Source organism: Pedobacter sp. D749 (assembly GCF_019317285.1).
In the GTDB taxonomy this organism is placed as follows: domain Bacteria; phylum Bacteroidota; class Bacteroidia; order Sphingobacteriales; family Sphingobacteriaceae; genus Pedobacter.
Map to the genome: position 1 here is coordinate 230,687 of NZ_CP079218.1, position 115,343 is coordinate 346,029.

General features: G+C 40.3%; 71 protein-coding genes and 1 other RNA gene (1 of these 72 cut by a window edge). 48 read left to right on the forward strand and 24 right to left on the reverse strand.

Annotation, left to right across the window (positions count from 1 at the left end):
* Positions 1-1,019, forward strand: partial view of a family 43 glycosylhydrolase gene (locus tag KYH19_RS00980; RefSeq protein WP_219077228.1) — the 3' end only. The gene continues 2,515 nt to the left of window position 1, outside the view; only the last 1,019 of its 3,534 coding nucleotides appear in the window; its start codon lies beyond the left edge, outside the window; the stop codon is at positions 1,017-1,019.
* 496 nt (positions 1,020-1,515) lie between these two features.
* Here the strand turns inward: KYH19_RS00980 and KYH19_RS00985 are convergent, their stop codons facing one another.
* From KYH19_RS00985 to KYH19_RS01000, 4 genes are all read right to left on the reverse strand, one after another.
* The gene (locus tag KYH19_RS00985; protein ID WP_219077229.1) at positions 1,516-3,468 is read right to left on the reverse strand and encodes a glycoside hydrolase family 97 protein; all 1,953 of its coding nucleotides are present in this window, start codon (positions 3,466-3,468) and stop codon (positions 1,516-1,518) included.
* A 1,063-nt stretch (positions 3,469-4,531) separates the two neighbouring features.
* Complete coding sequence (locus KYH19_RS00990) at positions 4,532-5,911, reverse strand: glycoside hydrolase family 43 protein (RefSeq protein ID WP_255562521.1); 1,380 nt, start codon at positions 5,909-5,911, stop codon at positions 4,532-4,534.
* A gap of 143 nt (positions 5,912-6,054) precedes the next feature.
* A complete protein-coding gene (locus KYH19_RS00995) occupies positions 6,055-7,428 on the reverse strand; it encodes a glycoside hydrolase family 43 protein (protein ID WP_219077230.1) in 1,374 nt (457 codons plus the stop codon).
* A 9-nt stretch (positions 7,429-7,437) separates the two neighbouring features.
* Complete coding sequence (locus KYH19_RS01000; protein WP_219077231.1) at positions 7,438-8,367, reverse strand: sialate O-acetylesterase; 930 nt, start codon at positions 8,365-8,367, stop codon at positions 7,438-7,440.
* Positions 8,368-8,736: 369 nt separating this feature from the next.
* Between KYH19_RS01000 and KYH19_RS01005 the strand changes: the two genes are divergently transcribed.
* Positions 8,737-9,837, forward strand: coding sequence for a glycoside hydrolase family 43 protein (locus KYH19_RS01005; protein ID WP_219077232.1), 1,101 nt, complete (start codon positions 8,737-8,739; stop codon positions 9,835-9,837).
* 605 nt (positions 9,838-10,442) lie between these two features.
* Here the strand turns inward: KYH19_RS01005 and KYH19_RS01010 are convergent.
* The 3 genes from KYH19_RS01010 to KYH19_RS01020 all read right to left on the reverse strand — a co-directional run bounded on the left by KYH19_RS01010 (position 10,443) and on the right by KYH19_RS01020 (position 13,581).
* A complete protein-coding gene (locus KYH19_RS01010) occupies positions 10,443-12,107 on the reverse strand; it encodes a glycoside hydrolase family 43 protein (protein WP_219077233.1) in 1,665 nt (554 codons plus the stop codon).
* An 88-nt stretch (positions 12,108-12,195) separates the two neighbouring features.
* Positions 12,196-13,380 (reverse strand): mannonate dehydratase, encoded by a 1,185-nt coding sequence (uxuA, locus tag KYH19_RS01015; protein ID WP_219077234.1) that lies wholly within the window; start codon positions 13,378-13,380, stop codon positions 12,196-12,198.
* A gap of 51 nt (positions 13,381-13,431) precedes the next feature.
* On the reverse strand, positions 13,432-13,581 hold the full coding sequence (locus tag KYH19_RS01020) for a hypothetical protein (RefSeq protein WP_165902683.1): 150 nt from the start codon (positions 13,579-13,581) through the stop codon (positions 13,432-13,434).
* A gap of 277 nt (positions 13,582-13,858) precedes the next feature.
* Here KYH19_RS01020 and KYH19_RS01025 point away from each other — a divergent pair, with 277 nt between their 5' ends.
* From KYH19_RS01025 to KYH19_RS01040, 4 genes are read left to right on the forward strand one after another with little or no spacing between them, the layout of a single operon-like run.
* Positions 13,859-14,734: an esterase family protein gene (locus KYH19_RS01025; RefSeq protein WP_219077235.1), complete on the forward strand. Its 876-nt coding sequence runs from the start codon at positions 13,859-13,861 to the stop codon at positions 14,732-14,734.
* 18 nt (positions 14,735-14,752) lie between these two features.
* Positions 14,753-17,221 carry a glycoside hydrolase N-terminal domain-containing protein gene (locus tag KYH19_RS01030; RefSeq protein ID WP_255562522.1) on the forward strand — a complete coding sequence of 823 codons (2,469 nt, stop codon included), beginning with the start codon at positions 14,753-14,755 and terminating at the stop codon, positions 17,219-17,221.
* Positions 17,222-17,240: 19 nt separating this feature from the next.
* The gene (locus tag KYH19_RS01035) at positions 17,241-19,664 is read left to right on the forward strand and encodes a beta-L-arabinofuranosidase domain-containing protein (protein ID WP_219077237.1); all 2,424 of its coding nucleotides are present in this window, start codon (positions 17,241-17,243) and stop codon (positions 19,662-19,664) included.
* Between the two features lie 28 nt (positions 19,665-19,692).
* A complete protein-coding gene (locus KYH19_RS01040) occupies positions 19,693-21,633 on the forward strand; it encodes a glycoside hydrolase family 97 protein (protein ID WP_219077238.1) in 1,941 nt (646 codons plus the stop codon).
* 270 nt (positions 21,634-21,903) lie between these two features.
* Here the strand turns inward: KYH19_RS01040 and KYH19_RS01045 are convergent, their stop codons facing one another.
* The 4 genes from KYH19_RS01045 to KYH19_RS01060 form a co-directional block, all read right to left on the reverse strand.
* Positions 21,904-23,961 carry an alpha-glucuronidase gene (locus tag KYH19_RS01045; RefSeq protein ID WP_219077239.1) on the reverse strand — a complete coding sequence of 686 codons (2,058 nt, stop codon included), beginning with the start codon at positions 23,959-23,961 and terminating at the stop codon, positions 21,904-21,906.
* Positions 23,962-24,045: 84 nt separating this feature from the next.
* Positions 24,046-25,425 carry a glycoside hydrolase family 43 protein gene (locus tag KYH19_RS01050; protein ID WP_219077240.1) on the reverse strand — a complete coding sequence of 460 codons (1,380 nt, stop codon included), beginning with the start codon at positions 25,423-25,425 and terminating at the stop codon, positions 24,046-24,048.
* Between the two features lie 49 nt (positions 25,426-25,474).
* A complete protein-coding gene (locus tag KYH19_RS01055; RefSeq protein ID WP_219077241.1) occupies positions 25,475-28,102 on the reverse strand; it encodes a glycoside hydrolase family 3 C-terminal domain-containing protein in 2,628 nt (875 codons plus the stop codon).
* Positions 28,103-28,807: 705 nt separating this feature from the next.
* Positions 28,808-29,896, reverse strand: coding sequence for an endo-1,4-beta-xylanase (locus KYH19_RS01060; RefSeq protein WP_219077242.1), 1,089 nt, complete (start codon positions 29,894-29,896; stop codon positions 28,808-28,810).
* A gap of 284 nt (positions 29,897-30,180) precedes the next feature.
* Between KYH19_RS01060 and KYH19_RS01065 the strand changes: the two genes are divergently transcribed.
* From KYH19_RS01065 to KYH19_RS01090, 6 genes are all read left to right on the forward strand, one after another.
* The gene (locus KYH19_RS01065) at positions 30,181-31,275 is read left to right on the forward strand and encodes an endo-1,4-beta-xylanase (protein WP_219077243.1); all 1,095 of its coding nucleotides are present in this window, start codon (positions 30,181-30,183) and stop codon (positions 31,273-31,275) included.
* A gap of 215 nt (positions 31,276-31,490) precedes the next feature.
* Positions 31,491-35,654, forward strand: a complete 4,164-nt coding sequence (locus KYH19_RS01070) for a two-component regulator propeller domain-containing protein (protein WP_219077244.1) — start codon at positions 31,491-31,493, stop codon at positions 35,652-35,654.
* A 239-nt stretch (positions 35,655-35,893) separates the two neighbouring features.
* Positions 35,894-37,864: a sialate O-acetylesterase gene (locus KYH19_RS01075; protein WP_219077245.1), complete on the forward strand. Its 1,971-nt coding sequence runs from the start codon at positions 35,894-35,896 to the stop codon at positions 37,862-37,864.
* Positions 37,865-38,529: 665 nt separating this feature from the next.
* Positions 38,530-41,619 carry a TonB-dependent receptor gene (locus KYH19_RS01080; RefSeq protein ID WP_219077246.1) on the forward strand — a complete coding sequence of 1,030 codons (3,090 nt, stop codon included), beginning with the start codon at positions 38,530-38,532 and terminating at the stop codon, positions 41,617-41,619.
* A gap of 12 nt (positions 41,620-41,631) precedes the next feature.
* The gene (locus KYH19_RS01085) at positions 41,632-43,566 is read left to right on the forward strand and encodes a RagB/SusD family nutrient uptake outer membrane protein (protein WP_219077247.1); all 1,935 of its coding nucleotides are present in this window, start codon (positions 41,632-41,634) and stop codon (positions 43,564-43,566) included.
* A gap of 236 nt (positions 43,567-43,802) precedes the next feature.
* On the forward strand, positions 43,803-46,715 hold the full coding sequence (locus tag KYH19_RS01090) for a glycosyl hydrolase 115 family protein (protein ID WP_219077248.1): 2,913 nt from the start codon (positions 43,803-43,805) through the stop codon (positions 46,713-46,715).
* A 608-nt stretch (positions 46,716-47,323) separates the two neighbouring features.
* Here KYH19_RS01090 and KYH19_RS01095 read toward each other — a convergent pair.
* From KYH19_RS01095 to KYH19_RS01110, 4 genes are all read right to left on the reverse strand, one after another.
* On the reverse strand, positions 47,324-48,493 hold the full coding sequence (locus KYH19_RS01095) for an alpha/beta hydrolase-fold protein (protein ID WP_219077249.1): 1,170 nt from the start codon (positions 48,491-48,493) through the stop codon (positions 47,324-47,326).
* Positions 48,494-48,876: 383 nt separating this feature from the next.
* Positions 48,877-49,992 (reverse strand): alpha/beta hydrolase-fold protein, encoded by a 1,116-nt coding sequence (locus tag KYH19_RS01100; protein ID WP_219077250.1) that lies wholly within the window; start codon positions 49,990-49,992, stop codon positions 48,877-48,879.
* 399 nt (positions 49,993-50,391) lie between these two features.
* On the reverse strand, positions 50,392-50,700 hold the full coding sequence (locus KYH19_RS01105) for a hypothetical protein (RefSeq protein WP_219077251.1): 309 nt from the start codon (positions 50,698-50,700) through the stop codon (positions 50,392-50,394).
* A 98-nt stretch (positions 50,701-50,798) separates the two neighbouring features.
* A complete protein-coding gene (locus KYH19_RS01110; protein WP_219077252.1) occupies positions 50,799-51,389 on the reverse strand; it encodes a GIN domain-containing protein in 591 nt (196 codons plus the stop codon).
* Between the two features lie 499 nt (positions 51,390-51,888).
* Here KYH19_RS01110 and KYH19_RS01115 point away from each other — a divergent pair, with 499 nt between their 5' ends.
* The 20 genes from KYH19_RS01115 (at position 51,889) to KYH19_RS01210 (ending at position 83,208) form a co-directional block, all read left to right on the forward strand.
* The gene (locus KYH19_RS01115) at positions 51,889-52,584 is read left to right on the forward strand and encodes a hypothetical protein (protein WP_193419627.1); all 696 of its coding nucleotides are present in this window, start codon (positions 51,889-51,891) and stop codon (positions 52,582-52,584) included.
* A 136-nt stretch (positions 52,585-52,720) separates the two neighbouring features.
* Positions 52,721-53,086, forward strand: a transfer-messenger RNA (tmRNA) gene (gene ssrA / locus KYH19_RS01120).
* A gap of 233 nt (positions 53,087-53,319) precedes the next feature.
* Complete coding sequence (locus KYH19_RS01125) at positions 53,320-53,901, forward strand: Crp/Fnr family transcriptional regulator (RefSeq protein ID WP_121282170.1); 582 nt, start codon at positions 53,320-53,322, stop codon at positions 53,899-53,901.
* Between the two features lie 75 nt (positions 53,902-53,976).
* A complete protein-coding gene (locus KYH19_RS01130; RefSeq protein WP_132400257.1) occupies positions 53,977-54,867 on the forward strand; it encodes an SDR family oxidoreductase in 891 nt (296 codons plus the stop codon).
* 508 nt (positions 54,868-55,375) lie between these two features.
* Entirely contained in the window at positions 55,376-55,513 is a 138-nt protein-coding gene (locus KYH19_RS01135; protein ID WP_219077253.1) for a hypothetical protein, read from the forward strand.
* A 424-nt stretch (positions 55,514-55,937) separates the two neighbouring features.
* Complete coding sequence (gene katG, locus KYH19_RS01140; RefSeq protein WP_219077254.1) at positions 55,938-58,214, forward strand: catalase/peroxidase HPI; 2,277 nt, start codon at positions 55,938-55,940, stop codon at positions 58,212-58,214.
* A 1,664-nt stretch (positions 58,215-59,878) separates the two neighbouring features.
* Positions 59,879-63,079 (forward strand): TonB-dependent receptor, encoded by a 3,201-nt coding sequence (locus KYH19_RS01145; protein ID WP_219077255.1) that lies wholly within the window; start codon positions 59,879-59,881, stop codon positions 63,077-63,079.
* 24 nt (positions 63,080-63,103) lie between these two features.
* Entirely contained in the window at positions 63,104-64,660 is a 1,557-nt protein-coding gene (locus tag KYH19_RS01150) for a RagB/SusD family nutrient uptake outer membrane protein (RefSeq protein WP_219077256.1), read from the forward strand.
* A 683-nt stretch (positions 64,661-65,343) separates the two neighbouring features.
* Positions 65,344-65,841: a phosphoheptose isomerase gene (locus KYH19_RS01155; protein ID WP_025142534.1), complete on the forward strand. Its 498-nt coding sequence runs from the start codon at positions 65,344-65,346 to the stop codon at positions 65,839-65,841.
* A 141-nt stretch (positions 65,842-65,982) separates the two neighbouring features.
* Complete coding sequence (locus KYH19_RS01160) at positions 65,983-66,711, forward strand: acyl-CoA desaturase (protein ID WP_219077257.1); 729 nt, start codon at positions 65,983-65,985, stop codon at positions 66,709-66,711.
* 803 nt (positions 66,712-67,514) lie between these two features.
* Complete coding sequence (locus KYH19_RS01165; RefSeq protein WP_132400221.1) at positions 67,515-67,850, forward strand: DUF1475 family protein; 336 nt, start codon at positions 67,515-67,517, stop codon at positions 67,848-67,850.
* Between the two features lie 89 nt (positions 67,851-67,939).
* Entirely contained in the window at positions 67,940-68,755 is an 816-nt protein-coding gene (locus KYH19_RS01170) for a DUF1295 domain-containing protein (protein ID WP_219077258.1), read from the forward strand.
* A 108-nt stretch (positions 68,756-68,863) separates the two neighbouring features.
* The gene (locus tag KYH19_RS01175; RefSeq protein WP_219077259.1) at positions 68,864-69,898 is read left to right on the forward strand and encodes a cyclopropane-fatty-acyl-phospholipid synthase family protein; all 1,035 of its coding nucleotides are present in this window, start codon (positions 68,864-68,866) and stop codon (positions 69,896-69,898) included.
* A 70-nt stretch (positions 69,899-69,968) separates the two neighbouring features.
* Positions 69,969-71,219, forward strand: a complete 1,251-nt coding sequence (locus KYH19_RS01180) for an NAD(P)/FAD-dependent oxidoreductase (RefSeq protein ID WP_219077260.1) — start codon at positions 69,969-69,971, stop codon at positions 71,217-71,219.
* Between the two features lie 184 nt (positions 71,220-71,403).
* The gene (locus tag KYH19_RS01185; RefSeq protein ID WP_219077261.1) at positions 71,404-72,216 is read left to right on the forward strand and encodes a DUF1365 domain-containing protein; all 813 of its coding nucleotides are present in this window, start codon (positions 71,404-71,406) and stop codon (positions 72,214-72,216) included.
* 10 nt (positions 72,217-72,226) lie between these two features.
* Positions 72,227-73,465: a cyclopropane-fatty-acyl-phospholipid synthase family protein gene (locus KYH19_RS01190; protein WP_219077262.1), complete on the forward strand. Its 1,239-nt coding sequence runs from the start codon at positions 72,227-72,229 to the stop codon at positions 73,463-73,465.
* A 233-nt stretch (positions 73,466-73,698) separates the two neighbouring features.
* Positions 73,699-76,146, forward strand: a complete 2,448-nt coding sequence (locus KYH19_RS01195) for a TonB-dependent receptor domain-containing protein (RefSeq protein WP_219077263.1) — start codon at positions 73,699-73,701, stop codon at positions 76,144-76,146.
* A 318-nt stretch (positions 76,147-76,464) separates the two neighbouring features.
* On the forward strand, positions 76,465-79,596 hold the full coding sequence (locus KYH19_RS01200; RefSeq protein ID WP_255562523.1) for a SusC/RagA family TonB-linked outer membrane protein: 3,132 nt from the start codon (positions 76,465-76,467) through the stop codon (positions 79,594-79,596).
* An 11-nt stretch (positions 79,597-79,607) separates the two neighbouring features.
* Positions 79,608-81,041: a SusD/RagB family nutrient-binding outer membrane lipoprotein gene (locus KYH19_RS01205; protein ID WP_219077264.1), complete on the forward strand. Its 1,434-nt coding sequence runs from the start codon at positions 79,608-79,610 to the stop codon at positions 81,039-81,041.
* An 82-nt stretch (positions 81,042-81,123) separates the two neighbouring features.
* Entirely contained in the window at positions 81,124-83,208 is a 2,085-nt protein-coding gene (locus tag KYH19_RS01210) for a prolyl oligopeptidase family serine peptidase (RefSeq protein ID WP_219077265.1), read from the forward strand.
* Between the two features lie 527 nt (positions 83,209-83,735).
* On the opposite strand, the gene KYH19_RS01215 is transcribed toward KYH19_RS01210, so the two are convergent.
* The gene (locus KYH19_RS01215) at positions 83,736-85,370 is read right to left on the reverse strand and encodes an ABC transporter substrate-binding protein (protein WP_219077266.1); all 1,635 of its coding nucleotides are present in this window, start codon (positions 85,368-85,370) and stop codon (positions 83,736-83,738) included.
* A gap of 46 nt (positions 85,371-85,416) precedes the next feature.
* On the opposite strand from KYH19_RS01215, the gene KYH19_RS01220 reads away from it, so the two are divergent.
* Positions 85,417-85,869 (forward strand): hypothetical protein, encoded by a 453-nt coding sequence (locus KYH19_RS01220; RefSeq protein WP_219077267.1) that lies wholly within the window; start codon positions 85,417-85,419, stop codon positions 85,867-85,869.
* 189 nt (positions 85,870-86,058) lie between these two features.
* Here the strand turns inward: KYH19_RS01220 and KYH19_RS01225 are convergent, their stop codons facing one another.
* Positions 86,059-87,396 (reverse strand): sigma-54 dependent transcriptional regulator, encoded by a 1,338-nt coding sequence (locus tag KYH19_RS01225; RefSeq protein ID WP_219077268.1) that lies wholly within the window; start codon positions 87,394-87,396, stop codon positions 86,059-86,061.
* Between the two features lie 283 nt (positions 87,397-87,679).
* Here KYH19_RS01225 and KYH19_RS01230 point away from each other — a divergent pair, with 283 nt between their 5' ends.
* The 7 genes from KYH19_RS01230 (at position 87,680) to KYH19_RS01260 (ending at position 97,403) form a co-directional block, all read left to right on the forward strand.
* Complete coding sequence (locus KYH19_RS01230; protein ID WP_219077269.1) at positions 87,680-88,291, forward strand: N-acetyltransferase; 612 nt, start codon at positions 87,680-87,682, stop codon at positions 88,289-88,291.
* Positions 88,292-88,300: 9 nt separating this feature from the next.
* Positions 88,301-89,404, forward strand: a complete 1,104-nt coding sequence (locus tag KYH19_RS01235) for a M20/M25/M40 family metallo-hydrolase (protein ID WP_219077270.1) — start codon at positions 88,301-88,303, stop codon at positions 89,402-89,404.
* 93 nt (positions 89,405-89,497) lie between these two features.
* On the forward strand, positions 89,498-91,966 hold the full coding sequence (locus tag KYH19_RS01240; RefSeq protein WP_219077271.1) for a PIG-L family deacetylase: 2,469 nt from the start codon (positions 89,498-89,500) through the stop codon (positions 91,964-91,966).
* Between the two features lie 100 nt (positions 91,967-92,066).
* A complete protein-coding gene (locus KYH19_RS01245) occupies positions 92,067-93,761 on the forward strand; it encodes a sodium:solute symporter (RefSeq protein ID WP_219077272.1) in 1,695 nt (564 codons plus the stop codon).
* Between the two features lie 215 nt (positions 93,762-93,976).
* Positions 93,977-94,495: a DUF2911 domain-containing protein gene (locus KYH19_RS01250; RefSeq protein ID WP_132400173.1), complete on the forward strand. Its 519-nt coding sequence runs from the start codon at positions 93,977-93,979 to the stop codon at positions 94,493-94,495.
* A 560-nt stretch (positions 94,496-95,055) separates the two neighbouring features.
* Positions 95,056-97,140 carry a glycoside hydrolase domain-containing protein gene (locus KYH19_RS01255; protein ID WP_219077273.1) on the forward strand — a complete coding sequence of 695 codons (2,085 nt, stop codon included), beginning with the start codon at positions 95,056-95,058 and terminating at the stop codon, positions 97,138-97,140.
* 71 nt (positions 97,141-97,211) lie between these two features.
* Entirely contained in the window at positions 97,212-97,403 is a 192-nt protein-coding gene (locus KYH19_RS01260) for a hypothetical protein (RefSeq protein WP_113947856.1), read from the forward strand.
* Positions 97,404-97,542: 139 nt separating this feature from the next.
* Here KYH19_RS01260 and KYH19_RS01265 read toward each other — a convergent pair whose 3' ends face one another.
* Complete coding sequence (locus KYH19_RS01265) at positions 97,543-97,920, reverse strand: hypothetical protein (protein ID WP_219077274.1); 378 nt, start codon at positions 97,918-97,920, stop codon at positions 97,543-97,545.
* Between the two features lie 393 nt (positions 97,921-98,313).
* On the opposite strand from KYH19_RS01265, the gene KYH19_RS01270 reads away from it, so the two are divergent.
* Positions 98,314-98,772 (forward strand): NUDIX domain-containing protein, encoded by a 459-nt coding sequence (locus tag KYH19_RS01270; protein ID WP_219077275.1) that lies wholly within the window; start codon positions 98,314-98,316, stop codon positions 98,770-98,772.
* Here KYH19_RS01270 and KYH19_RS01275 read toward each other — a convergent pair.
* Entirely contained in the window at positions 98,761-99,864 is a 1,104-nt protein-coding gene (locus KYH19_RS01275) for a DNA alkylation repair protein (RefSeq protein WP_219077276.1), read from the reverse strand. The two genes, KYH19_RS01270 and KYH19_RS01275, sit on opposite strands and share 12 nt — an antisense overlap.
* Positions 99,865-100,036: 172 nt before the next feature.
* On the opposite strand from KYH19_RS01275, the gene KYH19_RS01280 reads away from it, so the two are divergent.
* The 4 genes from KYH19_RS01280 (at position 100,037) to KYH19_RS01295 (ending at position 106,313) form a co-directional block, all read left to right on the forward strand.
* Entirely contained in the window at positions 100,037-100,891 is an 855-nt protein-coding gene (locus KYH19_RS01280; RefSeq protein WP_219077277.1) for an NAD(P)-dependent oxidoreductase, read from the forward strand.
* A gap of 601 nt (positions 100,892-101,492) precedes the next feature.
* Positions 101,493-101,882 carry a BlaI/MecI/CopY family transcriptional regulator gene (locus tag KYH19_RS01285; RefSeq protein WP_219077278.1) on the forward strand — a complete coding sequence of 130 codons (390 nt, stop codon included), beginning with the start codon at positions 101,493-101,495 and terminating at the stop codon, positions 101,880-101,882.
* 32 nt (positions 101,883-101,914) lie between these two features.
* On the forward strand, positions 101,915-103,834 hold the full coding sequence (locus tag KYH19_RS01290) for a M56 family metallopeptidase (RefSeq protein WP_219077279.1): 1,920 nt from the start codon (positions 101,915-101,917) through the stop codon (positions 103,832-103,834).
* 31 nt (positions 103,835-103,865) lie between these two features.
* On the forward strand, positions 103,866-106,313 hold the full coding sequence (locus tag KYH19_RS01295; protein WP_219077280.1) for an outer membrane beta-barrel family protein: 2,448 nt from the start codon (positions 103,866-103,868) through the stop codon (positions 106,311-106,313).
* A gap of 295 nt (positions 106,314-106,608) precedes the next feature.
* Here KYH19_RS01295 and KYH19_RS01300 read toward each other — a convergent pair whose 3' ends face one another.
* From KYH19_RS01300 to KYH19_RS01310, 3 genes are all read right to left on the reverse strand, one after another.
* The gene (locus tag KYH19_RS01300; protein WP_219077281.1) at positions 106,609-107,898 is read right to left on the reverse strand and encodes a gluconate:H+ symporter; all 1,290 of its coding nucleotides are present in this window, start codon (positions 107,896-107,898) and stop codon (positions 106,609-106,611) included.
* A gap of 109 nt (positions 107,899-108,007) precedes the next feature.
* Positions 108,008-108,190, reverse strand: coding sequence for a hypothetical protein (locus tag KYH19_RS01305; protein ID WP_116249314.1), 183 nt, complete (start codon positions 108,188-108,190; stop codon positions 108,008-108,010).
* An 88-nt stretch (positions 108,191-108,278) separates the two neighbouring features.
* Positions 108,279-109,142 carry a helix-turn-helix domain-containing protein gene (locus KYH19_RS01310; RefSeq protein ID WP_219077282.1) on the reverse strand — a complete coding sequence of 288 codons (864 nt, stop codon included), beginning with the start codon at positions 109,140-109,142 and terminating at the stop codon, positions 108,279-108,281.
* 204 nt (positions 109,143-109,346) lie between these two features.
* On the opposite strand from KYH19_RS01310, the gene hxlB reads away from it, so the two are divergent.
* Both hxlB and hxlA read left to right on the forward strand, forming a co-directional pair.
* Positions 109,347-109,976 (forward strand): 6-phospho-3-hexuloisomerase, encoded by a 630-nt coding sequence (hxlB, locus tag KYH19_RS01315; protein ID WP_219077283.1) that lies wholly within the window; start codon positions 109,347-109,349, stop codon positions 109,974-109,976.
* A gap of 31 nt (positions 109,977-110,007) precedes the next feature.
* Positions 110,008-110,640 carry a 3-hexulose-6-phosphate synthase gene (hxlA, locus tag KYH19_RS01320; protein WP_132400140.1) on the forward strand — a complete coding sequence of 211 codons (633 nt, stop codon included), beginning with the start codon at positions 110,008-110,010 and terminating at the stop codon, positions 110,638-110,640.
* Between the two features lie 600 nt (positions 110,641-111,240).
* Here the strand turns inward: hxlA and KYH19_RS01325 are convergent.
* Positions 111,241-113,775 (reverse strand): ABC transporter permease, encoded by a 2,535-nt coding sequence (locus KYH19_RS01325; protein ID WP_219077284.1) that lies wholly within the window; start codon positions 113,773-113,775, stop codon positions 111,241-111,243.
* A complete protein-coding gene (locus KYH19_RS01330) occupies positions 113,768-114,457 on the reverse strand; it encodes an ABC transporter ATP-binding protein (protein ID WP_219077285.1) in 690 nt (229 codons plus the stop codon). The genes KYH19_RS01325 and KYH19_RS01330 overlap by 8 nt, the downstream gene beginning before the upstream one ends.
* Positions 114,458-114,562: 105 nt before the next feature.
* Here KYH19_RS01330 and KYH19_RS01335 point away from each other — a divergent pair, with 105 nt between their 5' ends.
* Complete coding sequence (locus KYH19_RS01335; protein WP_255562524.1) at positions 114,563-115,246, forward strand: arylesterase; 684 nt, start codon at positions 114,563-114,565, stop codon at positions 115,244-115,246.
* The last annotated feature ends 97 nt before the right edge of the window (positions 115,247-115,343 follow it).

Consider the following 115,343-nt stretch of genomic DNA (forward strand, 5'->3'; position numbering starts at 1 on the left):
CTGCAACAGAAGGGACTTCAATAGCCATATCTTCAATTTCTGTATTTAATTATGGTCTTGATGATAACAGTTGTAAGCTGGAATTTAATTTTTGGAAACAGACACTAAATAATAACCTCACAAATGCATCATTCGCCTCTAAACCGTCAGCTGTTACGCCAAATATGGTTGATATGGCTGCGGATAAACCAGCATTGCCGGGTACCAATTTTGAATACCTTTTTAAACGTGATGGGGATGAAAATGCCCAAAAATGGTTAAGGTCTTCAGATTATACTGATTTTACTGTTGCGCCAGAAAAGCACTATACTTACACCGTAAAGGTTAGAGATAACTTTGGCAATGTTACCCAAACCTCTTTGCCTTCCGCTATTACAACAGATTCTGCACTTTTTGTAATCAGAAAGCAAAATGGAATGGCGTTGTCGGTTCCGGCAAGCGCAGATGGTTTGAAAGGAACTTCCTGGGACGGTTTGATCGGAAATGCAGATACCGTTACACAGCATTCCGGGGTATTGAAATTGGTCTCGCACAATACATTTTGGGATGGATCAATGGCAACAGGGCCATTTGCTTACAATAAAGTGGAAGGCGATTTTACTGCCGAGGTGGTGCTGTCGGATATGTTAGGGCTGAACCAAAAGAAAGCTTATGGTGCAAATGAGGCGGGTATAATGGTTAAAGAACCATCAAGTGGGGCAAAGCTTGTACAAAATGGCGTTATGCCAGGCTGGGGTGTGGGAAACATTGTTACTGATTTTAATTCGGGGGAACGCAAACAGTTGAATAACCTGGCGGGATGGGCTTTTTATCGTCATTTACAAATACAAAGGCAGGGAAATCTATTTTTTATGCGTGGCAGCCATGATGGAAAGGCCTGGGTAAATCTTCCCGGCAGTCCGATAAAAAGAGATGATATGGGTAGCAGAGTTTTAGAGGTGGGCGTTTATCATGCTACCTATGGTGATATTTCTGGTTATGCATCATTCAGTGATTTTAAAATCATTCAAAAGAAATAAAAGAGAAAAATAGATCATTGTTATTGAGAGTGGCTGACCAAATTTGTCGTTAAGTTAAGTGCCGGGTTTGGTCAGTATGAGCGTAGTCGAACACTCCGTGAGATTAATAAATTGCAAATAAATGCCCTTCGACTACGCTACCATAGACAGAATCTATCGGTACGGCCGTCATTCTCGCGCAGGCGGGAATCTTAAAACGCTTGCATAACGACTATTCTGATTTCAATAACTTACTTGGTCCAAAGATCTCTCCACTCTGTGTTGCTCCGGTCGAGATGACGCCCATTCTATTGGAGACTGACATACGAAATAAATTTTATCCAATTTTAAACAGGCTCTAAGATAAATCGTCCTTTCGATCCAAGTGGAGAACCCGAAAGCTCTGCGAAGCAAAATCTTTTAAATTTGATTCAACTTGCTCCAAAGATCTCTCCACTCCGCGTTGCTTCGGTCGAGATGACGACTATTCTATTTCATCCCCTTCTGTAGCGCTATTTTATTTCGCCACGATTACATTTGCTCCGCCTGGTAAAAGTTTTAGTTTTAATTGTTTTGCCTTATTTAATTTCAGCTGTTTTATTTGAGGTGAACGGTCATCGGCATCCGAGTATAAGGTAGTTTCAGCACCAGATAACATTGGCAGCGAAATGTCGATTGTTTTCTCTGTAGTTTCAGCATTTATAGCGGTAATATACCAGGTATCACCATGGCGACGTGCCAATACACAATATTTTCCGGGATATCCATCAATAAAAACAGTATTGTCCCAGGTTGTGGGCACATTTTTCATAAAATCGATCACATGAGGCGCAACATCGCTGAGGTTATTTGGGGTGATCCCAAAATTCTGCACTGGATTCTGGAAAAGAATAGCGGTTGCCAATTGGAAAGTTTCTGTTGTTTTTCTAATTGTTCCTCCGTCATTTTTCTTGTTATGGCGCTTATTTAAAAGAACTGGTCCGAAATCCATTGCGCCTATAGCATTTCGGATAAAGGGATGAAGGCTGGCATTGATGGCTTCGGTGTCATTTGCATGTTGGGTGAATATCAGGTTCTCTGATGCCAATACGGCCTCACTTCCAACATAATTTGGATACATTCTTTCCCAACCTCTAGGCACTGTGCAGCCATGAAAGATTACCGTTAAGCCAAAAGTGTTGGCGTCAGATAAAATATCTTCATAAAGTTTCATGGTTTCCTGTTTGTCGCCACCAAAGAAATCTACTTTAATTCCTTTCACACCAATTTGTTGCATCCAGGCCATTTCCTGTTTTCTTGCCGAGGCTGTATTCATTTTATATTTAGGTCCTTGTGGGGCATCGTTCCAAAAACCATTAGAGTTATACCATAAGGAAATACCAACTTTTTTCTCTTTTCCGTAGGCAACCAGTTCCTCGATTTTTTTCCGTCCGATCTTGGTATCCCACCAGTTATCAATCAACACAAACTCGTAGCCCATTGCCGCAGAAAGATCGATGAACTTTTTCTGATCCTCGAAATTAATACTTTCATCTTGCCATAACAGCCAGCTCCAGGTAGATCGTCCAAAGGTATAGTTCTTCGATGCGGCATATTGTGGCGTTACAACATCGAATGGAACAGTAGTTTCAACAATCGGTTTCAGCGTACGTCCGACAGTAATGGTACGCCAGGGCGTATTGCCGGGTAATGATATCGTTGGATTTGCACTCCCGATGCCATTATTTTCTCCCTTCTCCGGGAAAGCAATTTTGTAATTTCCATCTTTAGTGCCTTCGCTCAGCCTGGAACCACAGTATAGTGAATTTACGCCAGTTTCCGAGAGTAATACCCAGCCATCATTACCCAAATGGAAAAGGGCAGGAAAAGTATAGCCTAAACCATATTTTGAAGGGACGCCCATGGCCTGATCGCGGTTATATTCTTCTTCGTAGCTGGGTTTGGTTTTCATCCAGCCAATCATGGGGGTAGCCTGCGGGCTTAAAAATGTAGTGGTGTTTGCCGGAAATTTGTATCCGCTCAGTTCTTCTTCAATGACAAAGCTTGCGTTTTCACCGGTCTGCGGAACCTGATATCTAAAGGCAATGTCGTTATTGCTCACACGGAATACTACTTCAATCTGGTTCTTTTTGGTATTCTCAAATTTGCAGATGAGCTCATTTGCCTGGTAGTTTACACTACTGATCTTGATTTTTGGTTCATTGTAACGCTCATCGATTTTTCGTGATTGTTTACCGGTTAGCTTAAGACCAGACGATAAATCCATCTGGCTTCCGCGAAGCCCCAGAGGAGATCGCTCAATCATTTCTTTTCCCTGTAATACTACATTGTAATAAAGTTTACCCTCGTTTAAATATAGTTTAACCATCAATTTCTGATCTGGACTTGTGACGTTCAGGTCTTGGGCAAAAGATAACACGTGGCTGGCAACCAATGCCATTACCAGTAAAATACCTTTAAAATAATTCATAGCTAAAGATTTGTGGAGTAATTTTGGGATATTCATCACAACGGAATAAGCTTATTTGGTTTAGATTTATCTGATCAGTTTTCGAAAACGAAAATTAGGTAATATTTTTAAATGTTATGGTAACGTTTATAATTTTTTTTCTATAATCTATTAAAAACAGCGTTTAAGCAACGCAATTAAAATAACTAAGAGCCAGTTTAAATTTTTACAGCAAGTATTACATAACCTTTGGCTTCATCCTGAAGGATAATTTATGTATAAAAATCAATATGAATGTACAGATGGATAAAGAAGGTGAATGGTCTCGAAGTATCATTTCGACCGCAGTAGAGAACCCGAAGGCTCTGCGAAGCAAAATCTTTTAAATTTGATTTCAATAAATAGAACAAAGGTCTCTCCACTTCGCGTTGCTTCGGTCGAAAAATCAGTTTGATAAACCAAAGGAGATGACGACCTTTTTTGGAATGGTCTGTCAATGGTAGAGGTTAGAATTTTTCAAATACATCGGAGGGTTGATGACATATATACAAGGGGCGTCATTTCGACCGCAGTGGAGAAATCTTTGAACTATGTTAAAAGATTTCTCCATTTCGCTGCGCTTCAGTCGAAATGACGGCGATTTTTTAAATCTGTCATTGATAGCGTAATGGATTGCTTTCATTAATTTGTTAAAATGGTCTTCGACTACACTATTATTGACGTTATTTTTTAAGTCGTTATTAATCAGTAATTTAATTGCTTTAGTGTTTCCGCCCAGCTAGGCCATAGCACGATATCCCCGTTCTGCTTAAATCCGGCCTAACAAATTTTTCGGGTAGCATTGCTTAAGCCAAGCTACTAGCTTTGAAAGAAAAATTTTCAGCCGGTGTTTTTTGTTTCTTTTTGACACCAAAAAGAAAGAGCCCTTCGGCGGCGGCGAGCCGAGGCAGGATCTTGGCGTATGGCAAAAGATATCAATTGTAAGCCACTCATATTGATTTTAAATAATTAATTAACCCTCAGACTGACATGCGAATTAATTTAACTCAAAGGTCCCACAACCAACAGTTTTATCAATCCGGATTTACTTTTTTATCATCTTCCACCAGTCTAAACTGAATATCCCCTCTTTAAATACCAGGAATAGGTCGTGCTCGCCCTTTACCTGATTAAGCGTACAGGAGATTGTTTCCCATGTAATAGTTTTACTTTTTACGGGAAGCGTTCCGATTAACCTGCCATTTTGATCATCAATCCTGATTTCCAGCTTTCCTCCGCCCGTAAGGGAAGTTAAACTGGCTTCAAACTTTTTAGCGCCACTTTTAAAATCGACACCTTTAATTTTAATGAAGGCACCTGCCTGTTTATTGGTGGTGAAAATACGCCCGTTTACAGCGTCTTTTTCTGCTTTAATGCCTTCAGCCCAGTTTATTGTTTCAGCTTCGGTACGTTTAAAAGGGCTCAAATTACCGACTTGTTTCACTCCAGTTTCCGACCACCATGGCAACTCCTGGATGGTGCCATCCTGGTTGTAGCTGAGTTCTTCCACACAAACCGAGCGCCTTTCATGATGTTTATCTGTGATCATAAAATTTAACCGGAAATTAAAACCAAACAAATATGATTTACCCTTGTAATCAATAATTCCGGGGTGATTTCCTGAAGATTTTTCATTTGGTTTCATCAGGTAACCCTTATAGTCCCAGGGACCGGTTGCATTTTTGCTCATTGCGTAAGCAATCCCTTCCGGGCAACAAGTAGAGGCATAGGCAAGATAGTAATGATCATTGCGTTTATAAGTCCACGGACCTTCCTGATAATGGTAAATATCAGCCTTGGTCTGCCCTTTTTCTTTACCTACATCTTTTACTTTAACGATTTCCCCAGAATAGGAAATCATATCTTTGTTTAACTTTACATACCAGAGGTTTGGATTGCCCCAATACAGATAGGCTTGTCCGTCATCATCAATAAATACAGAGGGATCAATGTCATTCCATAGATGGTCATCATCAATAAGCCTTTTTCCTATAGGGTCTTTGAATGGTCCATAAGGACTGTCTGCTACCAGGACACCAATGCCACTTCCCTGTACCGGACAATACAGGTAGAATTTTCCATTACGCTCGATACATTGGGGTGCCCAGGCTCCGTTATCCTGCTTTCCCCAGCTGAAGTTTTTCAGAGATGCGACAGCGCCGTGGTCTGTCCAGTTTACCATGTCTGTTGAAGTATAAAGAAGCCAATCCTTCATCAGGAATTTGCCCATTCCAGGGCCCGCATTATCTTCATCATGGGAGGTGTACAGGTATACGGTATCTTTATATACCATTGGTGCCGGGTCGGCCGTAAATTTAGTCTGTATAATAGGATTTTGGGCTAAAGTGCCCAGCGTTATGAAACTTAAAAGTAAGCTTGCGCCTATTCTGAATTTCTTTACCATTTTTATAGGTGTTATTTCCATTTAGTTTTATTTTAAGGGCTGATGTGGATTTTTCTATCCATCATTCCATTTAATTTGCTTAGTTCCTGATCAAGAAACCGCAGTTAAACATCTTCATGTGAGCTCCACAGCGCTGGAACCTGAGGTAATTAAATGACCTGCTATTAGCGGATCAAACGCCAGGAGTCAAAATTAAACAGGTTATTACCTTCACCTTTGAATACCAAATACAGGTCGTGTACACCGGTAATTTGGTTTATTTTACACAGCCGGGCTTTCCAATCCTGAGTATTTTTGGTTGATTTTACTTCCAGTTTTCCCAGCAGCTTGCCGTTTAAACTGTCTGCCCGAAGTTCAATATTTCCTTTTGAGGATAGGGAGGCTACGGTTGCTTCAAACTTTGTAGCGCCTTTGCCAAAATCTACACTGCGGATTTTGATATAATCGCCATTGTCAATATTGGATACATAAATAGCCCCTGTTAGGCTATCTTTGGCAGTTTTTACACCTTCAGACCAGGCTATGGTTTCGGCTTCAACACGGGTAAAAGGATCTAAGTTTGAGGCACTTTTCAATACACCTGCTTTTGTGCGGTTAATTCTCGGAATGGATTCATCAGGGTTAAAACTGAATGGTTCGATACAAACCGAGCGTTTGAAACCTCCGCCACCAGGTAAAGCTCCGTCATGATAAAATAAATAAGACTGACCTTTAAAATCGATATAGCCGGGGTGGTTGGTGAATGCACCACGATCTTCGATCACTTTCATAATGGTATCCCCATATATCCAGGGGCCTGTTGGACCTTTGCTGGTAGAATATGCCAAATGTTCCGGAACGCCACCAGCCGGATAAAGCAGGTAGTATTTGCTTTTTCGTTTAAAGAACCATGGTCCTTCCTCATATTCTGATGGTCTTTTATCCGGATCTTTTTTCCTCGCACTAAAGCCTTGCTTATTTAGTGGAACTTTCACGATACCAACTTTTTCATCATAAGAGATCATATCCTTATTCAGTTTTACATAATATAATTGGGGATTGCCCCAATACAGGTAGGCCTGCCCGTCATCATCAATAAAAACAGTTGGATCAATGTAACCAAAGCCTGAAAGCAAGGGCTTGCCTATTGCATCTTTAAAGCCTGCTGTAGGCGTGTCTGAAATGGCAACACCAATGGCGTTCCCACCATTTTTTTGGTTAACGGGTAAGTAGTAGTAGAATTTTCCATCCCTGAATATGCACTGGCCTGCCCATGCGTCACCGCGCGACCAGCTAAAAGCTTTATAGGATAAAATGGCTCCATGATCAGTCCAGTTAACCATATCCTTTGAAGAATAACACCGCCAATCGTTCATGGTGAAAAAGTTTTTCACCGTAATATCTTCATCATGCGAAGTATATAGATAAACGGTTCCATTGTGTACCATTGGCGCCGGGTCAGCTGTATAATAGGTCTGAATGATCGGGTTCTGTGCAAAACTTGCCAATACTGACAGCAGGCCCATCAAAAGTGATATTCCAAATATTCTTTTCTGCATTTTTTAATGTTATTTTAATAGGGAAAGCATGGTTTTAGCGTAACGCTCGCCAAGCATGCGGTAGCCCTGCGCATTGAAATGTAGATTATCTGCCGCATCGGTACAGCCAGCTGATGATATGATATGTGCATTAGGAATTGTTTCTGGCAAACTTGCAATAATTTTATTCATCGATGCGCATACCCCTCCCTGATCCGCATTAACTACCTCGCCGGCAAGGAGTGGCGTGGATGCCGGATTTAAATTCAAATCCCTGATTAGATTCTCATAAACTGCCTTCACTTTTTTTGGCCATTCCTGATCGCCCGTGTTGGATTCGCCCTGGTGCATCAGAATACCTTTGATAACGCCGGATTGCTGTGCAATTTTGGCTAACTCCACCAAACGGCCGTACGGGTTTCCGCCATATTCGTTTAAGGCTGATTTCATCCATTCTGGCGCAGTGGCCGTATAGGTTTGATAATTGTTTTTATTAAATAACTCAATTTTGCAACCACCAACTGCTACATTAATAATCCCGATGCGCACATCTTTGGGAAGTGAATCCAATAGGGTTCTTCCGAAATAATCCATTGGCGTTAAACCAGTTTTACAGCGGCATAAAGGTGGTTTAGCCGTGTACCAGTTTCCTTTCTTTCTGCCTAACTCCGGACAGTCAACTGCCTGCAGAACGCTGAATCTGTTATTTCCTGTTGTATCCTGAGGTTCGAAAGGCGCATTTCCTTCCATGTTAGATTGACCGAAGCTCAGGAAAACATATAATTTAGGGTTCTGAGCGTATGATTTTTCGCTATTGCACCACAAAAATGCAAGCAACAAGGCAATTCCTAATGGTTTGCTGCAGGCTTTAGGTTTGATCAATTTGAGAGCAACGTTATTTAGGTTGGTTCCTATCGTTTTTATCGAATGTTTTAGTCCTTTTGTGATGATTTGTTTCATATTAATTTCCATCGTTTAACCTGAAGCTAAAATATTAAACGCTGCAGATTGTGAATAGCATTTTTCATCATAAAAAATGCTCAAATGGGCAAAATTAAAGGCCAGTCTGATAGCTGCAATAAATTAATTCAGCCAGTTTAAATAAAAGATTATAAGCTAAAGCATTGAAAAAAGTGGGCGCTATACCTGTTTTTTAAATTTATAATCAACATTTCTGCTATCATATTATTCAAAGTTTCCATACTAAATTCTTCTTTTAACATAGTTTTATCCTTTGCCTATCTATTAGGATTTTAAACTTATGTAAACCATCGAGCATCCTGAATGGAATAATTTTTTATAACCGTATATAACCAAAAATGAATAATAATGAATCTAAAAATTAAAAGCCAATCTATTTTGGCCGTTGCGCTAATTGCTGCTTTAGGAAGCTCTTGCCAGGAAGGAAACAAGCATTCAGAAAAAAATGAAGCTGCAAAAACTAAAGCAAAACACTACCTTTCTGAGCCACTGGTGAAGGAAATTTATACTGCAGATCCTTCTGCACATGTTTTTAATGGTAAAATTTACATCTATCCATCGCATGATATAGAATCGGGCGTAAAGGAAAATGACAACGGGGATCATTTTGATATGAAAGATTATCGGATACTCAGTATGGATAGCATTGGTGGCAAGGTCACTATTCATGATACCGCACTCTCCGTGAGTGATATTCCATGGGCGGGCAGGCAATTATGGGCGCCAGATGCGGCCTATAAAAATGGTACGTACTATCTCTATTTTCCTGTGAAGGATAAAAATGATGTCTTCAGGATTGGGGTAGCAACTTCCAAGGATCCAGTCGGACCATTCAAAGCAGCTAAAGAGCCAATTGAAGGAAGTTTTAGTATTGATCCTGCGGTTTTTACCGATACTGACGGTAGCAGTTACATGTATTTTGGTGGAATCTGGGGCGGACAGCTTCAACGCTGGAAAGACGGAAAATATGATCCGAATGGTTCTAAAACTGATTCTGAAAAGGAAAATGAACCTGCTTTGAGTGCAAAAGTTGTAAAACTAAGCAAGGATATGACTGCTTTTGACGGTAAAGTAAAAGATGTTGTAATCTTAGATCAGCAAGGCAAACCTTTTCTTACCAAGGATCATGACCGCAGGTTTTTTGAAGGCGCCTGGATGCACAAATATAATGGAAAGTATTATTTTACTTATTCAACAGGCGATACTCATTTTCTGGCATCGGCAATATCGGATAATCCATGGGGTCCCTTTAAATATCAGGGCACTTTCATGACTCCTGTTGAGGGCTGGACTACTCATCATTCCATTGTTGAAATCAAAGGTAAGTGGTATATCTTTTATCATGATACACAGCTCTCGGGAAAAACACATTTAAGAAACGTGAAAGTAACTGAACTTAATCACCTTAAAGATGGTACAATTGAGTTGATAAAACCCAATAAAGATTAAGTAAGAATTAAGTTAAACCTTTCTAAAAAAGAAAGCACTGGTATCATAAAACCAGGTTTTCTAAATTTTTTCTCTTCAGGCTCAGCTCTTGCTGAGCCTGAAGATTATCAAAATGTTCTATATTGTATTATTGAAGGTCTTTCGATTATGTTATCATAAACAGATTTCAATAGAAAAATCGTCATTGCGAGGAACGAAGCAATCTTAATGCTCACGCTGGTAGCGATCGTTGTAAGATTGCTTCGTCGGCTGAAAAAGCCTTCTCGCAATGACGATTTCTCGGGGAGATCTACAACATTAAATTCTCCTGTCTCTCATATTAATTTTATTCTATAAATTACCTCTACCATAGACAGGATTTCACTAGCACGGCCGTCATTCCCGCGCATGCGGGAATCTTAAAGTGCTTGCATTACGATCCCCAATCGAGTTGGGAATGACGATCTAGCGCAGCCTACCATTTGCCAAAAAGATCTGTCTTTATATTAATTTTATTCCATAAATTACCTCTCAGGATGACAATTAAAAATGCCCTGCTCTCCATCCGGTAGCTACCGGATGGAGAGCAGGGCATTTAAACTGATTATACGACTTAGTGTCGCCTGTTATTTTGAGTGATAGATTTTATCGTTACCGCTATAATCCAACCACTTAAAGCTTACTGTATTATTGCTCTGCTGGCCGGAAGACGTGGCGTACAAGGCGAACAGCGATCCGATAAATCCGCCTGCAGCCTGTGTGCTTAAATATTTACCATCAACATCTTTTTTTAACGTAAGCCAGCCTTCGTTACCTTGTTTATATTTAAAATCATATAAACCTCCCTTAGCTTCAATTTCCAGCTGTATCGCTGCCGATGGATTTGAAAGCGGTAATTCAGTAATCAATATCATATTTCCGGCCTTTTTATCGCCTTTAAAAAGCTGAATGACCGTTTTGTTTTCTTTAATGGATTTGCACATGAAGTAAAAATTAAATTCTCCCTGGAAAATCATTAATCCTGCTTTCTCATTTTCGGATTTTGGAGTGAATTGAAGCGCTGTGCTGGCTGTACAGAACATGTGCTGCTGACGTTTTCCAAGAAACGCCGGATTGGTTTTCTCCATAACGGTTTCAGGCTTAAGTTTCATCGTGAACCCATTTTTCTTGCTTAAGCTATACCATGAGCTGTCGTTTTTCCTTAAAAAAAGTAAAGATTGGTCTAACTTTTTATCAAATGTTGTCCTGTAAGAGAAGTTTCCGTTTTGTGGTGGCGCGCCTGCTTGTTTGATTTCTTTATAATCTGCTGTATACTGATATTGAACTTCCTTAAAATCAGGATTAATTACAGGCCATCCATTTGTCCATTTAACCGGAGCAATAAAGGTTTCTCTTCCGGTGTTGTAAAAATTTCCTTCGTATGGACGCACGGCAAGAAAAATAGCATAAGTTTTTCCATCAGGTCCTTCCACCAGTTCTGCGTGGCCTGTAGAGGTTATCGGATTCGGACGGTTTGGATCTAAATCCCGTTGGGTTAGGATTGGATTGTTTTCGTAAGGAACATAAGGTCCAGTAGCTGATTTGCTTCTAAGGATAACCTGGGAATGATTTACACTTGTTCCACCCTCAGCAGCGCAGATGTAATACCAATCTTCGCGTTTAAAAATATGTGGTCCCTCAATCCATACCGGTTTTTTAGAAATATCCACTCCGCCGTTTACAAGCAAATGTTCTTCTCCGCTAACTTTGAGTGTTACAGGGTCAAATTCATAGGTACGGATGGTACGGTGGCCACTGTAAAGTGGTTTATTGTCCGGGGCATCACTATTGTAAACGATATAGGCTTTATCTTGATCGAAAAATAAAGATGGATCAATCCCTTTTACGTCGCGAAGCCATACCGGATCACTCCATGGACCTGCAGGATTTTTAGCAGTCATCACAAAATTCCCCCCCTTATCTATATTGGTACAAGTCATATAAAAGGTTCCTTTATGGTAATTAATGGAAGGTGCAAACAAACCACGCGAGGTTCCATCGCCCAGAAAAGTCATCTGCGTATTTCGCTCAATTACATTTCCAATCTGTTTCCAGTTTTTTAAATCCTTGCTGTGAAAAACAGGGATGCCTGGAAAATAGGAAAAAGTAGAATTAACCAGGTAGTAGTCAGTACCTACTTTAGTGATACTGGGATCTGGATAAAAACCGGCAAGAATTGGATTTGTAAATTTTATTTGTGCAAATGCTTGTGAGGTAAAGCAGAGCAAGAATAAATAAAGGATTTTTTTCATAATTGTATATTTGGCTATTGAAGAAAATATGCTCGAAATTTTTGTTGATTTTTTACACTTAATCTCAACCTAAAAATTGCTGCATGTATTAATGATGTAAGTTTTCGGTTTTTAAAGTTTCGCTGATCCCCAATTCGAGTCCCCTTAGTTCGGCAAGTCCTTTCAATCTTCCTATGGCAGAATAGCCAGGATAGGGGCTTTTATCCAGGTCATCAAGCATTTGGTGGCCATGATCAGGACGCATATGGATAGATCTGTCCTCTGCGTGCATGAGTTTTACGATTGCAGTGACCAAAGCACTCATATCTGCATTTCCTTCCAGGTGATTGGCTTCATAAAAATTGCCATTATCCTCTCGTTGAACGCTTCGCAGGTGTAGAAAATATATTTTGTTTCCCAACCGTTCAATCATTCCCTTTAAGTCATTATCTGGTCGGGCACCAAAAGAACCGCTACAAAAACAAATTCCATTGGAAGGCGCAGGCACAGCTTTTAATATTTTATGTGCATGCTCTTCTGTACTCATAATTCTTGGCAAACCTAAAATCGGGTAGGGAGGATCATCCGGATGGATGGCTAACTGGAGCCCGCTTTGATCGGCCGTAGGGGTGATTTCCTGCAAAAAACTGATTAAATTATTACTCAGTATTTCTGAAGAAATGTTTTTATATCCTTCCAGTAAAGTAAGCACCTGATCTTTAGTAAAATGATCTTTGCTTCCCGGAAGGCCCTGCAGGCAGTTACTCATTAAAGTGCGTTGCTCTTGTGGATTAAGTTTAATAAAGAAGCTTTTGGCATCTTCCAATTCCTGGGGTGTATAGTCATTGGCTGCTCCGGGGCGGTTTAACAAATAAAGGTCAAAAGCAATGAATGCAGTTTTCTCAAATCTTAAAGCTAGTGCACCGGTGTGGGTTTTAAATTTTAAATCGGTCCGCATCCAGTCTAACACCGGCATGAAATTGTAGGTGATTACTTTGATTCCGCAGTTTGCCAGATTTTTCAGGCTGGCTTTATAATTTTCAATCCATAACTGATAATTGCCCTGTCTTTTTTTGATGTCCTCATGTACCGGCAGACTTTCGACCACTTCCCAGGTTAGTCCACTGGATTCAATAATTGCCTTGCGGGCCAATATTTCTTCCTCCGGCCAGATTTCGCCAACGGCGATGTGATGTAAAGCAGTTACCACTCCTGTACAGCCTGCCTGCAGAATATCGGCTAGGGTAACAATATCATCGGGGCCATACCAGCGCATTGTTTGAATCATTTTCATAGCAGAGCGGTATTGTTTTGAAGTATTTTTTGATCGCAAACTATCATATTTCTAATTTGCTTTTTTAAGTTGATCTGCAATATTTTCCATTTCTTTTTTAATGGTCTGTTTCATATTTGGTTCTTTAGCTCCTGGTCTTATAAAGAAAAGATATTTCTCCTGCAGTTTCTGCCGTGCAATCGATTGCCAAAAACGTTGCATAGCTTTTAATTTTTTCTTAGCTTAGTGAAGTTTAAGGTCAATTATTTTTCGAAATGCGCTCTGGTTCGGTCTCTTTCTAAATTATCTATAGCCTAAGTTCATTAAAGATTTTTAAATAAATGATGATTTGTTCCGCCCAATGGTATTTTTGAACATTTTTTCCATCAATATAATCAATGGTTCCATCATCATGCGGTGCATGCACTTAAGTTTGTAGTAATAATTAATTTCTGGCGGCTAATCAATTAATCCTGCCAACCAACTCTAACCAATTCAAATGAAAAGATTAATCTCCATCTTAGCAACACTGATTTTTATTCAAACTGCAGTTTTCGCGCAAAAGCAGATTCCTGTGGCTCCTGAAGGTTTTGACCTTAGTCAGGCTGAAATCCCCCACGGAAAAATAGATACGATACAATATGCGTCAAAAACGGTCGGAACAACCAGAAAAGCCACCATTTATTTTCCGCCAGGTTATCTGAAAACTAAAAAATACCCTGTTTTATATCTGCTGCATGGCATTGGTGGGGATGAAAAGGAATGGCTGAATGGTGGGAAACCTCAGGTCATCTTCGACAACCTCTATGCTTCGGGCAAGCTGGAACCCATGTTGGTTGTGATGCCAAACGGCAGGGCGATGAAAGATGACCGTGCCACGGGAAATATTATGGCTCCGGAAAAAGTTGCGGCCTTTGCAAACTTTGAAAAGGACTTGCTTCTGGATCTGATTCCATACGTGGAAAAAAATTATAATGTTTTTAAAGACAGAAATCACCGTGCACTTGCCGGCTTGTCTATGGGTGGGGGACAGTCCTTGAATTTTGGATTGGGTAATTTAGATACATTTGCCTGGGTTGGTGGTTTTTCTTCTGCGCCAAATACCAAGGTGCCTGCAGAATTATTACCAGATCCGGCAAAAGGTAAAGCGATGCTTAAATTGCTTTGGATTTCTTGCGGTGATAATGATCGATTGCTTAACTTCTCTCAACGTACCCATGAGTATCTGGCAGATAAAAATGTGCCACATATTTATTATATCGAACCAGGCGTGCACGATTTTAAAGTATGGAAGAATGATCTGTACCTGTTTAGTCAGTTGTTATTTAAACCTGTTGATCAGGCTTCTTTCCAAAATTATAGTCTCAACCCTTAACGCCTGATGTTCTTCTCCATGAAAAACTTTGTGCTATTGCTGCTCTTCATCCATGTTGTTTTCTCAGGTGCTGCCCGGCAAAAACCAAAACCAAAATTAAAATTATGGTATAATAGCCCGTCCGGACAAATTTGGGAGAACGCATTACCGGTTGGTAACGGGCGGCTTGGTGCAATGGTTTACGGAAATGTTGTTAATGAAATTATTCAGTTAAATGAGAATACCCTGTGGAGTGGTAGCCCCAACAGAAATGATAATCCTTTAGCCTTAGATTCCCTGGCCCGCATTAGAGCACTTATTTTTCAGGGTAAACAAAAGCAGGCAGAAGTGCTCTCCAATAAGGTTATTATCAGCAAAAAGTCTCAGGGGCAGATTTTTCAACCCGTTGCAGATTTACACCTGGATTTTGCCGGCCATGAAGCCTACACAGACTTTTACCGTGAGCTGGATATCAGTAATGCGGTAACAACCACCAGTTATAAGGTAAAAGATGTGGTTTATACCAGGCGTTGTCTGGCCTCACTGGCCGATGGTGTGATTGCAATAGAGCTTCGCTCGAGTAAACCAGGTGCGTTAAGCTTTACCTCTTCATTATCTTCCCTGCAGCCTTCTGCTAAAATCAATACGCAAGTGCCGGGACAAATTGAAATTACCGGAACCTCAACCGCACATGAAGGGGTGCCAGGGCTTGTCCGTTTCAATGGGATCGCTGCATTTAAGAACGTTGGCGGTAAAATCTCCAGCACGGAGCGTACAATTGTTGTCGAAAATGCCAGTGCGGTAACTATTTATTTATCTATTGCCACAAACTTTATCAATTACAAAGATATTAGCGGGAATGAAAAGTTAAAGGCCAGGGAAATGCTGAACCGTGCATTGCCGAAAAAATTTAAGACAATTTTAAAAGCCCATCAATTACAATATCACAAATATTTTGATCGGGTAGATTTATCCCTGGGCGCTGCGGATTTTGAAAATGTGCCTACCGATGTCAGGCTTAAGAATTTTAATTCCGTTAACGACCCTCAATTTGCAGCCCTGTATTTTCAATATGGACGCTACCTGCTCATTTCGAGCTCTCAGCCTGGTGGCCAGCCTGCTAACCTCCAGGGAATCTGGAATAATAAATTATATCCGGCCTGGGACAGCAAATACACCATCAATATTAACGCGGAGATGAACTACTGGCCCGCGGAGAAAACAAATCTGGCCGAATTGCATGAGCCTTTTTTGAAAATGGTCAAAGAACTGAGCGAAACGGGAAAGCAAACTGCTCATGATATGTACGGTGCCAGAGGGTGGATGGCACATCACAACACCGACATCTGGAGAGCTACCGGCGCTGTAGACGGCGCATTTTGGGGTACATGGAATCACGGCGGAGGTTGGGCCAGTCAGCATCTGTGGGAGCATTATCTTTATAGCGGAGATCAGGCATTTCTTAAATTAGCCTATCCAACCTTAAAAGGAGCGGCAATGTTTTATGTTGATTTCCTGGTTAAAGATCCTAAAAGAGGCTATCTGGTCATTAATCCGGATATGTCTCCTGAAAATGCCCCTGCAGCACATCAGGGTTCCTCGCTCGATGCAGGTACCACAATGAGTAATCAAATTGTATATGATGTTTTTAGCACCGTCATCCGTGCGGGAGAAATTCTTGGTGAAGATAAAGCGTTTGCAGATACCTTGAAAAAAATGCGCAGCCAGCTCCCGCCAATGCAGGTTGGGCAATACGGCCAGTTGCAGGAATGGATTGATGATATTGACGATCCAAAAGATAACCACCGGCATGTATCTCATTTATATGGCTTATTCCCATCCGCTCAAATTTCGCCATACCAAACGCCAGAATTATATTTAGCAGCTAAAAAGACCCTAATCCAGCGTGGCGATGTTTCTACAGGATGGAGCATGGGATGGAAAGTGAACTGGTGGGCGAGACTCTTGGATGGAAACCATGCGTACAAACTTATTCAGAACCAGTTAACGCCCGTGGGTGGAAACCAGGCGGGTGGCGGTACTTACAATAATCTTTTTGATGCGCATCCGCCTTTTCAGATTGACGGCAATTTTGGATGCACTTCCGGTATAGCAGAGATGCTTATGCAATCAGATAATGGCGCCATTCAACTTCTGCCTGCACTGCCCGATGTCTGGAAATCAAATGGACATGTTAGTGGTTTACGGGCAAAGGGAGGATTTGAGATTGTTAAACTGGAATGGGTAAATGGCATGATCACTAAACTGGTGATTAAATCGAACCTGGGCGGAAATTTACGGATCAGGGTGCCTAATGAATTAAATTTATCCAAACTTGAAGCCAAAAATGCAATGGGTGAGAATCAAAATCCTTTTTTCTTCATGACCAAAACGCCAAAACCGATAGTTTCCAAACTGGCACCTGGAGGATCTGTTGATTTGCCTGAAACTCAATTATATGATATTAAAACAGGTGTAGGAAAAGCCTACACCCTGTATAAAAAATAAAATGATTATAACACAATTTATGATTCGTAAACCAAAACTGAGCGCCGTAACGAGAAAGCATATTTTTTATCTTTTGGGTTTTATGATCAGCTGGACTGCCAATGCAAATGGCCAGGATCGATTATATACCAATGAATTCCCGCTTCAGTCAGTTCGTCTTTTAGATGGACCCTTTAAACATGCCCAGGACCTGAATTTAAAAACACTGCTCGAATATGATGTCGACAGATTGTTGGCGCCTTACCTGAAGCAGGCTGGTCTGAAACCTAAAAAAAGTTCCTATGAAAACTGGGATGGTTTGGATGGCCATGTAGGAGGTCATTACCTTTCTGCACTTTCAACAACTTATGCTGCAACAGGTGATGGGGAGTGTAAAAAAAGATTGGATTATATGATTAAAGAGCTCAAAGCTTGTCAGCTTGCAAATGCCGTAAATCATCCCGGTTGGGCGATTGGATATGTTGGAGGCGTGCCTAACAGTGCTGAAATTTGGTCAACTTTCAAAACAGGTGATTTTAAAGCATTCGGTAAAGCCTGGGTTCCCTGGTATAACGTTCATAAAATGTTTGCTGGCCTGCGCGACGCCTGGCTGTATTCAGCTAATGAGGATGCTAAAAAAATGTTTATAGGTTTCTGTGACTGGAGTCTTGAGATCACATCTAAATTATCTGACAAGCAAATGCAAAGCATGCTAGGTACCGAACAAGGTGGGATGAATGAGGTTCTTGCAGATGCTTACCAGATTACCGGAAATAAAAAGTATTTGAATGCTGCTATGCGTTTTTCTCATCATCAGTTACTTGAGCCAATGTCGCACAGGGAAGATAACCTGAACAATAAACATGCAAATACCCAGGTGCCCAAAGCGATCGGTTTTCAGCGTATAGGCGAATTAAGTCATGCAGATAATTACAGGCAGGCCGGTCTCTTTTTTTGGGAAACCGTTTCTCATAACCGCACACTTGCTTTAGGAGGAAACAGCAGGAGAGAGTTTTTTCCAAGTCCGGCTTCTGCGCCTGATTTTATCAATGATGTAGAAGGGCCGGAAAGCTGTAATACCTACAATATGTTAAAGCTTTCTGAAGGACTTTTCCGTGATCAGCCGTTTGGGAAATATATGGACTTTTATGAAAAAGCGTTATTTAACCACATTTTGTCTGCCCAACATCCCGTTCACGGTGGTTATGTTTATTTTACACCGGCACGCCCAAGGCACTATCGGGTATATTCTGCCCCAAACAAAGCGATGTGGTGTTGCGTAGGGAGCGGAATGGAGAATTATGGTAAGCTTGGGCAGGTAATTTATACCCACAGCAAAGATTCGCTTTTTCTAAACTTATTTATAGCCTCGCAGCTTGACTGGCAGAAAAAAGGTATTAAACTTGTACAAAAAACTTCTTTTCCTGATGCTGAAAAAACCAGAATCGAGATTGAAAAGGGGAGTGCAGACTTTACCCTTATGGTAAGATATCCTGCATGGGTAAAACCAGGGGAGCTAAAAATACGGGTCAATAATAAAGAAGTAAAAAGCGATGCAGATGCCTCATCTTATGTTGGAATAAAAAGAAGCTGGAAGAAAGGAGATATAGTGGAGATTGAATTGCCTATGCATACCAGCCTGGAGCAATTGCCAAACCTGCCGATTTATAGTGCAATACTCCATGGGCCGATATTGCTTGCTGCGAAAACCGGAACGCAGGATCTGAAAGGACTTGTAGCCGATCAGAGCCGCTGGGGACATATTGCAAGTGGCGAAAAACTGCCTGTTGATCAGGCACCGATATTGATCGCAAACGGCGCTGAACAGGTGATCTCCAGCGTAGTACCTGAGAAAGGAAAGCCAATGGAATTCAGCTTTGCAAACCTCAAAATCATTAATCCCGCTAAGTTAGAACTTGAGCCATTTTATAAAATCCACGATTCCCGGTATATGATGTACTGGATGACACTGAGCCAGGGCCAGTACAAGAACTATCTGGATTCCCTGCAGACTTTGGAAAAAGTAAAACTTTTACTTGAAAAAAGAACGGTAGATTTTGTAGCGCCAGGAGAACAACAGCCAGAGGTGGATCACCAGTTGCTCCAAAGCGCTTCCCAAACCGGAACTTTTTCTGACCAGTTCTGGCGTTCAGCCAATAATGGTGGATATTTTAGCTATCTGCTTGAAACCACAGGAGAAACCGATCTTAAAATTTCGCTTAAGTATTGGGGCGCCGAATGGGGAAAGAAAGTTTTTGATATTTACATTGACGATAAAAAACTGCTGACCGTAGATAATTCAGAAAAATGGAATACTTCTGAATTCAAGACTGAGGAATATGCAATACCTCGTGAGTTGCTTTCAGGAAAGAAAAATATCAGGCTTCGGATTCAGACTTCGCAGGGAAATACATCAAGTGCAATTTATTATATACGCCTGCTTAAGAATGCCGGTAATAAATAACCACTCCTCAAACAGAACATACTTCAATATGAAAATAACGAAAATATTAATTGGGCTAATTGGCCTGGTCATAGGTGCGAAGGCATCTGTGGCACAAACAGACCAACAGCGTATATTTAGTCCTGATAAGAAACTGGAGCTGGTGTGTAGTCCGAAAAAATTAAGCTATACAGTTTCTTACAATGGTGAGCAGGTACTCGCTGATTCAAAGCTGGGCCTTATCCGGGAAGATGACGATTTTTCAAAGGAGCTTACTTTAATCAAAATTTCAAAACCAAGGATGGTGAGCCAGGACTATACAATGGTAAATGCGAAAAAAAGTTCCATCATTTATAAAGCCACCCAGACAACTTTTGAATTTCGAACCAGCAAAGGGAGCCGGATGAACATTATTTTCAATATTTCTAATGATGGGATAGCATTCAGGTACGAGTTTCCAGAACAGAACAAAGACTTAAAACGAATAACAAAAGAGTCGACCAGTTTCCGGTTTTTAACCGGAACAAGGGCCTGGATGCAACCTAAAGCCGATGCGCAAACGGGGTTTGAACACACTAATCCATCTTATGAGGCCCATTATAATATGGATATACCGGTGGGAACGCCATCAAGCAGTTCAAATGGCTGGGTGTATCCGGCTTTATTTAAATCAGGTCAGGTTTGGATGCTCCTCACCGAAGCAGATCTGGGACGGGGCTACTGCGGAACTTCCCTTGCTCAAAAATCGGTTAATAATGAGTATTTGGTTAATTTCCCTCAGCCAGCCGAAGGTATTCCTGGGGCCGCTATACTGCCTGAATCGGCTTTACCCTGGAAAACGCCCTGGAGAATTATGGCCATTGGCGATTTAAAGACTATTTCTGAATCAACCCTGGGAACTGATCTTGCCCAGCCAGCTATAGCAATGGATAAAGCATTTATTCAGCCCGGAAAGGCCGCATGGAGTTGGGTGCTCGAAAAAGATGCCGCAACAATCTATCCCGTGCAGAAAAAATATGTTGATTATGCGGCCAGCATGAACTGGCAATACAGTTTAATTGATGCTAACTGGGATGAAACGATTGGGTATGACTCTATTGCTGTGCTTGCCAAATATGCAAAAGAAAAACATGTTGGACTGCTCCTTTGGTACAATTCTGCAGGAAACTGGAATACCGTAAAATTTACGCCCAGAGATAAACTGTTAACTCATCAAAGCAGGATTCAGGAATTTGCCCGTTTAAAAGAAATGGGGATAAAAGGCGTGAAAATAGATTTTTTTGCCGGAGATGGACTGTCGATGATCAATTATTATCGGGATATTTTGGAAGACGCCGCAAGTTACCAATTACTGGTTAATTTTCACGGTGCCACGCTGCCAAGGGGATTACAAAGAACCTATCCTAATTTGATGACTACTGAAGCTGTATTTGGATATGAAATGATTTCCTTTGGCCAGGATGCAGCAAATAAGGCCCCTTCACATTCCGTGATGAGTGCAATGGTGCGAAATGTATTCGATCCAATGGATTTTACGCCAATGGTATTGTATAAAATTCCTGGAGTAAAACGGGTAACTACGTCCGCTTTTGAACTGGCCACTTCCGTTGTTTTCCTTTCCGGCATCCAGCATTTTGCAGAAACACCTTCCGGTATGTCTCATGTTCCGGATTTTGTTAAAACCTTCCTTATGGAATTGCCAGGCAACTGGGATGATACCCGGTTTATTGACGGTTACCCGGGACAATTTTATATCGTAGCCAGAAGAAGCGGCAAGAAATGGTATGTTTCTGGTATTAATGGCGAAAATAAACAAAGAGACTTATCGCTTAATTTAGCTTTCCTGGCGAATAAAAAAGCGAATTTGATTTTTTCAGAAGGATCTGATGAGGTTAATTTAAAATCTAAGGAAATAACAGTAGGTCACGATGGGAAATTGAGTTTAAGCTTAAAAGGGAACGATGGCTTTGTACTGGTTTTTGAAGATTAATCGAACCCTTAAGCATGTGATGAGATATGAGGAAGTGTTTTGACAGACTCCAATAGAAAAATCGTCATTGCGAGGCACGAAGCAATCTTAAAGCACACGCTAGTAGCGATCGTTGTAAGATTGCTTCGTCGGCTGAAAAGCCTTCTCGCAATGACGATTCCTCACAGTCTACAGTTCGTTAAAAATCCTCCTGTCCATTCATCTTGATTTTTATAAAATAAATTATCCCTCAGGATAACATTCTTTATTATAGTACAGACGCTATATTCTCTAATTGTAATCCCTGCTTTTAGTTAATTCCTTCAGCGATTGAAGATCATGTACAGGGCGCTCAATGTCAAATGGAATCTCCCTTTTACTAAACTGCTGAAAGTACAGCAGACAGGCATCTTTCCATATTTGTGCATCTCTCGACTGGGTTCTAAGTTTCGACTGTACTTCCTGAAACCGTTCCTTGTCTATTGCACCGTCCATTCTATCCCAGTCTTTTTGAAAAGACCTTACCTTATTAACACCCCGGTCATAACGAATACAGAGCTCAGTCCATAAATCATTTCCACTTTTTAATCGGTAAGACCATGGCACGTGGTGAAACCAGAGCAGATACATTTCCGGGCAGCTGGAGAGGTTATTAAAGGTTGAACTCAATGGCTCATGGTATTGGTCAACCGCATCACTTCCGTTACGGGTTCTGTCAAAACCAATTCCCTGCTCGTCCGCTTTATGGTAATATACTGAAGTCCAGTCCGCACGGATTTTATCATTAGAAAACCATGGCGCGGGTCCGTAATGGTGACCTTCCGCAAAAATATGGTGTAAACCCAGTGGCATCATATAATCAACGGCTGCATCTCTGCTTTCCATCATCATCCCCTGAACAGTTTTAGCAAATTTAGCGTCGGTCTTTTTTTCTTTTGAATCAAGAAAGGTTTGTTTAATCCATTCTGCAGCAATTACTTTGCTTTCAAGTTTATTATTCCATGCCAGTCTCCCAAATGCGTACCAGTTGGCTTGCGCAAAGGTGTGTCCGGTCCAGTTTACATCATTACCAATGTTAGCCACTCCAGCAATGGCGGTAAAATCAGTTTTGCTTAGTGAGCCATCGGTGCAGGCGGCAACAGTGCTGCCCTTCCCATATTGATAGGTATCACTATTTAAACACTCTTCCCATAATGTAGAAAGGAAAACAAGTTGCTTCGAGCCACCCAGGTACTCTTGGGTAATTTGAAATTCAGGCATAACGGGCGTTTTTGTCATTCCTCCAAATAAGGGACTGAAAGGTTCCCTTGGCTGGAAATCGAGTGGGCCATTTTTTACCTGTAAAATTACATTCTTCCTGAACGCTCCATCCAGCGGTAAAAATTCTTTATAAGCTTGTTTGGTTCTGTCCTCGGGAGATGGATTGTAAACAAAGGCACGCCACATCACAATCCCTCCGAAGGGTTCCAGCGCATCTGCCATCATATTGGCACCATCTACATGGGTTCTGCCATAATCCTGTGGTCCTGGTTGTCCTTCACTGTTTGCCTTCACCAGAAATCCTCCAAAATCAGGTATGAGGGCGTAAATTTCCTTTACTTTATCTTTCCACCATTGTTGAACCTGAGGATCTAACGGATCTGCTTTTTTTAATTTGCCTATAAGCACAGGCGAAGAAAAATTGACTGATAAATAAGTTTTTATCCCGTAAGGGCGTAAACGCTCAGCAATCGCACGTACTTTCTCTAAATAAGGTTTAGAGAGGATTTTGGCAGAAGCATTGACATTGTTTAAAACCGAACCATTAATGCCGATAGATGCATTTGCCCTTGCGTAAGCTGTCCATTTTTCTTTATCCTGTTCTGTAATACTCAATCCATTTTCTTTTTCTCCCCAGAATATTGAACGACCAGCATAACCTCTTTCGATGCTGCCGTCAAGGTTATCCCAATGGTTCAGGATTCTTCTGGAGTAGGAAGGGTTTGAAACGAACCTTCGGTTAGTAACGCCAAGATATTGACTTCTGAGCAGCTCGTAAGCGCCGTACAATAAACCCAGTTCTGTCCTGGCACTTATTGCAGATTCTTCCAGCTGAAATCCATCACCTTTAATTGCCGGATTGTCGCTAATCCTGAGGTTTAGAACCATATCCGGTTTTCCGCGCCAGCCTCTTTTAAGCTCAGCTATGGCGACATCTACCACAGGCGAGTGACCAGGGCCGGAAACGGTGACTTTAATATTGGAATTGCCTCTCAGCCACAGGGCCTGGCCATCCTCTGCTTTCAATAGCGTTGAACCACCTAATACCAACAATGCGATGATAATCAATTTATTTATATGTGCTTTCATTTTCCTGTTTTGATAATGCAAAGTTTATGCTGATAAAACCTTTAAGGCACAGCATCACCATTCCAAATTCATTATTCTGTTAGTTTATCGTTGCTGAAAACTCCACCAGTCTATATCTAAAAACGCAGATGGGTTTGAGCTGGTTACCAAAAGATAAATATCAATTTTGCCTTTTACCTCCCCGGTTTTCACCGATAAAGTTTGTAAGCCACTTTCGTCTTTTTTCGAAGATACCATTTTTGCGATTTGCTTTCCTGTTATACTTCCAATGCGCACTTCCAGACTTGAGCCTGAAGAAAGTCCGCTCAATCTGGCACTAAAGGATTTAGGTCCCTTTTTTCCAAAGTCGACACCCTGAATTTTAATCCAGGCATTATTCTTTAATCCGGTAACCAGCATCCCGCCGTCGTCATTGTTTTTAGTGGTAACTCCGTTTTGATCCTGCAACATTTCAGCCTGATTGCGCTCATAAGGATTTACTGCGCCAATTTGTGTTACGCCGTTTTCAGTATAAACCACCTGGGCAATTGTTCCATCAGCATTATAATTCAATTCTTCTATGGCCAGGTTTCGTTTGTAAACCGGAGGAATGCCTTTTTTAATAGCGACAACCCTGTTATGATAGGCATGGTACCACTTTCCTTTAAATTCAAATATGCCGTGGTGATTATTGTTATTGTTTTTGGGTGGTTGTGCGCCGATAACACCTTTATAAGTGAATCCGGTCGTTGGACTTTTACTCATCATATAATCAATCCTCATTTCGGCTTTCGGGTTTGAGGAATAGGAGAAATAATAATTTCCATTACGTTTATGCATCCATGAAGCTTCAAAAAAGGCAGGTACATGAAAAGAAGTTGCCTGACCATTTACGCTAATCATATCATTATTTAGCTTTATTACCCGCATATTATCTTCACCATTGCCTCCAAAATATAAATAGGCCTGTCCATCATCATCTAAAAAGGCCATTGGATCAAACAACCACATATTTTTTGCAGGCTGTACACCAGGGGTTTCATTATCAATTAACTTTTTGCCCAATGCATCTTTGAATGGACCAGTTGGAGAGGAAGCTGTGGCTACACCAATCCCTGATCCGCCATTACCAAAATAAAGATAAATTTTACCATTTCTGGCGATAACTGAGGGTGCCCAGGTTCTATTGGCCCAGGTTACATCTCTTGGCGCCTCAAACACTACACCGTGATCCGTCCAGTTTTTCATATCACTGCTTGAAATACAAACAATCGATTTCATTTTATAGCCACTATCTTTATCATCCGAATTGTCATCATCGTTGGATGCGTATAAGTAAACTCTTCCATTATAGACCAGTGTAGCGGGATCTGCCAGGTGCCGGTGGCTGGCAATATGATCATCGGCAAAGGAATTTTTTGCCAACGTGAACAACAAACAAAACAGGAGTGCGAGTTTAAAGTATTTTTGGTTTAGTTCTTTCATTAAAGTTGTTTCTAAGGTGTTGTCGATTATTTTATTGCGGTACTTAAGTTTAGTTTACCCGGATAACTTTTTTCATAATATTTCCGCTTTTTGGAGATAACTCATCGGGCTGACTGCCGCCAACAGCTAATGTAATACTGCCTTTGTAAAATTGTCTTGAGCCATCCTGACCGATATAAGACAGGTCATTTGCTTTTAAGCTGAATTTAACCAGTTTACTTTCTCCCGGTTCAAGGCTAATGCGTTTAAATCCTTTCAGGGCCTTTGCTGCTGATTTGATAGATTTTTGGTTGTTGAGTTGATACAACTGAACCACCTCATCACTCCTAAACTTTCCTTTATTGCTCACCATAACCGACACCTCTGTGCCTTTGCCTGCTTTTAGTGCCGCAGGAGCAACAAATTTTTCATATAAAAATGAAGAATAGCTAAGCCCATAACCGAATCCATAAAGCGGTTTGCCTTTAAAATACCGGTATGTCCTGTTTTTCATGCTATAATCGCTGAAATCCCCAAGGTCCTTATCGCTCGCATAAAAAGTTACAGGCAATCTTCCTGAAGGGCTGTAGTCTCCAAAAAGAATATCAGCCACGGCTTCGCCAGTTGCCTGTCCGCCATACCATGCATTCAGAATAGCGGGAATGTTTTCAGCTTCCCATGGTATCGCAATGGCGCTACCGGTCATCATTACAAAAACGACTGGTTTTCCACTTTCTTTTAGTGATTTCATTAATGCGGTCTGAGCTGCAGGCAACATAATTGAAGTTCTGTCCCCACCGCTGAATCCCGGATAATCTACTCTCATTTCCTCGCCTTCCAGCTGCGGAGAAATCCCGCCGACAAATACGAAGGCGTCAGCATCTGCGTGGGTTTTAACAAGCGCTTTGAAATCAGTTCTGACATAGGTACCCGCCCTTAAACGGACGTTAGCACTTCCCTCGCCCTGCCAGTATTCTATAACCAGATTGTAAACCGAATCTTTTGATGTTTCTAATTTATACGTTTTAGCGCCCCAACGGTTCCTCGACCAGGCGTCAATTACATTTTTGCCGTTAATGATAAAACGGTATCCATCATCAGCATTCAATTCGAAGGTGATGGAGCCAGTGCTTGTAGGTTTGAATACAGTGCTGTATCTGGCAGAAAAATTATTAGCGGTTAATTTATCTGCAATTTTTTCGCCTTCCTGCCAGCTGTTTTCAAGTTTTGGCTCAGTCCTGGTTAACACCGGTTTGCCTTCCAATGAAATGTTGCTAAAATATTCTGATTTAAAGCCCTGAACACCGTCAGTTTTGTATTGGCTATTTAAATCCAGGTAACTTAACAGCGTATCATTGGTGAAAGAAACAGCCTGCTGGTAAACAACCTCGGTCTGCTTACCAACTTTATCCTGAATGCCCTGTAAAACAGTGGTGATTTTGGAAGGAGTTCCATTATAATTTCCCAGTACGGAGATTGAGTTATCTGCATTAGGACCCAGTACAACGATTTTTTTGAGATTCTTTTTTAAAGGCAGTGTATGTGATTCATTTCTGAGCAATACCATCGATTCACGTGCCATTTTAAGTGCATGTGCCTTATGCTCGCTATTTTCCAGCACACTGCTCGGGGTATTGGCGTATTTAACCATCGAAGAGGGATCGAACATACCCAGCCTGAAACGGATCATGAACAATCTTTTCACAGAAACGTCGATGTCTTTTTCTTTAATTATTCCCGTTTTCACTGCGGTGATCAAAGCCTTATAAGCTTCTGTACCGCAATCCAGGTCAGTTCCATGAAAAACGGCATCTGCAGCAGCTGATGCCGCATTTGGATGTGTTTTGTGGTTTTTGTAAAAGTCATCTATGGCCCAACAGTCGGAGGTTACATAGCCCTTAAAGTTCCATTTCCTGCGCAGAATATCAGTCATTAAAAGATCATTAGCGCAGCAAGGCTGTCCTTGAAAAGCATTATAAGCGCACATTACACCTGCAACTTTTGATTGTGTAACCAGTTTTTCAAATGCCGGTAAATAGGTATCCCAGAGATCAAAATCGCTTACTGTAGTATTAAACACATGTCGAAGCGGTTCAGGACCACTATGTACCGCATAATGTTTGGCACAGGCGGCTGCCTTAAGGTATTTTGGGTCATCACCTTGCAAACCCCTTACAAAAGCATCTCCAAGGGTACCTGTCAGGTAAGGATCTTCACCGTAGGTTTCCTGACCTCTTCCCCAGCGCGGATCGCGAAAGATATTGATGTTTGGCGTCCAGTAGGTTAAGCCTAGATAGCGCTCATTTGTTCTGCCCTGTTCTAGTGCCTTATTGTAAATAGCCCTTCCTTCTAAAGCCGAATAGTCGGCCATTTTATAAAGCGCCGAAGGATCGAAGGTTGCAGCCATGGCTATTGCCTGAGGATAAACGGTTACTTTAAAAGGTGTTCTCGCTACTCCGTGTAACGTTTCATTCCACCAATCGTACGCAGGAATCTTAAAGCGGGGAATCGCCGGTGCAGCATTAAGCATTTGCATCACCTTTTCATCCAGGCTAAGCCTTGAAACCAAATCATCTACCCTTTTTTCAAATGGAAGTTTGTAGTCCTGAAAAGGGTATTCCTGGGCTTTCACCAAACTGCATAAATTGCAGAAAAGGATTACAAGAAGTAATTTTTTAAAGTAGTTGTGTTTTCTCATAATTGGGCTGCTAAAAATTCATTGATAAAATTTCCTTTACATCTGGTTGCTTTGCAGATAAGGAAGATTCCAATGATTGATCGGTTTATTTGGTTAATGTTATTGTGAATAGACTAAAAGCCTGTTTAAAATTAAATAAAATTTATTTCGTATGTCAGTCTGAGCGTAGTCGAAGACCATTTCAACGCATTAATAAAGCAATCGACTACGCTACCATTGATGTTGTTTTTTAAGTTATTATCAGTCAGCATTTAACTGCTTTCGTATTTCCATCCGGCTAGGCCATAGCACGGTATCCACGTTCTACTTAAATCCGGCCTAACAAATTTTTCGGGCTGCACTGTTCTGGCTGCAGAACTGCCTTCAAAAGAAAAATTTTCAGCCGGCATTTTTTGTTTTTTCACATGCCTTTATTTTTTCAACTGTGCTCAAGCTAGCTCCGCTGGTCTTTTTGATGCCAAAAAGAAAGAGCCTTTCGGCGGCGGTGAGCCGAGGCAAGACTGCGCCGTAGGCCAAGAGAAAACAATTTTACGTCATTCATATTGATTTTAAACAATTATTTAATCCTCAGTGTGAAAGCAAAAGGCCATTTATATTTGTTATAAAAATTTAAACAGGCTCTAAAAGCTTTTGTCGGGTTCCGCACTAATTTTAAAACGTGATTTAATGAGTACCTGTCCTGACAATGTAAGGTAAACCTATTCATTAGAATTTTATCACCTCGAAAAATGCTTTTTTAGGCATTAGATTTTTATCGAACAACAGCGGATAGTTCTTAGGTCCGCGATTGTCCAGCCAGCTGTACCTGTCTGATAAATTCCAGAAGGTGACCCCCGTAATGTTGGCTTTGTATTTGCGCAGCACTTCAAAAATCATTTTATATTGGCTGAGTTGCTTTTCTTCCATTTCCGGAGTAAATGGTTCAACTTCGCTGCTTGCATTGCCCTTGATTAACCGTCCGCCCTGGTTGCCGCTATAAACCGATACATCAAGCTCGGTGATTTGAACTTTAAGTCCAAGCGACGAAAATAGTGCAATGGATTTTTCCAGTTCAGAACGGCTAGGGTTGTTTATCGACCAGTGCCCCTGGAGGCCAACGCCATGTATTGGAACGCCCTTAGCCAACAGCCCCTTAAGCATTCTGTAAATTTTATCACGTTTTAATGGCTGTTCTGTATTGTAATCGTTGTAAAACAGTTGGGCCTTTGGGTCGGCCTGGTGGGCATACCTGAACGCCATTTCTACAAAATCCTCACCTGCGATCTGGTAAAGCGGCGATTTCCTGAAATAAGCAGAATCGTCTGCAATCACTTCATTTACGACGTCCCAGGCGTAAATGTCTTTCTTATACCTGTTTACCACTGTATTGATGTGCTCCTGGATTCTTTTTAATAAAATTTCTTTCGAAACCATATTTCCGTCTTCGCCTTTAAACAACCAGTTTGGCGTTTGCTTGTGCCATACCAGGCAATGGCCACGTAGCTTTAAACCATTAATCCTGGCAAAAGCGGCTATAGAATCTGCCATTTTCCAGTTGTAGGTATTTTCCATGGGATGAATAGGGCCCATTTTCATTGCATTTTCAGCTGTGATGCTGTTGAACTGGTTAAGAATCAAATTCCGGTTATTTCCACTAAGATCCCATGGCGTAATAGCTACTCCTATGGGGAAATATTTTTGGTAGTAGTCTTTCAGTCCTTTGGCATTAACTTCCTGGCTTTTATATGCGCTAAAAACTACTCCGGTAGCCAAGAGTAAGACGGCCAGGTAGGGGATGATATTTGGTTTTCTCATATTTGATCAGGGTAATGCTAAAAGTTTGCAAAATCGTATGTTTTTTAGGCTGACCAGGCTTCTTATCGTCAATTTTATGAAACAAATGTCATGTAATGAATTTATGACATGATTGGCTGGTGCTTATCTCGTGATCAACCCGGCTTATTTTGTGCCTTTTTAAACATCTGTTCTTATGTTCATGACAAATATGACTGTTGATCTACGTACTTAGGTCTAAATTTACTGGATTTTTTTCTGCATTGATCATAGAATGAAATCGAATTGCCATTTAACCAAATATAATGCGTACAACTAAATTTCTCATTGCCATCTTTACTGTTACTCTTTTCGCAGCTTTTTCCAGCTGTGGCAGTTATACCAGGGCTAAAAAAAATAACCCCGGCTTAAAAGATTATTATCAGTCTTACTTCAACATTGGGGTTGCGGTTTCGGCCCAAACCATAAAAGAAGAGCAGGGCACATTACTTTTAAAGGAATTTAATAGCATAACGCCCGAGAACGCGATGAAAATGCAACCCATTCATCCTCGTGAGGATGTTTATAATTGGACCGAGGCCGATGCACTGGTTAATTTTGCACTTAACAACCGGATTAAAATAAGGGGGCATACCTTGTGCTGGCATGAGCAGGTACCGGCCTGGATTTTTAAGAACAGTTCGGGAGGAGGGGTTGATAAAGAGCTGTTGCTTAAACGGCTTAAAGACCATATCACAACCGTTGTGGGAAGGTACAAGGGAAAGGTATATGCCTGGGATGTGGTTAATGAAGTTATTGGTGATGAAGATGATCAATATTTGAGACCTTCTTTATGGAAGGAGATCTGTGGAGAGGAGTTTATTGCCAAGGCCTTCGAATATGCACATCAGGCTGATCCTGATGCATTGCTTTTTTATAATGACTATAACTCGGAACGACCTGCAAAAAGAGCAAAAATCTATAAAATGCTTAAAAAACTGGTTGATGCTAAGGTGCCTGTTCATGGAGTAGGCTTGCAGGGACATTGGTCTGTTTTTGAGCCCAGTGACACCGAATTAAGGGAATCTTTAAAATTATATGCTTCTCTTGGCTTGCAGATTCAGATCACAGAAATGGATCTATCTATCTATAAATGGGAGAAAAATTTAAGAGCAAAGAAACCCGGTGAGCCCGACAGCCTGACCGCAGTGCTGGAAAAAAAGCAAAGTGACAGATACGCCAGGCTTTTTTCTATTTTCAGGGAATTTAAAAAGAATATCAGCAGTGTAACTTTCTGGAATCTTTCAGATCGCTCTACATGGCTCGATCAATATCCGGTACCCGGAAGGAAAAACTACCCGCTGCTCTTTGATCAAAACCTGCAAAGAAAAAAAGCTTATCGGGGTGTGGTTAATTTTTAGTGAATAATCAGTTTTATATAAATAAATAATGAAGAAAATGTACCATTCAAGCTATTATGTTGCGATGAACTAAATTAGTTTTTTTATCTTACCGCCACTAAACCAAATAGATCATGTATCCAAATAATTTTGACTCTTCATCAGATTTTAGCTCATTTTGCAGGCATTCAGTGCCTTTGAAGTTAAAATTTTATTAATACAGCAAAATACTAATTATGCCCAAAGGGTCTGCATATCAATCATTAGTTTTATTTATATACGTGCTTTTTAGCGCTGTAAATGCCATTGCACAGCCTAAAACGCAGCAGCCTGAATTGCGTTTCACCTCGCTCACCTCTAAAAACGGCTTATCTTCTAATAATGTAACCGTAATTTTTAAAGACAAATATGGCTTGATGTGGTTTGGTACCGAAGACGGATTAAATAAATTTGATGGCACTAACTTTACAACCTATAAACACCAGGCAAACGATTCTTCGAGTATTCAGGCAAACGAGGTTAAATCAATTCATGAAGACCGGCGGGGAAATCTTTGGATTGGTACGAGTGGAGGTTCGCTTGCGCTTTTTGACAGAAGGAAAAACGCTTTCATCAACTATCCTGCTTCAAATACCCCAACAGGATTCAGTCACAGCCTGATCAGGTATATCACCAGTGATTATTTAGGTAAAATATGGGTGGCTACCTTTACGGGGCTCGATGTTTTTGATCCGGACACTAAAAAGGTTTCCAAGTTTCCAACAGCCGCCGCCCAGTTTGGGAAACTTCCGCCAGTAATGATCAACATCCTGATGGAAGACAGCAAGCACAGGATGTGGGTGGGAACGGAGGACGGATTATTCCTTTTTAACCGAAAAAACTCTTCTTTTACCAGAATAGGATCTGCAGCCGATAAACCCGTGCACCTGGCAGGAACAATGGTGAAGTCTTTAGCTGAAGATGATAGTGGAAATATCTGGATCGGCACTACCTCTGGCCTGAGTATGCTTAAACCGGATGGTATGGGGTTTGTGAATTACAAGCATATTCCGGGGGATCCCAACTCGCTGAGCAGCAATGTTGTTCAAAGTATAGCCTTATCAAAAAATGGTCAGTTATGGCTCGGCACCGAAGATGGACTTAACGTTTTTGATCTCCGTACCAAAAAAGTAACGGTATACCGGCCAAATCCACGCAACTCTTACAGTCTCCGCGGAACCAGTGTAAAATATGTGTATATAGATAAGCAAGGAATATACTGGCTGGGCTTATACCGGGAGGGGATTAATAAGTTTGATAGTAACCTCAACCTTTTCAACCTGATCCGAAGCAATGTTTTCGATGTATATGGTTTAGATGCCCCCGTGGTAACTTCATTTGCAACTAAAAATAACAACAATATATATGTAGCTACCGAAGGTGGTGGCTTGAGTATCTTCAACAGAAATACGGCCCTGTTCCACAAAGTAGACCTGAAGAAACTTGGTCTGCAATCACCGGTACCCCTCATGTCTTTGTTTGTCAGTTCAGCTAAGAAACTTTATGTGGGTACCTTTAGCTATGGCCTGATTGTTCTGGATTCAACGTTAACCAAAGCGACCTCTATCAGGAAAACAAATAAAGATTCTGGTCTTAATTCAGACGATGTGTTTTGCATCAACCAGGATAAAAGTGGGTTGATATGGGTGGGTACCAATGGTGGTGGGATCAATGTTATGGATGCTGATCATAAGGTCGTTTTGAGATACACAAACAAAGTTAAGTCACCCATAGACCGCAAACTTCCGCTTAATAATTATATACGTTTTATTAAAGAAGACCGGTTTGCAAACGTATGGATAGGTTCTCATGGTTCAGGCGTGGCCATGATTAATGCGGATAAAACCATTATTAAACACTATGACGAGCTAAATTCAGGCCTTCATGGTGATATTGCGCAGGCTTTTCTTGAAGATTCGAAAGGGCGAATCTGGATCGGAACTGCAGGTGGTGGCTTGAATTTACTGGATCAAAAATCAGGTAAATTTATAAATTTTGCCGAGCGTGAGGGGTTGGCAAGTGCTGTTGTCGACGCCATCGTGGAAGATGACAATCATAATCTCTGGTTAAGTACTAACAAAGGAATCAGCCGGTTTGATCCTAAAACCCGAAAATTTAGCAACTATGGCGTATACAATGGGGTGCAGAACAATAACTTTATCAGGGGAGCAGCGCTGAAATGTAAAGACGGTGAAATATTCTTTGGTGGGGCAGAAGGAATGAATTACTTCAATCCGGCCGGATTCAGAAAAATTCAAAATGTACCCCCGGTTCTTTTTACCGAGTTAAAGATTTCCAACAGTACCATCGAGGCCAGCGATGAAGGGCCGATAACCGAACATATTTCTGTTGCAAAAAGAATTGACCTGGATTACAAGCAAAATTTTTCACTGAGTTTTGTGAGTGTAAATTATACTGCACCAGAACAAAACCGTTACAGTTACAAACTCGAAGGCTTTAATAAAGAATGGATTGATGCGGGTACTACTAAAACAGTTTCCTATACCAATCTCGATCCTGGAGAATATATTTTCCATGTGCGGGCGAGTAACAATGACGGTGTATGGAATACGACGGAGTCTTCGATAAAAATAATTGTTCATCCACCGTGGTGGCGAACCATATATGCTTATGCTCTTTACCTGCTCGTTATTGCCGGTACTTTGCTTTACATTCGTCACCAGGGTATCAAAAACCTGGAGAGAAAGTTTGCACTGGTTCAGGAGAAAACAAAAATTGAGCAGCAGATTTTGCAGGATAGAAAAGAGGCAGAGCGGCTGCATGAACTGGATTCGTTAAAGATTAAATTTCTCACCAACCTCAGCCATGAGTTTCGTACGCCGCTATCACTGATCATGGGGCCGGTGGAGAAGCTCATTTCTGAAGAGGAGGGAGATGCTAAAAACGCTTCTCTTAAAATAGTGAAGCGAAATGCCCGTCGCTTGCTCAACCTGGTGAATCAAATCCTTGATTTTCGTAAAATTGAAGAAAATGAACTCAAGATAAATAATAAGAAAGGTGAGCTGGTTTCCTTTATCGCTGATGTAATAGAATCTTTCAACGATTTAAGCGAACGTAAATCTATAAGCCTTTCTTTTCAAACCCAGTTTGATAGCTATCCAACTGAATTTGACCACGACAAACTGGAACGTGTTTTATTTAACCTGCTTTCCAATGCCTTTAAATTTACACCATCAGGCGGTACTATTACCGTTGATTTGAAAAAAAATCAGCACAATGAACTGGGAGAAGCTGTTTTAATTACCGTTAGCGATACCGGAATTGGAATTAGCGAGGAAGAACAGCAGAAAGTATTTGAAAGGTTTTTTCAGGCCGATACCGAAGTTTCCATTCTCAACCAGGGAAGTGGGATTGGGCTCTCCATCATTAAAGAATTTGTCAAAATCCAGGGAGGAACTATTGATTTGCAAAGCGAAGTTGGAAAAGGTACACATTTCAAAATCGCTCTGCCTTTGCCGCTGCTAGACCATATCGAAAAGCTTAATCTGGATTTTTCCAGTCCGGAAATACCATTTGAACTTCAGGAGGAAACTTCTGATAAAGCACTGAGCGAAACAGATGCAGAAATCCATACCATTCTTCTGGTAGAAGATAATCAGGACCTCAGGGAATACCTTCGGGATAATTTGAAGTCCAATTACCGTATTGTGGAAGCGGCTGACGGTAAAGAGGGCTGGCAAAAAACATTGGCAAACCACCCTGAACTCATCGTTAGCGATATTAGTATGCCAAATATGACGGGGATTGAACTGTGCAAAAAAATAAAAGAAGATAAAAGGACAAAACATATTCCGGTTATTCTATTAACCGCGCTCACCGGCGAACAGGAACAATTAACCGGGCTCGAAATCGGGGCTAATGACTACCTCACCAAGCCCTTTAATATCGATATCCTCAATGTTAAAATCAAAAACCTTTTAGTTCTCAACCGGACCCTGAAAAACACTTATACCAAACAGATCAAAATGGAGACAGCAGAAATTTTAGTTGAATCCCACGGTGATAAGTTACTCAAGAATATTCTGAAGTATATTGAAGATAATATCAATAATTCACAATTGTCTGTTGAGGATTTAAGTAAAAATGTAGGGATGAGCCGGGGCTCGCTTTATCATAAAGTTCTTGAACTAACCGGCCTTTCGCCTGTTGAATATATACGTTCGGTTAAACTTGATAAAGCAGCTGCCTTATTAGTTAAAAGTGATTTGAACATTTCTCAGATTGCCTATCTGGTAGGCTTTGCAACACCCAATTATTTTGCCAAATCATTTAAGTTAAAATTCGGAATGCAACCTTCAGAATATTTAAATCTGCACCGTAAACAAGATAATCCTGCCTGATGGTAAATCCTGGAACACATTAAGGGGAAAACGAAGTAAAGAGAACTGGAGTAATTGAACATTAATCGCAGCATTATATTCAAACGATCAGGAAAAGATCAGTACTGTTGGATAATTTTGAATTGATAAAATGTATTTGCATCATGATAGATAACATCCTGCATGTTTATCATATGTAAATAGAAATGCTGAAAATGGGCTTAAGAGATCAGACAGAAAACTTTGTCTAACCTAACATTATGAGAACAAAATTAATTTTATGCTGCTTCACCTGGCTACTGGTTTTCAGTTTTTCGGTTTCTGGCAAGGTTACCTTACCACAGTTGGTATCCAGCCATATGGTGCTTCAGCGCGAAACTTCCTTAACGATATGGGGCTGGGCGGCAGCAAAAGAAAAAATAACCATCAGTTTTAACGGAAAAACGTATAAGGCTACCACCGATGAACAAGGCTCATGGTCAGTAAAAATGAACAAGATGAAAGCCGGCGGCCCTTTTAAGATGGTTGTTAAGGGTGAAAATACAATTATCCTTGATGATATTATGCTCGGAGATGTGTGGTTTTGTTCAGGTCAATCCAATATGGCCCTGCCAATGGAGCGGTTAAAGGAAGCTTATCCGCAGGTGATTGAAAAGGATCATTTTCCTTTGATCAGAAACTTTTTCGTTCCAACCAAATCAAACCTGTCTGGAGAATCGATCGATCTTCCTCCGGGCAAATGGGTTCCGGCTACTGGTGCAGGGATATTAAGTTTCGGAGGAACAAGTTATTTTTTTGCAAAAACGCTCTTTCAAAAATATAACATTCCAATAGGCATCATCAATTCAAGCGTTGGAGGTACCCCGATTGAAGCCTGGATGAGTCGTGATGCATTTTTGACGAATCCGGCACAGACGAAAAAAATAAACAATTTCAGGGATTCGGCATTTATGGCCAATTATCAAAAAAGGCTTAAAGAGAAGAACTTAGCAAGGCCTACAACAGTTCCTGTAGTTGATGAAGGTCTTTTGGGTCCGGTAAAATGGATCGATCCGGATTTTAATGCCAGCGGCTGGCGAAAATTTTGGATGCCGGGTTATTGGGCTGATCAGGGGCTCCGGAACTTCAACGGGATATTTTATTTCAGAAAAGAATTGCAAATCCCAGCAGAAATGAGCGGACAGCAGGCTAAGCTTTACCTTGGCCGCATCATCGATGCAGATTCTGTGTTCCTTAATGGTAAATTTATTGGCAACACTACCTATCAATATCCTCCACGCAGGTATGTTATTCCTGCCGGGCTGTTGAAAAGCGGAAAAAACATCCTGATCGTTAAAGTTGTGAGTAGTAGCGGTAAAGGGGGCTTTGTGCCAGATAAAAACTATTCCTTGTTAACTCCGGAAAGGAAAATAGACTTACGTGGGGAATGGAGTTTTGAAGTAGGTTATGCTCAGCCAAAGCAAAACCAGGCTTTCCGTAGTGAAACCGAAATGCCGTTAGTTGCGCAGAATGAACCAACTGGATTATTTAATACCATGGTTTCGCCCGCTGTACGGTTTGCAATAAAAGGTTTTGTCTGGTACCAGGGTGAATCGAATACCGGAGATCCGAAAGCATACGGGCAATTGTTACCAGCGCTGATAAAAGACTGGCGCAATAAATGGAAGCAGGGAGATCTGCCGTTTATTTATGCACAGTTGCCTAATTTTATGGAAGCCAGCTATTTGCCTGAAGAAAGTAATTGGGCACAGTTCAGGCAAAGCCAGCTGCAGGCACTTTCAGTACCAAACACAGGAATGGCTGTGGCTATTGATGCTGGTGAATGGAATGATATTCATCCGCTGGATAAAAAAGACGTAGGAGAACGTTTGGCGCTATGGGCCTCACATTTAGCTTACCATGATCAGGAGATTATTTATTCAGGACCTATTTATAAATCAAATCATTTAAGTGGATCTGAAGTAACCATAAATTTTGACCATAGCAAGCCCGGGTTAATGATTAAAGGAGCTGATAAACTGACCGGTTTCGCTCTTGCGGGTGAGGATAAGGTTTTTTATTGGGCACAGGCCAGGATAGTGAGAGATGCTGTTGTGCTCTCAAGCCCTTTGGTTGTAAAGCCTGTCTTTATCCGTTATGCCTGGGCAGATAATCCCGATCGTGCAAATTTATATAACAAAGCCAATTTACCGGCTTCCCCTTTTGAAGCAGAAGTTGATCAATCGAGGTAGTTAATGTGTACTTAAAAACTTCTGCATCGAAACCTTGGACAAGCTTGCCTTTGATTGTAATTGCTGCTATTTTTAGCCATAAAAAGAACAGTAAAATTGGAGACTTCTCCCTATTTTTTGTTTAACCGGATCTACAATATGGACAGCTTGTGTTAAATAAAATAAAAAAAATTCAACCGATTGCATAAATTGAAATTCTGGCTCTTTTTTACCTATTTACTACCTCTTAATAAGTCAATTTCACAGGTCTTATTTGCGAAAATTTGGAGAAGTATAACTGTTCTTGTATTATCGATTTTTTCATTCGAATGGCTCTTAATTGGTGTTTAGAGCCGTTTCTTAGTTTGATTTTAAATTTTTAGTCTCACCGCTTGTTATTTTTTACTGCACGGTTGGTCACTTAATTGCCTTGTTTTTTAGGCTGATTTTCCTGTTCCCGAAGAGCAAGCTAAACATTGTGGTTTGAACATTTATACTACTAATATGCACAATTAAATCAGGAGGCGTTTATCAATGTAAATACCTTTATCACAACAATAATGAATTGGATTTGAAATTTACAGTCAGTTTTTTATAGCTTGTGATTTAACTATTCGCTGGCTGATTTTCCAATTGACACTGTATTTTTTTTCTATTCATTTTTAACCATTTATAAACCATTTTATATGAGAAGTGAAATTTTACAAACTTATGTAACATCGCGCTTGAAATTTTTCAGGTGCTTACCCAAAGTTATGCTGCTAACGGCGCTGGTATTTTCAGCGTTTATTGCGCAGGCACAAACTGTGGTAAAAGGTAAAGTTGTTGATGAACAAGGTAAGGCAATGCCTGGAGTAGGTGTCCTTTTAAAAGGAACTAATACCAGTACCTCATCCCAGGATAATGGAAGTTTTTCTATTACCACTACTGGGGCAAACCCGGTTTTAGTATTCTCTTACGTTGGTTATACCAGCAAAGAGATTCCGGTGAAAGATCAGAGCACGATAAATGTTACCCTTCAACCAAGCGCAGCAGAGCTTGCCCAGGTTGTGGTTGTAGGTTATGGTACTCAACGTAAAGAAGCTGTAACAGGTTCTGTGGCGTCAATTGCCGGAGAAAAAATTCGTGAAGTACCGGCACCTAACATCGCTCAGGCCATTCAGGGCAGGTTAGCGGGGGTTAACATTTCCCAAACTTCAACCAAACCAGGTGCAACCATGCAAATCCTCATTCGCGGTCAGCGTTCACTTTCTGCAAGTAACGAACCGCTTGTGGTATTGGATGGAATTCCATTTCCCGGCTCTATTGGCGATATCAACCCTAACGATATTAAAAGTATTGATATCTTAAAAGATGCCTCTGCAACTGCCATTTATGGCTCGAGGGGTGCCAATGGCGTAATTCTATTGACCACCAACAGGGGCCAGGTTGGAGCGCCCGCTAAAGTTTCATACAACACCTATACAGGTTTGCAAACCTTGTTTGCAAAATACCCGATGATGGATGGACCGGAATTAGTTGCACTGAGAAAAGCATCAGGAAAATTCACCACCCTTGGCGTAGATGAAGCCAATGATGTAAATACCGACTGGCAAGACTTGTTTTATAACAAAAGTGCCATTATGACCAGTCATGATTTGGGTGTAACCGGAGGTTCAGCAACCAGTAACTATAGTTTTGGTGGTGGTTATTATAAAAACCAGAGTTTAATTCCTACCCAGCAGTATACGAGGTATTCAATGAAAGCATCTCTTGATCAGCAAATAGGAAAGCTTTTCCGCCTTGGATTTACTACAAATAACAATTACAATATTAGTGAAGGCAATCAGGTTGGAATTTACGGCAACCTGGCTAATACTCCTATTTCAAATCCTTATAATACTGATGGAAGTTTAAAAAGGACTGTCAGAAGTCCGCAGGATGAAGCCTATGTTTTTACCAATGGAATTGTTAAGAATTTACGTGACCAGTGGTTGAATGATACCCGTGGTTTTGCCACCTACAATTCATTTTATGGAGAGGTGAAAATTCCCGGCGTTGAAGGATTAAAATACCGTGCAAATCTTGGTCTGGATTTTATCCAAAGTAACAATGGTAACTTCACCGGTGTTGGAGTGGGCAGTACCACAGCCACTACGCCTTCAACAGCAGGGGTAAGTAATTCACAAACCTATCACTGGACGCTTGAGAATTTAATTACCTATGACCGCAGTTTTGGAAAACACAGTTTCAATGCTGTTGCTTTATATTCAGCAGAACAAAATAAATTCAATTCTTCTTCCATGACTGCCAGAGATATTCCTTCTGATGCCTTCCAGTTTTATAATCTTGGACAGGCAAACGGAGAGTTAACGATTGGCAATGGACAATATAGCCTTACAGGTCTTGTTTCCTACATGGGAAGGATTATGTATTCTTATGATAACAGGTTCTTATTGAGTGCAACACTTCGCTCGGATGGATCCTCGCGTTTGGCGCCAGGATATAAATGGCATACTTATCCAGCCGTTTCTGTGGGATGGAATATGATGAATGAATCTTTCATGAAAGGTATAACGGCCATCGATAAATTAAAAATCCGTGTAGGTTACGGTCAGACTTCCAATCAGGCGGTTAATCCATATCAAACACTTGGTTTGTTAAGTCCCCGTCCATATAATTTTGGTAACAACGCCTATTCAACCGGTTATTATTTATCTCAGCTTCCAAGCCCGGGTTTGGGATGGGAATACTCTGAAACCTGGAATTATGGCTTAGATTTTTCAATTTTGAAAAACCGGATTTCAGGTACCTTTGAATACTATGATACCAAAACCAAAGATATCTTACTTAATCTTGGACTACCTTCTACAGCGGGAGTAGGCGGCTACACTGCTAATATTGGCCAAACCCAGAATAAAGGATGGGAATTAAGCCTTAATGGTGTCATTCTTGAAAATCAGGGTGGCTGGACCTGGGATTTAGGATTCAATATTTCTGCAAACAGAAACAAACTTACAGCGTTAGCTTCCGGACAAACTCGTGATGAAGGAAATGCATGGTTTGTAGGCCATAATATTAATGCGATATATGACTACGAAAAAGTTGGATTATGGCAGGCAGGAGACCCATATTTAAATGTGTTGGAACCAGGCGGTAATGTTGGTATGATCAAAGTTAAATATACCGGAGATTACGATGCAAATGGCGTTCCGACCAGGGCTATCGGAGCTGCAGACAGGCAAATTATTGATATTGATCCTAAATTTACTGGTGGTTTCAATACCAGGGTTGCTTACAAAGGATTTGATCTGAATGTTGTTGGTCTTTTCAAAAGCGGCGGAACTTTAGTAAGTACATTATATAGTTCGGCGGGTTACCTTAATTTGTTAACAGGTCGTAGAAATAATGTTAAGGTAGATTACTGGACACCTGAAAATACAGATGCAAAGTATCCTAAACCAGGTGGTATTGCCAGCGGTGATAACCCTAAGTACGGAAGCACACTGGGCTTTTTTGACGCTTCATTCCTGAAAATAAGAACCATATCGCTTGGTTATGATTTTAACAGGGATTTAATTAAAAATTCCAATGTAAAGCTCCGCATGTATTTTACGGTGCAAAATCCGTTTGTCATGTTCTCACCTTACCATGACGAGTCAGGTATGGATCCGGAAACCAATTCATTTGGAGATGAAAACCAGGCGGTAAGCTCTTACCAGAGACGAATCTTAACTATTGGAACAAACACACCTTCGACGCGGAATTATGTTGCAGGTCTAAACTTAACATTTTAACATCATTTGAATATGAAAAATATACAAATAAAAGCCATTCTGGGTATTTGGTTACTGATGGTCATTTCTTCAGGCTGTTCTAAAATCCTGGATGAAGAACCGAGGAGCATCTTTACACCTGACTATTTAAAGACCGCGACAGGGGTAAACGGAGCATTAACCGGCATGTATGCACATTTACGAAACATGTATGGCCAGTCGTATTTCTATAATTCTTTAATCACCGGTACCGATGAAGCCACCTGGGGCAAAGACGCTGATGGAAACTTCAAAGACATGGACTGCTCTGGAGTAGGATCTATTTTATCAACGAGTTATCCGAGCAGTGTATTGTGGAGCGAGGCATTTCCAAACATTAACAATGCCAGTGGCATCATCGAAAATGCTGCTGCTGCCGGTGTTTCAAATTCGCTGGTAGCTGAAGCAAGATTTTTCCGTGCTTTTGATTATTTTCTTTTGGTGCAAACTTTCGGCGGTGTTCCGCTTGATTTAGGCGCCGGGGAATTGAAATTCAATACCAATCCATCAAGAACTTCTGTAAGAAATACAGTTCCTGCGGTTTATACAAAGGCGGTTTTCCCGGATCTTGTTAAAGCAATAGCCGACCTGCCTACGACAGGAAGAGTTACCGGCGGAGTAACCAAGGTAGTTGCGCAGTTATTTTTATCAAAAGCCTATTTAACGTATGGCTGGTGGTTACAAAACCCTAACAATATTCCAACTTATCCGGCGTCTGCAAGAACCGATCCGGATGGGCACGATGCGAACTGGTATTTCCAGCAGGCTTACGATGTTGCTACTACTGCAATTGAAAATCCAGGTGCATTTGGACTAATGGATACCTATTATGATGTGAATTGGGCAGTGAATGACCGTAATAAAGAAACGTTATTGTATGCTGATCATACGCAGACAAGCGAGAAATTTAATGGTGGAAGTTTGACAAATGGAAGTGGTGGTGCACCTGATAATTTCGCCGGCTGGATGATGACCTGGAACTATACGAATATTCGTAGCAGTGGTATCAGTTCCGTTCAACGCGAAGCAGAGCAGCATTTAGGTCGTCCATGGAACCGTATGGCACCAACAATTGAAGTGTTAAAAAATACTTTTGCCGATAAAACATTGGATTCAAGGTATGATGGTACTTTCACTACTGTTTACAGAGGTAACTGGCCTAAGGGTTATAATCCGCCTTCAAGTGCGCCGGCATCATTGGTGAATGCCAATAACATGTCAATTGTGCCGGGAGATGCAGTCTTAACCTTTTTGGATACAGATAATCCTGCAATCGCTTACCCAACGGCCGCTGGAATCAGTGGTATAGGAGCGGGTACTCTGCCTGGAAGAGCTGATTATGTGGTGGCTCCGGGAGGAATCAGCAGAATCGTTTATCCCGGACTTTGGAAACTAGGTCCTTACCGCACTGACAATGGTACAGGACTTGGACAGCCAAATGCGGGCAGTACACGCCCGTTCCCGGTAGCTAAATTTTCTGAACTTTACTTCGTTGCAGCAGAAGCAGCGGTAAAAGGAGCGACAACTAAAGCTGGTAAAAGTGCGAGAGAATTAATCAACGTAATTCGTGCAAGAGCTGGTAAATGGCGTTTTGATAACAATGGAAACGTTGTTAAAGTTCAGGATAACAGTGCAGCGATGGTTGCGGCTACTCCGGCTACCATAGATATTAATTATATTTTGGCAGAACGCTCAAGAGAATATTATGCAGAAGGCTACCGCAGGTATGACCTGATCAGGACTCAAAAATGGGCTGAGCTTTCTTCTACCTACACAATTGCCGGAATCAACTATGGCGAACACACGCCACAGACAGTAACCCGTACCATCACACCAGCATTATATCTACGTCCTATACCTCAGGCACAAATAGATGGCATGCAGATGAGTGCAGATGAAAAAAAGGCTTACCAGAATCCTGGTTATTAAAAAAATATTTTGGTTTAGTTAGATGGGCGGCGTCAATTGATTCCGCTCATTCTTTTTTATAAAAGCCTGGCTTTTCTGGCAGCCGGAAGATTTCTTAACTCATCTTTTCATTCAGGCATTCTAACCTACGGGTTTGCGCTATCCAAAATAAAAATCCCAATAACGGGCATTGCTTCCATATCTATAATACCTCTCCGAAACAAATAGCTATACATCAAAACCTAATTTATTCCCTAATGCAAGTTAATTCTTTAAAAAAAAGCCAGATTTTCTTTGCGCTCCTTATCCTTTTCACTTTTTGGATTGATTACACTAAAGCGCAGACAAGTTTGGGTTTGGAAAAACAATTTATTCATGATACCAGAAGTAATAAAGAAGATGTTGCACTGATAGAAAAAGGAAGAGCGGCGGATATTTTTTATGATACGGATGATTATAAGGGCGTTATAAGGGCAATTGGAGATTTAAGTCGTGACTTTTTCAGCGTTTCGGGCGTAAAGCCGGAGTTGAAAAGCGTTAAGCCTTCTGAGAAAGATGTTATTCTGATCGGAACCCTGGGCAAAAACAAACTGATCGATCAGCTTATCAGTTCCGGAAAGTTGAGTAAATCCACCATTTCAGGCAAGTGGGAGAGTTTTATCATATCAACCGTCAAAAACCCATTTCCTGGCGTTGATCAGGCATTGGTTATTGCGGGGAGCGATAAACGGGGAACAATATACGGTATCTATGAATTATCTGAACAGTTAGGCGTATCTCCATGGTACTGGTGGGCCGATGTGCCGCCAAAAACCCGGAAAAGCGCTTATGCTGTTTCCGGAAGTTACAGTTCAGGAGAACCGGCAGTGAAATACCGTGGAATATTTATTAATGACGAAGCCCCGGCAATGACGGGATGGGCCAAAGAAAAGTTTGGCGGGATGAACAGTAAGATGTACACCCATATGTTTGAGTTGCTGCTCCGCCTGAGGGCCAATTACCTTTGGCCAGCCATGTGGGGTAATGCATTTAATGAAGATGATCCTGAAAACCCACGCTTAGCAGATGAATATGGCATTGTGATGGGCACTTCCCATCATGAACCAATGATCCGCGCGCAACAGGAATGGAAAAAACACGGGGTTGGCGCCTGGAATTATGCCACAAACCCAAAGGGTTTAAATGCTTTCTGGCAGGAAGGCATCAAAAGAAATAAAAACTACGAAAGTCTGGTAACCATGGGGATGCGGGGAGATGGAGACGAACCAATGGTTGAAGGAGGCGATATGGCATCCAATGTTAAACTGCTGGAAAATATAATAACCGACCAGCGTAAAATTCTTTCTGAGAACATGGAAAAGCCCGTAGAAAAAATCCCACAGCTCTGGGCTTTATATAAAGAGGTAAAAGACTATTACGATTTCGGAATGAAAGTTCCTGATGACATTACCCTGTTATGGGCTGATGATAACTGGGGGAACTTAAGGCATTTACCAACACTCCAGGAACGAAAGCGTAGCGGGGGATCCGGAATATATTATCATTTTGATTATGTTGGTGCGCCCAGAAATTATAAATGGTTGAATACTACCTCCCTGCCAAAGGTTTGGGAGCAGATGAACCTGGCCTATAATTATGGCGCCGATCGTATTTGGGTAGTAAATGTTGGTGACCTAAAACCAATGGAGATTCCGATAGAGTTCTTTTTACGGATGGCATGGAACCCCAAAGCAATGAGCCGGGAAAAGCTGTCAGGTTTTCTGCTGCAGTGGGCAACGCGCGAATTTGGATCTGGCCAGGCGAAAGAAATTGCAGATTTGGTGCGCCTGTATTCCAAATATACAACCAGGCGCAAACCTGAGCTCCTGGCCCCGGAAACTTTTAGCCTGATAAACTTCAGTGAAGCGCAGCGCGTTGCCATGGAATGGAGCGCATTAAGCGACAGGGCAGAACAGGTGAATAACAAGTTGCCACAACAATATAAAGATGCGTTCTATCAATTGGTTCGTTATCCAATCCAGGCGATGAAAACGGTGACGGATTTATATATTGCTGTAGGAAAAAACAGGCTGTATTTTAAGCAGGGAAGGGATGCCACAAACCTTCAGCGTAACCTTGCCCTTGATCTTTTTAAACAGGATCAGCAGCTTAGTGATGAATATAATCTTAAAATGGCAGGGGGTAAGTGGAATCATATGATGGATCAGGTCAGGATTGGTTATACGAGCTGGAATGATCCAAGAAAAAACATCATGCCCAAAACAGAAGAAATCCAGGCACCTTCAAAATCAGTCTTCGGGGTAGCAGTTGATGGTTCATCCGATAGTTGGCCATCAAACGTTCCGGCGCCCACGCTTCCGCGATTCGAATCTTTAAATAAATTTCAGTCCTACTTTGAAGTTTTTGCAAAAGGATCTGTTCCAATTAATTTCGACTTAAAATCCGATAACTGGATTCTTTTGAAAAAGGAAAGCATTCCCGGAACAAATGACTACAGGGTACTGGTGGATATTGACTGGGCCAAACTCAGTGGTGGAAAGCATCAAGGTAAAATCCAAATATCAGATCACTCAACCCAGGTGGTGATAAAGGTTGAAGCCAATAAGGCAACACCTAAGCAATTGGCTGAAGCAAAAGGAACTTTTGCAAGTTTAGGTGCGCCAATTGCATTTGAGGCTTTTCAGGCGAGTAAAAAGGTAAGCAGGAATGGCGTAAGCTGGGAAGCTATACCCGGTTATGGGAGGGGAGATGCAGGAATGGCGATTTTCCCGGTTACCTCAGCTTCGCTGGATAAACCTGGTACCCCAACTTTAACCTATCCTGTTTTCTTTTCTGAAAGCGGTGAGGTTAAAATTGATCTTGTGGTTGGGCCTACTGTAAACTTCTCCCCGGAAGGGTTAAGGGTTGGGATTTCTGTAGATGGTGCAGCCCCTCAAATCCTGACCATCATCGCTAAACCTAGTGCCTCTGGATCTGATGCAAGTTGGGCAAATGCGGTAAAGGACAATGCAAGAACGCTTACTTCTTCACATTTCTTTAAAGTGCCCGGCAGGCATACCGTAAAAATATGGATGGTTGATCCGGCAGTGGTGCTGGAAAAAATAATAATCTACCGGGATAAACTACCCACAAGTTACCTTGGGCCAATAGAAAATGAGATGTTAAAATAGAGCCTGTTTAAAAGTTTAATAAAAGCAATCGATTTCGTTACCATTGATGGATACCAATAGAATGGTCGTCATCTCGACTGTAGCGCAGCGAAATGGAGAGATCTTTGAACTATGTTAAAAGATTTCTCCACTACGGTCGAAATGACTCCCTTTGTATATCTGTGATCAACCCTCCGATGTATTGGGAAAATTCTAACTTCTATCATTTACAGGTCTATAAAAGAGGTCGTCATTGCGAGGCACGAAGATAACCGAACAAAGTGAGCTCATGAATACCTTTAGAAGCAACTGCAAAAATGAATAATCTTAAAGCGCACGCTGTTAGCGATCGTTGTAAGATTGCTTCGTTGGCTGAAAAAGCCTTCTCGCAATGACGATTCTTCACGGCCTATTAATTCGTTAAATCAATATTGATATTTATAAAATAAATTATGCCTCAGTGTGACAGCAAAATGCTATGTAATATTGCTATAAAAATTTAAACAGGCTCATAGTTATTCGGGATAATTTAAGAAAATTAATACCCAGCCCTAATATTTAAAACAGGCTGGGTATCAATTGCTATCCTTCTGCAAAAAGCAGCATATGTATGTTCATTATTTAATAACCTACCTAAATAACAAGGGCGCAAAATTTTGCAGGCTGCGTCTCCAGGTAAGCCATTCATGGGCTGTTTTTGGAGATTCGTAATAAGTGTATCTGATTCCCTGCTGGTCTAACATTGCCCTGAATGCGCCAACCGATTTAGGAAAGGGGGCTGGTTCTTTGGTGCCCAGTCCAAGCCACAATAACTTAAGCTTCTTGTTCACCTCAGTTCCACTTTTAAACTTTCCCTCCATAAATGCATCCGGATCGATTACATCTGTGTTAGGGTAATTTGAGGTGCCGCTGAAACCGCCATAATAAGCGAACTTATCCAGGTTCTTCATCACGATGCGCATCGTTTGATTTGCACCCATTGAAAGCCCGGCAATAGCCCTGTGTTCCCGGTTAGCCAGGGTGCGGAAGCGTTTATCGATCATTGGAATGACTTCTTTAATCAGTACATCTTCAAAAATTGAAATACCCTGTCCTTTTCCCGTTGTCTCAGTTGTTTCTGGTTTAAGCGCGTAACCATTATCCGTAACGATGATCATCGGTTTTGCCTTATTTTGTGCAATTAAATTATCCAGGATTAAATTTGCTTTTCCCTGATTAACCCATCCCGTTTCATCCTCAAAGCTTCCGTGCTGAAGGTAAAGCACAGGGAAACGGGAGTTTTTGTCCTCGTAGTAACTTGCCGGTGTATAGATGAAACACCTTCTCCATGCTTTAGTTAAGTTCGAATAATAAATATTTTCGCTGACGAGGCCATGTGGAACTTGTTGCAAAGCATAAAACGCTTCATCATAAGCCGGAACTTCAATGCCGCTGCCCAGCCTACCTGCGCCGTAGAAATAACGACTGTTAGGATCCGGAATGGAGGCACCATCTACGTTGAGCTGGTAATAATGGAAACCTTCGTCCTGCGGTGCGGACTCACCTGTCCAGAGGCCTTCCTCGTTTTTTGTCATTTCATATTTTTTTCCACCCAGATCCAACCGGACTTTAGACGCCTGAGGCGCATATAAGCTTACCCTCACTTTGCCTTCATCGTTTACCTGGGGGAATAATTTGCCAGGCTGATTGCTTTCAGCCGGTCTGAATGCTTTTAAATCAGCCTTCAGTTCGGTCTGGGCTAAACAAACCTGGCCAAATAAACAGCAGGCAAAGAGGATAATAATATTTTTAGCTTTCATGTTTGATAATTAGCGCCTGTTTAAAATTTAATAAAATTTATTTCGTATGTCAGTCTGAGCGTAGTCGAAGACTATTTTAGCCCATTAATAAAGCAATCCATTTCTTTACCATTGATGGACTCCAATAGAATGATCGTCATCTCGACTGTAGCGCAGCGAAATGGAGAGATCTTTGTACTGGAATTGCAATAAATCTTTTAACATAGTTCAAAGATTTCTCCACTGCGGTCGAAATGACGCCCCTTGTATATCTGCCATAAGTCGTCATTGCGAGGAGGAACGACGAAGCAATCTATCATGCTAGTAATTCTTGCTATAAAAATTGCTTCCCCGAAAATCGGGGAAGGCTATCGTCTGAAAAAGTCTTCTCGCAACCGAGTAATCTATTTAAACAACAGCGGAGCAAGTTCACGCAGGCTCCGGCGCCAGGTCTGAAATTCATGGCCGGTATTTTCCGAAACATAAGAAACTGCATTATACCCCGCTTCTTTTAATGCCACAACAGCGCTTTTTACGCCTTCAGGACGTTCTTTGCTGCCACAGCTAATAAAAATTAATCGCGGTTTCGCTTTGTCTTTCAGTTCGGAAGGGTTGTATGTTCCGCCACTAAGCAGCGCATAATAGCCAAAAAGTTCCGGTTTGTTTAGTGTAATGGTATGCGTCTCCATGCCGCCCATCGATAGTCCTGCCATGGCGCGACCGTTTGCGGTGGTTATAGTTGAAAAGTTTGCGTCCATATAGGGAATAAGCTCTTCGGTTAATAAGGTTTGAAAACCATCAATCTTAAAGTCTTTCATGCGTCCCCATTTGGTTTCATTGGTCATGCCGTAGGTCATCACGATGATAAATGGCTTGGTTTTCCCTTCTGCAATCAGGTTGTCCATAATCAGGTTCGCACGTCCCTGATTACTCCAGGCGGTTTCATCTTCGCCCCATCCATGCTGTAAATACAGCACCGGAAAACGTCGTTTATCTTTGCCGTAGCCTGGAGGCGTGTAAACGTATGCCCTGCGCGATGAATTTGTACTCTTTGAAGGAAAAAGGATTTGCTGCACATTTCCATGGGCTACATCTTTATTTGCGTAGAACTCTTCATCCTTCGCAGGAATTTCAATTCCACTTTCCCATCGCGATGAGCCAAAATAGTTCATTGCGCCGGGGTCATTAAATACTCCGCCATCTATGGTCAGATGATAATAGTGGAAACCCTCATCCATTGCACATGCAGTGGTACCGGTAAAAAATCCGTCATCATTTTTGGTGAGCCTGGTTCCTCCCTGCCCCCCAAGACCAAGGCTTACCCTGATACTGTCTGATTGAGGCGCTTTGATGCGGAATCGGGCATAGCCCTGTGAATTGACCTGCGGGAATTGCTGGCCGGGTTGGTTCGTTACAGCAGGTTTAAAATCTTCTTTAATTGCCTCCGGGTTGTTTTGAGCCTGGCACATTCCATAGCTCAGGCTTGCTCCTAAAGCGATTATAATAAATTTGAATTTCATAATATTTGGTTATTTAAGTTGTTTCAGACCCGCTGCCTTCGATATTCAGAATTAAAACAGTTTCCTAAAGATAATTGATGTAATCCTAAAGGGTTGCTTAAATTGTTTAGTTTCCTAGCAGAAATGTTTAACAGCATCAACTACCAGGATCTTAATTTTGATTGGGATACGGTTTTGTGTTGAAAATTAAGGGGTTAAGTAATTTTTAGCATATAAGTCAGTGTGTAACCTTGATGATACGTTTAATCAATGTAGTGCCTTTCATTGACGCGATCGTCATGCTGATCAGATAGTTATCTGATTTATTTTAAAGAAGGTACTAGTTTTCTATTGTATTGCGGCTACTATTTAGTCAGCATCTTTCTCCTCTTTATCATCCTGGACTTAGCGAACCAGGATCTAAGACCTGTTATACAGATAATCAGGAATTGTTCGGATGATATTTTGCTTAACCTGGTAATGTTTTCCGCCAAACGGAAAATGAGCTTCCAAATGGTCGGCAATTAAGTGAAGCACACCTTCCTCAAGGCCTGCAGGGTTCTGGCATAGGTGGAGCAGGTAATGGCTGTCAGGCTGAAAAGCCGCAACAAATTCACCATTTTTAAAAACCCTGAGCTTGCACGTTTCCCCGTTGTGATGGGCATATTCTTCAACTTCAAAATCCTGGGGCTGACCATCCATTTCGACTGTCAATTTATATTTTTCCATTTGCTTATAACCCTTTTATTGTTCCGAATGTTTTGCATTGGTGGCAAACAAAAAGGCGGCCTGTAAACAGACCGCCTGAACCAAAATATAATTCTTTTTTATTTGCTAAGCGAGGCTAATGCATTTTCAGTGTTTAGGCTGGTTTTTGTATTGGCTGCAACAAATTTATCCATAACCAGCTTTTGTCCTTTGCCCATTACCAGCATGTGATCGCCGGTTGAACCGCTTAAGGTTAAATCAGCATGGTCTTCAATCACCGTATATAATCCTTCAGTTTGTGAGTTTAAATCCAGTGATGCATTTCCGCTTAGAAAAACCTGAAGGTATTGTGTATTAATTTTACCCTGTGTTTTTACTTTAGCATTGTCCATGGCATGGATGCGGTAAATGTCATTTACATAAATGGTAAGTTTCGCGGTGCTGTTATCCAAAGAGGTAATCTCTAAGCCATCTCCGTTTTGCATAACCTTAACTTTGCCGGTATTTTCATCTGCATAGCTAATGCCGGTACGTTTTCCCTGTATAATGGTCAGCTCTACATTTCCTTTTACTTTGATGCGTTTGAAGCTCAATGCTTTTGAAGCGTGAACAGGTTTGATGGTTTCAGTTGCGTTAGCAGCTAATGCTGCTGAAGTAGATAATACCAATGCTAAAGATGATGCGAATAATGTTTTGAATAAAGTTTTCATATGCTTTGAGTTTTATTTTTATACTGTTTTTATTGTTGTTTTGATATTAAGACGTGCAAGCACCGGAAACGTTTCAGCACAAATCGCAGCATTATACCAGCCTGGGAAGCTAATCGACCAACGCCTGAAATTTAAAGACAAAAAGAGGGTGGTCGCTATGCATTTTCAAGATTGACCTATGTGTGGTGTCGGCTGAATGCCTGCTTTTTTCCAATGATTAAAAGCTGTTTAATGCGTCTGTCCTAAATAAGGAGCAGGGAAATTGCTTTTAAAACATGTGCAAATTAATTAGCCAAGGAAGCACAGAAATCACGGAGGAGATTAAAGTTTTTCCGTGTTTTTCGTGCTTCCGTGGCAAACATAATGCTTAGGCATGCGCAGAAAGAGGCAGAATTATCAGAGAAAAGTTAAAAGCGATTTCCCTGCAATAAGGAGTAATTCACATATATATTTAGTCAGAATAGCTTACCTTCGCAGCCTAAATTAAAACAGCCTTATTATGCAGTATCTCGTTAACAGTATCATTCCTGATATTAATGTCAATGAAACAAGAACCATTTTTGAAGGTTCTGAATTCTCGTTAAAACAATATGGAGGTGATGATTTCGTCACTTTTATGGATATTTTTTTTAATAATTACTCGAGAATACATAAACCTATTGGCACTTTAACGCATGATCTTAAATTTGAAGAAGAGCAGGACGAAAATTATTTATTGCAACCTAATGCAGTTTGCCTTGTTATTGAACGAAATGGAGAACCGGTATTTACCCAAATGGTAGCAAAGAGAGATTCCCGGCCTATTCATACCGACAAACTTTTCGGTCTTGATTACGAACGTTTCTACAATAATGAGATATCAACTGGCAATACTCTTTATTTTTTTGGTAAAGGTTCTATTAATTTAAGCTTATTTTCAGATGAAGAAAGAAAGACAATAATTTCGGAACTACAAACCGTACTTTATTATCTCATTTTCTTTATCGCCAGAAAAGACAATTGCAAAAATGTATATAGTTATATTAATCGTCTGATGGCCCGGTCAATGCAAAAGCAAAATATCAGTTACCAGAAAATAACTCCTTACACTATTCTTCGTGGAATTGATTATGTTGGTGTTAGTTATACCGGCCCAGACCTTGATTCGCTCATGGATAACTGCGATTTTGAAATGCTTGTTCAGAAATATTTCTAACGAACATTTAGTTTAGTGGCGTATTGTTTCCGGGAACTTAAAAAAGATCAGTGTATAAAAATTGGGTGAATCGTCCTCTTTTACTCAGTTTTTTGTATATTTGTGGCCTGGTATTTTTTTACCAGGAACTTTCTCTGGGGCCGTTCTTGGATTTGACGGGGTGGCGAAAGTTATGTTAGCATGCAGTGCGTTGTTCGGAGAGCACTTAAAGTGAACGATCACATTTTAGTTGGCGAAAATACTTACGCCTTAGCTGCTTAGTTTAGAACTAACTAGCTTTTGTCCCTCTAACTGCTGCATTGTTGGGTTAGAATCCGGGGCATCGAAACAACAAAGCTGGCTTTAAGGAGATACGACTTAAAGTGAGATCAAGTATCTAAGGATTTAAATAAGGTCGGTTTTCAGCCCGTTTATTTCCCGAAAATCAATTGAAAAATAAGCATGTAGAAGGTATAATTTATCTCACAACTGGACAAGGGTTCGACTCCCTTCGGCTCCACAAAATTTCGGTATTACTGAAGAAAACCCAGCTATTTTATAGGTGGGTTTTCTTTGTAGAAGCATTTCGTTGATTCTACGAAATTTAAGAATAAATTTGGCCTATCTTGATGCTATATAACTATAAGATAAGTTAATTGAATCGTCATCTATTGGAACATTCAATCTGATCGTTGAGTAATAAAGATTATATTTGAATATCTCAATCGGAATTTTCATAGTCAAAATATATTGCGAATGTTTGAAGTTTTGTTTTCACATCTTTTGGAAAAAATTTTACTAACCGAAGAGGAAAAGGAAATTATCAAAATATTTTTTATCCCTAAAAAACTAAGAAAAAGGCAATACCTGCTTCAGGCAGGAGACGTTTGCAAATACTTATGCTTTGTAGGAAAAGGGTTGCTACGGTCGTATAATGTAGATGACAAAGGCGAAGAACATATGAATATGTTTGCTTGGGAAGGTTGGTGGACTTCGGACATGTACAGTTTTTTTACAGGTGAAAAGGCTATTATTAATATCGATGCGTTAGAAGATACTGAACTTTTAATGATCACACAGCAGGCTTTTGAAGAGATGACCTTGAAAGTTCCCAAGATGGATCGGTACTTTCGTATTCTTTTTCAAAATAGCCTTTTTACTAAAGAGCGCAGACTAATTAGTTCCAACACACATACCGCGGAAGAAAAATACATCAATCTTGTAGAAAGCAACCCGGCACTGGTTAAAAGGGTACCTCAAAACCTCATCGCTTCTTACCTCGGCCTTGCGCCTGAAACTCTTAGCCGCATCAAGAAAAATATTGCACAGCGTAAGTAGTGGCTTAACCTGGATCAAGTGTATTTTCTGATTTAGATCAAGTGCGGTAAGTTTGGTAACTGGTAATTTTGTACTATGTCAAATACAAAAGTTCCCAAAATACTAATCACCGGAGCGACCGGGCAGGTCGGCAGTAAGACTATAGATTTCCTGTTATCCAATACCGATATAGAAATTGTCGCGGCAGTGCGCTCACCTGAAAAAGCCGCTCCTTTTACTGAAAAAGGAATAGCAACCGTGATACTTGATTTCGATGATGAAAGCACACACTTACCGGCTTTAAAAGGCATTGATCGCATACTAATTGTTACCGGATACACCGTTGATATGCTAAGACAAAGTAAAGCAATATTAGACGGCGCAAAAAGAGCAGGTGTTCAACACGTAGTTCACTTAGGTGCTTGTGGCCGTGACGATACTACCGTTGCCCATTGGGCCTGGCATCAATTGATCGAAAGATATATTGAATGGGCTGGATTCTCTTATACCCATTTACGCCCAGAAACTTTCATGCAAAACATATTAAGTTACGGCGGTAAGAAAGCAATCGAAAATGGTATAATACATGCGTATGTTGAAGGCGCCCGCCTGAGTTGGGTGGATGTTGAAGATGTTGCACAGGTAGCCGCTGTAGCTTTATCACACCCAGAAATCCACGCAGGTAAAATCTATCGTTTAGGCTATGATGCTGTAACATTTAATGAAATGGCCGTTTTAATGACCAGCATTGTTGGCAAACCATTTCGCTATGAGCCACTTTCTCCCGATGTGTTTTTACAAAATATGATAAACGCCGGTGCAGAAATGGCCTACATGGGTTGTGTATACGATCACTGGAAACGATATGCAGCAGGAACAATCCCTGGTGCAGACGACACCTTCGATAACCTTCCGGAGATTATCGGAAAGCAGCCTGTAAAGCTTGCTGATTTTATCAAAAAACATAAAGCAGAATTCGACTATTAACGGTGAACGATAAGAGTTACGATGCCCGACGATGAAGTTAACTCAATAGTATACTAAAACAATTATAAGTCTAAATCTGCTATTAAACGCAAATCAGACAGGAAATAGTTCGAGATTTGTAAAGGCCGAATTTGATTACCTCTTCTTTACCTATTGTTTACCCTTTCTTGCTACCAGGTTAACCCCAGGGTTACCCCTTGGTTACCCCGGCTTTACCCTTTGGTTACCTAAAAGGTAAAGCCAGGGGCTTGTTTGGCCGAAGGGATGCCCTGCTTCTTGTTATGCTGCCCTTAAGCTGGCTGCCACAAGTGGTCAGGCTCCTGCACTACGGGCCAGCTGTAATGGCCCATTTTAGCTCACTATTCTCGCAAATTGACTCAATTTAGCCCATTTAAGTCCAAAATAAGGTGATAATGCCGTCTGACCGCTAGATTTGGAGCATGGATTTAAACATACCGGTATAATAGAAATCCTTAGAACAAATATTTTTTACTTAAAAACGAAAATTATGGCGACGTATTCAAAAGGTGCAAATGGCGCATTCTCGGGTAAAGTAGGCAGTGTAATTGGCAGATCCTGCATCAGCAAGCGCAAAACGGGTGTCAGCTTCAGCAACAAAAGCACAGCCTGGAAAACACAAAGTTAAAAACGAAGGTACAGCACATTGATAAAAACATGAAGCCGCGTTTAGCCGTGATGTGGATAGGACTGATAGTGTACTTAGCCTGACTTACTGGCTAATGAGAAAATGGCGCTTCGCCTGAAAATTAAGATGCTCCCCCTTAAAACCATTTTATGGGAGCATTTATATAGCGCGTTCAATAAGGCAGCGCTAAATTGAATGTTTTACGAAACTGAATGAGATTTATTTTAAGCAACGATTAACGTAAAGTTAAATTTTATTGATTTAAGCCCCGGCATTCCTTCTAAATTGCTGATATGCTATAGTAATAGATGTTAACTATTCCGTTATAGAATTAAATGATTGTGATTAGTTCTTTCAATTCTCTAAATTTATATCATCTGGTTAAGTTTTAACAATGGGCCGGATTTTACTAACAAATAGATACATGGAAAAAGAATCGAACGATATCAGCAAATGTCCGTTTCATAACGGCAGCATGAAGAGTAATGTAGGTGGTGGTGGTACCAGAAATGGCGACTGGTGGCCGAAGCAGTTAAAGTTGAGTATTTTGCGTCAGCATTCTAACTTATCCAACCCAATGGATGGCGAATTTAATTATGCTGAGGCTTTTAAAAGTTTAGACCTGGCCGCATTAAAAGCAGATCTTTATGCACTGATGACCGATTCGCAGGATTGGTGGCCGGCAGATTTTGGTCATTACGGAGGTTTATTTATCCGCATGGCCTGGCACAGTGCCGGAACCTACCGGGTAGGCGATGGCCGTGGTGGCGCTGGTGCCGGATTACAACGTTTTGCGCCGCTGAACAGCTGGCCAGACAATGTGAGCCTCGATAAAGCGCGTAGATTACTTTGGCCGATTAAACAAAAATATGGCCGCAAAATTTCCTGGGCAGATTTAATGATTTTGACTGGTAATATTGCTTTAGAATCGATGGGTTTTAAAACCTTTGGTTTTGCCGGTGGCCGTGAGGATGTTTGGGAAGCTGACGAATCGGTATATTGGGGTTCGGAAACCACCTGGCTGGGTGGCGATCTTCGTTATGGACATGGTTCTGATGGTGCAGATAAAGCACATGGCGTGGTGGTTACAGACGATGATGCCGATGGCGACGTACACTCCCGTAATTTAGAAAAACCACTTGCAGCTGTGCAGATGGGATTAATATATGTAAACCCTGAAGGACCGGATGGAAATCCTGACCCGATTCTTGCCGCTAAAGATATCCGCGATACTTTTGGCCGCATGGCGATGGATGATGAAGAAACGGTGGCCTTAATTGCAGGTGGACATACTTTTGGCAAAACCCATGGTGCTGCTTCAGCAGATCATGTAGGCAAAGAGCCTGAAGCCGCTGGTATAGAAAGCCAGGGTTTGGGGTGGAATAACAGTTATGCCTCTGGCAAAGGTGCTGATGCCATTACGAGCGGATTAGAAGTAATCTGGACCACCACGCCAACGCAATGGAGCAATAATTTTTTCGAAAACCTGTTTGGATTTGAATGGGAGTTAACGAAAAGCCCTGCCGGTGCGCACCAGTGGAAAGCTGTAAATGCTGAAGCGATTATTCCTGATGCATTTGACGGATCGAAAAAACACCTGCCAACGATGCTGACCACCGATCTTTCTTTAAGATTCGACCCTGCTTACGAAAAAATATCAAGACGGTTTTTAGAAAACCCTGATCAGTTTGCTGATGCCTTTGCAAGGGCATGGTTTAAGTTAACCCACCGCGATATGGGGCCTGTTGCGCGTTACCTTGGTCCGGACGTGCCACAGGAAGAATTGCTTTGGCAGGATCCGATACCTGCTGTTGATCATGTATTAATTAACGAAAGTGATGTTGCCTCATTAAAGGCAAAAGTACTGGCTTCAGGGTTGAGTGTGGCCGAACTGGTTTCTACTGCCTGGGCTTCGGCTTCTACTTTCCGAGGTTCTGATAAACGTGGTGGCGCTAATGGTGCGAGGATCCGTTTGGCACCACAAAAAGATTGGGCTGTTAATAATCCTCCGCAATTGCAAAAAGTATTGGGCGTATTGGCGGGTATTCAAAATGAATTTAATGCAGCACAAATGGAGGGTAAAAAAGTTTCTTTAGCTGATTTAATTGTACTGGCAGGTACTGCTGCTGTAGAAAAAGCGGCCGCCGATGCCGGACATGCTGTTCCTATTCCTTTTACGCCAGGTCGTATGGATGCATCGCAAGCACAAACCGACGTGGAATCTTTTGGTTATTTAGAGCCAGCGGCAGACGGTTTCCGTAACTACCGTAAATCTAAATCACCGGTTGCTACAGAAGAATTCCTGATTGATAAAGCCCAGTTGCTTACTTTAACAGCGCCAGAATTAACGGTATTGATAGGTGGTTTGCGTGTACTGGATATCAATTTCGACGGTTCTAAAAATGGCGTATTGACTACAAAACCAGGTCAGCTTAGCAACGATTTCTTTGTGAATTTATTGGATATGGAAACCGCCTGGAAAGCCGTTGCAGAAGATAAAGAACTTTACATCGGCAGCAGCCGTTCTACCGGTCAGCCAAAATGGACGGCAACCCGCGCTGATCTGGTATTCGGTTCTAATGCAGAATTAAGGGCAATAGCAGAGGTGTATGCAAGTTCAGATGCACAAGGTAAATTTGTAAAAGATTTTGTGGCCACCTGGAATAAAGTAATGAATTTAGATCGTTTTGATTTAAATTAAACCTTAACTGCATCACAGGTTTATAAAGAGGCTGTATTATAGAGTGTAATTCAATTGATTTGTCACGTTGAGCCTGTCGAAACGTCTTTTAAGATGTTTCGACAGGTCCTTTATGGAGTTACAGACAAGTTACCATTTGGAAGACTCCAATAGAAAAATCGTCATTGCGAGGAACGAAGATAACCGAACGAAGCGAGCTCATGAATGCCGTTAAAAACATATGCAAAAATGAATAATCTTAAGGCGAACGCTAGTAGCGATCGTTGTAAGATTGCTTCGTCGGCTGAAAAAGCCTTCTCGCAATGATGTTTATGTAAACAACTGATATTTAGTGTTATTTTTTTGACCATATAAGACATTTAAGAACCATATAAGCTTACATGTCCTTATGTGGTGTGAAAGCCTAAAGATTATTTAATGAATTAGATGTTCTTAGGTGTCTAAGGTGGTTAATTAACCTGCATAGTCTTTAATTTTTACGACTACCTTAGACATCTTAGCTCAATGAGTTTTGCAGGATGCAAAATCTTAAACATAATACGTTAGAAAGCGCATATAGGACGTCATTTCTATATTTTTCAGGCAACAGACCTGATGGTTACTCGCAATGACGATTCTTGTAGCCTAAAGGTTTATAAAGGGGCTGTATTATAGAGTGTAATTCAATCAATTTGTCTCGTTGAGCCTGTCGATGAATCGGAACAAGGTCGTCGAAATGCCTTTTAAGGCATTTAAAATAGGTCCTTGGACAAGGTAACATTGATATGCTCCAATAAAATGGTCGTCATCTCGACTGTAGCGCAGCGAAATGGAGAGATCTATTAAGTTAGATTTAGCTTCGCTGAGCACTTCGTGGTTCTCGACTGCGTTGCACTCCGCTCGAAATGACGGTAACTCGAGGAGATTTTTACGCGTGGGTTAATTGCTGTCTTTTAAGAAATAAAAAAATCTTTTAAGATTTTTTTATTTCTTAAAACAATTCTCAAACTTATTTGTCTTTTAATTTCATTAGTTTGTTTGGTTTAGTTTTATTGGTGGATGCGAATAAAACAAAATAATTAGCCTCATAGAAATATGGGGCTTTCTCATTTATATACGGCAATACTCCATACACCTATATGGGTAAAAGTAATACTGATGAATGTTGCCGAGAAATCTGATTTCCTTCCTTTATAAAAAGAATAAATTTTTTCATCAGTTATTAAAAATAACGCTTAACTAGGTGATATATAATGAATTTAGGTTGCGACATTTTCTATTTTCATTAAATTTTTAATCAAAAATTTAATTGCCTGTAAAAGTAATCATACTGTATTCGGATTGATACGGAAATGTAATACTAGCGATCAAAATAATATTCTTGATTTTGTCATAAAATAATTAATATTGAATTGATAAATCGATTTATCAATAACCAAATATGACGATGAGCTTAAGAATATTTACGCGCTGTGGTGCAGTACATGTCTGTGTAATTTATTTGTGTGTAGTTTTAACCCGTTTAAAACATGATTTTCCATCACATAAAATTGCTTTTAACTCAAAGCCTTCTGATTAAAAATGATGATTGCCGTCAATTGTTTTTTTGATAACGGATAAAACGTTTTATCTGCTGGCAGTTTAAGCGATATATTATTAACTAACCATTTACTAAACCTAAACCAATGAAAATTAATCTACTAAAGATTTCAGGGCTTTCTGTGCTTTTTTTGCTCAATAGTCCTGCTTTTTCGATGAATCCGGTTGCTGAAAAATCCGGGGGATTTTCTGAACTGAATGTACCTTTAGTACATATTCAGAACCGAAAAGTAATTACCGGAACCGTAACAGACGAAAAAAACCTGCCTATTCCCGGAGTGGGCATCAAAAACATTTCTTCAGGTAAAACTGCGGTAACTGACGAAGCTGGTAAATTCAGCATTGAGGCCAACCCGAACGATGTGATCCGTTTTTCTTATGTGGGTTACCAAAATAAAGATGTTACCATAGGGAACGAAGCGAATATCAGTGTTAAAATGCTGCCTGCCGAAGCCAATAAGTTAGATGAAGTGGTGGTAATTGGTTATGGATCGGTGAAAAAAACAGACCTTACCGGTTCTGTTGGTGTGGTAAAAGCCAGCGAACTGCAGGAACGTCCGTCTTCATCGCTAAACCAGGCACTCGCTGGCCGGATCTCGGGCGTACAGGTAAACACCAACTCGGGTAGACCCGGCGGTCAGACGAATATCAAAATTCGTGGCTTTAGTTCAATCAATACGAGCAACAATCCGCTTTATGTGGTAGATGGTGTGGCTTTGCCGGTGGGCTCGCAAACCCAAAACAGTAATGCTATTGATTACATTAACCCAAGTGATATTGCTTCTGTAGAGGTTTTAAAAGATGCATCTTCAACAGCAATATACGGTGCAAGAGGTGCAAATGGGGTAATTTTAATTACGACCAAAAAAGGAACAGCAAATACCCAGCGCATTACCTACGATGCAGATTTTGGCATCAATACATTGGCCGCACATCATGTAAAGATGCTTGATGCTTTTGAGTATGTTAAAGTGCAGGACCTGGCTTATGAGAATATTAAGGTTTACGATCCGGTAGGTTGGGCAGCAGGAAGTTACGCATCCACACCCGTTCCAAAAGCAGCCAGAATTGCCTTACCTCAGTTTTTCGATAGCAATGGAAATCCATTATATAACACCGATTGGTTAAAGGAATCTACACAGAATAAACTTTCGCAAAATCACCAGCTGGGTTTTACAGGTGGAAACGAAAATAGCACTTACGGTGTTTTTGCAGGCTATCGCGATGACGAGGGGCTTTTGCTGAATTCTTATTTAAAACGTTATTCGGGCAGGTTTAATTTCGACAGTAAAATTAAACCCTGGTTAAAGGTAGGTGGTAATTTGAGCTACAATAACCAGAATGAAAACATTGTTGATCAGGGCACAGGTGGATTAAATTCTGTCCGTATGATTACAGAAGCATTCCCTTTTCTGCCCATTAAACTGGCAGATGGCAAGTGGGGCGATAATAAACTGATTCCATGGGCCGAAGGGGGATCCAATCCGGTACACATTTTAACCGATCAGAAATACGGAATGGTTACCCAAACTGCTTTGGGAAGTATTTACTCTACCATTAGCTTTAGCAAAGATTTAGAATTCCGTACCCAGTTAGGTGCCAATATTGTGAGCCGTAACATTAACGAGTACAATGCCAAACAATTATACGGGATCTCTGATGGACAGAATGGAACGGCGAATGTAACCAATGATCGGGAAACCTTCTGGTCGCTGGAAAACTATTTAACCTATAACAAACGTTTTGCCGAATCGCATGCCATTAATGCCTTATTGGGGATCTCCTGGCAGGCTACCAACTTCTTTAGCAATACCAGCCATGCTGAGAATTTTGTAACCGATTTTTACGGAAACAATAACATGGGCTCCGGAAGTAAATCGATTACAGTGGGCTCCAGCCGGAACCGGTCGGCTTTTAACTCTTATTTTGGCAGGTTAAACTACGCCTTTAAAGATAAATACCTGGTTACTTTTACAGGCAGGGTAGATGGATCATCCAAATTCGGAGAGAACCATAAATTCGCCTTTTTCCCTTCAGCAGCACTGGCCTGGAAAGCCTCAGACGAGGAATTCCTTAAAGGAAACAAAACCATCTCTAACCTAAAACTAAGAACGAGTTATGGTTTAAGTGGTAACTCAGAGCTCCCGGCTTATCAGTCGCTCGCTACATTGGTTAATAATTCAGCTATTATTAATGATAGCAGGGTAACAGGTATCGGTGTAGGCAGGCTGGCCAATCCTGACCTGGTTTGGGAAAAAACAGCACAGGTTGATGCGGGTTTAGAGCTTGGCTTATTGAATAACCGCATCAATTTAGAGGCTGATCTTTATTACAGAAAAACAACCGACATGTTATTGGATGCGCCAGTTCCACGTACCACAGGGTACTCGGTGATCAGAAAAAATGTAGGGTCTATGCAAAACAAAGGTTTAGATTTAGGGATTAATACGGTAAACGTACAAACCGACAATTTTACCTGGAAAACCAGTTTCAATATCTCCCTTAACCGCAACAAGGTACTTTCGTTGGCTACTCCTGATGATATTTTTGGTGTGGGTAACCCAAATTTCACCAATCAAACTGGTATTATCAGGGTAGGTGAGCCTGTGGGTTCATTCTGGGGGCTGGTACGTTTAGGCACCTGGAGCGAAGCCGAAAGGGCAGAAGCAGCCAAATATGTAAGTTACCGTGGTGGTAAAACCTTGCTTCCGGGCGATATTAAATATTTGGATGTAAACGGCGATCATGCCATTACAGATGCCGACCGCCAGATTATCGGTAACGGAACACCGAAAGGCTGGGGATCCTTTGGTAACTCCTTCCGCTATAAAAACTTAGAGCTGATTGTAGAACTTCAATACTCTTATGGCAATGATGTGCTGAATATGACCCATCACTCAGGTGAAGACAGACAGGTGCAGGCCAATAGTTTCGCCAGCGTATTAAATGCCTGGACTCCACAGAATCAAAATACACCGATTGCCGCAATCAGGGATCAATCTGCCGGGTATGTAACCAATGTAGATACCCACTGGTTAGAAGACGGTTCTTTTATCCGTGGAAAAAACCTTTTGCTGGGTTATACTTTTGATAAGACACTTGTCGAAAAATTACGCTTAAACAGGCTTCGTGTTTATGCATCTGTTCAAAATTTCTTCCTGGCAACTAAGTATACCGGTAACGACCCTGAGGTAACTACTTATGGAAATGCATTTGCACAAGGCCAAACATTTTTCGATTATCCAAAGCCAACTACTTTCATGGTAGGATTAAACATTGGATTATAACATTAACTAAAGAAAGGATATCACATGAAAATAAACATAAAAAATATCGCTGCTTTGTTGTTGCTCAGCGTCGCTATAATCGGGAACCCAGGCTGTAAGAAGTTTTTAGATGAAACAGATCCCACTAATCTTTCTCCCGATAATTTTTACACTTTACCAGAACATGCCGAAGCAGGTATTGCTGCTGTTTATGCAGAGATCAGGTTTATTGGAAACGGGGCTGGTATTTATTCCAACAACTGGCAGATGCTGGATGCGCCAACCGGGATACAATCTACCGAAACCGCACAAAACTCCGATCTGAACAATTTATATTCACTCATTTATGATGGCACAAACCTGCATGTTAACCAGAACTGGAATGGATTTTATAAAGTAATTGCACAAGCCAACCTGGTGTTAGATAAAGTTCCGGGCATTAACCCGATGGACAATGCGCAGAAAAAAAGGATTTTGGGAGAGGCTGCTTTCATCAGGGCCTGGGCCTATTTTTACCTGGTACGTTTATGGGGCGATGTGCCTTTAATCACTAAACCGATTACCAGCCCTAACGATCCTAATTTTTCTCCTTCACGTACACCACAAGAACAGGTTTACAAACTCATTGTTGACGATCTGGTGGCTGCAGAAGCGGCCGGTTTGCCTTTTATGGATGCCAGTGGACGGGTTTCTACAGCAGCAATTAAATCTGAACTGGCAAAGGTATATTTAACCATGGCCGGGCAACCCCTTAACAAAGGAGCAGCTTATTATAAATTAGCTGCAGATAAAGCTAAAGAGGTAATCGATTATTCAACCGGTAATCCGGCATCACTTGGTTTGTTTTCTGATTATGGAGCCATGCACGATGCAAAGAATGACAATAAAGTGGAGCATTTATTCGGGATCCAGTACAATGATGCTGCCGGAGCCGGTAACCCTTTGCAGTCATCTTATTTACCTTTGCACCAGCCATTGGTTTCTAAAATTGACGGGATTGGAACGGCTATTCCAACGGCCAGTTTTTATGGCTCGTATGAGGCAGGAGATTTAAGGGCTAAGAACAGAGAAGGTTATTTCTTTACCGACTATTATACCGATGGATTTAAAATGCCGCTGGTTAACCGTGGTAAACCTTATATTTTTAAACACTTTGATCTGATTGCGAATGGAACGTTAGGCGTGGAGGGAACCAGCAGGAGCGATCTGAACATTCCACAGATTCGTTATGCCGAAACCCTATTAATTTATGCTGAAGCACAAAACAGAGCAGATGGTAGTCCGAATGTTGCTGCCTATGCTGCGGTAAATACCGTGCGGAAAAGAGCGCAATTGGCTGATCTTGCAGGTTTAAATCAGACACAGTTTGAAGAAGCCGTTTGGAGAGAGCGCTGGCATGAACTGTGTTACGAGGGCATTACCTGGTTTGATATGGTGCGGTTACGTAAAGTGTACAATGAAAGCACCAATGGGTTCGATAATTTTGTTGGCCATATTAATAAAAGTGTAAACCAGCCTTTGCAAACCAAACATTTATTGTTCCCGATTCCTACTCCTGAAATCAAAAACAATCCTAACCTGACCCCAAACCCAGGTTATTAAACAATAGTATTTTATTATTCCTCATGGTTGGTGTCACACCGACCATGAGGAATGTTTTAACAAAAAGCGGGTGTCTGATATTTCGGATACCCGCTTTTTCATTGTGGACACCCTGATCTGTAGCGCAGTGAGGCCACGAACTAAACCGGATTTTAAGCGAGAGAGGCCGTCATCCGATAGCTATTGGATCGAACGTAGTGGAATGGAGAAATATTTGAACTGTTTTAAAAGATCTCTCCACTGCGGTCGAGATGACGATATTTCGAGGCCGTTTATCGCCTTAAAATCTCCTTTCCTTCATATTGATTTTTGTGAAATAAATTAATCCTGCCATTTTTTCTAATGGTTGGTGTCACACCGACCATAAATAATATTTTCACAAAAAACGGGTGTTTGATATTTGGATACCCGTTTTTAAATAGGTGAGTAGAATATTAATCAAAGTCTTCATCTGCTGAATGAAGCGTAGTGAAATGGAGATCTAAATAATCAATAATTACCACCCCTAATCGGGGGTATAAATGGATTTTAAGGCGATTCGTAAATTGCGTTTAAAAAAATAACGTACGAAAGGGCTTTTTTAATTTATTAGGCTTATTTTTGCGGCAAATTATTGAACCACACAGGCGATGGATAAATCCCTGTGAACCTCAACAATCATTAGAAAAGCTAATATTTTATCAATGACAAACGACAAAAAAGAAATATTCGAAAGCGTAGCGCAACGTTTAAAAATTGAAGGTTTTAATGTAGTAAACCGTGATGAAACCCGTCCTTGGGGTGGTTTCTTTGTAATAGATGAAGCGCAGGCGCAACAATTTGCTGATACTTATTTTGATGGATTAAATGTTGAAGACCTTAAAATTGGCGGTAAATTAAGTCCTAAAATTTTAATCGTTGCACCAAATACACGTCTTTCGTGGCAATATCACCACCGCAGAGCTGAGATTTGGCAAGTGGTTACCGGTACCGTTGGTATTAAAACCAGCCAAACTGACGAAGAAGGTGAAGTGAAAAAATACGCACCAAAAGACCAGATTAAATTACAACAAGGCGAACGCCACCGTTTAATCGGTTTAGAAGACTGGGGTGTTGTTGCAGAAATATGGCAACATACCGATGCTTCAAACCCATCAGATGAAAGCGATATCGTACGTGTTCAAGACGATTTTGGTAGATAATAAATAATAAAATAATAGAATCCTGTTCTATATAGTCGAGCAGGATTCTTTTTGTCTAAACGGATCAGCTAGCGTAGTTTTTGTGCACTTCGAAAACTAAATGCTTTCCAAATACGTTTATATAGTATACACACCCCATACATGATCATCCTTATTTTTTTTCTTTGCCATTGGTTTTTATCCCTGTTTAGCCAAACATTTTTCCTTCACCGTTACTCTTCTCACAAGATGTTTAAAATGGAACTTTTTTGGGAGCGGTTTTTCTATCTGATATTGCTGATTTCGCAAGGTTCATCATTTTTAAATCCCAGGGCTTATGCCATTCTGCACCGGATGCACCATGCCTATAGTGATACGGAGAAAGATCCGCACTCGCCACATTTTTTTAAGGATGTTTTCGGGATGATGATTGCAACGAAGAACATGTATATGAATTATCTGCAATATAAAATACAGCCGGAACCAGCTTTTCAGGGGAATTATCCGGAATGGCCGATTGTGGATAAGATTGGAAATTCATGGGGATGGAGAATCGCATGCGGTTTATTTTATATTGGCTTTTATGTTGCTTTTGCCAACCACTGGTGGCTGTATATCTTATTGCCGATCCACTTTTTAATGGGGCCGCTACATGGAGCAATTGTAAACTGGTGTGGTCATAAATATGGCTATTCTAACCATGATAATGATGATCATAGCAAAAACTCTTTACCCTGGGATTTCTTGCTGATGGGTGAACTTTTTCAGAACAATCATCATAAAAAACCGAACAGTCCTAACTTTGCTACCAAATGGTGGGAATTTGATCCAACCTATCCGGTAATGAAAGTATTGCACTGGATGAAAATCATCAAAATTAGAAAGGTTTAAGGAGTTAAAAGGAAAAAAGACTAAAGACCAAAGCAGAAAGAATTTGAGTTCTCGCGTCGATTTCTCCCGCCATGGTCTGTGTTCCCACAGGCCATCAGTTAATGCTTTTCATTTAGCCTAAATAAACAGGTTTTTGCCACTGAAACACGGAAAACACGGAATATATCCACATTCCTTCATTTCTACCATATTGGAGAAATGCCATTCCATGGTCTGTGTCCCCACAGACCATCATTTAAGCTTTTCATTTAGCCTAAATAAACAGGTTTTTTGCCACTGAAGCACGGAAAACACGGAATATATCCACATTCCTTCTGCACTGTTTTGTGTTAGCTAAACCTGACAGCAGCGAAAATCCTTTTTGTTTGCAGTAACCTTACCTATACTGTCATGCTGAGGCACGAAGCATCTGCAGCCTATGAAACGGATACCTGCATCATAGCATAACAGCACCTCAAAAAGATTGAAGCGAATGGCAGGGCTATCGCAACCGATAAAAACTGGACCCTGCTTTTCAGATAATAACGCATTTGTTTCTCGAAATCCTTTTAATCCACGGATGCAAAAAAAAACATCTTCATTCCATTGTCTGTGTCTGCACAGTTTTTTGCCACGGAAACACGGAAAACACGGAGCATATCCGCGTTCCGTCATTTCGACCGCAGCGGAGAAATCTATTCATTTCAATATTCGCTACGCTTCATCCGATAACTATCAGATCGAAATGACCATGCCCCTGATGAAATCCTTTTTGCCTATCTTACCGTATATACTCCAATCTGTTTTAAAAATTAAACCACCCAATGATCAACTTCCTTAAAATCATTTTCTCTGCATTGTTCGTTTTTATGTGTTATAAAGTAATTAGCACGTCGTTGGAAAGTAACCTGTTCGAGCAGTGGGATTTCCTGGGCGGCATACCCTGGATGCGCGCAACCCTTTGGGATTTTTATGCTAACATCTTCATTATCACGTTGTGGATGTTTTATAAAGAAAAAAGCATTATTCTTAAAATCTCTATAGCCATTTTGTTCGTATGTTTAGGCAGTATAGCAACTTTAGCTTATGTTTTAGTGCATTTATTCAAACTAAAAGATGGCGAAGGTGTTAGAGAACTACTTTTAAGGCGAGAGGTGTAGGGTTTAAGGTGTAGGGGTTCTTACAAGGAGTTTATTTATAACAATGCTGATTTTGGCTTTTGGGCCTTAAACCTTTTACCTTAAACCTTATGCCGCTCCAAACAGGACATCTATTATTCATCGCACTCGTTTCGCTTATTGCATGCTGTTTTATTATGGCTTTGGTTTGGCTTTGGGCAAAGAAAATTAAAAATGCAGGTGTGGTTGATGTTTTCTGGGCACTAAACTTCCCTGTAATTACGATCATTACATTTTTTTTATCAGATGGTTACGATCCCCGGAAAATTTTAATCTGTGGTATGTTTTTACTGGCAGAGTTGCGCCTGGGTATTCACCTGTGGCAACGTGTTATCGGTCATTTAGAGGAAGAAGAGGGTAGATACGAGCAGCTGCGTAAGGAATGGGGCGACAAAGCTGACCGCAATTTCTTCGTGTTTTTTCAGTTCCAGGCCATATCCAATGTAATCCTGGCGATTCCAGTTTTTATCATTACTGCGAATCAATCGCAGGGCATCTCTATTTTAGAGTTTGCAGGTGCGCTGGTTTGGGTAATTGCTTTTTTCGGAGAAATGATTGCCGACAGGCAACTTGCCGCGTTTAAAAAAGACCCCGGCAATAAGGGGAAAGTATGTGATACGGGACTATGGTACTACAGTCGCCACCCCAACTATTTTTTCGAGTGGCTAACCTGGATGGGCTATTTCATTTTTGCATTGGCTTCGCCATGGGGTATTTTGGCCATCATTAGTCCGGCGGTGATTTTGTATTTATTAACCAGGGTTACCGGTGTGCCGAACAACGAAGAGCAAAATCTGAGAAGCAAACCTATAGCCTATAAAAAATACCAGGAAACAACGAGTGCCTTTTTTCCTTGGGGGAAAAAGGATGGAAAAGGGAAAATGTAATACGGATGAGGGCCGCACTATTTGCAAAACCATCAGCCACTTTACATCGTACATTAAGCATTTTCCATAATAAATAATCCATCTTACATTATTCCATTTTACATTTACATGTGGTACGATAAACTTTTAGAAAACGACAAACTTCCTGATACGGCCTTGCGCATCGGCATCAGAAAATTATGCAAGCAGCGCCTGGATGATGAAACGCTTGGCGATGAGGAACTACAGCAGGAAAAATTTATGGACCTGGTTGCTGAACTGAAGCAATCGCCGATTGCGGTAAATACAGCCGATGCCAATGAGCAGCACTATGAACTGCCTACTGAATTTTTTCAGTATTGTTTAGGCAAAAATTTAAAATACAGCAGTGGTTACTGGAAACCGGGCGTTAAAGATATTGATACTTCAGAAGATGATATGCTGGCTTTAACCTGTAAAAGAGCCGATTTACAAAATGGACAGAATGTTTTAGAACTGGGCTGTGGCTGGGGATCGCTCTCATTGTATATGTCGGCTAAATTTCCGGAGAGCACTTTTACGGTGGTTTCGAATTCTGCAACCCAAAAAATCTTTATCGATGAAACTGCAAAACAGCGTGGAATACAGAACTTAACGGTTTTAACTGCCGATATGAATACGTTTACCATTGCCGATACATTTGATAGGGTAGTATCTGTAGAAATGTTTGAGCACATGCGCAACTATAAATTTTTGCTCAACAAGGTTGCTTCTTTTATGAAACCAGATGGGAAGTTATTCGTGCATATATTTACACACAAAACCCTGGCATACAAGTTTGAGGTGATTGACGAAACCGACTGGATGAGTAAATACTTTTTTACAGGAGGGATTATGCCATCTAACCACTTGTTTTTTTACTTTAACGACGACCTCAAAATTGATAAACATTGGGTGGTAAACGGAACCAATTACGGTAAAACTTCTGAAGCGTGGCTAAGCAATATGGATAAGCATAAAAAAGAAATCATGCCTATTTTAGAAACTACTTATGGTAAAGATCAGGCGGTGAAATGGTGGGTATACTGGAGGTTATTTTACATGTCGTGTGCCGAACTGTTCAATTACAATAAAGGAAACGAATGGATGGTATGTCATTATTTGTTTGAAAAAGGTATAAGGTAAAGGGTTTAAGGCGTATGGTTTATCCGTCTCAAATCTCATTTCTCACATCTAATATCTCAAATCTATCACAATGAATAAACTCGCCATTATCGGCTCCGGAATAGCAGGCATGGGTTGTGCCCATAAACTGCAACATAAATACGACATAACCCTTTTCGAAGAAGCTGATTATATCGGTGGTCATACCAATACCATCACACTCGAAGAGGATGGACAACCCATTTACCTGGATAGCGGCTTTATGGTTTTTAATTATCAAACCTATCCAAACCTGACAAAAATGTTCGCTGAGATTGGTGCCCCGGTAATTAAAACCGACATGTCTTTCAGTGTGCAGTTTCTGCCTAAAAATTTAGAATACAGTGGCTCGAGCTTGAACCATCTTTTTGCACAGCGGAAAAACCTGTTTAACATTTCTTATTTAAAAATGTTGATGCAGATTAACCGCTTCAACAAGCAAAGTGTCGAAATTTTGGATAAACCGGAATATCAGGATTATTCGATCGGGCAGTTTTTTAAAGCATTTGGTTATAGTGAGGATATGCTTTGGCAATATTTGATTCCGATGAGTGCTGCTGTTTGGAGTGCCCCAATGGAACAGATTTTGGATTTCCCGGCAGTTACGTTGATCCGTTTCTTTAAAAATCACGGCTTTTTAGGTTTAGATACCCAGCATCAATGGTATACGCTGCAAAATGGCAGTCAGGCTTACCGGGAAAAACTGATAGTACCATTCCGCGACAGAATCAAAATCAACAACAAAATTGTTTCGGTAAAGCGATTAGAAAACGGGAAAGTTGAAGTGGAAAATCAGAAAGGCGAGAAATTCGAATTCGATAAAGTGATTATGGCCAGTCATGCGGACCAGACTTTCGAAATCGTAAAAAATAAAACAGCGCTCGAAACCGAACTCCTTTCTAAATTTAAATACCAGCTAAACAAAGCCATTGTACATACCGATGAAAAGCAGATGCCCAAAGCTAAACTGGCCTGGAGCAGCTGGAACTACCGTGTAGAAAAACAGGGCGATAAATTATTGCCCAGCACCATTTACTGGATGAATAATTTGCAGGGTGTTTCTAAAAAGCAGAACTACTTTGTATCCATTAACCCAACAGGAACATTAAATCCTGAAAAGATCATTAAAGAAATCGATTACCATCACCCTTTATTTGATGTTCCAGCCATGCAGGCTCAGGAGCAATTGCACAGGCTAAACGAAACCGGCCCGATATACTATTGCGGAAGTTATTTTAAATATGGTTTTCATGAAGATGGTTATAAAAGCGCAGTGGACCTGTGTAGGGGGATGTTAGTTTAGTTAGTTCATTACCAGTAAGATAAATATTGGTTTGATTAGGGGTTTAATTCAGTTTGTCATCCTGAATGCAATGAAGGATCTTTTCTAATGAAGATATCTTTAATTAAAAGATTCTTCGCTGCGCTCAGAATGACAGGATGCTCAGAATGAAAATCAATCATAAATTTCGTAAATTGTAATATTAATGCAAATCAACTCATCCATCTATACCGCAAAAGTCATGCACCACCGCCTGGCACCCAAAAAACATTCTTTTTGGTACAGCGTGTATATGTTTTATATCGATCTGGACGAGCTGGAAATGCTTGCGCAAAAGCTCCGTTGGTTTAGCCTTAATAAATTTAATCTTTTTTCTTTTCGCGATGCCGAACATCTTCAGTTGCCAAAAGAAAATCCTGATCAAACCAAAAATACACGTCAGCATGTAGAAGATTATTTAAAAGAGCATGGCGTTGATGGGAGCAGGCTTAAAATAAAACTCCTTACCAACCTCAATGTGCTGGGTTACAATTTTAATCCCGTTTCTTTTTATTACTGCTTTGATGAGGAAGAAAATCCGGTATGTTGTGTGGCCGAAATCAGCAATACCTACCGCGAAATGAAGCTTTTTTTCTTCGGAAAAGACGAATTGCATGGCGATACCTTTAAAAAAATCACCACTAAATATTTTTATGTTTCACCGTTTATCGATCACGATGATTCTTTCGATTTTAGCTTAAAAGTACCAGCTGATGCGCTCGATATTAAAATTAACGACTTGGATAAGAATGGTAAGTTGTTTTTTATCAGTACATTAATGGGTAAGAAAAAGCCATTAACCAATGCCGCTTTGCTGCGATATTTTTTTTCTATGCCCTTAATACCTTTACAGGTAATGGGCATGATCCACTGGCAGGCGCTTAAACTTTGGATAAAAAAAATACCTTTTCATCCAAAAGCTGAAAACCCTGAATTGCAACGCAACGTATATAAACCTTATAAACCACAAATAAAATAGATTCAAAATTATGAATACGCTTACCGCTGCCAGAACATCAAGGGGTTTTTTCGAAAGAGTAGTGCTTAATGCACTTTCTAAAATGACATTAGGCAAATTGGAACTTGCATTGCCAGGTGGCGAAACAATGGTTTTTGGAAGCGGTGAACATAAAATTGAAGCACATATACAGGTTAACCACCCCGATTTCTTTAAATCTATTGCACTTTATGGCGATATTGGTTTCGGCGAAGGCTATACCTCGGGCCTTTGGGATACCAAAAACATTAGCAACGTAATTAAATGGATAATTCTGAATATTGAAAATGCCCCTTCAGTTACCGGGAGCAAGGTAAACTCCATAGCGCTGAATATTTTTAAGTGGGTAAACAAGGTTTATCACGTGCGCAGGGCAAATACTTTGGCCGGATCGCAGAAAAATATTTCAGAACATTACGATCTGAACAACGATTTCTTTGCGACTTTTCTGGATAAAACCATGACTTATTCAAGCGGTTATTTTAACCCTGAAGATTTAAGTTTGGAAGAATCGCAATATGCCAAATACGATCGCCTGGCCAGGCAGTTAAAAATAAAAACCACCGACCATGTATTGGAAATTGGAAGTGGTTGGGGCGGTAATGCGATTTTTTTAGCCAAAAATTATGGCTGTAAAGTTACTTCGGTTACCATTTCTAAAGAACAGCAAAAATTGGCGATGGAGCGTGTTCATGCAGAAGGACTGGTAGATCAGGTTTCGGTCATTATTCAGGATTACCGCAAAATTGAAGGTACTTTTGATAAAATCGTATCTATTGAAATGCTAGAGGCCGTGGGTCACCAATATTTAGAAACCTATTTCGAAAAATGCCAGAAGTTATTAAAACCGGATGGGATTTTTGCCTTTCAGGTCATTACTGCTCCCGATTGTAGATATGATAAATTAAGAAACGGTGTAGATTGGATTCAGAAGCACATTTTTCCAGGCTCGCTTTTACCTTCGGTAGCCGCAATAAACAAAGCAATAAATGAAACCGGCGATTTAACCATGGTGGATTTGAAAGATATGGGTTTAGATTATGCCCGTACACTTCATTTATGGTTTATCGCATTCAATAAAAACCTGAATAAAGTAAAAGCCCTCGGCTTTGATGAAACCTTTATCCGCAAGTGGAATTATTACCTTAACTATTGCGAAGCAGCTTTTGCCATGCGGAATATTAATGTGATGCAAATGGTTTATTCAAGACCAAATAATATTTCGAGGTAAAACGTGTAATGTAAAGATGAGATGGGTAAAATTTCCATTATCCATTTTCAATAGTTAACCGATTTAAACAATTAACCAGTGAACTATTTTTATTATTTGTCATCTATAATTCCTTTCACCGGTAAAAGTATAGTGTTTGCCGAATAATTAATGGAGTTGGTGTAAAAAGTATAGCGTATTATTGTAACAAAATGCAATTTGCGCAGACTAATTAATAAAGACCTACTCTTAAAATGAAAAAACTTTTACTATTAACCTTTACCCTGGGAATATTTTTTAATGCACATGCCCAGTTTCCCACTGGAGGATTTGGAGGAGGGGCGAAAAAATCTGCCGTTACCGGACGTATTACTGCAACCATACTAGATTCATTAACTAAAAAACCAATTGATTACGCAACGGTTTCTTTAATTAATGTAAAAGACAACAAATCTGTAAATGGTGGCGTAACCGACGAAAAAGGAAAACTAAGTTTACAGAACGTTTCTCCTGATTCATACAAATTGATGATCGGTTTTATGGGCTACAAAACAAAATCTGTTTTGGTTAGTACCACACCATCAAAACCCGATAATAATATGGGTACAATTTATATTTCATCAAGCGAAAATACACTGGCCGATGTTCAGGTTCAGGGAACTAAAGCCATTATCGAAAATAAAATCGACAGAATGGTGTATAACGCTGAGGCTGATGGAACAAATGCTGGCGGCGATGCTACTGATGTAATGCGTAAAGTACCAATGCTTTCAGTTGACCCTACAGGAAATATTCAACTTCGTGGCGGTGCTGTTCGTGTTTTAATTAATGGCAAACCTTCAGGAACAATGGCCAGTAGTGTTGCTGATGCATTAAAAATGATTCCGGCAGAGCAAATTAAAACAGTTGAAGTAATTACCAGCCCTTCTGCAAAATATGATGCTGAAGGCTCAGGAGGTATTATTAACATCATCACCAAAAAATCGAATGCTCAGGGTGTGAGCGGTTCAGTTAATGCTGCAGCAGGAACTCGCCAGAATAATGGTTCTTTTAATTTAACAGCAAAAACAGGCCGACTAAGTGTGAATACAAGTTTGGGTACAAATTTAGCTTATGCTCAAAAATCACAAACTGAATTTATCACCAATACAACTTACCTGGATGGTACAACAAATAATATTTCGCAAAGTGGATTTTCTAAATGGAGCCGTAACGGATATAATGGTAGTGTAGGTTTGGATTACGATTTTAATGCTTATAACAATATTAGTACGACCGCAAAGTTTAATAGTTTTTCTAACGGAGGTCCAAGTGAAACAAATTATTTAATCAATAATGTGGCAGCATCTAATGTTGGAGATATGGATATGACTTTCAGAAACTTAGACTGGAATGTAGATTACCGTAAAACCAGTAAAAAAGAAGGAGAGGAATTCTCTGTATCTGCACAATTATCAAATGGCAGAACACCTACAAGTTTCAGTAATTTACTTACTTCGGCTGCATTCCCATCTGGTTTGCAAACAGTAAGTAATAATAACGGTAAAAATAATGAGTATACCTTTCAAACAGATTATACTTACCCGTTCAGCAAAAAAACAACTTTAGAAGTTGGTGCAAAAGCAATTTTACGCGATATACAAAGTCAGTTTGATAACACTGCTCAAGATTTTGAATATAACCAAAATGTGGGTGCAGCTTATGGTGTAATCAGTTTTGATTTAACTAAAAAGTTAAAATTTAAAGGTGGAGTTAGAGCTGAATATACCCGGATAGATTTTAATACGCAAAGTAGTGGTATTCAGAAAAATGATTATTTGAACTTATTTCCAAGTGCAATTATTTCGCAAAATTTAAAAGGTGGAGCTACAATAAAACTAAGCTACAACCGTCGCGTACAAAGACCTTCGCAATCTTATTTAAATCCTTTCCGTAACGAAAGCGACCAGTTTAATATTATGCAAGGTAATCCACAATTAAACCCTGAGCTGAGTGATAATTTAGAGTTAGGATATAATACTTTTATTAAAGGGTCGATAATTAATGCCTCAATTTTTTACCGTCGCACAGTTGGCGTAATTGAGAATTCGATTTCACCAATTACCGAAAATGGTGTAAACAAGACATTAACTTCTTACATAAATGTTGGTACTGCTCCCGTTTATGGATTTAATGTTTTTGCATCGTACAATCTTAAACCAAAATGGACTTTAATGACCAATTTTTCGGGAAACACCTATTCTGTAACTAATAACGAAACCAATGTTAATACGGGTACTTTCTTTAACTTCAACTGGTTCGTACGCTCAGCATATGGGTTTGGCAAAGGTTATAACTTTGAGTTGTTTAATGTAATAACTTCTAAAAGACGTACCTATCAAGGTGTTACAGACCCATTTTATATCTATGGTGGCTCATTCAAAAAAGAAATACTTAAGAAAAAAGGAAGTATTGGATTAGGGGTTTTAAATCCTTTTACAAAAGACCTTCACATCAAAACTGTTAATAATGCTGTTAATCAAAGAGGCACAATTTATCAAAGTCAAAACATTTATTACCCATTGCGTAACTACACAGTAAACTTTAGTTACACTTTTGGTAAACTTAAATTCACAGAGAAGAAAAAAATCAAAAACGACGATGTGAAGCAAGATCAGCAACAAGGACAAGGAAGTGGAATGGGCGGTGGCGTTCAGCAGTAAAAATCCAATCTGATTATATAATATAAGTCTTTCCGGTAATTCGGGAAGACTTTTTTGCTTTAAGGGTAGTCGCTATTCGTATATAGTGTGAATTGTACAATAAGTAGGGTTGTGGTTTTTTGTTTTTGTTGTTTGGCTAATTTTTTTGAGTGTTTTGCGTTTTTAATCTCGAATTTTTGCCTGTTTTTGCAGGTAAAGGCTTTTTGTATCAAAAATTGTACGGAATTTAGCTCGGTTGATCGTGTTTTGTGCGTGTTTGTGTTTGTAAAAACCATATATTGCAATAACTAACAAATCCTTAACCTAAATAATTGAGATATGAGAAAAATCTTTACCTCACTTTTTTTTCTGTGCATTTTACTGACAGGCCTATCTACAATGGCGCAGGTAAAAACCATAACAGGAAAAATAACCGCTGTTGATGATGGAGGTCCATTACCCGGAGCAAGCGTAAAAATCAAGGGCAGTACAACCGGTACTTCTACCGATTCCAATGGGAGCTTTACCATTCAGGTACCCTCAACTAATGCTGTACTGGTCATCAGCCTTATTGGGTATAAAACACAGGAAATTACGGTTGGCAGTAAAACCACAGTTAATGTAGGGCTGGCTTCTGATGCGCAGGATCTACAGGAAGTAAATATTTCAACTGCATTAGGAATTACCCGACAGGCTAAATCTTTAGGTTATGCTGCACAATCTGTAAAATCTGAAGACCTGAATTATAATCACCAGCCTAACTTGCTCAATGCATTACAGGGTAAAATTGCAGGTGCTACAATTTCAAGCACAGGTGGTGGTCCCGGCCAGGGAGCAAGTATCCGGATCAGGGGAGTTAACTCAATTGATCCTAACATTTCCGGCGATCCTTTATATGTTATAGATGGGGTGCAGATTGATAACTCTACCTCTACTGTTGGGGCTAATCCCGATGGAACCGCTTATGGTTCGAGAGGGGTAACCAATAGGGCTTCAGATATTAATCCGGAGGATATTGAAACCATCAATATTTTAAAAGGAGGTGCCGCTACCGCGCTTTATGGATTAAGAGGTGCAAATGGCGTTGTGGTAATTACTACTAAAAGAGGCAAGCAGAATGGGGTAAGCGTTAATTTCAACAGTAGTTATGGTTTTGATGAAGTATTGAAATCGCCGGATGTACAAACAGAATATACCCAGGGCGTGCTGGGTGCTTATACAAACCCTCCAGGCGGAATTGGACCTGGATGGGGGCCAACCATTGCCGAAGCGAAACTGATCGATCCGACCCACCCTGATCAATTGTTCAATAACTACGACCGCGCTTTTGGTACAGGTCAGCAGGTTAAAAATTCAATTTCGGTTGCCGGAGGAAGTGAAGCAATTAAATTTTTCTCTTCTGTTTCGCAGTTGTATCAAAAAGGGATGATGCCAAATACCGATAATAAAAACTTCTCAGGACGTTTGAACACAGACTTTACCATCAGTCCAAAATTTAAGGCCGCTGTAAATATGAATTTCACCAATTCTGGCGGGTATACTTACAGTGCAGACCGTTTTGGCGAAAGTTTGGCTTATTGGTCGCCGCGTTATGATGTAGCAGATTATCAGAATGCAGATGGTTCGCAAAAATACTTCGGTACCAATAATCCAATCTGGGGTACAGCAAACAACAGGTTTAAAGGCGATGTTAACCGGTTTATTGGTGGGGCAAGCCTGAGTTACGATCCTGCCAAATGGCTTAATTTTTCTTACCGTTTAGGTATAGATACCTATAATGATAACCGTGTGCGCACTGCCCGCGGACCAATGTATGCAACTGAAGCCATGTATGATAATGCCCAGGGCTTTTATGGTGAATACAATACCAAGTTTAGAACCATTAACAGCACTGTCGTTGCCACACTTACTTCTAAACTAACGGATGATATTACAGGAACTTTAAGGCTTGGGCAAGAGCTTTACGACCGTAAATCGAAAGAGGTCGGTACTTTAGGCAGTATTCTTGGTGTGTACGATTTCTTTAATTTAGCAAATGCGGGTGTACTTACACCAACGCAGACCCTGAAACAAAAAAGACTGATCGGTTATTTCGGAGAAGCGACTTTTGATTACAAAAATTATCTTTTCCTAACCGTAACCGGAAGAAATGACATCACTTCTACGCTACCAAAAGCGAGCAGATCGTTTTTCTATCCTTCAGCAAGTTTAAGTTATGTATTTTCCGATCAGTTTAAGTTACCTGCAGTCATTAATCAGGCCAAGTTGCGTTTATCTTATGCAAGGATAGGAAAGGATGCATCCGAGTATTCTACATTTACCGGATATTCGCCTTATACCCAGTTGCCAACTGGAACAGGTGGTTTAACCATTGCGCCAAATCTTGGTAATCCCGGTCTTCGTCCTGAGTTCACCAATACCTATGAGGCTGGTTTAGAGATGTCGTTCTTTAAAAATCGTTTAGGTTTCGATTTTACATACTATTATTCATTAAGCAAAGATCAGATCATCCAAACGCAGGTTTCTTCGGCAGTAGGTTATGTAACCAAATCAATCAATGCCGGCGATATCAGGAACAGGGGAGTTGAGCTGGTATTAAATGGTAAACCAATTGTATCAAAAGATTTCAGGTGGGATGTAAATGTTAATTTTTCGGCCAACAGAAACATGGTATTGAGTATGCCTAATGGCATATCGGAAATTGTTTACGGTACCGCTAGAGGTTATGGCAATGCCGGAGTAACGATGAAACTGATCCAGGGGCAGCCTTATGGCAATATTTATGGCAGTTATTTTAACCGTTATTATGGAAGTACCCCAGAAGATCCGATTGTACTGGATAAAAATCTTCCGTTACTGATTGGAGCAAATGGATTCCCGAGCATTTCAGGGGGCAAGCAAAAATTACTGGGTAATTCGCAGCCAAACTATATCGTCGGTATGGGCAATACTTTCAAATACAAAAATTTCAGTTTAAATGTATTGTTTGATGCACGTTTAGGATTTGAGAAATACAACTGGTTAGAAGATTTTTATTCGGCCTTCGGATTGCCTGATTATACTGCTGACAGAAGGTCGTATAAGGTATTTGATGGTGTATTAGCCAATGGAACACCAAACACCAAACCGGTATGGCTGGGACAGAATACCGTAGATGGTGTTAATTATGGAGAAGGTTATTACCGTATCTACTACCGGAACGTTTCTGAGCCGTTTGTAAGCGATGCCTCATGGGTACGTTTACGTTCTGCAAGTTTAACGTATAATTTACCGGAGAACTGGTTGCCGGCTAAATCAATCAAAAATGCTTCACTGTCCGTTACCGGAAATAATTTATGGTTGTGGACGAAATATTATGGTGTAGATCCGGAGTCGAGTTCTTTCGATTCGGGTAGTAATAATGATGGCTCTGCCGGATTTACCTATCCATCTGCCCGTACAATTATGTTTACTCTTAATGTTGGTTTTTAAATAAAATTACGATGCAAAAAATTATAAAATATACATGGTGCGCAGCTCTAATTGCAACACTAGGTTTGCAGAGTTGTAAAGACGATTATTTAGATAAATTGTCAGATAATCCGAATCAGGTTCCTGTGCCGACACTCAATGCATTGTTGGCTACATCAACTTACAAAATCGGAAATAACAATTTCCTTATCGGAAGTATTGTTGCTCCTTATGTACAATATACTGCCAGTCCTTCAGCTAACGCCGCTGGTGATACCTATCAGGCCATTGATTTTAGCACTACCTGGGATGCACTTTATTTTGCCATGGCCGATGCTAATGAAATGAAAAAACTGGCAGTTACTCAAGGCTCAAGCGAATATAAAGGTGTGGCCGATGTGATTATTGCCTATAACCTTACCCTGGTAAATGATTTATGGGGAGATGCTCCGTTTTCGCAAGCTTTCGATATCAACAACCTTAAGCCAAAGTACGACAAACAGCAGGAGGTATATAACCAGGCCATCGTACTATTGGATGAAGCCATTGCTGAACTTGCCAAAACCAATGCAACAGTTAAACTGGCCCCTACAAGCGATTTAATTTATGGAAAAACTCCTGCCACCGAAAGGGCAAACTGGTTAAAAATGGCTTATGCTTTAAAAGCCAGATTATTGAACAAAATTAGTAAAACCAGTTCTTATAATCCCACAGCAGTATTGGCAGCGCTGAGTAATTCCTTTACCACAAATGCAGATGATGCCGGTATGGCTACTTTTAAAGAGCGTAATCCATGGGCCAATGTGGCACTATCCAATTCGCAACAATCGCTGGGTGGGTGGCTTTCTGAGCAATTTATTGATGCCTTAAACGGTACAACTTTTACCGTTTTTGACCCACGCATCGAAAAAATTACCGATAAAACCGTTAATAATACTTACATCGGAACCGTAAATGGAGCAGGTAACCGATTGCCTGGTGCGAACACCACGAAAGATGAATGTTATATATCGAGTAACTCTCCATGGACCAGCAACACATCACCAATACTTATTGTTACCTATGCCGAGCTAAAATTTATCGAAGCTGAAGCTTATTTCGATACCGATAAAACGAAAGCGTACGCAGCTTATCTGGCTGGTATTGGTGCTAATATGGATAAATTAACGGTTTCGACTACTGCAAGAGATGCCTATCTGGCCGATCCGGTAGTTAATGTTGGTGCTGCGGCCTTAACAAAAGACTTGATTTTTAAAGAAAAATATATCGCAACCTATTTAAATCCTGAAGCCTGGAACGATGCGCGCAGATATGATTATAAATATAAAGATTTTACGCTTCCCGTAAATGCTGCATTAACCGATTTTATCCGCCGTTTGGATTATCCACAGGGAGAAAGAAGCAAGAATGGATCCAATGTTCCTGCAGATGTGGAAAGAACAACCAAACTGTGGTGGGATCAGTAACATTCTTATAAAAAACAATAATCAGAGTCCTAACTGCACATCGGTTAGGGCTTTTTTTAATTTATCTGCTCAATATTAAGTAATGAAAAAATCGCTGCTTATCCTGCTCCTGCAAATATCTGCCGCTAAAATTTCTGCGCAAAACTTTACACTGAAATCAGTTTTAAGTTATCCTTTTCCTACACAATTGGTAGCCTCGCCTGTTGGCGCTAAAATAACCTGGGCCGCAAACGAACAGGGAAAAAGAAATATTTATACTGCTGAAGCGCCTGATTACAAAGCAATAAAAAATACCAGTTATCATGATGATGACGGGCAGGAATTAACCAGTTTATCTGTTTCTGCAAATGGCAAATGGATTGTATTTGTACGTGGCGGCGATCATGGTGGCAGAGATGGCGGACCGGTTAACGCAAATTCATCTCCAATTGCACCAAAAATACAAGTGTTTGCTGTGCCTTTTGGCGGTGGAAAAGTTATTGCAATAGGTGAAGGAGATAACCCTGTTATTTCACCAAACAGCGAACAGGTGTTGTTTAGTAAAGCAGGTCAGGTGGTGGTTGCCCCGATTGATGGATCGTTTTCCGCAAAAAACTTGTTTTACGCAAAAGGCGTCAACACAGGTTATAAATGGTCGCCAGATGGAAAGAAGATTGTGTTTGTTTCTAACAGGGCAGATCATTCTTTTATAGGTATTTATACCGATCAGCAAACCGCGATACAGTGGTTATTACCATCTTTTTCTAAAGATAGCGCACCAGTTTGGTCACCAGATGGCCATGCGATTGCTTTTATCCGCACAGCGGGAACGGGTATTGAAACGGATTCGATTTTAACGCGAAAACATCAACCCTGGGCTATCTGGACGGTTAACGTAAATACCGGAGAAGGAAAACAGATTTGGAAAGCTCCCGAAACAATCAGGGGTTCTTATCCTTCGATTGATGGCGGTACGAATTTGCAATGGGCCGACGGTAAAATAATATTCACTTCATATGAAGATGGTTGGCCACACTTGTATTCCGTTAATCCAGATGGATCAGGCCGTTTATTGCTTACCCCGGGTAATTTCGCGGTTGAAAATGTTAAACTGAACAATGATAAAAAAACATTGGTTTTTGCAGCAAACACAGGTAAAGAAGCCGATGATTTAGACAGGAGGCATATTTACAAAGTATCCGTAAATAAGGCAAACATGGAGGCATTGAGTTTTGGCAAAGGTATTGAAGCCTATCCGGTAATTTCGGGAGATAACCGTACTTTTTTCTGTCTAAGTTCTACAGCAGAACGCCCGCTTTTACCTGCTGTCTTAAATGATAAAAAGTCAGTTAAACTCATCGGCGAATCACTTATCCCTAACAATTTCCCCATCAAAGAAATGGTAATTCCAAAGCACGTAAATTTCAAGGCAGCTGATGGCAATACAGTATACGGACAATTGTTTTCTCCTAAAAAAGCAGCTAAAAACAAGCCAGCAATCGTATATGTTCATGGTGGTCCTCAACGGCAAATGCTTTTGGGCTGGAACCCGATGGATTATTACTCCATTGATTATGCGTTAAACCAGTACCTGGTGAATATGGGTTTTACGGTTTTATCTGTAAATTATCGTTTGGGTATTGGTTATGGTTTTGATTTTCATAAGCCATTACATGCCGGGGCACAGGGAGCAGCAGAATATCAGGATATTAAGGCAGCAGGGGAATGGTTAGCAAATCAGAAAAACATCAATAAAAATAAAATTGGCATTTATGGAGGCTCGTATGGTGGCTACTTAACTGCACTGGCGCTTGGAAAAGATTCTAAGTTGTTTGCAGCAGGCGTAGATATCCATGGCGTAAATTATAGGTTTAGCAATCCGGGAACCGAAGGAAAGGAGCCTGCCCCGGATGCTGCACTAGTCGCAAGTATTGCCAAATTATCATCTCCGGTGAGTTACATTAACACCTGGACATCACCAACATTGATTATCCATGCCGATGACGACCGCAATGTTGCTTTTAATCAGAGTGTAGATCTGGCCAAAAGGTTAGAGGATAAAAAAATGGTATTCGAATTTTTGGTTATTCCGGATGATACCCACCACTGGATGAAGTTTTCTAACGGTTTTAAGGTGAGTGAGGCCACTGCCGATTTTCTTAAAAGGAAGTTAATGGAGAATAAGTAAATATTGTTTTAGTAAAGCAAAACAAAAGCACATTGTCATTCTGAGGGATAGTTTACTGTATAAAACCAATATAAGTGCCAGAGGAATTTAAAAGAGTTGAATCAATTAGAAGTATCGTCATTTCGACCGCAGTGGAGAAATCTTTAAATTTAATTTTAAAACCTGAGTTCGATTAATGTTTAAAAATTAATGTACTTTATTAGGACGAATTGGCTAGCCGTTTCGTTATACTGATCCGATAGTTATCGGATTTATTTCAGCATCTTTCCTGTTAAACCGCCTTGCTATAAAGACCCTGAAACAAGTTCAGGGTGACGACCGTTCATGCAAGGGCCAAATAACCTAATTAAGCATATTATTAATCGAACTCAGGTTAAAAGATCTCTCCATTTCGCTGCGCTTCGTCCGAGATGACGATCTTTCTATAAGGATCAGTCAATGGTTTTTTATTAAAGGACAATATTTATTGAAGACTGTTAAAGGTCTTCGACAGGCTCAGACTGACAACGTTTAAGTTGACGATTCTTCTATTTCTTTTTAATTCTTTTTAAAATCATCAGGCTTAACGGATTGAAGGAATACCCGCTAATATTGTTTTGCAGCATCACTACAGATTGGTCGTAGAAAAGCGGAACAACAGGAGCATAATCCATTACGATCTGATCCATTTTACGGTACAGCTCAAACCTTTTTTCATTATCGGCTTCGTAATAGCTTTTTTCGAACAGCTGATCGAACTCTTTGTTGTAAAAAGCGGTATAGTTTGGTCCATAGGGGACTTTGTTTTTTGAGTAGAACATGGAAAGGAAATTCTCTCCATCGCCATAATCGGCCAGCCAGGAACCACGGAAAAAGTTTACACTGTTTTTCGACATTAAATCCCTGAGGCTGGCACTTGGGCTTACATCAATTTTAACTTTAATACCTACTGCAGTAAGCTGCCCCTGAATAAATTCGATCAGATCTTTATAAGTTGTAGTGGTGTTTAAGGTGACTTCTCCCATGCCTTTTCCTTCTGGGAAACCAGCTTCCGCTAAAAGTTTGGCAGCAAGTTTTGGGTTATAGGCATATCCCCTAACAGCCAGGCTATCAAAACCAGGCATACCTTTAGGGATAAAACCAGATGTAGCGGCGACACCAATCCCGTTTCTCAGGTATTTAATCAATCGGTCACGGTCTATAGCATAATTGATGGCCTGTCTGATTTTTTTTAAGCGCAACGGCGAATTCTTCACAATTGAAAGACTGGTATCAACCAAAATACCAACATACTCGGTACACAGATACGGACTTTTGGTTAATGTAAATTTTCCTTTGTATTTCGAGGTCATCTTTCCGCTTTTGGTCAGGATATCATCGCGGTAACTGCCATCTACATTATAGTAAAAATCCAGGTCCTTTTTCAGGAAACTCATAAATCCACTTTGTTTATCGGTAATAAAGCTGGCTTTCAACGCATCAAGATAGGGTAATGCCTTTCCTTTTTCATCTTTTTCAAAATAATGTTCGTTTTTTAAAAGCACCAATATTTCTCCTTCCTTCCAGTATTTAAATCTGAAAGGGCCGGTACCAACGGGATGACTCCTGAAATCTTTACCATAATGTTCTACAATTTCTTTAGGTACAACAGAGCAATATTGGGTGGTGAGCAAACTCATAAAGGGTGGGAAAGGGCGTACCAGTTTAATCTGGAAAGTAGAATCGTTCAGCGCAATAAAATTGCTTTTATCTTTTACCTTATCGCTAAAAATCCACCCACCCGACGAGGCCACTTTTGGATCAATTAACCTGTAAAAACTGTATGCAAAATCGCTTGCAATTACTTTTCGGCCTTTTCCATTTTTAAAAATAGGATCGTCATGAAAGTAAACATCATTCCGCAGGTTAAAAGTATAGGTAAGTGCATCTTCTGAAACCTGCCAGCTTTTGGCTATGCAGGGAAGGGTTTGCAAGGATGAATCGATCTGTACCAAACCATTAAAAATCTGGTTAGTCATCCAGATGGCATTCTGGTTGCGTGCAAAAGCCGGATCAATAGAGGTTAAACCCTGATCGAGGTTGATGTTGAATACTTTTTTGTCATGATGATCAGCATTCTCCTTACATGAAAAGAATAAGATTACACAAAAAAACCAAAATATATACTTAAATGAGCCTCTCATGCGATCAGGAATGTTATTTTTGCACAAATTAATAAATTTAATGCAGATGTCTTTTTTAAACGATTTATTTATTGGCCTCGATGAAGCTAAACAGGAAGAATTGCAGGAACGTTTAGATTTAGTGGAACACAAGATTAAATTTATGGATAAAATGCCTGTAGCCTGTATAGATACCGGTAATTATCCAGACTATCTGTTGTCAGAAGAAATTGCATTAGCAGGAGGCATGTTGGAAACCGATATTTTAAGTGCCGTTTTTATTATTTATTATCAGCCAGGCAAAACGCTTACCGATTTAATGCGGGAAGTACCTTCGGTATTGGATGCCGATTGGCCAGCCGTAAAAAACAACCGGATCATTCTGTTAAACGATGATGTAGAACGCGAGAGAAATGCCGAAAATGCCGTTTCCCTGATAGAAGATATTGCTGAAATGTTGCATCCAGGTTCCTTTATTTTTGGCCATGAAGGCGATAGGTGGATCAGGTTTGGCGCTTAGGATGTGAGATCTGAGACGTTAGATCTGAGATTTGAGACGAAAATTGCAACTTACACCATTCCAACTTTAAGCCTTTCAACACTTATCGGCTAAATATAGTATCTATTAGATCAGAATATCTGACCGTACAAGTATTGCCTGGCCAGGTTTATGCATCTAAAACCTTCCGCCCCCTCAACCTTCCATCCTTCAAACCTCCCTTATCTGATATTCCTCTATTTTTCGGTAAAGTGTAGTTAAACCGATTCCCAATAACCTTGAAGTTTCAGTTTTGTTTCCTTTAGTATGGATAAGGACCTTTTGAATGTGCTGTTTTTCTATTTGTTGCAGGTTATAATCATTTTCTATTGGTGTAAACTCAAAGAATTCAGGTGGGAGAGCTGCAGTACTTAACATATCGCCATCTGATAAAATAACCAAACGCTCGATTACGTTTTTTAACTCACGAATATTTCCTTTCCAACTGTGTCCGCTCAATATGGATAAGATTTTATCATCCATTTTTGGTGCTGATCGATTTACCTTATTGGCAAATTCTTTCAGGTAATATGTGGCCAGTGCAGGGATGTCGGCTTTACGCTCACGTAGTGGAGGCAGGGTGATGGTGAAAACTGAAAGCCGGTAATAGAGATCAGACCGGAATTTTCCTGATAGTGCGTCTGCTTTTAAATCTTTATTGGTAGCTGCTAAAATCCGAACATTTACCTGTTGTGTTTGGGTATCGCCTACTTTAATAAAAGTCTGACTTTCCAGAACACGCAACAATTTTGCCTGTAAATCGAGGTTCATCTCACCGATTTCATCCAGCAGCAAAGTACCACCATTCGCTTCTTCCAACAATCCTTTTTTGTCTTTATTGGCACCTGTGAAAGCCCCGGCTTTATATCCGAATAATTCGCTTTCCAATAAATCCGGACTAAAACCGCTGCAATTTAAGGCAACAAATGGTTTTGCGGCCCTTGGGCTTTCGTAATGGATAGATTGTGCAAAAACTTCTTTTCCTGTTCCGGTTTCACCAAGCAATAAAACTGTCGTATCGGTTGTACTTACTTTTTTTGCTAGATCAATGGCTTCCTTTAACGTTTTTGATTGACCGATAATCGTATCAAAGCTATGTTTCCTGGTGATTTTGTTTTCGAGATCGGAAACCCTTCGCTGGAGATTTGATTTATCCATCGCTTTATATAAAAGTGGAATAATTTTCTCGTTATCGTCGCCTTTTACCAGATAGTCAAATGCTCCATTTTTAATCGCCAGAACGCCATCGGCAATGGTACCATAAGCAGTAAGGTTAATAATCTCTACGTAGGGTTTTATGGCTTTGATATCTTTAACCAGCGCAACACCATTTACATCTGGAAGCTTTACATCACTGATGACAATACTAACATCATTACTTTTTAAAAGCTTTAGTCCTTCTTTTCCAGTATTGGCCTGTAAGGTTTTAAAACCTTCGAGCTCTATAATCCTGGAAAGTAAACTGCAAATTTTCTTTTCATCATCAATGATGAGGACCATCCCATTCATAGGTTAATTTTATGCTGCAATATTAACAATAAATATACCGAATAATTAACAATTGTGTTAATTGAACTCTTTGGTCTTAGTTCGGAAGTCAACCAATCAAAGCTGAGAAAAAGAATAACTTTTCAATATGGTAAAAAGCTTTTCAAAATGGTAGGATTTTGCTCATGCTTACCGAAATGTGATCTGTTTGTTTAAATTTTTGCATTGATAATCAGTGTTTTAATTTTCTTTACTCCGCCTGGGTATCGCTTTTGATGATTGGCAGATATGAAATTTTATTAAAATGAACAATTCAATAATTTTTGTCAGGGTGGCAACCAGCGCAGATGCAAAATATGCAGATGAAATTGTAGCAGAAACACAAAACTCAGCATTGTTAAGAGGTTCTGGGATTGCGAAAAGAACGCCGGCTTGCGTTGTCGAAAAAATTAATGCCGGGAAAGCCGTTATCGCAGTAACTGCTGGTGGCGAATGGGTTGGTTTTTCTTATTTTGAAAGCTGGCAAAAAAATACTTTCATCTCCAACTCAGGATTAATTGTTGCTCCTAAATTCAGAAACTCAGGGGTTGCCAAAAGTATTAAAAACCGGATTTTCAGCCTCTCCCGTCGTTTGTATCCAGAAGCCAAAATATTCAGTATTACTTCTGGCGCAGCAATTATGAAAATGAATAGTCAACTGGGATTCGAGCCTGTAACCTTCGCACAGATTACGCAGGATACTACCTTCTGGGAAGGTTGCAAAAGCTGTGTGAACTATGCTATCCTCGAAAGCAAAAATAGAAGTAACTGTTTATGCACAGCCATGCTGTTCAGCCCCGAATATATAGATCAGATTATCGCAAGTGCCGAAAATACCCTGCAATTGAAACAAAACCACAGCCTTAAAAGCATTTAATATACCGTTATGAACACTGTAGAAAAACAACTGATCAGTCGTCCTGATTTAAACCAATTGTACAACGAAGCGATAGAACTTTTGTCTGCTTTAATCGCCATACCGTCTTTTAGTGGTTCAGAGCAGGGTACTGCCAATGAAATAGAAGCTTATCTGGCTAAACATGGCATTAATACCATCCGCAAAAACAATAATGTATGGTGTTACAGTAAGTATTTCGACCATGCAAAACCGACTATTCTGCTCAATTCGCACCATGATACGGTAAAGCCGAATGAGCAATATACATTAAATCCTTTCCAGGCCACTATCTACGACGAAAAAATACATGGCTTAGGCAGTAACGATGCGGGCGCTTCGCTGGTATCGCTTATTTCCACCTTTATTTATTTTTATGAATCGACTGATCTTGGTTTTAATTTATGTTTGGCGGCCACCGGAGAAGAAGAGAATTCTGGTTTAAACGGCATCAGGAGTATTTTGGATGACCTCAAACCCATTTCTTTTGCCATAGTTGGCGAGCCAACAGGTATGCAAATGGCTATTGCCGAAAAAGGCTCGATGGTAATTGATTGTGTAGCCAAAGGTCGATCAGGACATGCTGCAAGAGATGAAGGTGACAACGCTATTTACAAAGCCATCAGGGATATCGATTGGTTTTCGCATTTTCAGTTTCCGATTGAAGACCATTTGCCTGCTCCGGTAAAAATGACTGTTACAGAAATACACGCAGGTTTGCAGCATAATATTATACCTGGCGAATGCCATTTTACGGTCGATATCCGTTTCGATCATAACTATACTCCACGGGAGATCCTGAATGTCATCATCAACCATACCTTGTGCAGTTTTAACGTCCGTCCTAATGTGCTCAGTCCTTCCAACATCGATGTGTTACATCCGCTGGTAGTGGCAGGACTAAAGCTAGGCAGAAAAACCTATGTTTCCCCTACCAGTTCGGATCAGGGCTGGCTGACGATGCCTTCTGTAAAAATGGGGCCTGGAGAATCGGCCAGATCGCATACTGCAGATGAGTTTGTCCTGATTGAAGAAATTGAAGAAGGAATAAGCCTTTACATCCGTCTGCTCGAATCTGTTTTTAAAGGATTGTAAATCGGAGAAACGCCATTTTTTGTACCTTTTTCGTTTCGGAGGCACTAAAGTAAAAGCTTTTTGAGCATATTTGAATTTCGCAAAACAAATAATATGTTCAAAAGATTAACTGCCATATTCACACTATGTTTACCGGTAATGTTCTGTGCGGCGCAACAAGTTCGCCCGGCAAAATCTTCAGAGATTTATAGAGAACTCAAAACCTTAAAACACCTGCCTAAGGTTTTATATTTAGCGGCCCATCCCGATGATGAAAATACAGGTTTACTTTCGTGGTTAATTAACGATCAAAATGTAGAGACAGCTTATTTATCCCTTACCAGGGGAGATGGCGGGCAAAACCTTTTGGGTACCGAACAAGGTGCGGCATTGGGCCTGATCAGAACACACGAACTTTTGGAAGCCCGTAGATTAGATGGTGCGCAACAATTTTTCACCAGGGCAATTGATTTTGGCTTTTCTAAGAATACCAATGATACTTTTAAACAGTGGGATGCCGATAGCATTACTGCAGATGTGGTTTGGGTGATCAGAAAATTCAGACCCGATGTGATTATCTGCCGTTTCCCGCCAACTGCTGCTGCGGGGCACGGACAACACGCAGCTTCTGCAGTTGTTGCCGAAAAAGCATTTAAGGCTGCTGCCGATAAAAATATGTTTCCCAATCAGCTGAAGTATGTTTCGGTTTGGCAGCCAAAAAGATTGTTATGGAATACCTTTAGGTTTGGTTCAGTTAATACCACAGCAGAAAATCAATTAAAGGCAACTGTTGGACAGTATGATGCCCAGTTGGGTATGGGCTATGGCGAGTTGGCGGGTTTAAGCCGAAGTCTGCATAAAAGCCAGGGAGCCGGAACACAATCGGTGGCCGGTGTACGTTCTGAATATTTTACCAATGTTTTGGGCGATCCAGCCAAGAGAACTCTTTTTGATGGCTTAAACATGAACTGGTCAGATAAAGGCATAGCCGATATTGATGAACTGATTGATATTATTTTGTTATCTTTTAATTACAACCAGCCTGATAAAAGCCTGCATGGGCTGTTGATGCTCAGAAATAAAATTGCAGAATTACAGGATGTAGCATTGAGAAAAGATAAACTTGCCGCTATCGATCACATCATTTTAAGCAGTGCAGGTTTTATGGGCGAGGTGGTCACAAACCAGCCTGAAGCTATAGCAGGCAATGGATATAATTTCCGTTTAAATTTAATTTCGAGATCAGCCACTCCGGTAACGTTAGAACGTGTAAACTGGTTAAACCAAACGGATAACCTGAACAGGAGTCTATCTAACGATTCGCTGATCACCATTGAACGTAAAATTCAGATTCCAGTCGATGCAGCACTTACCGAACCTTATTGGTTGGCAAAACCAGCAAAAGACGCTGCGACTTTCAGTGTTGCCAACGATACCTTAATCGGATTGCCAGAAATGCAATCGCCTATCAATGTGTTATTGTCACTAAAGATTGAAAATGAAAAATTGGAGATCAAACTGCCCTTATCTTATAAAAAATTAGATCCTGTTAAAGGTGATGTGGTAGAAGCCCTGAGGATCATTCCACCACTTGATTTGAGTTTTGCCGAGCCTGTTTATTTTGCTAAAGAAAAAGAAGCGTTAAGTGTTACACTCCGTTTAAAAGCAAACAAAAATATCAACTACGGTAAGGTGAGTTTCAAGATTGGCAACCAGATTGTGAAAACATTCCAGGGGATCAATTTGCCAGAAAATACCATCACCACCAAAGATTTTCTGATCCCGGTTGAGGATCTGGCCAAAATAAAAACAAGTCAGAATAAGCTTGAAGCGGTTTTCTCTTCAGAAGCGAATGAATATTCAAAAGGACAGGTATTAATTCAGTATCCGCATTTGCCAACCCTACAGTATTTTGTTCCGGCAACAACCTGGTTAATTAAGGGCGATGTAAAGATACTGGCAAAAAAAGTTGGATATATTGAAGGGGCAGGAGACCTGATTCCCGAGTTTTTAAGACAGGCGGGTTTACAGGTTGATGTACTGACAGAAGCGGATATCCTAAGCCCTGCAAAACTGGCTACTTACGATGCTGTGGTAACAGGTGTAAGGGTGATCAATACCGAAAAAAGAATTAAAAACTGGCAAACTGCTTTGCGTAGTTATGTAGAAAATGGCGGAACCATTGTAATGCAGTACAATACCACACAGGACATGGCCTTACAGGATTTCGGGATTTATCCATTCTCGATTAGTGGCAAAAGGGTCACCGAAGAAAATGCAGAGGTTAAATTCCTGAATCCTAGCCATAAACTCTTAAATTATCCGAATAAAATCACTGCCGAGGATTTTAAAGGCTGGGTGCAGGAGCGTGGAGCTTATTTCCCTGATCAATGGGATGCCAAATACGAACCGCTTTTCGAAATGAACGATACCGGTGAAGAACCGCTTCAAGGATCTACCTTGTATGCAAAATATGGCAAGGGAAATTTCATTTATACGCCTCTGGCATTTTTCAGGCAATTGCCCGCCGGAAATGTTGGCGCAGCCAGGTTGTTCTTTAATTTTTTATCGGCCGGGAAGTGATGAAAAATCAACTTAAAAACTGGAATACCTGGTATATCCTTTTGGCACTTGCGCTGGTATTTCAGATTGTATTTTATTACCTGTTTACTAAATTCTGGGCATGAGTAATATCGATTGGGCTGTACTGATATTTACTTTACTTGCTGTGGTAACCTATGGCGTTTTTATTGGTCGCGGGCAGAAAAGCAATGCATCCTATTTAAAGGCCGATAATAAAATGCCATGGTACATTGTGCTATTAGGGATTATGGCTACACAGGCCAGTGCCATTACTTTTTTATCAGCACCCGGGCAAGCTTATACCGATGGGATGCGCTTCGTGCAATATTATTTTGGACTGCCGCTGGCGATGATTGTAATCTGCATTACTTTCATCCCGATTTTTCAAAGGTTAAATGTATATACCGCCTACGAATATCTGGAAAACCGTTTTGATAAAAAGACAAGGGTTTTAACTTCATTGCTATTTTTGTTCTCGCGTGGATTATCAACCGGTATTAGTATTTATGCACCAAGTATTATCCTCTCGAGCGTTTTAAACTGGAATATTTACCTAACCAATATCCTCACCGGAGGCATTTTATTGATTTATACTTATGTAGGTGGCGCAAAAGCAATTGCACATACACAAAAACTACAGTTTTTAATTATCCTGGGTACCATGGCCTTCGCCGGATACCTTTTGGTGCAGCATATGCCTGATGGAATCGGATTTAAAGATGCGCTTTACCTGGCCGGAAAATCGGGTAAGTTGAATGTAATTACCACCGATTTCGACTGGAAGGATAAATACAATATCTGGAGTGGTTTAATAGGAGGTTTTTTTCTTGCACTTTCTTACTTCGGCACAGATCAGAGCCAGGTTGGAAGATACATTACCGCGAAGGACAATACCAACGCAAAAATGGGATTACTGTTGAATGGACTGGTTAAAATACCGATGCAGTTTGCTATCCTCTTAATCGGTGCGTTATTATTTGCTTTCTTCTCATTAAAGCCGGCACCGATTTATTTCAATGAGCGTTCCTACCAGTATTTAAAAGAAACTCAGCCTCAGCAAGCTGCAGCTTTCGAGAAAGAACACGATGCGTTAGCGCAGAAATTTAACCAGCAATCAAAAAATATTCTTGAAGAAAAGGAAAAGCAATCACCATCGCTAAATTCTTCGATAGAAAATTTTAAATCGACGCAAAAACAGGTGAAAGAACTGCACGGCAGGGTAGAAGAAGCCATCAACAAATCGAATTATAATGCAGAGAAAACCGATACCAATTATATCTTTTTATACTTTGTAAAGAATACCCTTCCGGTTGGAATGATCGGCCTGCTTTTCGCAGTCATCTTTTTGGCCAGTTGGGGCTCTATTTCGGCTGCGTTAAATTCGCTGGCTGCCTGTTCCTTAAAAGATATACACCTCATTTTTGTTAAAAAAGAAGTAGACGACGAAACCGAACTGAAATATAGCCGTTTGCATACATTAGCCTGGGGCATTTTTTCAATAGCTGTTGCCATGTTTGCTACACAAATGGGTTCGCTAATCGAAGCCGTTAATGTACTGGGTTCACTTTTCTACGGGCCAATTCTTGGTATTTTTTTAGTGGCATTTTATTTTAAAAAGATAAACGGGCCTATTGTATTTATTTCGGCGATCTTGTCCGAAATTGCCGTTGTCGCTGTCTATGAGTTTGATATTGTTTCATTCCTTTGGCTCAATGTAATCGGCGCAGCAGCAGTAATTGCTTTTTCACTGCTAGGCTTGTTGTTTCGCAAACCGAAGATGGCTGTAAGCGAATAATGTTTTTGGTCCCGTCTAACTGATTGTCGAGTTTTCGAAGAGGTATAAAACACTTTAATATATTCATAAATTTTTAGGGATGCTACGGGCAAAGCCTTGTCCTGAGATATTTTTATCGTCATTATGGTATCAATTTATTTAGGATTATTGTTTTATCGTGTTAAAGCCATAAATTCGTAAAATCAAAAACAACAAAAACAGATAAATATAATTCTATGAAAACGATGATTAAATCAATCGCGTTGCTATTTACAGCAATTACCGTTTCTGTAAGTGCAATGGCACAAGATGCACAGCCTAAGCCAAGTCCTGCGGCAACTGCAACAGGAAAAGTTAAAGGTGCAACCATTACCATTAACTACAGCAGTCCGGCAGTAAAAGGGCGTAAAATCTGGGGCGGTTTAGAAGCCTTTGATAAAGTATGGCGCGCAGGTGCAAACGAGGCTACTACTTTCGAAACCGATAAAGATATCGTGGTAGAAGGTAAACCTTTGGCGGCAGGAAAATACAGCTTCTTTTTAATCCCTAAAGAAAGTGGAACCTGGACAGCTATTTTTAACAAAGAACCAAAACAATGGGGTGCTTATAAATACGAAGAAGCTAAAGATGCTTTGCGTGTTGATGTTAAAACCAAAGCCTTAAAAGCTACACAAGAGCGTTTGGTTTATAAAATTACCAAAAGCGGATTCTCTTTAGAATGGGATAAAATTTCTGTTCCGGTTACTATTAAATAGTAAGATAAAATTATTTTATAGCCGTCCCAGTTTAAAAATTGGGACTGCTTTTTTATGCGTTATTTTTTTGGAAATGACCGTGCAGTAATTCTTGGTAGTTTGCAGTCCCGCCATTCGCTATAGCTCCGATAGAAAAAATCGGAGGCTGTCGCTGTTGTCGGGTTTAGAAACAAAGGTTTTTGCACCCTGCAACCCAGCAAATGAAATGCTGCTATAGCCACCTAGCCCCGGTTGAAGCGTTTACCCTGCAGCAACGAGGTACGAGGCAGCGAAGCGTAAAAGCAAAAAACGGGAAGCAAACTTTTTATGCTGTACAGGCCTTGCGCTCCAAAAATAAAAAACCATATTTTGTTAAAGCTTTTTTTTAATGTTAGTCGGGATTTGCAATCCCGTCTTAAGCGCTTAGGATTTATAATCCTGACAAACAGTTAAAACTTGTGGAATTAACATGAGAGGTCGGGATTACAAATCCAGACCAACACTTCTGTAAAGAACCTAACACATAATATCAACTTCATGTTAAAATGTTATTTTAGGCCGATTTAAAACCACACATTATAATGAAGTTCCCTATTAAACTACTGACTTTATTACCGCTTCTTTCATTAAACGTTTTAGCACAACAAAAATCACAGATGTTTTCTGTTAAAACGGCAAAGCCTGTAGATCAGGTAAACGTGTTTTTAGGATCTTCTGCCGATCATGGGCAGATGTCGCCGGCTGCATCGGCTCCTTTTAGCATGTTGAGCATTGGTCCGCAGACTTATCCCAAAACACATACCGGTTACGAATATCTCGCTAAGAAATTTGAAGGTTTTACCCACAACCGTTTCGAAGGCGTGGGTTGCCAGGGCTCGGGTGGTAATATTTTCATCAAACCATTTTTAGGTAACGATCCGGCACAATCAGAGTTGATTAAGATTTCTGAAAAAGCCAGTCCGGGGTACTATGAAGTTGGTTTTGAAAATAAAATTAAAGCCAGTTTTACCGTATTGGGCAAGGCTGGAAAGCATGCCTACCAATTTCCGAAAGGACCCAAAGGTTTTTATCTAGATTTAGGTTATGCTTTTAATGGTGCTTTTGTAGCCGAATCGCACGAGGTAAATGGTAATACAGTGAGCGGATGGATTACCTCGAAAACAACTTGTGGAGCAGGTAAGTATAAGTTGTTTTATTATATGGAAATCGGCGATAATGTATCGTGGAAAGTAATAGATGATCATAAAATGATGGCCATGCTCAAAGGAGAACTGACCTCCGTGGGAATCAACGTTGCACTTTCGTCGGTAAGTGTCGAGGCTGCAAAAGCGTCTCTCAATAAAAATCCGTTCAATGCTGTAAAAGAACAAAGCAAAGCCGATTGGAATACAAATCTTTCTAAAATTGCTGTAAATGGCGACCTGGAAAGTGCAAGGTTATTCTACTCACTTTTATATCGTACCATGCAGTCGCCTTATGTGATTTCTGAGGCAGACGGAACCTACCGCAATACAAAAGGCGAAATTCAGAAAGATAAAGAAATTCGCTACAATGGCTGGGCCATCTGGGATAATTACCGAACGCAATTACCTTTGCTTTCGTTAATTGAACAAGAACGTTATACTGGAATGATCACTTCAATTGCCGATCTGTATAACTCAGGTAAAAAAGATTATGCTAGTCAGAATGAACCCTCAAATACGGTACGCTCTGAACATGCTATAGTGGTTTTGCTCGACGCCTATCGAAAAGGTTATCCAGTAGATTTTAATAAGATTGCTGATTCGCTGGTGAAAGAAGTAAATGGGCTGGATTATAAATCGCCGGATAAGGCTTTAGAATCGTGTTACGATAAATGGGCCTTAGCAGAAATCTTTAAGATTTTGCAGCATAAAGAAAAATCTAATTTTTATCTCAATAAAGCTCTTGAATACAAGAAATATTGGAATAAGGACTTTAAAGACATGACTAAAAATGATGTTGACCGCATGCAGGCCCGTGGTTTATACCAAGGCACCATTTGGCAATACCGATGGTTTGTACCTTATGATTTTAAAGGATTGATTGAGCTGGACGGGGGAGAGAAATCTTATCTGGCAAAACTGGATGAATTTTTTGCCCGCGATTTATACAACCATGCCAATGAACCCGATTTGCAGGTACCATTGATGTATAATATAACCAGGTCTGGTTATAAATCACAGTATTGGATGCATCAATTGGCAGCTGATACGGTAATCCAGAATTATTTTAACGATAACAGCCGCGGAATTGGTAGTTATATCGGTAAAATTTACAGAAACCAGCCACATGCTTATTTGCGTACGATGGACGATGATGCTGGTGCGATGAGTGCCTGGTATGTGTTTGCAGCAAGTGGTTTTTCTCCTGCCTGCGTAGGCTGGCCGATTTATTATTTAAATGTACCTTTATTTCCATCGTTAAGTTATAACCTGCCAAAAGGGAAAACTTTTACCATCGAAACGGAAAATTTTGGTTCAAAGAATAAATATATAAAGGAAGTTTTTCTTAACGGAAAGCCTTTTAAAAAGAATTTTATCACACAAGAGGATATCAATGCAGGGGGAGTGCTGAAAATCATTGCTTCGGCCGCTCCGGTTAAAATTTCGGATACGGAAAACTGGATTTCGGATCTTGAAAAATAATTTAAAAAATTAACACAAAGCGACAAACTAATTCTACATATCTCTGTTGTTAATAGTATAAATTCAAGATCATGGCACCTTTAAAATTAAGCGAAGAACAAAATGCAACACTAGGCAACAAAAGCACCTTAGAACAAGTTAATGAACAGCCTTTAGAACTTCATCCCGAAGCGTATAAAGTAAAAGGCCCATCCCCTGACAAGATGAAGACGGTATCGTCATCATTAAGGAACTATGCTCACGGTTTGTACGGATTGTTGTAAAAAACGCCTCCCAAAAATCTCATCATACCAGATTATATAAAGCAGCCAGGATTTTAAATCCTGGCTGCTTTTTTATTGAATTTGAAAGAAGTCAAGTTTTTAAAACTTGACTTCTTGGATATATTGAATCCTGTAGCAACTATTCGATTTGATGATTGCAGATGTAGAAGTATTTGCTTTGAATTTGATGCTGTTTAGCAAAATTGTCTTTACCACCAAAAAAATCTAATACCTCTTCTCTTTTCAGTATTGTCTTTTTCTCGGATAAAATCGTTTGATAGGACGACCATTTGTAATGCTCAAATTCTGTACAAATGCCATGCTTAAATACATTTGCATGAATATAAATAACCAATTGATTTAAATGTACTTCATCAATAATTCTCACTCTTCGAAAAGGGTTGACAAATAAAGATCCAGACCTATCATTCTTCTTATTAAATGCCATAGCATAAGCAATGAAGAAATCTTTCATCTGAAATTCAACAGCTTCGCTATAACAAATTTCATTAGCCAAATATTTTTTCTGATGTGTTTTAATGAATCCTTACTCAAAGATTTTAAATACGATTTAAGTTCATCTGAACTTGTATTTTTTATCAAAAAATGTGAGTGATTATCCAATAAGATATAAGCATACGTGTTTAAATAACCTGTAGAATACTGTGTATATTTTAGCAGAAAATATAACCTATTACCATCATCTTGAAATAATTTTGAGCCGCTAACGGATTTGCATATAATCTGCATGAATTCATTTTCAATAAAATCTTCAATGTATTTTTCATTAATTGGTATAAATGAATTTATCGAAATTTTTTTTAGAGCATCAAATTTTTATTAATTGAATTTGAAAGAAGTCAAGTTTTTAAAACTTGACTTCTTTGGATACAATTCCTACCTTACCCTTATGAAACAAAGCGCCGGAATATTGCTCTTCAGAAGAAAAGATCAGCAGGTAGAATTTTTCCTGGTTCACCCTGGCGGACCGTTCTTTGCCAAAAAAGATCTTGGCTTTTGGACAGTACCCAAAGGAGAATTAAATGAGGGTGAAGAAGCTTTAACGGCTGCCGTCCGCGAATTTAAAGAAGAAACTGGTCAGAGTTTAGCCGGCGACTTCATCGAACTAACGCCTATTGTGCAAAAGGGAGGTAAAAAAGTATTGTGCTGGGCAGTAGAAGGAGAACTTGATCCCTCAACAATTGTCAGCAATACCTTCGAAATAGAATGGCCGCCCCGATCGGGTAAAAGGCAAAGTTTTGCTGAAATAGATAAAGCCCAGTGGTTTGCCTATTCCGATGCAGCTAAATACATTAATGAAAAGCAGATCGCTTTGCTCGATGAATTAAAATCCAGGTTAAGCTGTTAATTCAAAATGTGAAATTTCCTTTTCGGCACCGTTAATGATTATCGAAATCTGGTGGTCGCCCAGATGAAATCTACGTGTGGTAATCAGCACAAATTTTTGTTTTCGGATGATATTTATGGTTGCACCTGCAGGATAAATTCTTTCTGAAATTTTATACACTTTTTTGGTGTTCTGCCCATTTTTTTTTTTGTAGTAAATAGCGTATTCCAGTCTCACTTTTTGCTCAGTTGGATTTTCATTGAGAATAGAAAATGAAAATTCCAGGCTTTCGCCGATTTTGATCTGAGGCGTTAAGATTTTGAAATCTTTTAATAAAATTCCTGCATCATCTAAACCATAATGTTTAAGGATATCGGCATGGCCTTGTTTAAGTAAGGTACGGCTACCATGTTTAATAATGGCATCTGTTTCGACACCCAAACCCGACCAGTTTTTCGCAATGTTTAACACAACCTGGGGATGATCTTTTGCAATATCATTTAAGCTATTGGCAACACTCCGTCTTACATATTCTGATGGATCTGTTTTAAGATTTTCCAGTATGGGTAAAATGGAGGTCGGGTCTTTTTTTAGAAAGGGGATTCCCATAGCCCAGGGTAATCGCGGACGGCTGCCTTCGCTGGCTAATCTTCTCACTTTATGGCTTTCGTGCAGCGACCATTGCTGCATTCTTAAGATCATCTGATTTTCGTACTTTAATATAAAAGGACGCACCGCAAACTCACAGCTTACAAACTGGGTTACAAACTCAAGTGCCTCAACTGAGTTTTCAAAATCGTCTATACCATAAGTTTCGATATAATCCGGCAGGAACATATAGGCCAGGCCATCCTCCCCGATTCCCTGGATCCTTAATTGTGTAATTGTTTTTTTGATCAGCTCAATACTTTGTGGATAATCTTCGGGTAAAAAACCATGTAAAACCTTCGAGGTATGTTTCATCCGCTCTTTAAGCTCCTTTGATTCAAATTCAGGAATAAAAACCGCTTTGATAAAATTTTCCTTATCAAATTTTGGAATGCTAACCGCTAAGGCATTGCTTAAACGATCATAAAAAGCAGGAGAGTATAAGTCTTTCAGTGGGCTGGCCATATTTGCGAATTGCTTTTGTGCTATCAAATTTTATTTGCGGCCAATTTACTAACTTTATTAGTATTATAATGCTGCAAACTCGAAATAAATCATTTCGCAGTAGTATTTTTACCAACTGCTAAATAATTTCAGCTTTTTCTTTACCACATTTGTTTATCATAAAAACAACGATATGAACACAACAAAAATAGGTTGGATTGGCTTGGGTAATATGGGGATCCCAATGGCGGAGCAATTGATAAAAGCTGATTATGCAGTTACCGTTTATAACAGGAGTAAAGATAAAGAAACTGCTTTGAAAGAAATGGGTGCATTGATTGCCGAAACGCCCAAAGAGTTGATTGCAACTACTGATGTAGTAATCATTATGGTATCTGATGATGCTGCAATTGAGCAGATTTTTAATGGACCGGAAGGCCTTTCTAGCGCAGAAATTTCAGGTAAAATCGTGATTAATATGAGTACCGTTTCTCCTGCTATTTCAAAAGAAATGAACACACTGTGTAAAGAAAAAGGAGCACAATATTTAGATGCACCGGTTTCAGGAAGTGTAAAACAGGCAGAAACAGGGCAACTGGTGATTATGGTAGGTGGCGATGAAACTGCTTTCGAACAGGTAAAACCCATGCTCGAAAAAATGGGTAAAATGGCAGTGCGCCTGGGCGATACAGGTGCAGGTAATGTGGCTAAACTGGCCATTAATTCATTACTGGCTTTATATACCCAAGGTTTGGCTGAAACCGTAGTATTTGCCAATCAGCAAGGAATTGAAACTGAAGACCTGCTTAATCTGCTCAACAATGGCGCTATAGCCAATATCTTCACCAAAATTAAAGGCGATGCCATTATAGCCGATAACTATAAGCCTGCTTTTGCCCTTAAACATATTGTAAAAGATTTAACCCTGGCCAAAGCAATCGGACTTGATTCACCTTTGGCCAAGACCGCATTAAAGACTTTTGAGGAAGCAACCGCCAAATATGGAGAGGAAGATTTGATTGCCGTGATTAAGCAGGTTAAAGGGTAGAAAAGTTTTATAAATTTTGTCATCCTGAGCCTTTTGAAAGACAATTTTTTTGTTTTCGACAATTAAAGGTTTTCGACAGGCTCAGACTGACAACACTTCTGCTTAAATTAATGATATTATTCTTGGTTGGTGTCACACCGACAGAAATAGATAGTTTATATGTAGTAAAAGCTATTTACTCGTTATTAGCATTAGGAAATGAATGGTTTATTGTTCTTGGAGGAGGTCAGCCCCGCTTTCGCTTATAGTCCTCGCTGCGCTCCGGGCTATCCGCTCCAATCGGGTTTAGAAACCAGGGTTTGTGCACCATACAACCCAACAGATGAAATGCTGCTGTGGCCACCTAGCCCCGGTTGCAGAGTTACCCTGCAGCAACGAGGAACGAGGCAGCGAAGCGTAAAAGCGTAAAACGGGAAGAAACTTGATTTTTTGTACCTGTCTTGCGCTCCAAATAATAATATATTTCTTTTTAGAAAGAAAAACCTTAATATCTCATTAATTCGTTTTTATTTAAAGTGCTTTAAATGAGTTTTTTTATAAAAAAATATAAAAAAAACAACCTAATATTTGTATCGTACGAAAAATATCGTACCTTTAAAATATGAAAAATAATCAAACTGAAAATAACCTGCCTGAACCTACCAAAGCTGAATTAGAAATTCTTCAGGTATTATGGGAATTCGGTCCATCTACAGTTCGGTTTGTAAACGATAAATTGAACGAACAACGGGAGGTAAATTATACCTCAACATTAAAGCAAATGCAGATCTTAACCGAAAAAGGGATATTAAAACGTGATGAAAGCCAAATGAAACACATTTATATTCCTGTTGAGGCTGAGGAGAAGACTAAAGTTCAGTTGCTAGACCGTTTCATAAATACATTGTACAAAGGCTCTGCATCGCAGTTAATGATGCAGCTTTTGGGGAATGAGAAAACATCAAAAAAGGAAATCGAAGAGATTAAGCGGCTATTGGATGGCATGGACTAATTAACCAGAACAGATGCTAAAGAACCACAATAATGGAATTTAAATTAATCAACCTTTTGCCCGAAAACTGGCTTCATGCCCTTGGCGCTACCTTGTTCCACTCTTTGTGGCTTGGTGTAATTTTAGCTTTGCTGGCCGGTTTGGTCATGTTTACTACCCGTAAGGCAAGTGCTACATGGCGTTATAACCTGCTTACAGTATGTTTAGCTTTATTTGTTATTGCAATAGCTATCACTTTTTATCAGGAGCTTAAACAACCGGTTAACCATGGGCAGTCGCAGACTGTTCATCAAATCGGAATTAACATGCCAAAGGCAATTGGAGATCAACAAGCGGTTACAAATGTACAGCAAGATATGTATTCTGGGCTGAACAGGATCCTTTCTTTATGGAATGCTTACGCCTATCAGATTGTATTGGTGTGGTTCCTGATTATTTGTGGAAAAAGTATCCAGTTAATGGTTGGTTTAAATGGTGTACACCACCTGCGTAATCATAAAACCTACGCTGCGGGTAAAAAATGGGATGAAAAATTAAATGAACTATCTCAAAAACTGGGTTTAACCGAACAGGTTAAGGTGATGCAATCGGGTATTGCCCAGGTACCTATGGTAGTGGGACATTTTAAGCCTTTAATCCTTATCCCTTTGGGTTTGCTCAATGGTTTATCAAATGCGGAAGTAGAAGCCATCCTCTCTCATGAACTGGCACACATCAAGCGCAAAGATTACCTGGTAAACCTACTGCAGAGCTTTATTGAGATTGTATTCTTCTTTAACCCGGCGGTACTTTGGGTATCGCAATTAATAAAAACAGAGCGCGAGCATTGCTGCGATGATTTGGCCATCGCCTGTGTAAACGATCGCAAAAACTACGTTCAGGCCCTTATTGTGTGCCAGGAATTTAAGCAGCGTGCACCTGCTTATGCCATGGCCATGAGCGGGAATAAAGGTAGCCTGCTGCACAGAGCAAGCAGGATGTTATTCAATACCAATTCAACTTTAAACAAAATGGAAAAGACAATATTAACCATCGCCCTGGTATCGGTAGTGGTTTGCAGTGCCGCCTTTAAAAGCGTTGGCCATGCAAAAACAGTTACCAGAAAAGAAATAAGCACTTCAACTGTAGCTTTGCAGGATACGACCAGGAAAAAAGCCAGGCCTGCTGAAGGAAAATCTGCAGATCAACTGGAAAAGGAAATCAGTGCAAAAATGGACAGCCAGCTGAAAAAGCTGAATGAAAAGCAACAACAAACGAAAGAAGATATAAAGGCAATACAAGCAGATGAAAAAGCCAGATTAGATGATGAAAAAGCTAGACAAGCGGATGAAAGAGCAAGGCTGGACGATGTAAAACAGGCCCAGGAAGACGCTAAGCAAGCTGTTATTGATGCGAAGCAAGCCGAACTGGACCGTAAGCAGGCTATTGCCGATGCTAAAATGGCCGAAAATGATTCGAAACAAGCCATTGCTGATGCTAAACAAGCTGCCGAAGATGCAAAAGAAAATAAAAAGTGGGCACAGGATGATAAAGAGGGTAGAGGAAAGCGTGTGCCACGAGCACCACGTCCGCCTAGAGCACCAAAAGCGCCCCACGCTGTACCGCCAGTACCATCGGTACCTCCAGTTCCGCCAACTCCATCTGTACCCCCAACACCCCCCGTATACAACCAAAACACAAATACCAGAACCAGTTCACAACGTACCGTTACCTCAAAAACCGTAACCAATGGTGACGGACATGATTATACCAACGATATCAATCGGGAATTGATGAAAGACGGCATCATCAGCAGCACCAATAAACTATCATACAAACTCAATAAAGATGAGCTGATTGTAAACGGTGTGAAACAAAATACCGACATTCAGAAAAAATACAAAAAGAGGTTTTTGAAAAATGACAGTCACTCGCTGATGTATAATTTCCTGATCGAAAATAATAAAAACTAAATTCTAAAAGCGCTAATCCAATCCCATCATCATGAAATTTACACTCATGGCTTTTTTAGCCGTATGGATGAATATTGCCCTAACCTTTGCTCAAGCCCAAACCCCTCCATCCAGAATTTATGGACGTGTATTGGATGCTGAAGGAAAAAATATCGACTTTGCTACTGTAGCCTTGCTAAAAGATTCGGTATTGTTCAAAACCACTTTTACTGAAAAGGATGGACTGTTCAGTTTTGATCAACTGGCTTATGGGAAATATCTGATTAAAATATCAGTAGTTGGTGCACCGATTTATAAAACTGATACATTGGTTTTGGATGCGAATCATCAGGTTGTAGCCTTGCAGGATATTAAAATGGTTACGGGTGCCAATAATTTAAAGGAGGTCAATATCTCGGGGCAAAAGGCCTTTGTTGAACGGAAGATCGACCGCACTGTTGTTAATGTTGATGCTTTGATTTCAAATGCAGGCACAACTGCGCTGGATGTACTAAGCAAATCGCCTGGTGTAAATGTGGATCAGAACGGGGTAATTTCGCTTAAAGGGAAAAACGGGGTGGCCATCTTTATTGATGATAAACCAACTTACCTTTCGGGTGCCGATCTGGAGAATTATTTGCGTTCTTTGCCTTCCTCATCGCTTGATCAGATTGAACTGATGACGAATCCGCCTGCCAAATATGATGCTGCAGGGAATGGAGGGGTAATTAATATCAAAACCAAGAAAACTAAAACTGCCGGGTTTAATGGAGGAATTAATCTGAGCTTGAATCAGGGTGAGTTAAGTCGCTCTAACAATAGTTTCAACTTTAATTACCGTAAGGATAAGATTAACGTTTTTGGTAACCTGAGCTACAATTTAAACAATAGCTTTACTGATCTCGACCTGAACCGAAAATATAAAAATGAGGATAGTAGTGCCAAATCCTATTTTAATCAAAACTCTTATTTCCGCAGGCACGGCAATACTTTTAATTTGAAAACCGGGCTTGATTATTATGCTTCGGATAATACTACCTGGGGCGTGGTGCTCACAGGTATGAACCGGATTTCTAAACAGGTAAACAACAATACCAGTAATTTATCCAATGCATCGATGCAGCTCGATTCGGTAATCAGGGCAGAAAATATCGACCAGATTAAGTATCAAAATGCAGGTGTAAATTTAAATTACAGGCATAAATTTAAACAGGCAGGACGAGAATTAACCTTTGATGCGGATTATCTGCTCTACAAAAATAAAACCGATCAAACGTATTACAACTTCAGTTACCTGCCTGTTGGAACCTTAAAATACCAGGATATTTTAACCGGTAATCTGCCTTCAAATATTGATATTTATACGGCTAAAATGGATTATTCGCATCCACTTAAAAATAAATGGAAACTGGATGCAGGTGCTAAAACCGCCTACACCAAAACCGATAACATTGCCGATTACTTTAATACGGCAAACGGAAAAACCAATGCTGATTACGAAAAGAGCAATCACTTTTTGTATGAGGAGAATATCAATGCCGCTTACCTGAACGTGAGTAGAGAAGGAAAGCGTTTTTCACTTCAGGCTGGCTTAAGGTATGAAAATACGGTTTCTAACGGGCACCAGCTAGGGAATCTGATCAAACCCGATTCGACTTTTAAAAGAACCTACAACAGTTTGTTTCCAACGGTTTATTTTTCTTATAAACTAGATACTGCCGGAAATAATGAGTTGGGCTTAAATTATGGGCGAAGGATCGATCGTCCGTATTACCAGGATCTGAACCCGTTTTTCTCTCCATTGGATAAATTTACTTATTATGTTGGAAATCCATTCTTAAAGCCATCATTTACACAAAGTTTAGAGCTTTCGCACACCTATAAAAATAAAATTACCACCACTTTAGGTTACGGCTGGGTGAGGGATGAGGTGAACGAGACCATAGAGATTGTAGATGGTACCTATTACAGCAGGCCAGCTAATGTGGGTAAAACCACGGTAGCCAATGTTTCGGTAAATGCAGAGATTGACCTTACTAAATGGGTTAAACTGAATGCCTATGTGGAGTATGCAAAAATAGTTTCGAAAACAGATTTTTATACGGGCTTTCTGGTTACCAATGGAAGTTATTTAAAGGCAAGTCCAAATTTGCAGTTCAAAATCAGTCCAACATGGAATGCTGAGGTCAATATGCGTTATCAAAGTAAACTATCTAACGTACAGTTTTTTTTAGGCGAAGTACATGAGTTTGGTGCAGCGGTACAGAAAAAACTTTCAGCAAAAAGTACGTTGAAGTTAACCGCTAACGATATTTTCAGAACCCGTGTTTATAATGGTATAATCAATAACCTGGCAAATACAGAAGCAAACTGGGTTAACCGACAGGATTCGAGATCGGTTGTGGTGAGTTATAGTTACCGTTTTGGTAAGACTTTTTCTACACCTGCTAAGCATGAATCTTCTGGTGCAGATGCAGAAAAGAACAGGGTGAAGAATTAGTAAACGTGGTTCTTGTCTACAAGAACCATAGTGAGTAGAAAGCAGTTGGTTTAGTTTAGTCGTCATCCCGATCCGATAGCTAGCTATCGGATGGAGTGTAGCGTTATGGATCTGCTGCGATTTGTACCAGTTTCATGTCGTTTTGACCACCTAAGTCACCTGAGGGCACCTAAGTTATAAATTGTGTCGTCATTGCGAGAAGGCTTTTTCAGCCGACGAAGCAATCTTAATGCGTACGCTAGTAGCGAGCGTCGTAAGATTGCTTCGTGCCTCGCAATGACGATTTTTAGAGGTTCTAAACAAACTGATTCAATACTAACACCCCAACAAGCCCTAAAACAGAAACCAAACTTTCCATCATGGTCCAGGTGCTAAAAGTTTCTTTCAGGCTAAGGTTAAAGTACTCTTTAAACATCCAGAAACCTGTATCGTTTACGTGAGAAAACATTAAACTTCCGGCGCCGACTGATAATACCATTAATTCTGGCGATGCTCCCGGGCCAATTAGCGGGAGTACCATGCCCGAAGCAGTTAGTGCAGCCACTGTGGCCGAACCTAAAGTTACCCTGAGTGATGCGGTAATTAACCATGCGAGTAATAATGGCGATAAATTTAGGCTGCCGGTGAGTTGTTTCACCGTTTCGCCCATACCACTATCGATCAAAATCTGTTTAAAGGCACCGCCGGCTGCAATAATAAGGATTATCATGGCAATGCTTTTAACCCCTTCGGCACAAGATTCCATTGCTTTTGTAATGGAAGTTTTTTGGAGTGCCAGCGCAATAATAACCGAAATTAATAGGGCCGCGGTTGGATCTGCTAAAAATATAAATAGCGGTTTTCCGATATAGTCAATTTTAAAACTGCTGCCTAGTGTGCCGGCAATAATTAAAAATACCGGCAGCAACGCAGTAATGAAACTCCTTGGAGCAGATGGGAGATTTTCTTCTTCACCAATGCTAAAGTTCTGCGTGGTTACCGATTGATTTTTTTTGAGGATTAAACGTGGAAAATAGATTCCGGCGATAACCGCAATAGGTACGCTTAAAGTTAAGCCATAAATTAATGTTTTACCAATATCGGCATGGAAAATACCTGACAGTGCAACAGGTCCGGGGTGAGGAGGTAAAAAACCATGTGTTACCGAAAGGGCAGTAGCCATTGGGATGCCAATGTATAATTTTGATAGCCCTGTTGCGGCTGAAATAGCAAAAACCAAGGGAATTAACACCACGAAACCAGCATTGTAAAACAAAGGAATCCCCACTAACAAACCGGTTAACAGCACGGCCCATTGAATGTTCTTTTTACCGAAGGCCCCAATCAGTATGAAAACGATTTTTTTAGCTGATCCGCTATCTTCAATCAGTTTACCCATCATCGCACCGAGCGCCAAAACCATTACCATACTGCCCAGTGTGCTGCCTATACCATTGCTAATAGAACTCATTACTTTTGTGGCGGGCATGCCTAATAAAAGACCAGTAATAATTGCCACCGCAATCAGGGCAATCATTGGGTTAATCTTTTTCAAGATCAGTACGAAAAGCAACAGGATGCCGAAGAGTAGGATAAGTAATGACATTTGGTTCGGGTTTAGGTAAATGTGATTAAATGTAGCTTTACCACAGGTGCACACAGATAAACACCGATTTTAATATTATCTGTGTCTATTTTTCATTTTTTAGCGCTTTTTACTTTTTAACAGTAATTGTCCGTCCGGTAACAAGGTTAAATTCGTAAACCCGGTACAGGCCATCGTCACTAATTTCTATATTTTCTACCAGGCCTGTTTTGCTAAAGGTATCGGTTACCATATCGCCAATTTTTACATCTTGAAGAATGTCGTTGGGCGTATCATTGTTTAATCTGATCATGATGTAAAAGTATTATAATTTGCCAAAAGCTGTATAAAAGAAAAACTTTAACGAGGCTGCCAAATTAATATCAAAACAAATAAATCCGTTAAACCAGTGTATTAAATTTTGATTCGATGTGGTTTCTGGCCTCTTTTTGAAACTCTTCGGGCGTTTGGCCTGTCTGTTTTTTAAAGAAACGGCTAAAATAAGGCCGGTCTGAAAAACCCAGTTCGTATGCAATTTCTTTAATGGTATGCGCACTATGGATGATTTTCCTTTTTGCCTCCAGGATGATGCGGTCGTGGATGATCTGCATGCCTGTTTTATTTAATTTTTCTTTTAAAATCTGATTTAATCTTTTGGAACTGATGCCAATTTTACCGGCGTAGAAATCGGTATTCCTAACCTGCTGGTAGTTGCTTTCGAGTAACATCAAAAATTCGTAGACTCTCTTTTGCTGTACATCATGGCTGGTAAATTCATGTTCTTTTACCTGGATCAGTTTTAATAGAAATACTTTTAGCAGTGCCCTGGTAATGATAAAAGTATTTGCTGCCTTCTGGTATTCATCTTCAATTAATTTGTAGATATTACCGAGCTCAGAAGCGGTTTCCAGATTTAGCCTTAAACAGGAAAATTCGCCCTGAACATTAAAAATCTTAAACAGATCGAGGAGGAATTCTTTTTCTTCCCCTTCAAGAACAGATCTTTTAAAGGAGATTAATACACCGTTTTTACCGGCTTTGTTAAGCTGATGTACGCGGTACGGAGGAATGAGATAAATCCAGTCTCCTTTACTGTCGAATGCTGATTCTTGCAGAGCGTGTAAGGGTTCTTCATTTTTTAACCAAACAATTTCGAAGAACTCTTTTCTGCCCGGGTCATTAAGATAACTTGGTGGGCAATTGCTCAGATCGCGGATATAGATAATCGATTTTTCCAGATGTGTTACTTCGGGGGATAAACTCATGATATTAAAGTTAAACACTTAATTTTTTAGCGATTGGATTAATTGGTAATTATGGTGGACTATTCGGAAATCGTGCCTTTAATATGGCTAATGGATGACTTTTGTAGTAATGTATTTCCTGATTGTCCCATATTAGTAGCTAAATGTATAACCATACTGCTAAGGTACACCCATACCTTTGGGCCAATAAACACAGCGTATAAAATGGACTTAAAAGCCCCGGTAGTAATTACAGACAACCAGTTAGCAATAGATAGCATTGATAACCAGCAGCTGGCCTGGGACCTGCAAATGAACCTGGATAAAATTATCGAGGAGAATACCCGGTTGGCCAGGCAGATGGAGTTAGATCAGTTGATCCCTTTTGTATATCACATTCAGCAGGCAAAACGGATTTTTATTACTGCTGCAGGCCGCTCTGGTTTCGCCATGCAATCTGCAGCAATGCGTTTAATGCATCTTGGTCTTACTGTTTATTATGTTGGCGATACCACGAGTCCGGCCATTGAAGCTGGCGATTTATTAATTGCTGCTTCGGGTTCAGGAACAACCGGATCGATAGTAAGGGCGGCAGAAAAATCGAAAGCGGTAGGTGCGGAAGTGGTAGCCATTACTACGAATGCCGGATCGTCACTTGCCAAACTAGCCACTCATGTGGTAAGGGTACCAGCAGCAGAAAAAGAAGACCATAGTGAGAAAGTATCTACGCAGTATGCAGGAAGCCTGTTTGAGCAGTTTTTGCTTTTGCTCAATGATGCCGTTTTTCAATCACTTTGGAAACTGAGCGGACAAGCTGCAGAAACGCTATGGAAGAGACACGCCAACCTGGAATAGCAATTAATTTAATTATATATAAAATAGAATCATGGCAAAATTACAAGTAGCAATAGATTTATTAACAACTGAAGAAGCATTGGCATTGGCAGCAAAAGTAGCTCCATACGTAGATATTATTGAATTGGGCACTCCGCTGATCAAAAATATGGGTTCTACCGTAATTACCGCAATGAAAGCTGCACATCCTGATAAACTGGTTTTTGCAGATTTGAAAACTGCAGATGCGGGTGAACTAGAAGCTGATATCGCGTTTAAAGCTGGGGCTGATTTGGTTACCGTAATGGGTGCTGCAGGAAATGCAACGATTATTGGTGCGGTTAAAGCGGCAAAAGCACATGGAAAAGGCATAGTGGTTGATACCATTGGTTATCCTGATCGTGTTAAAAGAGCACAAGAGGTTACTGCATTAGGTGTTGAATTTGTAGAACTACATGCCGGTTTAGATGAACAGTGGACGGCTGGTTATTCTATTCAGGTGCTTATCGATGAAGCGGCAAGAGCTGGAGTTCCGGTTTCTATTGCTGGTGGGGTAAATATTGATAACATTACCGCAGTTATACAGGCAGGCGCTATAGTTGCCGTTGCAGGTGCTGCAATTTATGGCGCTGAAGATCCTGCTGCTGCTGCAAAGGCACTCCGCGAAGCAATTGATGCTGCATAGTTATTCAGGTATAATCTGTTACCATAGGTACTTGGTTTATGGTAACAGATTATATTTTACTTCCTTAGGTTATGGCTAATCCAAGACGCCTAAAGCCAGTAATAATATCGGGATATCTTTTGAAAAAGGAACAAGTTGGTATTAAATGGTTGTTTAGGAAATCAAATTCAAAAGCTCATTGCTTCAGGGAAAATCGCTTTTAACTTTTCTCTGATAATTCTTCCTCTTTCTGCGCATGCCTGAGCATTATGTTTGCCACGGAAGCACGAAAAACACGGAAAAACTTTAATCTCCTCCGTGATTTCTGTGCTTCCGTGGCTAATTAATTTTTTTCAAATGTTTTAAAAGCAATTTCCCTGCTCATTGCTTAAACCTGCCAGATGTTGGTTGAGAATTTATTATATTTGTTATGTACTAAATTCAATTATATGTTGTTGTTTCTTGTTCCTTGTTATCTGATCTTATTTTTTGGCTGGCTAATTTATGCAGGACTGATTAAACGGAATTTAAAAAAGCATATTCAAGTGGCTTATGTTGGTGGGGTTTTTAGCCTAATCTGGCTTGTTATTTTAGTTTTTCTATTTAATGGATTGCATTAAATTAACTCTCTGTTCTCAAAATCTTCAACGGAGGCTGGTTCAGGATGCTTCTGGTACTCAATACACCTGTAATCACGACCAGTAGCACAATAGAGCCAAATAATAACAAAGTTGGTATAAATGGTGGAACAAATGCGGCATCGAATGTGAATTTAGCTAATGCCCAGCTTCCGCTTATGGCTAAAATTAATCCAGCACCTGCTGCAAAAGCGCCTAAAAAGAAATATTCGATGGCATTGATCGCAAAAATCTGTTTTCTACTGGCACCCATCGTACGCAATAAAATGCTTTCTTTTATCCGCTGGTTTTTACTGGTTAATACTGAAGATATTAAAACAATCCAGCCGGTTACCATACTAAAACCAGCCATAAACTGGATCACAAATCCGATTTTACTTAAAAGTTCATCCAGGAGTTTCAATACCAGATCTAAATCGATAACGGATACATTTGGGAATTTTTGTACTACTTCGCCCTGGAAACGAGCTGAAACTTCGCCCGATGGCACTCTGGTCATCAATACATGAAACTGTGGTGCTTCTTCGAGTATGCCAGCCGGAAAAACGACCCTGAAATTGGTCTGCATCCGGCTCCAGTTTACTTCCCTTAAACTTCCAACAACTGTAGGAATCATCATACCCTGAACGTTAAAAAGGATTTTATCATTCAGGCCAACATTAATGGATTGGGCATAACGCTGATCCAGTGAAATATAAACCGTTTCATTGGGTTTTATTTTTCCGGTCCATTTACCCGATGTAATTTTCTCTGCTGCGGTTAAAGTGTCCTGATAAGTAGCCCTGATTTCGTTGCGGTAAGCCCTTCTGTTATTGGTGTCAGCACTGGCTTTCTTTCCATTAATTTCTTCTATCCGCATGGTAATTACCGGTACCTGGTTCATTAATGGTAGCTTGAAAGCTTTGGTTAAACTGTCTAATCCTTCTTTTTGGGTATTCTGGATATCGAACATTACCATGTTGGGCTGGTTAGCACCTGATGAAAGCGTAACGCGACTCATCAATATCCCCTGAACAAAAAATAGTGTGCAGATAAAAGCGGTTGATAAGCCAATGGAAACCGTAAGCATTAAAGTCTGGTTGTTTGGACGGTAAAGATTGGCAAATCCCTGTCGCCACAAATAGCTCGATGAGTTGGGCAAGAGTTTACGTACCAGGAACATCAATAATTTAGACAGTACAATGAGCAGTACAAAAGCAATGGCAATACTCAAGGTAAAGGCCAGTGTTTGTACCCAAGTTTTCATTTGCAAATGGGTAAAGCCGGTAATAAAGGCGGCCATAAGCAGGTACACCAACCAGGTGAGTGGATCTCTTCTGCCCCCTGCTTTTTCAAAAGATATCCTGATGGCGTTTAACGGTGAAATTTTCCGGACCGATAGGAGTGAAGGGAGCGCGAAAAGGATCGAAATAATCAGTCCTAATAAAATTCCCTGACCAACGGCTGGCCACGAAACCTGCATGGTAATTTCTACGGGCAGAAAATCTTTCAGCACCAATGGAAGCAAAAACTGTATGCCTGTGCCTAAAGCTGCGCCTAAAACAGCAGCAGTTAATCCAATGAAAAAGACCTGGATGAGGTAGATTAAAAAGGCATGACGCGATTTTAATCCTAAACACCTCAGCGTAGCAATCGCGCCTAGTTTTTCTTGAATATACACATGAATAGCGCTACCTACACCAACACAACCCAGCAGCAAAGCGATAAAACCGGATAAAGCCAGGAAACGGTTTACATCTTTAAACGATCTTCCGGTCTGTTCTTTTGTAGATTCAACGGTATCGGCATCAAAACCTTCTTTCTCTAATTTGCTGTCCTGCGTTTTTACCCACTCGTCTATTTTGGACGGATTATTATACCTGAAATAAAATTTATTGTTGATGCGACTTCCGGTTTTGATCAGGTTGGTTTTATCGAGTAGCTGAAGTGGGATATATACCGTAGGAGCGATACTTGCACCAATGCCTGTTTGGCCTGGTGCTTTGGTTAAAGTACCCAGGATTTTAAAATTTAGATCGCCCACTTTAACCGAATCGCCCACTTTGGCATTAAACTGCAACATCAAAGTTTGATCAACCAATGCATTTCTTCCGGTTTGAAAGTTTTTTGCAGCTGCCAGCGGAATGGTTTCTATTGTGCCATAGTAAGGGTAATTCCCTTCTAGGGCTTTCATTTGTGCCAAACGGCTACCTCCGCCTTTCTGGAAATAGATCATTGAGGCAAATGTTTTCTCCTGCGAGCGTTCATCACCCAGTGTATCGAGCATTTTTTGCATTGCTTTGCTTACACCTTTCCGGCTATCCAATACCAGATCGGCACCCGTAAGTTCTTTGGCCTGTGCATCGATATCTTTTTGGAGGTTATCTTTAAAAGAATATACCGCCACAAGGGCTGCAATGCCCAAAACAATGGATGAGATAAATAGAAATAAACGTGCACGGTTTTTCCGGCTATCCCGCCAGGCCATTTTAAACAGCCACGAAAATTTAATACTTTGTTTCGGGAGGCTATTAGACATAAGTAGGGTTTTCGTCTGAAATGATTACGCCACCTTTAATTTTGATGCTTCTTGATGTTCTGGCTGCCAGTTCAAGGTCGTGCGTTACGATGACCAATGTGGTTCCCGCATCTTTGTTTAAATCAAAAAGCAATTTGATTACTTTTTCACTGGTTTCGGTATCAAGGTTTCCGGTCGGCTCATCGGCAAAAAGGATGGCCGGCTGGTTAGAGAATGCCCTTGCGAGCGAAACCCTTTGCTGCTCTCCACCCGATAATTGAATAGGATAGTGGTGTGAACGGTCGGCAAGACCCACTTTATCCAGTAGTTCCAGTGCATGAGTTTTAATATTTTTTGCTCCTCTTAATTCTAAAGGAACCATTACGTTTTCGAGCGCAGTTAAAGTTGGTAAGAGCTGAAAATTCTGAAAAATGAAACCTACATATTGATTTCTGACAGCGGCGCGCTCATCTTCATTGAGTTTTTCCAAAGCAATTCCATTGAGTTCAACGGTTCCGCTACTGGCCCGGTCTAAACCCGCACATAAACCAAGAAGGGTTGTTTTACCACTTCCCGATGGACCTGTTATAGCCACGGTTGAACCAGCAGCTATCGAGAAACTAATGTTATCCAAAACGGTAAGTTCCCGTCCGGCACTTTGGTAAATTTTGCTTACATTTCGGATGTTCAATATGCTTTCCAATAGCTGATTTTTTTTATGGTTTGTGTATAGATGTGACCAAACATAATGGGCCAATTCCTGTTAAGATAACAGTTTAAACGATAATTAGATATAGATTTATTAGATATGTTACGAAAACGATTAATGGGGCTATTTGTTTTGAGCTTGATCCTCTTCAGCTGTGGAAACCAACAAAGTAAAAGCAATACAGATAAAACTTTAGATTCGGCTGACCAAAAGGTTTCGGTTGCTGTGGCGAAAAAGAAAAATATCCTCTTTTTTGGAACCAGTTTAACGGCAGGTTACGGACTCGACCCAACGGAAGCTTATCCAGCTTTGATCCAAAACCGGATCGATTCTTTAAAAATGCCTTATAATGTAATTAATGGCGGTTTAAGTGGCGAAACTTCTGCGGGTGGAAAAGGAAGGATTGATTGGTTGCTTAAACAGCCGGTTGATATTTTTGTGCTTGAACTCGGGGCAAATGATGGTTTACGTGGATTGCCCATAGCACAAACCATTAAAAACCTTCAGGCGATTATTGATCGTGTAAAAGCTAAATACCCCGATGCAAAAATGGTTATTGCAGGTATGCAGGTTCCACCTAACATGGGGGCGAAATATGCTGCAGATTTTAAGAACATTTTCCCCGAGCTGGCCAAAAAGAACCAGATGGCCCTGATTCCGTTTTTATTGGATAAAGTGGGTGGGGTGCCTAAATTAAACCAGGCAGATGGCATTCATCCAACGGCAGAAGGAGATAAGATTTTGGCGGACAATGTCTGGGTAGTGTTGAAAGGTTTGTTGTAAGCTTTCTCAGTTTTTAACCACAAAGATCACAGAGAAAAAGCACAGAGGGCACTGAGCGGGGTGGACTAAGTTCTACAACTATGGGTCGGCATTTTGC

What these genes read in the sequence shown, in the direction of transcription:
- KYH19_RS00985 (WP_219077229.1), bottom strand. Translation starts at nt 3,468, where the DNA reads ATGAATTATTTTAAAGGTATTTTACTGGTAATGGCATTGGTTGCCAGC.
- KYH19_RS00990 (WP_255562521.1), bottom strand. Translation starts at nt 5,911, where the DNA reads ATGGAAATAACACCTATAAAAATGGTAAAGAAATTCAGAATAGGCGCA.
- KYH19_RS00995 (WP_219077230.1), bottom strand. Translation starts at nt 7,428, where the DNA reads ATGCAGAAAAGAATATTTGGAATATCACTTTTGATGGGCCTGCTGTCA.
- KYH19_RS01000 (WP_219077231.1), bottom strand. Translation starts at nt 8,367, where the DNA reads ATGAAACAAATCATCACAAAAGGACTAAAACATTCGATAAAAACGATA.
- KYH19_RS01005 (WP_219077232.1), top strand. Translation starts at nt 8,737, where the DNA reads ATGAATCTAAAAATTAAAAGCCAATCTATTTTGGCCGTTGCGCTAATT.
- KYH19_RS01010 (WP_219077233.1), bottom strand. Translation starts at nt 12,107, where the DNA reads ATGAAAAAAATCCTTTATTTATTCTTGCTCTGCTTTACCTCACAAGCA.
- uxuA (WP_219077234.1), bottom strand. Translation starts at nt 13,380, where the DNA reads ATGAAAATGATTCAAACAATGCGCTGGTATGGCCCCGATGATATTGTT.
- KYH19_RS01020 (WP_165902683.1), bottom strand. Translation starts at nt 13,581, where the DNA reads ATGCAACGTTTTTGGCAATCGATTGCACGGCAGAAACTGCAGGAGAAA.
- KYH19_RS01025 (WP_219077235.1), top strand. Translation starts at nt 13,859, where the DNA reads ATGAAAAGATTAATCTCCATCTTAGCAACACTGATTTTTATTCAAACT.
- KYH19_RS01030 (WP_255562522.1), top strand. Translation starts at nt 14,753, where the DNA reads ATGAAAAACTTTGTGCTATTGCTGCTCTTCATCCATGTTGTTTTCTCA.
- KYH19_RS01035 (WP_219077237.1), top strand. Translation starts at nt 17,241, where the DNA reads ATGATTCGTAAACCAAAACTGAGCGCCGTAACGAGAAAGCATATTTTT.
- KYH19_RS01040 (WP_219077238.1), top strand. Translation starts at nt 19,693, where the DNA reads ATGAAAATAACGAAAATATTAATTGGGCTAATTGGCCTGGTCATAGGT.
- KYH19_RS01045 (WP_219077239.1), bottom strand. Translation starts at nt 23,961, where the DNA reads ATGAAAGCACATATAAATAAATTGATTATCATCGCATTGTTGGTATTA.
- KYH19_RS01050 (WP_219077240.1), bottom strand. Translation starts at nt 25,425, where the DNA reads ATGAAAGAACTAAACCAAAAATACTTTAAACTCGCACTCCTGTTTTGT.
- KYH19_RS01055 (WP_219077241.1), bottom strand. Translation starts at nt 28,102, where the DNA reads ATGAGAAAACACAACTACTTTAAAAAATTACTTCTTGTAATCCTTTTC.
- KYH19_RS01060 (WP_219077242.1), bottom strand. Translation starts at nt 29,896, where the DNA reads ATGAGAAAACCAAATATCATCCCCTACCTGGCCGTCTTACTCTTGGCT.
- KYH19_RS01065 (WP_219077243.1), top strand. Translation starts at nt 30,181, where the DNA reads ATGCGTACAACTAAATTTCTCATTGCCATCTTTACTGTTACTCTTTTC.
- KYH19_RS01070 (WP_219077244.1), top strand. Translation starts at nt 31,491, where the DNA reads ATGCCCAAAGGGTCTGCATATCAATCATTAGTTTTATTTATATACGTG.
- KYH19_RS01075 (WP_219077245.1), top strand. Translation starts at nt 35,894, where the DNA reads ATGAGAACAAAATTAATTTTATGCTGCTTCACCTGGCTACTGGTTTTC.
- KYH19_RS01080 (WP_219077246.1), top strand. Translation starts at nt 38,530, where the DNA reads ATGAGAAGTGAAATTTTACAAACTTATGTAACATCGCGCTTGAAATTT.
- KYH19_RS01085 (WP_219077247.1), top strand. Translation starts at nt 41,632, where the DNA reads ATGAAAAATATACAAATAAAAGCCATTCTGGGTATTTGGTTACTGATG.
- KYH19_RS01090 (WP_219077248.1), top strand. Translation starts at nt 43,803, where the DNA reads ATGCAAGTTAATTCTTTAAAAAAAAGCCAGATTTTCTTTGCGCTCCTT.
- KYH19_RS01095 (WP_219077249.1), bottom strand. Translation starts at nt 48,493, where the DNA reads ATGAAAGCTAAAAATATTATTATCCTCTTTGCCTGCTGTTTATTTGGC.
- KYH19_RS01100 (WP_219077250.1), bottom strand. Translation starts at nt 49,992, where the DNA reads ATGAAATTCAAATTTATTATAATCGCTTTAGGAGCAAGCCTGAGCTAT.
- KYH19_RS01105 (WP_219077251.1), bottom strand. Translation starts at nt 50,700, where the DNA reads ATGGAAAAATATAAATTGACAGTCGAAATGGATGGTCAGCCCCAGGAT.
- KYH19_RS01110 (WP_219077252.1), bottom strand. Translation starts at nt 51,389, where the DNA reads ATGAAAACTTTATTCAAAACATTATTCGCATCATCTTTAGCATTGGTA.
- KYH19_RS01115 (WP_193419627.1), top strand. Translation starts at nt 51,889, where the DNA reads ATGCAGTATCTCGTTAACAGTATCATTCCTGATATTAATGTCAATGAA.
- KYH19_RS01125 (WP_121282170.1), top strand. Translation starts at nt 53,320, where the DNA reads ATGTTTGAAGTTTTGTTTTCACATCTTTTGGAAAAAATTTTACTAACC.
- KYH19_RS01130 (WP_132400257.1), top strand. Translation starts at nt 53,977, where the DNA reads ATGTCAAATACAAAAGTTCCCAAAATACTAATCACCGGAGCGACCGGG.
- KYH19_RS01135 (WP_219077253.1), top strand. Translation starts at nt 55,376, where the DNA reads ATGGCGACGTATTCAAAAGGTGCAAATGGCGCATTCTCGGGTAAAGTA.
- katG (WP_219077254.1), top strand. Translation starts at nt 55,938, where the DNA reads ATGGAAAAAGAATCGAACGATATCAGCAAATGTCCGTTTCATAACGGC.
- KYH19_RS01145 (WP_219077255.1), top strand. Translation starts at nt 59,879, where the DNA reads ATGAAAATTAATCTACTAAAGATTTCAGGGCTTTCTGTGCTTTTTTTG.
- KYH19_RS01150 (WP_219077256.1), top strand. Translation starts at nt 63,104, where the DNA reads ATGAAAATAAACATAAAAAATATCGCTGCTTTGTTGTTGCTCAGCGTC.
- KYH19_RS01155 (WP_025142534.1), top strand. Translation starts at nt 65,344, where the DNA reads ATGACAAACGACAAAAAAGAAATATTCGAAAGCGTAGCGCAACGTTTA.
- KYH19_RS01160 (WP_219077257.1), top strand. Translation starts at nt 65,983, where the DNA reads ATGATCATCCTTATTTTTTTTCTTTGCCATTGGTTTTTATCCCTGTTT.
- KYH19_RS01165 (WP_132400221.1), top strand. Translation starts at nt 67,515, where the DNA reads ATGATCAACTTCCTTAAAATCATTTTCTCTGCATTGTTCGTTTTTATG.
- KYH19_RS01170 (WP_219077258.1), top strand. Translation starts at nt 67,940, where the DNA reads ATGCCGCTCCAAACAGGACATCTATTATTCATCGCACTCGTTTCGCTT.
- KYH19_RS01175 (WP_219077259.1), top strand. Translation starts at nt 68,864, where the DNA reads ATGTGGTACGATAAACTTTTAGAAAACGACAAACTTCCTGATACGGCC.
- KYH19_RS01180 (WP_219077260.1), top strand. Translation starts at nt 69,969, where the DNA reads ATGAATAAACTCGCCATTATCGGCTCCGGAATAGCAGGCATGGGTTGT.
- KYH19_RS01185 (WP_219077261.1), top strand. Translation starts at nt 71,404, where the DNA reads ATGCAAATCAACTCATCCATCTATACCGCAAAAGTCATGCACCACCGC.
- KYH19_RS01190 (WP_219077262.1), top strand. Translation starts at nt 72,227, where the DNA reads ATGAATACGCTTACCGCTGCCAGAACATCAAGGGGTTTTTTCGAAAGA.
- KYH19_RS01195 (WP_219077263.1), top strand. Translation starts at nt 73,699, where the DNA reads ATGAAAAAACTTTTACTATTAACCTTTACCCTGGGAATATTTTTTAAT.
- KYH19_RS01200 (WP_255562523.1), top strand. Translation starts at nt 76,465, where the DNA reads ATGAGAAAAATCTTTACCTCACTTTTTTTTCTGTGCATTTTACTGACA.
- KYH19_RS01205 (WP_219077264.1), top strand. Translation starts at nt 79,608, where the DNA reads ATGCAAAAAATTATAAAATATACATGGTGCGCAGCTCTAATTGCAACA.
- KYH19_RS01210 (WP_219077265.1), top strand. Translation starts at nt 81,124, where the DNA reads ATGAAAAAATCGCTGCTTATCCTGCTCCTGCAAATATCTGCCGCTAAA.
- KYH19_RS01215 (WP_219077266.1), bottom strand. Translation starts at nt 85,370, where the DNA reads ATGAGAGGCTCATTTAAGTATATATTTTGGTTTTTTTGTGTAATCTTA.
- KYH19_RS01220 (WP_219077267.1), top strand. Translation starts at nt 85,417, where the DNA reads ATGTCTTTTTTAAACGATTTATTTATTGGCCTCGATGAAGCTAAACAG.
- KYH19_RS01225 (WP_219077268.1), bottom strand. Translation starts at nt 87,396, where the DNA reads ATGAATGGGATGGTCCTCATCATTGATGATGAAAAGAAAATTTGCAGT.
- KYH19_RS01230 (WP_219077269.1), top strand. Translation starts at nt 87,680, where the DNA reads ATGAACAATTCAATAATTTTTGTCAGGGTGGCAACCAGCGCAGATGCA.
- KYH19_RS01235 (WP_219077270.1), top strand. Translation starts at nt 88,301, where the DNA reads ATGAACACTGTAGAAAAACAACTGATCAGTCGTCCTGATTTAAACCAA.
- KYH19_RS01240 (WP_219077271.1), top strand. Translation starts at nt 89,498, where the DNA reads ATGTTCAAAAGATTAACTGCCATATTCACACTATGTTTACCGGTAATG.
- KYH19_RS01245 (WP_219077272.1), top strand. Translation starts at nt 92,067, where the DNA reads ATGAGTAATATCGATTGGGCTGTACTGATATTTACTTTACTTGCTGTG.
- KYH19_RS01250 (WP_132400173.1), top strand. Translation starts at nt 93,977, where the DNA reads ATGAAAACGATGATTAAATCAATCGCGTTGCTATTTACAGCAATTACC.
- KYH19_RS01255 (WP_219077273.1), top strand. Translation starts at nt 95,056, where the DNA reads ATGAAGTTCCCTATTAAACTACTGACTTTATTACCGCTTCTTTCATTA.
- KYH19_RS01260 (WP_113947856.1), top strand. Translation starts at nt 97,212, where the DNA reads ATGGCACCTTTAAAATTAAGCGAAGAACAAAATGCAACACTAGGCAAC.
- KYH19_RS01270 (WP_219077275.1), top strand. Translation starts at nt 98,314, where the DNA reads ATGAAACAAAGCGCCGGAATATTGCTCTTCAGAAGAAAAGATCAGCAG.
- KYH19_RS01275 (WP_219077276.1), bottom strand. Translation starts at nt 99,864, where the DNA reads ATGGCCAGCCCACTGAAAGACTTATACTCTCCTGCTTTTTATGATCGT.
- KYH19_RS01280 (WP_219077277.1), top strand. Translation starts at nt 100,037, where the DNA reads ATGAACACAACAAAAATAGGTTGGATTGGCTTGGGTAATATGGGGATC.
- KYH19_RS01285 (WP_219077278.1), top strand. Translation starts at nt 101,493, where the DNA reads ATGAAAAATAATCAAACTGAAAATAACCTGCCTGAACCTACCAAAGCT.
- KYH19_RS01290 (WP_219077279.1), top strand. Translation starts at nt 101,915, where the DNA reads ATGGAATTTAAATTAATCAACCTTTTGCCCGAAAACTGGCTTCATGCC.
- KYH19_RS01295 (WP_219077280.1), top strand. Translation starts at nt 103,866, where the DNA reads ATGAAATTTACACTCATGGCTTTTTTAGCCGTATGGATGAATATTGCC.
- KYH19_RS01300 (WP_219077281.1), bottom strand. Translation starts at nt 107,898, where the DNA reads ATGTCATTACTTATCCTACTCTTCGGCATCCTGTTGCTTTTCGTACTG.
- KYH19_RS01305 (WP_116249314.1), bottom strand. Translation starts at nt 108,190, where the DNA reads ATGATCAGATTAAACAATGATACGCCCAACGACATTCTTCAAGATGTA.
- KYH19_RS01310 (WP_219077282.1), bottom strand. Translation starts at nt 109,142, where the DNA reads ATGAGTTTATCCCCCGAAGTAACACATCTGGAAAAATCGATTATCTAT.
- hxlB (WP_219077283.1), top strand. Translation starts at nt 109,347, where the DNA reads ATGGACTTAAAAGCCCCGGTAGTAATTACAGACAACCAGTTAGCAATA.
- hxlA (WP_132400140.1), top strand. Translation starts at nt 110,008, where the DNA reads ATGGCAAAATTACAAGTAGCAATAGATTTATTAACAACTGAAGAAGCA.
- KYH19_RS01325 (WP_219077284.1), bottom strand. Translation starts at nt 113,775, where the DNA reads ATGTCTAATAGCCTCCCGAAACAAAGTATTAAATTTTCGTGGCTGTTT.
- KYH19_RS01335 (WP_255562524.1), top strand. Translation starts at nt 114,563, where the DNA reads ATGTTACGAAAACGATTAATGGGGCTATTTGTTTTGAGCTTGATCCTC.